The organism is Glutamicibacter sp., from assembly GCF_035257265.1.
Classification (GTDB): domain Bacteria; phylum Actinomycetota; class Actinomycetes; order Actinomycetales; family Micrococcaceae; genus Glutamicibacter.
This window is the reverse complement of record NZ_DATEXC010000042.1, coordinates 1-95,983: the sequence shown is the minus strand read 5'-3', so window position 1 is coordinate 95,983 and position 95,983 is coordinate 1. Positions and strand designations below refer to the sequence as shown.

The 95,983-nt window shown below is 56.2% G+C and carries 92 protein-coding genes and 1 riboswitch; of the genes, 40 read left to right on the top strand and 52 right to left on the bottom strand.

Annotation, left to right across the window (positions count from 1 at the left end; translation table 11 throughout):
- Positions 1–58: 58 nt before the first annotated feature.
- The gene (locus VJ369_RS12515) at positions 59–1,504 is read right to left on the bottom strand and encodes an amino acid permease (protein WP_324092396.1); all 1,446 of its coding nucleotides are present in this window, start codon (positions 1,502–1,504) and stop codon (positions 59–61) included.
- Between the two features lie 185 nt (positions 1,505–1,689).
- On the opposite strand from VJ369_RS12515, the gene VJ369_RS12510 reads away from it, so the two are divergent.
- The 3 genes from VJ369_RS12510 to VJ369_RS12500 all read left to right on the top strand — a co-directional run bounded on the left by VJ369_RS12510 (position 1,690) and on the right by VJ369_RS12500 (position 4,761).
- Entirely contained in the window at positions 1,690–2,652 is a 963-nt protein-coding gene (locus tag VJ369_RS12510) for a 1,4-dihydroxy-2-naphthoyl-CoA synthase (RefSeq protein WP_324092395.1), read from the top strand.
- Positions 2,653–2,672: 20 nt separating this feature from the next.
- Positions 2,673–3,800: an AMP-binding protein gene (locus tag VJ369_RS12505; RefSeq protein ID WP_324092394.1), complete on the top strand. Its 1,128-nt coding sequence runs from the start codon at positions 2,673–2,675 to the stop codon at positions 3,798–3,800.
- A gap of 76 nt (positions 3,801–3,876) precedes the next feature.
- Positions 3,877–4,761 (top strand): 1,4-dihydroxy-2-naphthoate polyprenyltransferase, encoded by an 885-nt coding sequence (locus VJ369_RS12500; RefSeq protein ID WP_324092393.1) that lies wholly within the window; start codon positions 3,877–3,879, stop codon positions 4,759–4,761.
- Positions 4,762–4,803: 42 nt separating this feature from the next.
- Here the strand turns inward: VJ369_RS12500 and VJ369_RS12495 are convergent, their stop codons facing one another.
- Complete coding sequence (locus VJ369_RS12495; RefSeq protein WP_324092392.1) at positions 4,804–5,085, bottom strand: DUF4229 domain-containing protein; 282 nt, start codon at positions 5,083–5,085, stop codon at positions 4,804–4,806.
- Between the two features lie 53 nt (positions 5,086–5,138).
- Here VJ369_RS12495 and VJ369_RS12490 point away from each other — a divergent pair, with 53 nt between their 5' ends.
- A complete protein-coding gene (locus VJ369_RS12490) occupies positions 5,139–5,531 on the top strand; it encodes a PLD nuclease N-terminal domain-containing protein (protein ID WP_324092391.1) in 393 nt (130 codons plus the stop codon).
- A gap of 245 nt (positions 5,532–5,776) precedes the next feature.
- Here the strand turns inward: VJ369_RS12490 and ccsB are convergent, their stop codons facing one another.
- The 5 genes from ccsB to VJ369_RS12465 are packed head-to-tail and all read right to left on the bottom strand — an operon-like array spanning position 5,777 to position 10,526.
- Entirely contained in the window at positions 5,777–6,847 is a 1,071-nt protein-coding gene (gene ccsB / locus VJ369_RS12485) for a c-type cytochrome biogenesis protein CcsB (protein WP_324092390.1), read from the bottom strand.
- Entirely contained in the window at positions 6,840–8,468 is a 1,629-nt protein-coding gene (gene resB / locus VJ369_RS12480; protein WP_324092389.1) for a cytochrome c biogenesis protein ResB, read from the bottom strand. The genes ccsB and resB overlap by 8 nt, the downstream gene beginning before the upstream one ends.
- Positions 8,468–9,238, bottom strand: a complete 771-nt coding sequence (locus VJ369_RS12475; protein ID WP_414652657.1) for a cytochrome c biogenesis CcdA family protein — start codon at positions 9,236–9,238, stop codon at positions 8,468–8,470. The genes resB and VJ369_RS12475 overlap by 1 nt, the downstream gene beginning before the upstream one ends.
- Entirely contained in the window at positions 9,235–9,858 is a 624-nt protein-coding gene (locus VJ369_RS12470) for a TlpA disulfide reductase family protein (protein ID WP_324092388.1), read from the bottom strand. Before VJ369_RS12470 ends, VJ369_RS12475 begins: the two co-directional genes overlap by 4 nt.
- Positions 9,859–9,863: 5 nt before the next feature.
- Complete coding sequence (locus VJ369_RS12465; protein ID WP_324092387.1) at positions 9,864–10,526, bottom strand: histidine phosphatase family protein; 663 nt, start codon at positions 10,524–10,526, stop codon at positions 9,864–9,866.
- A gap of 184 nt (positions 10,527–10,710) precedes the next feature.
- On the opposite strand from VJ369_RS12465, the gene VJ369_RS12460 reads away from it, so the two are divergent.
- Complete coding sequence (locus VJ369_RS12460) at positions 10,711–11,466, top strand: hypothetical protein (RefSeq protein ID WP_324092386.1); 756 nt, start codon at positions 10,711–10,713, stop codon at positions 11,464–11,466.
- Between the two features lie 88 nt (positions 11,467–11,554).
- Here VJ369_RS12460 and VJ369_RS12455 read toward each other — a convergent pair whose 3' ends face one another.
- Positions 11,555–12,190 (bottom strand): redox-sensing transcriptional repressor Rex, encoded by a 636-nt coding sequence (locus tag VJ369_RS12455; protein ID WP_324092385.1) that lies wholly within the window; start codon positions 12,188–12,190, stop codon positions 11,555–11,557.
- A gap of 58 nt (positions 12,191–12,248) precedes the next feature.
- The gene (locus VJ369_RS12450; RefSeq protein ID WP_324092384.1) at positions 12,249–12,494 is read right to left on the bottom strand and encodes a glutaredoxin family protein; all 246 of its coding nucleotides are present in this window, start codon (positions 12,492–12,494) and stop codon (positions 12,249–12,251) included.
- 62 nt (positions 12,495–12,556) lie between these two features.
- Between VJ369_RS12450 and VJ369_RS12445 the strand changes: the two genes are divergently transcribed.
- The gene (locus VJ369_RS12445; RefSeq protein WP_324092383.1) at positions 12,557–13,363 is read left to right on the top strand and encodes an HAD-IB family hydrolase; all 807 of its coding nucleotides are present in this window, start codon (positions 12,557–12,559) and stop codon (positions 13,361–13,363) included.
- 87 nt (positions 13,364–13,450) lie between these two features.
- On the opposite strand, the gene VJ369_RS12440 is transcribed toward VJ369_RS12445, so the two are convergent.
- From VJ369_RS12440 to VJ369_RS12420, 5 genes are all read right to left on the bottom strand, one after another.
- Positions 13,451–13,549, bottom strand: a complete 99-nt coding sequence (locus tag VJ369_RS12440) for a 30S ribosomal protein bS22 (RefSeq protein ID WP_005504750.1) — start codon at positions 13,547–13,549, stop codon at positions 13,451–13,453.
- Positions 13,550–13,687: 138 nt separating this feature from the next.
- Positions 13,688–13,912, bottom strand: a complete 225-nt coding sequence (locus VJ369_RS12435; protein WP_096257016.1) for a helix-turn-helix domain-containing protein — start codon at positions 13,910–13,912, stop codon at positions 13,688–13,690.
- Positions 13,913–14,172: 260 nt separating this feature from the next.
- Positions 14,173–15,516, bottom strand: coding sequence for an NADP-specific glutamate dehydrogenase (gdhA, locus tag VJ369_RS12430; RefSeq protein WP_324092382.1), 1,344 nt, complete (start codon positions 15,514–15,516; stop codon positions 14,173–14,175).
- A 194-nt stretch (positions 15,517–15,710) separates the two neighbouring features.
- Positions 15,711–16,154, bottom strand: a complete 444-nt coding sequence (locus VJ369_RS12425; RefSeq protein WP_096257089.1) for an ArsR/SmtB family transcription factor — start codon at positions 16,152–16,154, stop codon at positions 15,711–15,713.
- A gap of 88 nt (positions 16,155–16,242) precedes the next feature.
- A complete protein-coding gene (locus VJ369_RS12420; protein WP_324092400.1) occupies positions 16,243–17,358 on the bottom strand; it encodes an acetoin utilization protein AcuC in 1,116 nt (371 codons plus the stop codon).
- Between the two features lie 240 nt (positions 17,359–17,598).
- On the opposite strand from VJ369_RS12420, the gene VJ369_RS12415 reads away from it, so the two are divergent.
- Positions 17,599–19,032 (top strand): TrkH family potassium uptake protein, encoded by a 1,434-nt coding sequence (locus tag VJ369_RS12415; RefSeq protein WP_324092381.1) that lies wholly within the window; start codon positions 17,599–17,601, stop codon positions 19,030–19,032.
- 25 nt (positions 19,033–19,057) lie between these two features.
- A complete protein-coding gene (locus tag VJ369_RS12410) occupies positions 19,058–19,696 on the top strand; it encodes a TrkA family potassium uptake protein (protein WP_324092399.1) in 639 nt (212 codons plus the stop codon).
- A gap of 77 nt (positions 19,697–19,773) precedes the next feature.
- Here the strand turns inward: VJ369_RS12410 and proC are convergent, their stop codons facing one another.
- The 6 genes from proC to VJ369_RS12380 all read right to left on the bottom strand — a co-directional run bounded on the left by proC (position 19,774) and on the right by VJ369_RS12380 (position 27,765).
- Positions 19,774–20,616 (bottom strand): pyrroline-5-carboxylate reductase, encoded by an 843-nt coding sequence (proC, locus tag VJ369_RS12405; RefSeq protein WP_324092380.1) that lies wholly within the window; start codon positions 20,614–20,616, stop codon positions 19,774–19,776.
- 4 nt (positions 20,617–20,620) lie between these two features.
- Positions 20,621–21,448 (bottom strand): sugar phosphate isomerase/epimerase, encoded by an 828-nt coding sequence (locus tag VJ369_RS12400; RefSeq protein WP_324092379.1) that lies wholly within the window; start codon positions 21,446–21,448, stop codon positions 20,621–20,623.
- Positions 21,449–21,502: 54 nt separating this feature from the next.
- Positions 21,503–22,522 (bottom strand): Ppx/GppA phosphatase family protein, encoded by a 1,020-nt coding sequence (locus tag VJ369_RS12395; RefSeq protein WP_105675726.1) that lies wholly within the window; start codon positions 22,520–22,522, stop codon positions 21,503–21,505.
- A gap of 29 nt (positions 22,523–22,551) precedes the next feature.
- Complete coding sequence (gene topA / locus VJ369_RS12390; protein ID WP_324092378.1) at positions 22,552–25,362, bottom strand: type I DNA topoisomerase; 2,811 nt, start codon at positions 25,360–25,362, stop codon at positions 22,552–22,554.
- Between the two features lie 139 nt (positions 25,363–25,501).
- Positions 25,502–26,152 carry a helix-turn-helix domain-containing protein gene (locus tag VJ369_RS12385; RefSeq protein ID WP_324092377.1) on the bottom strand — a complete coding sequence of 217 codons (651 nt, stop codon included), beginning with the start codon at positions 26,150–26,152 and terminating at the stop codon, positions 25,502–25,504.
- A gap of 23 nt (positions 26,153–26,175) precedes the next feature.
- On the bottom strand, positions 26,176–27,765 hold the full coding sequence (locus VJ369_RS12380; RefSeq protein WP_324092376.1) for a DUF7059 domain-containing protein: 1,590 nt from the start codon (positions 27,763–27,765) through the stop codon (positions 26,176–26,178).
- A 74-nt stretch (positions 27,766–27,839) separates the two neighbouring features.
- On the opposite strand from VJ369_RS12380, the gene VJ369_RS12375 reads away from it, so the two are divergent.
- Positions 27,840–28,412 carry a GNAT family N-acetyltransferase gene (locus VJ369_RS12375; RefSeq protein WP_324092375.1) on the top strand — a complete coding sequence of 191 codons (573 nt, stop codon included), beginning with the start codon at positions 27,840–27,842 and terminating at the stop codon, positions 28,410–28,412.
- 68 nt (positions 28,413–28,480) lie between these two features.
- Here the strand turns inward: VJ369_RS12375 and VJ369_RS12370 are convergent, their stop codons facing one another.
- Positions 28,481–29,386 carry a rhodanese-related sulfurtransferase gene (locus tag VJ369_RS12370; RefSeq protein WP_324092398.1) on the bottom strand — a complete coding sequence of 302 codons (906 nt, stop codon included), beginning with the start codon at positions 29,384–29,386 and terminating at the stop codon, positions 28,481–28,483.
- Positions 29,387–29,551: 165 nt separating this feature from the next.
- On the opposite strand from VJ369_RS12370, the gene VJ369_RS12365 reads away from it, so the two are divergent.
- Both VJ369_RS12365 and VJ369_RS12360 read left to right on the top strand, forming a co-directional pair.
- Positions 29,552–30,208 (top strand): GNAT family N-acetyltransferase, encoded by a 657-nt coding sequence (locus VJ369_RS12365; RefSeq protein ID WP_324092374.1) that lies wholly within the window; start codon positions 29,552–29,554, stop codon positions 30,206–30,208.
- 90 nt (positions 30,209–30,298) lie between these two features.
- Positions 30,299–32,629 carry a DEAD/DEAH box helicase gene (locus tag VJ369_RS12360; RefSeq protein ID WP_324092373.1) on the top strand — a complete coding sequence of 777 codons (2,331 nt, stop codon included), beginning with the start codon at positions 30,299–30,301 and terminating at the stop codon, positions 32,627–32,629.
- On the opposite strand, the gene VJ369_RS12355 is transcribed toward VJ369_RS12360, so the two are convergent.
- From VJ369_RS12355 to VJ369_RS12325, 7 genes are all read right to left on the bottom strand, one after another.
- Positions 32,620–33,009, bottom strand: coding sequence for an Rv3654c family TadE-like protein (locus VJ369_RS12355; RefSeq protein WP_324092372.1), 390 nt, complete (start codon positions 33,007–33,009; stop codon positions 32,620–32,622). The two genes, VJ369_RS12360 and VJ369_RS12355, sit on opposite strands and share 10 nt — an antisense overlap.
- Positions 33,006–33,341 (bottom strand): TadE family type IV pilus minor pilin, encoded by a 336-nt coding sequence (locus tag VJ369_RS12350; RefSeq protein ID WP_324092371.1) that lies wholly within the window; start codon positions 33,339–33,341, stop codon positions 33,006–33,008. Before VJ369_RS12350 ends, VJ369_RS12355 begins: the two co-directional genes overlap by 4 nt.
- A gap of 3 nt (positions 33,342–33,344) precedes the next feature.
- Positions 33,345–33,527 carry a DUF4244 domain-containing protein gene (locus VJ369_RS12345; RefSeq protein ID WP_096257030.1) on the bottom strand — a complete coding sequence of 61 codons (183 nt, stop codon included), beginning with the start codon at positions 33,525–33,527 and terminating at the stop codon, positions 33,345–33,347.
- A gap of 112 nt (positions 33,528–33,639) precedes the next feature.
- Positions 33,640–34,173 carry a type II secretion system F family protein gene (locus VJ369_RS12340; protein ID WP_324092370.1) on the bottom strand — a complete coding sequence of 178 codons (534 nt, stop codon included), beginning with the start codon at positions 34,171–34,173 and terminating at the stop codon, positions 33,640–33,642.
- Positions 34,170–34,718: a type II secretion system F family protein gene (locus VJ369_RS12335; protein WP_324092369.1), complete on the bottom strand. Its 549-nt coding sequence runs from the start codon at positions 34,716–34,718 to the stop codon at positions 34,170–34,172. Before VJ369_RS12335 ends, VJ369_RS12340 begins: the two co-directional genes overlap by 4 nt.
- A 143-nt stretch (positions 34,719–34,861) precedes the next feature.
- Entirely contained in the window at positions 34,862–36,094 is a 1,233-nt protein-coding gene (locus VJ369_RS12330) for a TadA family conjugal transfer-associated ATPase (protein ID WP_324092368.1), read from the bottom strand.
- Complete coding sequence (locus VJ369_RS12325; protein WP_324092367.1) at positions 36,091–37,206, bottom strand: hypothetical protein; 1,116 nt, start codon at positions 37,204–37,206, stop codon at positions 36,091–36,093. The genes VJ369_RS12330 and VJ369_RS12325 overlap by 4 nt, the downstream gene beginning before the upstream one ends.
- Positions 37,207–37,293: 87 nt before the next feature.
- On the opposite strand from VJ369_RS12325, the gene VJ369_RS12320 reads away from it, so the two are divergent.
- Positions 37,294–38,946 (top strand): bifunctional 3'-5' exonuclease/DNA polymerase, encoded by a 1,653-nt coding sequence (locus VJ369_RS12320; protein WP_324092366.1) that lies wholly within the window; start codon positions 37,294–37,296, stop codon positions 38,944–38,946.
- A 4-nt stretch (positions 38,947–38,950) separates the two neighbouring features.
- On the opposite strand, the gene VJ369_RS12315 is transcribed toward VJ369_RS12320, so the two are convergent.
- On the bottom strand, positions 38,951–39,628 hold the full coding sequence (locus tag VJ369_RS12315) for a CoA pyrophosphatase (RefSeq protein WP_324092365.1): 678 nt from the start codon (positions 39,626–39,628) through the stop codon (positions 38,951–38,953).
- Complete coding sequence (gene nth / locus VJ369_RS12310; RefSeq protein WP_324092364.1) at positions 39,625–40,419, bottom strand: endonuclease III; 795 nt, start codon at positions 40,417–40,419, stop codon at positions 39,625–39,627. Before nth ends, VJ369_RS12315 begins: the two co-directional genes overlap by 4 nt.
- Positions 40,420–40,607: 188 nt before the next feature.
- Between nth and acs the strand changes: the two genes are divergently transcribed.
- Positions 40,608–42,584, top strand: coding sequence for an acetate--CoA ligase (gene acs / locus VJ369_RS12305; protein ID WP_324092363.1), 1,977 nt, complete (start codon positions 40,608–40,610; stop codon positions 42,582–42,584).
- Positions 42,585–42,701: 117 nt separating this feature from the next.
- On the opposite strand, the gene VJ369_RS12300 is transcribed toward acs, so the two are convergent.
- Positions 42,702–43,286 carry a hypothetical protein gene (locus tag VJ369_RS12300; RefSeq protein ID WP_324092362.1) on the bottom strand — a complete coding sequence of 195 codons (585 nt, stop codon included), beginning with the start codon at positions 43,284–43,286 and terminating at the stop codon, positions 42,702–42,704.
- A 173-nt stretch (positions 43,287–43,459) separates the two neighbouring features.
- On the opposite strand from VJ369_RS12300, the gene aroQ reads away from it, so the two are divergent.
- Positions 43,460–43,912 (top strand): type II 3-dehydroquinate dehydratase, encoded by a 453-nt coding sequence (gene aroQ / locus VJ369_RS12295; RefSeq protein WP_324092361.1) that lies wholly within the window; start codon positions 43,460–43,462, stop codon positions 43,910–43,912.
- Here the strand turns inward: aroQ and VJ369_RS12290 are convergent.
- Entirely contained in the window at positions 43,909–45,099 is a 1,191-nt protein-coding gene (locus VJ369_RS12290; protein WP_324092360.1) for a MarP family serine protease, read from the bottom strand. The two genes, aroQ and VJ369_RS12290, sit on opposite strands and share 4 nt — an antisense overlap.
- A 203-nt stretch (positions 45,100–45,302) precedes the next feature.
- Between VJ369_RS12290 and VJ369_RS12285 the strand changes: the two genes are divergently transcribed.
- Positions 45,303–45,980 carry a Crp/Fnr family transcriptional regulator gene (locus tag VJ369_RS12285; RefSeq protein WP_096257040.1) on the top strand — a complete coding sequence of 226 codons (678 nt, stop codon included), beginning with the start codon at positions 45,303–45,305 and terminating at the stop codon, positions 45,978–45,980.
- A gap of 72 nt (positions 45,981–46,052) precedes the next feature.
- On the opposite strand, the gene VJ369_RS12280 is transcribed toward VJ369_RS12285, so the two are convergent.
- The 3 genes from VJ369_RS12280 to VJ369_RS12270 all read right to left on the bottom strand — a co-directional run bounded on the left by VJ369_RS12280 (position 46,053) and on the right by VJ369_RS12270 (position 47,683).
- Positions 46,053–46,967, bottom strand: a complete 915-nt coding sequence (locus VJ369_RS12280) for an NUDIX hydrolase (protein ID WP_414652659.1) — start codon at positions 46,965–46,967, stop codon at positions 46,053–46,055.
- Positions 46,968–47,028: 61 nt separating this feature from the next.
- Positions 47,029–47,505: a RidA family protein gene (locus VJ369_RS12275; protein ID WP_324092358.1), complete on the bottom strand. Its 477-nt coding sequence runs from the start codon at positions 47,503–47,505 to the stop codon at positions 47,029–47,031.
- A gap of 22 nt (positions 47,506–47,527) precedes the next feature.
- A complete protein-coding gene (locus VJ369_RS12270) occupies positions 47,528–47,683 on the bottom strand; it encodes a hypothetical protein (protein WP_096283344.1) in 156 nt (51 codons plus the stop codon).
- 37 nt (positions 47,684–47,720) lie between these two features.
- Between VJ369_RS12270 and VJ369_RS12265 the strand changes: the two genes are divergently transcribed.
- From VJ369_RS12265 to VJ369_RS12245, 5 genes are all read left to right on the top strand, one after another.
- Positions 47,721–50,057, top strand: coding sequence for a transglycosylase domain-containing protein (locus VJ369_RS12265; protein WP_324092357.1), 2,337 nt, complete (start codon positions 47,721–47,723; stop codon positions 50,055–50,057).
- Between the two features lie 115 nt (positions 50,058–50,172).
- The gene (locus VJ369_RS12260) at positions 50,173–51,126 is read left to right on the top strand and encodes a metallophosphoesterase (protein WP_324092356.1); all 954 of its coding nucleotides are present in this window, start codon (positions 50,173–50,175) and stop codon (positions 51,124–51,126) included.
- Positions 51,127–51,297: 171 nt separating this feature from the next.
- The gene (locus tag VJ369_RS12255) at positions 51,298–53,118 is read left to right on the top strand and encodes an ABC transporter ATP-binding protein (protein WP_324092355.1); all 1,821 of its coding nucleotides are present in this window, start codon (positions 51,298–51,300) and stop codon (positions 53,116–53,118) included.
- The gene (locus tag VJ369_RS12250) at positions 53,115–54,923 is read left to right on the top strand and encodes an ABC transporter ATP-binding protein (protein ID WP_324092354.1); all 1,809 of its coding nucleotides are present in this window, start codon (positions 53,115–53,117) and stop codon (positions 54,921–54,923) included. The genes VJ369_RS12255 and VJ369_RS12250 overlap by 4 nt, the downstream gene beginning before the upstream one ends.
- A gap of 14 nt (positions 54,924–54,937) precedes the next feature.
- Entirely contained in the window at positions 54,938–55,666 is a 729-nt protein-coding gene (locus VJ369_RS12245) for a class I SAM-dependent methyltransferase (protein ID WP_324092353.1), read from the top strand.
- A gap of 64 nt (positions 55,667–55,730) precedes the next feature.
- Here VJ369_RS12245 and VJ369_RS12240 read toward each other — a convergent pair whose 3' ends face one another.
- Complete coding sequence (locus VJ369_RS12240) at positions 55,731–56,636, bottom strand: phosphoribosylaminoimidazolesuccinocarboxamide synthase (protein WP_324092352.1); 906 nt, start codon at positions 56,634–56,636, stop codon at positions 55,731–55,733.
- Entirely contained in the window at positions 56,636–57,922 is a 1,287-nt protein-coding gene (gene purD / locus VJ369_RS12235; RefSeq protein WP_324092351.1) for a phosphoribosylamine--glycine ligase, read from the bottom strand. Before purD ends, VJ369_RS12240 begins: the two co-directional genes overlap by 1 nt.
- 188 nt (positions 57,923–58,110) lie before the next feature.
- Here purD and VJ369_RS12230 point away from each other — a divergent pair, with 188 nt between their 5' ends.
- The 8 genes from VJ369_RS12230 (at position 58,111) to purM (ending at position 65,931) form a co-directional block, all read left to right on the top strand.
- Entirely contained in the window at positions 58,111–59,034 is a 924-nt protein-coding gene (locus tag VJ369_RS12230; RefSeq protein ID WP_324092350.1) for an asparaginase, read from the top strand.
- A gap of 567 nt (positions 59,035–59,601) precedes the next feature.
- A complete protein-coding gene (locus tag VJ369_RS12225; RefSeq protein WP_324092349.1) occupies positions 59,602–60,351 on the top strand; it encodes an ATP-binding cassette domain-containing protein in 750 nt (249 codons plus the stop codon).
- Positions 60,351–61,631, top strand: a complete 1,281-nt coding sequence (locus tag VJ369_RS12220) for a hypothetical protein (protein WP_324092348.1) — start codon at positions 60,351–60,353, stop codon at positions 61,629–61,631. The genes VJ369_RS12225 and VJ369_RS12220 overlap by 1 nt, the downstream gene beginning before the upstream one ends.
- Positions 61,628–62,233, top strand: coding sequence for a hypothetical protein (locus tag VJ369_RS12215; RefSeq protein ID WP_324092347.1), 606 nt, complete (start codon positions 61,628–61,630; stop codon positions 62,231–62,233). The genes VJ369_RS12220 and VJ369_RS12215 overlap by 4 nt, the downstream gene beginning before the upstream one ends.
- A 143-nt stretch (positions 62,234–62,376) precedes the next feature.
- Entirely contained in the window at positions 62,377–62,757 is a 381-nt protein-coding gene (locus tag VJ369_RS12210; protein ID WP_324092346.1) for a sterol carrier family protein, read from the top strand.
- Positions 62,758–62,760: 3 nt separating this feature from the next.
- Positions 62,761–63,084, top strand: a complete 324-nt coding sequence (locus VJ369_RS12205) for a hypothetical protein (protein WP_324092345.1) — start codon at positions 62,761–62,763, stop codon at positions 63,082–63,084.
- A 104-nt stretch (positions 63,085–63,188) separates the two neighbouring features.
- A complete protein-coding gene (gene purF, locus VJ369_RS12200; protein ID WP_324092344.1) occupies positions 63,189–64,712 on the top strand; it encodes an amidophosphoribosyltransferase in 1,524 nt (507 codons plus the stop codon).
- 76 nt (positions 64,713–64,788) lie between these two features.
- Complete coding sequence (gene purM / locus VJ369_RS12195) at positions 64,789–65,931, top strand: phosphoribosylformylglycinamidine cyclo-ligase (protein ID WP_324092343.1); 1,143 nt, start codon at positions 64,789–64,791, stop codon at positions 65,929–65,931.
- Between the two features lie 79 nt (positions 65,932–66,010).
- Here purM and VJ369_RS12190 read toward each other — a convergent pair whose 3' ends face one another.
- Together VJ369_RS12190 and VJ369_RS12185 are read right to left on the bottom strand one after the other, a co-directional pair.
- Positions 66,011–66,901, bottom strand: a complete 891-nt coding sequence (locus VJ369_RS12190; RefSeq protein WP_414652658.1) for a Sir2 family NAD-dependent protein deacetylase — start codon at positions 66,899–66,901, stop codon at positions 66,011–66,013.
- Positions 66,902–67,096: 195 nt separating this feature from the next.
- A complete protein-coding gene (locus VJ369_RS12185; protein ID WP_105675797.1) occupies positions 67,097–67,315 on the bottom strand; it encodes a DUF3073 domain-containing protein in 219 nt (72 codons plus the stop codon).
- Between the two features lie 225 nt (positions 67,316–67,540).
- On the opposite strand from VJ369_RS12185, the gene VJ369_RS12180 reads away from it, so the two are divergent.
- Entirely contained in the window at positions 67,541–68,119 is a 579-nt protein-coding gene (locus VJ369_RS12180) for a septum formation family protein (protein WP_324092341.1), read from the top strand.
- A 71-nt stretch (positions 68,120–68,190) separates the two neighbouring features.
- Here the strand turns inward: VJ369_RS12180 and clpB are convergent, their stop codons facing one another.
- Positions 68,191–70,791 carry an ATP-dependent chaperone ClpB gene (gene clpB / locus VJ369_RS12175; RefSeq protein WP_324092340.1) on the bottom strand — a complete coding sequence of 867 codons (2,601 nt, stop codon included), beginning with the start codon at positions 70,789–70,791 and terminating at the stop codon, positions 68,191–68,193.
- A gap of 292 nt (positions 70,792–71,083) precedes the next feature.
- Here clpB and VJ369_RS12170 point away from each other — a divergent pair, with 292 nt between their 5' ends.
- Both VJ369_RS12170 and VJ369_RS12165 read left to right on the top strand, forming a co-directional pair.
- On the top strand, positions 71,084–72,199 hold the full coding sequence (locus VJ369_RS12170; RefSeq protein WP_324092339.1) for a hypothetical protein: 1,116 nt from the start codon (positions 71,084–71,086) through the stop codon (positions 72,197–72,199).
- Between the two features lie 44 nt (positions 72,200–72,243).
- On the top strand, positions 72,244–72,747 hold the full coding sequence (locus VJ369_RS12165) for a DinB family protein (RefSeq protein ID WP_324092338.1): 504 nt from the start codon (positions 72,244–72,246) through the stop codon (positions 72,745–72,747).
- A gap of 62 nt (positions 72,748–72,809) precedes the next feature.
- Here VJ369_RS12165 and VJ369_RS12160 read toward each other — a convergent pair whose 3' ends face one another.
- Positions 72,810–73,220: a YccF domain-containing protein gene (locus tag VJ369_RS12160; protein WP_096257063.1), complete on the bottom strand. Its 411-nt coding sequence runs from the start codon at positions 73,218–73,220 to the stop codon at positions 72,810–72,812.
- Positions 73,221–73,370: 150 nt separating this feature from the next.
- Between VJ369_RS12160 and trmB the strand changes: the two genes are divergently transcribed.
- Positions 73,371–74,231 carry a tRNA (guanosine(46)-N7)-methyltransferase TrmB gene (trmB, locus tag VJ369_RS12155; protein ID WP_324092337.1) on the top strand — a complete coding sequence of 287 codons (861 nt, stop codon included), beginning with the start codon at positions 73,371–73,373 and terminating at the stop codon, positions 74,229–74,231.
- 42 nt (positions 74,232–74,273) lie between these two features.
- On the top strand, positions 74,274–74,876 hold the full coding sequence (locus tag VJ369_RS12150) for a GNAT family protein (protein ID WP_324092336.1): 603 nt from the start codon (positions 74,274–74,276) through the stop codon (positions 74,874–74,876).
- Positions 74,877–74,887: 11 nt separating this feature from the next.
- Here the strand turns inward: VJ369_RS12150 and VJ369_RS12145 are convergent, their stop codons facing one another.
- The 5 genes from VJ369_RS12145 to dnaK all read right to left on the bottom strand — a co-directional run bounded on the left by VJ369_RS12145 (position 74,888) and on the right by dnaK (position 80,768).
- The gene (locus VJ369_RS12145) at positions 74,888–76,501 is read right to left on the bottom strand and encodes an AMP-binding protein (protein ID WP_324092335.1); all 1,614 of its coding nucleotides are present in this window, start codon (positions 76,499–76,501) and stop codon (positions 74,888–74,890) included.
- Between the two features lie 244 nt (positions 76,502–76,745).
- Positions 76,746–77,174, bottom strand: coding sequence for a heat shock protein transcriptional repressor HspR (locus VJ369_RS12140; protein ID WP_324092334.1), 429 nt, complete (start codon positions 77,172–77,174; stop codon positions 76,746–76,748).
- A gap of 102 nt (positions 77,175–77,276) precedes the next feature.
- Entirely contained in the window at positions 77,277–78,242 is a 966-nt protein-coding gene (locus VJ369_RS12135) for a DnaJ C-terminal domain-containing protein (protein ID WP_105675807.1), read from the bottom strand.
- An 87-nt stretch (positions 78,243–78,329) separates the two neighbouring features.
- Complete coding sequence (locus tag VJ369_RS12130) at positions 78,330–78,902, bottom strand: nucleotide exchange factor GrpE (RefSeq protein ID WP_324092333.1); 573 nt, start codon at positions 78,900–78,902, stop codon at positions 78,330–78,332.
- Positions 78,903–78,914: 12 nt separating this feature from the next.
- Complete coding sequence (gene dnaK / locus VJ369_RS12125) at positions 78,915–80,768, bottom strand: molecular chaperone DnaK (RefSeq protein ID WP_324092332.1); 1,854 nt, start codon at positions 80,766–80,768, stop codon at positions 78,915–78,917.
- A gap of 245 nt (positions 80,769–81,013) precedes the next feature.
- Between dnaK and VJ369_RS12120 the strand changes: the two genes are divergently transcribed.
- Positions 81,014–81,244: a PLD nuclease N-terminal domain-containing protein gene (locus tag VJ369_RS12120; RefSeq protein ID WP_324092331.1), complete on the top strand. Its 231-nt coding sequence runs from the start codon at positions 81,014–81,016 to the stop codon at positions 81,242–81,244.
- A gap of 66 nt (positions 81,245–81,310) precedes the next feature.
- On the opposite strand, the gene VJ369_RS12115 is transcribed toward VJ369_RS12120, so the two are convergent.
- The 3 genes from VJ369_RS12115 to VJ369_RS12105 all read right to left on the bottom strand — a co-directional run bounded on the left by VJ369_RS12115 (position 81,311) and on the right by VJ369_RS12105 (position 85,954).
- Complete coding sequence (locus VJ369_RS12115) at positions 81,311–81,787, bottom strand: small multi-drug export protein (protein WP_324092397.1); 477 nt, start codon at positions 81,785–81,787, stop codon at positions 81,311–81,313.
- A gap of 196 nt (positions 81,788–81,983) precedes the next feature.
- On the bottom strand, positions 81,984–83,549 hold the full coding sequence (locus VJ369_RS12110; RefSeq protein WP_324092330.1) for a DEAD/DEAH box helicase: 1,566 nt from the start codon (positions 83,547–83,549) through the stop codon (positions 81,984–81,986).
- A 251-nt stretch (positions 83,550–83,800) separates the two neighbouring features.
- Entirely contained in the window at positions 83,801–85,954 is a 2,154-nt protein-coding gene (locus VJ369_RS12105) for an MMPL family transporter (RefSeq protein ID WP_324092329.1), read from the bottom strand.
- Positions 85,955–86,071: 117 nt separating this feature from the next.
- Between VJ369_RS12105 and VJ369_RS12100 the strand changes: the two genes are divergently transcribed.
- The 4 genes from VJ369_RS12100 (at position 86,072) to VJ369_RS12085 (ending at position 89,932) form a co-directional block, all read left to right on the top strand.
- Positions 86,072–86,572, top strand: coding sequence for a MarR family winged helix-turn-helix transcriptional regulator (locus VJ369_RS12100; protein ID WP_324092328.1), 501 nt, complete (start codon positions 86,072–86,074; stop codon positions 86,570–86,572).
- Between the two features lie 9 nt (positions 86,573–86,581).
- Positions 86,582–87,205 carry a LysE family transporter gene (locus VJ369_RS12095; RefSeq protein WP_324092327.1) on the top strand — a complete coding sequence of 208 codons (624 nt, stop codon included), beginning with the start codon at positions 86,582–86,584 and terminating at the stop codon, positions 87,203–87,205.
- A gap of 218 nt (positions 87,206–87,423) precedes the next feature.
- A complete protein-coding gene (locus VJ369_RS12090) occupies positions 87,424–87,933 on the top strand; it encodes a low molecular weight protein-tyrosine-phosphatase (protein WP_324092326.1) in 510 nt (169 codons plus the stop codon).
- The gene (locus VJ369_RS12085) at positions 87,920–89,932 is read left to right on the top strand and encodes a chorismate-binding protein (RefSeq protein WP_324092325.1); all 2,013 of its coding nucleotides are present in this window, start codon (positions 87,920–87,922) and stop codon (positions 89,930–89,932) included. Before VJ369_RS12090 ends, VJ369_RS12085 begins: the two co-directional genes overlap by 14 nt.
- Positions 89,933–89,940: 8 nt before the next feature.
- Here the strand turns inward: VJ369_RS12085 and cls are convergent, their stop codons facing one another.
- Positions 89,941–91,416: a cardiolipin synthase gene (gene cls / locus VJ369_RS12080; protein WP_324092324.1), complete on the bottom strand. Its 1,476-nt coding sequence runs from the start codon at positions 91,414–91,416 to the stop codon at positions 89,941–89,943.
- Positions 91,417–91,595: 179 nt separating this feature from the next.
- On the opposite strand from cls, the gene VJ369_RS12075 reads away from it, so the two are divergent.
- Positions 91,596–92,471 (top strand): aminodeoxychorismate lyase, encoded by an 876-nt coding sequence (locus VJ369_RS12075; protein ID WP_324092323.1) that lies wholly within the window; start codon positions 91,596–91,598, stop codon positions 92,469–92,471.
- On the opposite strand, the gene VJ369_RS12070 is transcribed toward VJ369_RS12075, so the two are convergent.
- Together VJ369_RS12070 and VJ369_RS12065 are read right to left on the bottom strand one after the other, a co-directional pair.
- Positions 92,468–94,813 carry an ATP-binding cassette domain-containing protein gene (locus VJ369_RS12070; protein ID WP_414652656.1) on the bottom strand — a complete coding sequence of 782 codons (2,346 nt, stop codon included), beginning with the start codon at positions 94,811–94,813 and terminating at the stop codon, positions 92,468–92,470. The two genes, VJ369_RS12075 and VJ369_RS12070, sit on opposite strands and share 4 nt — an antisense overlap.
- On the bottom strand, positions 94,806–95,423 hold the full coding sequence (locus VJ369_RS12065) for an ECF transporter S component (RefSeq protein WP_324092321.1): 618 nt from the start codon (positions 95,421–95,423) through the stop codon (positions 94,806–94,808). The genes VJ369_RS12070 and VJ369_RS12065 overlap by 8 nt, the downstream gene beginning before the upstream one ends.
- A 70-nt stretch (positions 95,424–95,493) precedes the next feature.
- Positions 95,494–95,612: riboswitch (TPP riboswitch) on the bottom strand.
- Positions 95,613–95,686: 74 nt separating this feature from the next.
- On the opposite strand from VJ369_RS12065, the gene VJ369_RS12060 reads away from it, so the two are divergent.
- The gene (locus VJ369_RS12060) at positions 95,687–95,938 is read left to right on the top strand and encodes a DUF4235 domain-containing protein (RefSeq protein ID WP_324092320.1); all 252 of its coding nucleotides are present in this window, start codon (positions 95,687–95,689) and stop codon (positions 95,936–95,938) included.
- The last annotated feature ends 45 nt before the right edge of the window (positions 95,939–95,983 follow it).

The following is a 95,983-nucleotide window of genomic DNA, read 5'->3' as shown; positions in this document are numbered from 1 at the left end:
TTCCCGCCATCACTGGCGGGAACCAAGCCCCTAGTTTTATCTACCGACGATTAACCCCTTAAAACTCAACCGGACCGTTAGCCTTCTTGCCAACAAATTTCCATCCGATAAACAGGAGGATCGCAAACACCGGGATGGCCGCAATGGTGTAAAGCCCGATAGGGAAGACCTCACCGTCCTCACCGGTCAAGGTATCAAAGGCAATCAGGGCGGTAATGATCACCAAGGACACCAAACCAATCCACCCGGTCACCGGCGCACCAGGCATCAGTAGTTTTGTGACCTTTCCTTTTTTCCTGCGCAGCATCAACTGGCAGGCGAAGATTGTTGCCCAGGTGAACAACACCCCAATGGATGCGGTGTTCAGAGCCAGGTCGAAGGCGAAAGTACCACCCAGCCAGACGTTGAGCACCACGCCAAGCAGGTAGACCACGCCCACGGTGAGAATGCCTGTGGACGGGACAAAGCGCTTGTTCATCTTGGATAACCACTGAGGCGCGTGGCCGTTGCCGCTCATGGTGCGCAGGATTCGGCCAATAGAATACAGCCCCGAATTACATGAGGACAGTGCCGCGGTGATCACCACAAGATTCATCACCGAACCAATCCAGCCAAGGCCCATCTTGTCGAATACCGTCACGAACGGGCTGACCCCAGCCTCATATTCATTCCACGGCAAGACCATCGCAAGCAGGCTGACGCTACCGATGTAGAACACGAGAATCCTGAAGACCACCGCGCGAATTGCCGAAGGTACTTCTTTCTCCGGATTTTCCATCTCTCCGGCGGCAATACCTACCAATTCAATGGCGTTATAGGCGAAGATCACCGAATTCAGCACCAAGATGGAAACGAAGAAACCACGTGGGAACATGCCGCCCTCGCCGTTTTCATTACCAATAAAGAGGTTAGAAACCGAAGCGGTGTGCTCCCCCACCTGAGCACTGGTCACCACCATGTAGGTGCCTACTGCAAGGAACAACAAGATTGCGGTGACCTTGATAAAGGCCGCCCAAAATTCAAATTCTGCGAAGGCTTTGGCGCTGAACAGGTTGATTGCCACCAGCATTGCAAGCGCACATAATGCCGAGACTTCCACCGGAAGCTGCGGGAAGAAGTATTGGAAGTACAGCCCGATCGCGACCAGCTCCGCGATTCCGGTCATCACCCAGTTCAGCACATACATCCAACCCGAGATAAATGCACCTTTGGGGCCAAAAAGTTCTCCAGCGTAAGAGACAAAGGAACCTGAGGTTTGCCGGTACATGATCAGCTCACCCAAGGCACGCATCAGCAGGTAGGCGATACCACCAGCCAGGGCGTAGGAGAAAATCAGTGCCGGCCCGGTAGATGCCAGCCGTCCCCCAGATCCCATAAACAGACCCACCCCGATAGCTCCACCAATGGCAATCATTTGCACATGGCGGCGGCCCAGGGTTTTCTTATAACCTTCGGCACTAATCTCAGCGTTTTTTGTGCCCTGCTGGTGGTGGCTTGACGACACTTGACTACACTCCTGAAAGTAGGGCCTTCGCTTGCCAGCTGCTACTCGTTGGCGGAAGGCACGGAGCAAATTTACTCCCATCTACCCGCAAAGCACCAATCATTCAGGTGACACAATACTGCTCAATATCGCCAGCTGCGGATGCCTACGCTAAGTTCCGTGGGCGTTGGACTAGCATTTAGAGGGTGAGTAGCCAAAATAATTCAGTCCTGCCCGAGAAGGTCTCCGACATTTTTGATCCCGTGCGTTGGCGCGTTGTCGAAGGATTCGATTTCACCGACATCACCTATCACCGCCAGGTGGAACGTGACGAGGCCGGAACCATCGTCCGTGACCTGCCAACGGTACGTATTGCCTTTGACCGCCCAGAGGTACGCAATGCTTTCCGTCCGCACACCGTAGATGAGCTATACCGCGCAATGGATCATGCACGCATGACCAGTAACGTGGCCACGGTCTTGCTCACCGGTAATGGTCCGTCCGAGAAGGACGGTGGACACGCGTTCTGCTCCGGTGGAGATCAGCGTATCCGCGGACGTGACGGCTACCGTTACGCGGAAGGCGAGACGGGTGAATCCATCGATCCAGCCCGTGCCGGACGTCTGCACATCTTAGAAGTCCAACGCCTCATGCGCACCATGCCAAAGGTCGTCGTGTGTGTCGTCAACGGGTGGGCAGCCGGTGGCGGCCACTCCTTGCACGTGGTCTCCGATCTGAGCATCGCATCCACCGAGCACGGAAAGTTCAAGCAGACCGATGCCACCGTTGGTTCATTTGATGCCGGCTACGGCTCAGCCTTGCTAGCCCGCCAGGTCGGTCAGAAGACCGCCCGCGAGATTTTCTTCCTGGCACGCGAATACTCGGCAGATGACATGGTGCGCATGGGCGCGGTAAACGAGTCTGTTGCCCACGAGCGTCTGGAAGAAGTGGCGCTGGAATACGCAGCCGACATTGCCAAGCAGTCCCCGCAGGCCATCCGAATGCTGAAGTTTGCGTTCAACCTCGCCGATGACGGACTGGCCGGTCAGCAGGTCTTTGCTGGCGAAGCTACCCGCATGGCCTACATGACCGACGAAGCAGTGGAAGGCCGCGACGCGTTCTTAGCTAAGCGCGACCCAGACTGGTCCAACCACCCGTACTACTTCTAAGCCAAGGAGAAGTTCCTCGTATGCTGGCACCTCACCATGTCCTGATGCAATCGTTGGCCGCTAATGCCAATGACTCCGGGCCCGCCGTAGAAGTTTTCGCGGATCCTTCGTCAGCTGATGGCGTGCAGATCAATCATCTGCGTGACGAAGACCTACCGGGCTTTGCACAGACCATGGTGGTTGTGCGCACCTCCGGGTCAACCGGCCGGGCTAAGCGCACGGTCCTGAGCCTTTCTGCCGTGGCAGCTAGCGCCCAAGCCACCGCCGAATATCTGGGGTTCGAGGGGCAGTGGCTGCTTGCCTTACCGGTGCACTATGTGGCCGGACTCAGCGTGCTCACCCGTTCGCTGTTCGCCGGTACCAATCCGGTGAGTATGGACCTGTCTGGGAGTTTCTCCGCGGAAAAATTCGTGGAAGCTTCCGAACAAATGGTGGAGGGCCGCCGGCTAACCTCATTGGTTCCCACCCAATTGGCGCGATTGCTCGACAACCCAGAGCCACGCACGGTGGCGGCGCTGAAACGATTTGATGCGATTCTGCTTGGCGGGGCACGTGCCAGCAAAGACCTGCTCCAGAATTCACGCCACCTGGGATTGAAAATCTTCCAGACCTACGGCTCTTCGGAAACCTCGGGCGGTCTGGTGTATAACGGCACCGCACTTCCAGGGGTGAAACTTGCCGAGCGCGGGGGCAGGATTATGGTCTCTGGTCCTATGCTTGCCGATGGTTACGCAAATAATCCCGAGGCCACCGCCGAGCACTTCATTCTTCATGAGGGCTCACGCTGGTATCTCACCGATGATTTAGGCACCGTCAGCGGAAATCGTTTAGAAATTGCAGGGCGTATCGACGATGTGATTAATAGCGGTGGCATCAAACTTTCCGCAGGGAAGATTGAGGGGCTGCTGGATGAGTTCTTCACGCAGTGCCTGATCCTGCCGGTGCCCGACGCGCAATGGGGGCAAAGTGTAGGTTTAGCCTATTCAGGCCCTACAAATACGGCTGAAGCCTTCGACGCTGTGCGCCAAACTATTGGTTCAACTGCGGTGCCCAAATACCTACAGCACTACCCGACGGGGCTTCCGCAATTGCCCAACGGGAAATTTGATCGGCGCAAAATACTGGCTGCACTACTAGCCGCGCACTGATTCGATTCGCCTTGCCCGTGGTTTCGCGGGAAACTAGAGGGTACGAGTTTTTTATCCACGCCGAAAGGAACGAGAAGTGGCAACGCTTTCCCAATGGGTCGCTGGCGCGCGCCTGCGCACCCTACCCATCATTATTGCCCCGGTAGTCATCGGTACCGCGGCTGCGGTGGGTCAGACTGGCCAAGTCTCCTGGTTCCGTTTTGTGCTCGCCCTCTTAGTAGGGCTGCTGCTCCAAGTCGGCGTGAACTACTCTAACGACTACTCCGACGGAATCCGCGGGACCGATGATGAACGCGTCGGTCCGGTGCGTTTGACCGGTTCCAAGCTAGCGGCTCCCTCACAGGTACGTAACGCAGCTTTTGGGTGCTTCGGGCTCGCCGCGATCTTCGGCTTGCTGCTAGTGATACTGTCCGCGACCTGGCCACTGCTTTTAGTCGGTGTGGCCGCGATCTTCGCCGCGTGGGGTTACACCGGAGGGAAAAACCCTTACGGTTACCGTGGCTGGGGCGACGTGTACGTCTTTATCTTCTTTGGCCTCGTGGCCACGCTGGGAACCACCTACACGCAGGTTGGTCAGCTCACGTACGCGGCACTGCTCGGTGCCATCGGCACCGGCTTTATTGGCTGCGCCTTGCTCATGGCAAATAACGTCCGGGATATTCCCACCGACAGTGAGGTTGGAAAAATCACTCTGGCTGTGCGTCTAGGCGAGCAGATGGCCCGCCTGAGCTACGTGCTGATGCTCAGTGTCGCCATCGTGTTGCCACTGCTGTTGACCGGAACTAATCCATGGATGTGGCTGATCCTGCTCACCTTCGTTCCGGCCGCAGCGCCGAGCTGGGTGATGCTTCGCGAGCAGTCGCTACCGAAGCTGGTAGTGGTGCTCAAACAGACCGGCATCGTCAACGTGGTCTACGCCGCGCTCTTTACCTTAGCCATCGTGCTGAACACCTGGCTATAGCCACGAAGCCTTCCAAATTTTGAATTTGGAAGGCTTCTTTTTTTATTTGTCGTCTCTTCGGAGTTTTTCGTCGTAAGCATCCTCGATGGCCTCTTCGGCCAGCTGAGAATCGGTCTTCGACGCTGAGGTTTTGGCGAACGCCTTGCGTGCGTCGTCATTGGCTGCCAGACGTAATTTGTTAAAGAACAAATAGGTCACGGCAAAAGCGATTACCAGGGCAATGAGGCCTGCGGTGAAGATCGGCCAGAGCATCAGTTTCCACAGTGCCAAGAAGACAACGAGGAACAAGCCCAACCGAATCACCGAATATTTCAGAAACTGCATACGTTAAAGTCTACCGATGAACCTGTGAGCCAGATTGTCACTAGACTAGAGTCATGGTCCGCTTTATTATCTTTGCTGCACTCATTTCGGTGGCACTCATGATCTATACATTGATCGAGTGTGCTCGCACCGAACGACATCGGGTGCGCTCCTTGCCTAAGACGGCATGGATCATCATTATCATCGTGCTTCCCCTGATCGGGGCGGGTTTGTGGTTTGTTCTAGGACGCCCGCAGGCTGCCTCAGCTGGCCCAGCTAACAAACAAAGCGCCCCAGATGACGACGAGGATTTCTTGCGTCAACTTGAAATCTGGCGTCGTCAGCAACAGCGTGAGTCTGAGCTGAAGGCACGTGAGGAAGAACTCAAACGAAAAGAAGACGACAAGAAGAAACCGAAGAAAGATAATTCTTCGGACGACTCAGATACTCCGTCCAAAGATCTTTAGGACCTTTGGCTTCGTTACCACGTAGGGCCCGGCATTTGCCGGGTCCTACGCCGCTTTAGAGACCGTTCTGCACGCCCATCTATATCCAAGGTCATCAACGGTCCCCGGTCCCGAGGGCAAGGCTCTCACACGCTGGACAATTAGCGCACGCAGATCCCGTACAGGGCGGGAAACAAAAGCTCCCCGAGGGATAGGCCGGTTAGGCTTATCCCTCGGGGAGCTTTTGAACTCTTGCCGAGCGGAGGTTAGACGCCGGCGTAGGAGTGCAAACCGTCAAAGAACATATTCACGATGGTGAAGTTGAAAATCACGCAACCGTAGCCGATGATGGACAACCAGGCAGAGCGCGGGCCCGTCCAGCCGCCGGTGGCACGTGCGTGCAGGTAGCCAGCGTAGACCACCCAAATCACGAATGACCAGACTTCCTTCGGATCCCAGCCCCAGTAGCGTCCCCAGGCTGCTTCGGCCCAGATGGCTCCCGCCATTACAGTGAAGGTCCACATCACGAACGCGATGGTGTTGATGCGGTAGGCAAAGTTTTCCAAGGCACCAGCACCAGGAACCAGACGCATGAATGGAAGCTTGTCTGGTAGACCGCCTGCAATTTTGTTCATACGCGAGTGCTGGATCAGCTGCAGAACGTTCATGGCAAAGCTGATGGAGAACAATGCCGAAGCAAATACCGCGATCGATACGTGGATGACGATCCAGGGGCTCTGCAGGGCCGGCACCAGGTGTCCCAAGGGAGTTGGGAAGCCAATCGTGGCTCCACAGAGCATCAAGGTCACGAGGCCAATAATGAAGCTACCCATGAAGCGCAGATCCTTGAAGAACAGCACCACCAGGTAAACCACCGCGACCACCAATGCACCGGTGGAAAGGAACTCATACATATTGCCCCAAGGCACACGGTGCGCTGCCACACCGCGGGAGATGACGGCGAAACCATGCATGGATACACCTAGCCAGGAGAGTACCAAGGCAATCCGAGCCATATTCCGGTTCGAAGAGTGTTCGGTGTAGTTCATCTTGTCATTGACAACGTTTTCGCTGACGTTGTCGGCTCGTGGGACAGGGGCCCCACGCTTAGTGCTTCGCGGTGCCGACACGGAGGTGGCTGCCGCACCCACAAGCATTTCGGAGTCACGCTTAAGCGCTGCCGCATCAATTTCGCTGATGGTCTTGTTACTCTTGGCCAGATCAAGTGCGAAGAGGATGAAGGCAACCATATAGACGAATGCCGAAAGCAACATAAACAGCTGGCTATAATTACCCAGTGCTTCGTTGATTGGCGCGAGATTTGAGCCGTTAGGCATTTACTTCTCCTTGGTCCTGCTTCTGACTGGCCAATGGCCACTTGCTATCAAAGATATTGTGCAACTCTGTGGACTCACGTTCAAGACGTGGATCCTCACCGCGGGCCAATAGCGCGTATTCGACCCTGCGCTGACCATTGTCATTCTTCAGCTTCACCCAGACGCGACGACGCGGGGTAAACAGCGATACTGCCAATCCGGCCAGAGCCAAAAACGCGAAGATGGCGATCGGAGTTTTACTCGGATCATAATTCACGTCTACCGCGATGTAACGCTTCAGATCATTGAAGGTGATGCTGCCTTTACCCTCGGGGAGCTGATAAGTCTGTCCGGCTTCGAGCACAATGCCTCCGGCGTCGAGCGTCCGTGAGTTCACTTCGGTGAGATTATCCGTGTCCAGCACATAGACGTTCTGCGGTACACCGTCGTCCAGACCCAAGTTTCCGGCGAAGGAGTTCAGGTGCAGTTGCGGGTTGATCGCGTTCGGGTCGCCGGAAATACCAAACCCTGTTTCATCCACCAGCGCGGTGGGCAACAGGAATCCTTGGAATCCCAACTGTTCTGGCTTCGCGTCCGGAGCCTTGATCACCATCATCGAGGTGTACACCGAGTCCTGCGGAACGGAAACTACCGGTCCGGAGAAAGCCACATCCCCGTTGCCGTCCTTGACTGTCACCACCGGTGCATAGCCGTTACCTACGAGGTAAACATCGGCACCGTTGATACGCAGTGGATGGTTCACCTTGATGTCTTCTTCGACAGGCTCCGCATCGGCTGAGCGCCGGGTTTCCACATGGGCGGTGAAGTCCAGCGGCTGACCAAAGTGTGTCTTGGACTCACGGTCAAAAACAATGTCGAATTTGTTGAGCTTCACTGAGTAAGGCGTGAGACTCTTGGAATCAAAACCCGTCCCGGGGGTGAAAGCGTCATAGGAAACGAGGGAGTTCACAAAGGTCTCCCCCTCCACGATGACTCGCTGACCGCTGTAGCCGAAGGCGCCGCCAATAGCTACCGAAATGAGCACGCCGATCAGCGAAATGTGGAAAGTCAGGTTTCCGATCTCACGAGTGTAGCCGCGCTCTGCGGCTACCGAACGACCGGTGGCATCGGAGCGGCGTTCGACTCGGTAACCACGTTTACGCAGTACCTTGTAGGCATCGTCGATGACTTCATCATCGCTGGGAGTATCTCCTTCACCTTCAACCAGTGACAGGGCGGTGTACTGAGGCAGACGGTCAAGCCTGGACGGTGTACGCGGCGGAGGGGTGCGCAAGGCTTGAGCATGCTTTTTTACCCGCGGAATAATACAACCGACCAACGAGATAAAAAGCAAGATGTAAATCGCCGAGAACCACGCGGAGGAATACACATCAAAAAGCTGGAACCGGTCAAGCCAAGGGCCGGTGACCGGGTTATTTTCCAGGTATTCGTTGACGGTCTCCGGGTTCATTGAACGCTGCGGGAAGATTGATCCTGGAACCGCTGCGACAGCGAGCAGCAGCAGCAAGAAAAGCGCCGTCGGCATGGAGGTCAGTTGCGTCCAGATCCAGCGCAGGGACCCAAGCAAGCCCAAGGCTGGTGCATCGCTGCGGCCCTTCGCGGTGCGTTTATTTTTCGCCATTAAATCGGCAACCTCACTTCATTGGCAAACCAGTTTTGTAGTTCTGCGACCCAGCTTCCCCAAAGCCCGGTCACCATGACTACACCAAGCAGAATCAGCATTCCGCCGCCCAAACGCATGACCAGCAGTTGATGGCGGCGGAAGAACGCGAGCGCCCGCATGCCACGCTGCAGTCCAAGGGCAATCCCGATAAAGGGAAGGCCCAATCCCAGGCAATAAAACGCGGTTAATAATGTGCCACGAGCGATATTCGGGTCAGTTCCTGTCGACATGATCAGTACGGCGCTGAGCGTAGGACCAATGCAGGGGGCCCAGCCCAGTCCGAAAGTGAACCCCAGAATTGGTGCTCCCCACAGGCCGGCCGGGGGCTTCCGGTGAATTTTTCGGTCACGCTGCAACCATGAAATGCCGCCCATGAAGACGACACCCATGATGACCACCACTAGGCCCAGTACTTGGGTCACCCAGGCACCTTCAAATCTCAGCCAGGCAGCTGCCTGGCTGAAGAGTACTCCGATGGCAATGAAAACCACCGAAAATCCCAGGACAAAGAGCAATACCCCGAGCAATACCCGTCCACGTCGGTGTTCGCGTAGGTCAGCACCCGTCAGCCCAGTGACGTAGCCAAGATATCCGGGAACCAATGGGAGTACACAAGGAGAGAGGAAAGAAACGAGACCCGCTAATAAAGCCACCGGCGCGGCCAGCAGCAAAGAGCCGTCCAGCACAATGTCGGCAAAGGGATTAGACGTAGTCAACAGGTTGCTCACAGCTCTTCGGTGAGTGCTGTATCGATCAGTGTCTTCAGGATCTTTGGGTCAACCGCGCCGATAACACGTGCTCGGACTCGTCCCTTACGGTCAAGTACCAAAGTGGAAGGTACCGCCTGTAACGGAACATATTTGGTCATTGCCAGCTGAATCTGGCCATCGGTGTCTTGAATCGACTCGTAAGGGATCTCGAAGCTGCGTTCAAAGGCTTGTGACGCTTCGGCTTCGTCACGGACGTTGACTCCGATAAATGGAACCTTGTCACCAAATTCTTCAGAGAGTTCTTTCAGATGTGGCGCCTCGATGCGGCACGGGGCGCACGCGGCGTACCAAAAGTTGATGACCACCGGTTTGCCGCGCATCGCGCTGACGTCAACGGGGGTGCCTTGGTAGGTCTTGGAGTTGATCTCGATAGGCTCAGTACGTTTTTCAACCGAGTATTCTTCCACGGCTCCGTCTCCGGCAATGTAGTTCTTGTTGTCTCCGGAGCGCGCCTGTTTGGCCAGCGGATCCTCGGTGACCGTGCAGGCGGCCAGTGGCACAGCGACCGCAGCAACCAACATCGAACGCAACATGGTGCGCCGATTCAGGAAGCGAGGATTCTGTGAGGACTCATTCATCAACTTTAAGCTCCAGGGATGTTCGCCGCGCCAGCCAGCAGGTCTGGGCTCGGTTCGGTGTAGTTCACGGAGCGAAGTTCATCTCCGTCAAATTCAAAACTGGTAATTGAGGTCAACGTGCATTCGCGCGCTCGCGGGTCGTGGAAAAGGCGTTTGCCTTCGGCGTCGCGGCGGGTCACCCAGATAGGAAGCTGGTGGCTCACGATGATGATTTCTGCGCCATCTCCGTGCTCGGCGAGGGCAGCGTGGCGTTGTTCGTCCATGGCCAGGCGCATTCGAGCAACCTGCTCCGCATAAGGTTCACCCCAGGAAGGCCTCAGCGGGTTACGCAGCAACGGCCAATAGCGCGGGTTTTTCAACTGCGACTTGATCTGCGCTAAACCTTCAAAACTATTTCCGGCTTCGATGACTCGTTCATCGGTGATGATTGGTAAGTCCAGTGCCTGCGCGGTTGGTTGCGCGGTCTGCTGGGCCCGAATGAGCGGCGAGGCGACCAACCGAACTACGTTGGCGCCTTCAGTCTGCCGCTTGGCGAAGTATTCTCCGGCGCGGTCTGCCATCTGGAATCCCAGCTCGGAGAGTCCGAATCCTGGGATGCGGCCATACAACACGCGATCCGGGTTGAGAACTTCCCCGTGGCGCAACAAATGAACGGTTGAAACTGGCATGGTTACAGTCTCTCAAACAATCAACCTAAAAGATGAAAATTGTGGCCACGATCAAGTATTCACAGCATCCGCATGGGATTCCCATATCAAAAAACCATCCTTTTGGAGGGCCTGATCACAATCGCCACCAACTAGGCTAGAAGATAGAGAAAATCGATAGCTCAGCAACATGCAAAGGACGGTTATGAGCACCAACGATCCGAACCAGCCGGGCCAGCCATACAACCCTGTGGCAGGCTCTGGAAATTCGAACCCGAACCCTTACGGCGAGAATCCATACGGCTCGCAGCCCAACCCCTATGGCCAAAATGCGGGGCAGCAGCAGCCCCCGCAGTTCCAGCAGTATCCGCAGCAAGGCGGATACGCTCCGGTGCAGCCACCGACCGAGCGTCCTAAAACGCTGCAGATCGCGTTCTTATTGATCATGCTCGCCGGAGTGTTTAACGCCGCTGCAAGCTGGCTAATCAATAGCACCAATCTTATTGGTAACGTCATCACTTCTCAGTGGACGCTATTCGAAGAGCAGATGCGTACCTCGATGGAGTCCAGCAGCGATCCTGCGGTCAATGCGGAAATTGAAAAGATGCTCGCCAATCCTGACGCCTTCATGGCGCAGATCTCCTCATCGATGACCAGCTTCACCATTGTTGGCATGATCATCACCCTGCTGGCTTACTTCTTAGTTGGTTTTTTTGTTGGTCGCGGCGTCGGCGCAATGCGTATTATCGCCACCATCTTTGCAGCCTTATCGATCATCAGCTTGCTGATGTACCTGCCAATGATCAGCATGTACGCTAACTCCTCAGACACCATGATGATCAATGTAGTATTCACCCTCAGCGTGGTGCTCGGTATCGCGGGCGTAGTTTTTGCCTGGTTGCCTGAGTCTTCGAAGTACATCGTTGCGCGCCGCATGGCTCGCCGCGCCGGCTACCGCTAAGCCGTACGGGCATTATGTTTCTGCCTTGACAACCTAGGCCACGACTTCTGACAAGTCGTGGCCTAGGTTTTTCTTTAGATCTTCGTCTTTAGCTTTGAACCGCATGATAGGCCAGGATCTGTAATTCGGTTGATAGATCCACGCGGCGCACAATCATCCCGGCAGGAATTCGCAAGGGGCGAGGCGCGAAGCTGAGCACCGATTTCACCCCATGCGTTGCCAGTGCATAAATCAATTCTTGGGCGGCCTCCCCCGGAACGGCGAGCACCGCAATATTGATTTGTTCTCGGCGGATCACCTCGCCCAGGGCGCCAATTGGCTCCACCACAAGGTCTCCGACTTCACTGCCGATTAAGCTTGGCGACGTATCAAGAATTGCTCGGACCTGGAATCCGCGACTGGCAAAGCCTGCGTAGCCGCTCAAAGCGCGTCCCAGGTTACCTGCACCGAGGATGGCTACACGCCAGTCTCTGTTCAATCCCAGCGTCCGGTTGATGTGTTCGGCCAGTTCGGTCACCACATATCCCACGCCGCGGGTTCCATAGGATCCCAGAAGTGAAAGATCTTTACGCAGAATTGCGGGATTAACACCGGCTTCTTTGGCCAGCACCCCCGAGCTCGTGCGTTCGGTACCTTGGGCTTCGAATGCGTTCAGCGCGCGAAGATATTGCGTCAATCGAGTCAATGTTGCTTCGGGCAATACCCGCGGCTCAGGCTCAGTCATCAGCCGCAGCTCGAACAGGTTTTGTGAGCGCAGGGCAGGTCTCTGAGGTCCTCATGGCTTAGCTACCCAGCAGACGTTCGAGGCGTTGTCCGTCAACAGTCCAGAAGTCGCGCACTTGACCGTCAATGAGGAGCACCGGCACCTCTTCGTGGTGCCTAGCCAGTAGTTCTGGGTGCTCATCGATGTCGAGTTCTGAGAACTCCATGTTCATTCGTTCGGTGACATCCTTGACCGTGGCCCGGGCCGCCTCGCACAGGTGGCAGCCTTGACGCACCAACAACTGAATCTCATGCAATTTACTCACCCCTCTATAATCTCACGAGCCGCAACCAGCGTCTAAGTCGAGAATGAAATAAACTGAATCAAATGCAGTCATCAGAGCACCTCAGCGAGCAGCCCACCACGACGCCACAAGATGTCGTTGCCGCCTTCTTCGATGTGGATAACACCATGGTGCGCGGTGCCACCCTATATTTGCTGGCCCGAAAAATGCATCAGCGCCGGTTCTTTCAGTTTCGCGAAGTCCTATGGTTTGCGCTCAAGCAGTTACGTTTCGCCGCGCGCGGCGAGCATATTGGCGACATCCACCAGATTCGTGACCGTGCATTGCTCATGGCCAAGGGCATTTCCGTAGCCGAGATGGCGCAAATTGGCCAAGAAATTTATGACGAGTACATTGAACCAAAACTTTGGAAGGGTACCGTCTCGATTGCGCACCAGCATTTAGCGGTAGGGCGCGAGGTGTGGCTGGTGACGGCAACACCTTTGGAAGTAGCGAACGTCATATCCGAAAGGCTGACTTTAACCGGTGCATTAGGGACCGTAGTAGAGCGCAAGGACGGAAAATACACCGGTGCGTTGGCTACCCCCATCCTGCATGCGGCCGAGAAAGCACAAGCTATTCGTTTGCTAGCTAAAGAACGCGGGATCAAACTTTCAAAATCGTGGGCTTACTCTGATTCCTATAATGATGTACCGCTCTTAGAAGCCGTGGGCCACCCGGTGGCGATCAATCCCGACGCCCGGCTTCGTGCCTACGCTAAACGCCGTGGTTGGCAGGTCTATGACTTCCGCACCGGTCAGCGTGCAGCACGGATCAGTTTGCGTCTTGTAGGGGTTCTGGGCGCGTTGTGGGCCGCTAGGCGGTCATTGCTCGCTCGACGCGGCCGGTAGTTGGGGAAAAAGCAATCGCCACCGTCAAGGTCAAACCTTGATACGGTGGCGATAATTGCCAAGAGGCAAAAGCTGCTTGAAGCAGATTTACTTCTTATTACGACGCTGGTGACGAGTTTTGCGAAGCAATTTGCGGTGCTTCTTCTTCGACATACGCTTGCGGCGCTTCTTGATAACAGAGCCCATAGTGGTTCCTCACAAACTAATTAAATATGTCAACCAAAATGTAGGCCTTGAAATTATTCTAAGCTACAAGGTTGACCGGACGTTAAACGTTCCTTAACAGATTACCCGCTTTTCGGTCATGCTCTGACCATCGCGCGGCTATCGACCGAGGGAACCTGTTCCGCGCTGCGGATCAATCGCCGCAGCTTGCAGGTATGCTTCCACTGCGTTTTCAGGAACACGATAGGAGCGACCGAATTGAACAGCAGGCAGGTCGCCTGCATGAATCAAGCGATAAACCGTCATTTTGGAAACACGCATCATTTCGGCCACTTCGGCGACCGTCATGAAACGGGCTCCTGCAAAATTCTGTTTATCCGCCATAGGGGAAATTCTCCTGACGCTGATCTCTGATTCGTCGTGTATTTTGCTCGCGTGAACAAATACGACTTGGGATCAACATCTGCAATCATATTCACGTTCGCTCGGTTCCAGTCTAGTCGCACTTACGTAACTTTTGCATCACGGAACACACCAGAACCACGCTTAGATCTCGATTGTGACATTTAAAGTGCTCTGGACACCTGTCTGCCACCAAAAAAGCGGCAGAGCAGGTGTCCAAAAGTACTTTTTAATCAAAGAGCTTAGATAAGACCCTGGGCCAGCATTGCGTCGGCAACCTTCACAAAACCGGCGATATTGGCGCCAGCCACGTAGTTGCCTGGTACGCCATACTCATCAGCGGTGGTTGCACAGCGTTCGTGAATGCCCACCATGATCTCCGACAGGCGGCGTTCGGTGTGCTCGAAGGTCCACGAGTCACGGCTGGCGTTCTGCTGCATTTCCAGCGCAGAAGTCGCCACGCCACCGGCGTTAGCGGCCTTGCCCGGGCCGAAGAGGATGCCCGCGTCTTGGAAGACCGAGGTAGCCTCTGCCGTGGTTGGCATGTTCGCACCTTCGGCCACGGCGATGGTGCCAGCGGCAATCATCTTCTTCGCTGAAGCAACACCAAGTTCATTTTGTGTGGCACACGGCAGCGCCACAGCACCCTGGACATCCCACACGTTGCCATCGGCTACATAGGAGACCTTCTTGCTTCCACGGCGTTCGGCGTAGTCGCTGATGCGTCCACGCTCGACTTCCTTGATCTGACGCAGCAGCTCAAGGTCGATACCATTTTCGTCAACGATAAATCCGGCGGAGTCCGAGGCTGTGACTACCTTGGCGCCCAGATTCTGAGCCTTCTCGATGGCGTGCAGGGCTACGTTACCCGAGCCCGAAACAACCACACGCTGCCCATCAAAGCTCATGCCTCGTGTCTTGAGCATTTCGTTGGTGAAGATCACTGCACCGTAGCCCGTTGCCTCGGGGCGAACCAGGGAACCGCCCCAGCTCAAGCCCTTACCGGTGAGCACACCAGACTCGTAACGGTTGGTGATGCGCTTGTATTGTCCGAAGAGATAACCGATTTCTCGGCCGCCTACTCCAATGTCACCGGCCGGAACGTCGGTGTACTCGCCAATGTGGCGGTACAACTCAGTCATGAACGACTGGCAGAAGCGCATTACTTCGCCATCGGACTTACCGCGTGGATCAAAGTCGGAGCCGCCCTTGCCGCCGCCGATAGGCATACCGGTCAGGGAGTTCTTGAAAATCTGTTCAAAACCAAGGAATTTGACGATACCCAGGTACACCGAGGGGTGGAAGCGCAGTCCGCCCTTGTATGGGCCCAGAGCAGAGTTGAACTCAACACGGAAACCGCGGTTAATCTGGACACGGCCAGCGTCGTCTACCCAAGGAACGCGGAAAATAATCTGGCGTTCTGGCTCACACAGGCGCTGAAGAATAGCAGCCTCTGCGTATTCAGGATGCTTAATTGACACAGCTTCGAGGCTCTCGAAGACTTCGGTCACGGCCTGATGGAATTCTGCCTCACCGGGGTTACGGCGGAAGACTTCGTCGCGAATATTCGCTAGTTGCTTGTCCAAGTTTCTCTCCTCATCACTTGGGGCAGGCAGCAGGGGCGCCCAAAAGACCACCGGCCCGGCAACACTGCCCCACGCAAGAGAATGCCATGCCTGACATTCTTAGCGAAAATTCTTTGTTATAAAACGCTTACTTGTACGTAACGTAAAAGTCCCGTAGAAGAACTACTTAGACAGTCTTTACCGAGGTCAAAGGGTTATCGACGACGACCAAAACGAGGAAAGCGCTCCAAAATCTCTTGAGCTCTGCCCGTGACTTGTTCCAAGCCCCGCCCTACACTGCGGCCGAGCTGATGCGCGGCAGCCGGAAGTGCATTGGCATCTTGCGGATCCTGCACCAAGTCCAGATCCACGGAAACCATCTCGGGGACCGGTTCTAAGGCTGGCAGGATCTCGGCACACCAAGCGACCAAAGTTTCAACGGCTTCGCACTGCACGCTATAGATACGCCGCTGTCCTTGGGCGTTCATGGTCACCAGATTAGCTTCGCGCAGAACCTTGAGGTGCTTAGAGACCGTCGGTTGCGAAATCTCCAGTTGTGTCACCAGTGCGCCGACGGCCATGGGTTCGGCCTTCAGCGCTTCGATGATCTTACGTCGGGTTGGTTCTGCCAACGCAGAAAACACTTCATCAATAGCCACAGACATAACCCTATCGGCATATGCTCTGACAGCAGCGGATTTCCCACCACGGTCAAGGCTTCAGATTGATCACAGCAGAGCAGAAAACTCAGTCAAACCAGGGGTCTAACCCATAGAGCGGAAAGACTTCCTTACGCGTGGCAATAATTGTACGGTCCACCGGATCCGCCGGGTCATAGCCGACCTCCCAATTTCGCCACCATAATTGTGCGTCGTCCCCCATCAGGTATGGCATTGCTCGCCCGTAAGTTTCAAGGACGTAGCGCCGGAACTGTTCGGGCACATAAGTTCTCAGCGGTACTGGTTTTCCGGCGGCGATGGCGGTCAGATGTGTCCACGTTCTCGGCACCACCGCGGTGACGTTATATCCCCCGCCTCCGGTGGCAAGCCAGCGTCCTTCGCACACGTCATCGGCCAGTTGCGCAATATCTAAGGCAACTTGGCGTTGGGCGTCTACCGAAAGCTTCAGATTAGTCATCTCATCATCGCGGTGTGCATCACAACCATGCTGGGAGACAATAATTTCCGGATCAAATGCGCGGACCAGCTGTGGGACAACCGCATGGAATGCTCGCATCCAGCCGGCATCCCCGGTCATCGCCGGCAAGGCAATATTGACCGCACTGCCTTCCGCGCGTGGACCGCCAATTTCGTTGGCAAACCCGGTGCCAGGAAAAAGTGAGAGTCCGGATTCGTGAATGGAGATCGTCAGAACTCGTTCGTCATCCCAGAAGATTGATTCGGTGCCATCACCATGGTGCGCATCCACGTCGATGTAACACACGCGTTTAGCACCACGTTCAAGCATCCGGTGAATGGCTGCTGCTGCATCATTAAAGATGCAGAACCCACTGGCTTTGTTGCGTTTGGCATGATGCATGCCGCCGGCAAAGTTCACCGCGCGAACCGTTGACTGATCCATGATGGCATCGGCTGCAATCACCGAACCGCCGACAATGCGCGCGGCTGCTTCATACATGCCAGCAAAAACCGGGTCGTCTTCGGTTCCTAAACCAAAGTCGACAGCTTGCAGGCCAGGGTCCTCGCTGACCGCTTTGACCTGATCCAGATAGTCCTGGTCATGCACCGTCAAAAGTATTTGTTCCTCTGCCACCTGCGGAGCACTCAGGCTCACGTTGGAAGAGGCATAAACGTCGAGGGCTTCACTGAGTCGATGGGTCAGCTCTAGCCGCGATGGGTGCATTGGATGATAGTCACTGAACTTATATTTCAGGTATAACTCATCCCAGAGCACGAGCGTGGGTTGTGGCGCATGTTGAGGTTCTAACACCTTTGTAGGCTACCTGATTGTGATTCAACTAACCCGTTTATGGCCTTCTGGGCATTTTGCTCGTGTTTCGAGGCGCTAAGACGAGCGCATTGTGCTTTGACCGCGTAAATTACAAGGAGAACAGTCCCGCCCACGAAATGGCGATTTAACGCAATGAGCACCCAAAGCGAACCGAGTCACCCGGCAAGGGCGGCAGAGTCGCGCGGTAAACGCCGCAAACAGTGGCTGGCATTGCGGGTACGCATCGCCGATTCCACCGTCCGCTCCCCCGCTCGTTTAGCCTTGGGCACCTTCCTGATTGCCATCACACTGTTCACCTCGCTGCTCGCCGCTCCTTTTTCCTCCGCTAGCGGCGAACCCACCCCGTTGCATGATGCCTTGTTTACCGCGGTCTCGGCGGTCTGTGTGACCGGATTGACCACGGTGTCAACTGCGGTGCACTGGTCTTTTGCCGGGCAATTGGTGATGCTCATCGGTACCTTCATGGGCGGCCTGGGGATTTTGACTCTCGCTTCAATTTTTTCTCTGGCGGTCTCCCGGAAGCTCGGCGTGCGTGGCAAACTCATGGCGCAGAATTCCATGAATACCAACGCGGCCTCCGCCTTAGGTGAGGTTGGTTCGCTGCTGCGCATCGTGATCCTCACGGCGGTCAGCCTGCAGGCGCTGATCGCGGCACTGCTCATTCCACGCTTTATTTTGTTGGGTGAAGACTTTCTCTCCGCGATTTGGCACGGAGTGTTTTACGCGGTCTCCGCATTTAACAACGCAGGCTTCACTCCGCACTCCGACGGGTTAGTTCCCTACGAGACAGACCTGTGGATCTTAGGCCCGCTGATGTTCGGCGTCTTCTTAGGATCCTTGGGATTCCCGGTCATCATGGTGTTACTGGCACACCGCTTCAACGTCAAAAAATGGAATCTGCACACCAAACTGACCTTGCTGGTAACGCTCATCTTGCTTGTCGCCGGTACCGTGTTGTGGCTGCTGGTCGAGTGGAACAATCCCCGGACCATCGGTTCGCTGAATTCCGGCGACAAATTCATCCACGGGCTCTTCGCCTCGGTAATGACCCGCTCTGGCGGGTTTAATCTGGTGGATCAAAATGACATTGGGCAAGTAACCGTGTTGGTCACGGACGCGCTCATGTTTGCCGGTGGTGGCTCGGCGTCCACCGCTGGCGGTATCAAGGTCACCACCATCGCGGTAATGTTCTTAGCCATCATGGCCGAGGTCCGCGGTGAACGAGATGCCAAGGCCTTTGGCAGGCGTATTCCCGAGGGCACCATGCGGGTGGCCGTGTCGGTCGTGGCCTTGGGCGCCACTCTGGTCATGGTGGCCACCGGGTTGCTCCTGGCCATTGACGAGCAGGTCGGGTTCTCCCGGGCACTGTTCGAATCGATCTCTGCTTTCGGTACCGTGGGGCTGAGCATGGGCGTTTCCGCCGAGATGCCCCCGGCCGGTAAATACGTGCTCAGCGCGTTGATGTTCGCCGGACGTATTGGAAGTATTACCCTAGCCAGCGCCTTGACCATGCGTCATCGCGATACGCTGTATAGCCTCCCCGAAGAAAGGCCGATCATTGGCTGAGAAAAACATTGAGCACAACGCCCCGGTGCTCGTCATTGGTCTGGGACGCTTTGGCGCCTCGGTTGCGGAGACCTTAGTGAAACAGGGCCGCGAGGTGCTGGCCATCGAGCGTAGCCCCGAACTCGTTCAGCAGTGGGCCAGCACGCTGACCCACGTGGTCGCGGCCGACGCCACCAATATCGATGCCTTGCGCCAGCTTGGCGCTCAAGAATTTGGTTCCGCGGTGGTCGGTGTGGGTACCTCGATTGAGTCCTCCGTGCTGATTACGGTGAACCTGGTCGATTTAGGCATTGAGCACCTGTGGGTCAAGGCGATTACTCCCTCACACGGCAAGATCCTCACTCGCATCGGCGCAAACCATGTGATTTATCCGGAGGCTGACGCCGGTGTTCGTGCCGCCCACTTGGTTGGTGGCCGAATGCTGGACTTCATCGAATTCGATGACGGCTTCGCGATCGTGAAGATGTATCCGCCCAAAGAAACCCAGGGATTCACGCTGGCCGAGTCTCAGGTGCGCTCCAAGTACGGGGTCACCATCGTTGGGGTAAAGACCCCCGGCGAAGATTTCACCTACGCAGTACCAAATACCGTGGTCACCCGCCGCGACGTACTGATCGTCTCCGGGCATGTAGACCTGCTTGAACGCTTCGCTGCCCGCCCCTAAGGCTTGGCAGATACGCCGATGGCGTCAGCGCCCCTTTGCGGGGGCTCTGACGCCATCGGTACTTAACGCTTCAGGTGTTAGCTCAATTCATCGCTCAAAGCCGCGGCACGGGCCGCTGCGGCCTTGGCGCCGGCTTCAATGATTGCCGGGATTCCCTGCTCGTCAAAGGTCAGAATTGCCTGTTCGGTGGTGCCCTTGGGACTGGTCACAGCACGGCGCATCTGTGCCGGGTTAGCTTCGGGATCCGCCAGCATCTTTCCGGCACCGGCCACCGTGGCACGGGCCAAATCGGTGGCGAGCTTTTCATCAAGTCCCATGGCGATACCCGCGTTGGCCATCGCTTCGGCTAGATAAAAACCGTAGGCCGGGCCGGAACCAGAAATAGCCGACAGCGCGTTTTGCTGCGACTCGTCGATCACATGCACATCGCCGGAACCGGAGAATAGCTCAGCAACCAATTCAATTTGCTGTTCGCTGACCGCCGCACCTGCGCTCAGTCCGACCACACCCGCACCGACCATTAATGGCGTGTTTGGCATGGAGCGCACTACCGGCTGACCGGTAGGAAGGTGTTCTTGCATGGTCTGCAAGGTGATAGCGGCAGCCACCGAAACCACGACGGTTGAATCGCCTAATGCCGAAGAAATCTCATCACACAGCGCGGTAATGCCGACCGGTTTCACACCAAGGAACACTATGTCTGCGGCGGCCGCAGCCTTCTTATTGGCTTCCGGGTCGTCATTACCGATCAGCACGGTAATGCCTAGCTCACGTAATTCTGCGGCGCGAGTATCGCTGCGCAAGGTGGCAGTAATGTTTTCCGGGTCATGCCCGGCGCCCAGAATTCCGCGCAGGATCGCGCCGTTCATGGAGCCGGTACCTAAAAATGCAAGCTTGAGATAATTTGTCGCTTCGCTCATATAGTTATTTTGTCACCCGTTCAGAGTCTTGATTAATTGTCAGATGCTCGCGCGCAAATTCCAGTGTGCGCCCGAGCCATTCTTCTTTTTGTCCAGCATGTTTGGCCTTGCGGGTGGATACTTCCACCGCGACCACGCCCTCCCACTGTGAATCTCGCAAGAAGTGTAGTGATTCGGCCACCGGCTGGGTGCCTAATCCAGGCACCAGGTGTTCGTCTTTGCCATTATCCAACCCATCACAAAGGTGAAGATGAGTCAATCTGTCGCCGAGGTCTTCAAGCGCTTGGCGCGAGTCCATATTGGCGATTGCCGCATGGGAGAAGTCCCAGGTGACGTGCTTATAGTCTTCCGGAACCGGGTTCCAGTGTGGCAGGTACATCTTGGAGGATTCGCGTCCCCGGCTACGCCATGGGTACATGTTTTCCACAGCGATCTTCATCCCTGTTGATGCGGTGATGCGGCGCACACCCTCAACGAAGCTCTCCGCGTAGGCCCCCTGCCACCGAAATGGCGGGTGTGCGACAACCACGTTCGCTCCGACTGCCTGTGCCAGGATTACCGAGCGTTCAATCTTCGCCCACGCTGAACCCCAGACTTGCTGGGTGAGCAGCAATGTGGGTGCGTGAATCGCCATAATCGGCAACTGGTACTTATCCATGAGGGCCATCAGCGCGGTGGCGGACTGGCTCGCTTGGTTACCGGTAATCAATACCTCTAGCCCGTCGTAACCCACGTCCTTGGCCATCGCGAAGGCATCATGGACGGTCAGCGGATAAACCGAGGCACTGGATAGTGTCACCGGTACCCGAGGCACCCGTTGTTGGTCTTGCATCTTCGACCCCTCCTCGCCGCGCCGTCGCTTGCCGGCGCATCTCCCAATGAAGTATTAAGCCGAAGGTTCACTCAGACTGACCGTCTTGAGTGAGCCTAACGCAACCTCTCCTACCCCCACGCTACTACTGAGCGGTGTCGAAGAGTCAAACATCACGTGATCAAATCGTCGCAGCATTAAACCTTCACGCAAGGCCCAAGGGCAGATCCGGACACTTTTCAGTTTGAGTGCACTCATTGCTTCGTGAGCCACGATAGCTCCAGCAAGCAGCTGCGGTGCACGAATTTCCGAGACCCCGGGAAGCTCGGCACGTTCCTCCCAGCTCATCGCGGTCAACCGGTTGGCCCAGAGTTTCAGCGAGTCACGGTGCAAGACGCGTTTAACGTAAGGCCCTTCCCCGCTGGGGGCGGCCCCGGTAATCCGCGACAAAGACCTGAAAGTTTTTGACGTGGCCGTAGCCAATGTGGGCTTGCCGTATTGGCGCAGCTCGGTGGTGGGGTCCGTGAGCACATCACGAACATAGGTGCGTAGCTCTTTGACTTCCTTGATGGAAGGTAAGTCGTTGGGCAACCATTCACGGGTCAGCCGGCCTGCTCCCAACGGCACCGAAAAGGCAACCTGCGGGAACTCGTCGGTGCCTACGGCCAGCTCCAGTGAACCGCCGCCCATATCCAGGTTCAGGATCGATTCCGAAGACCAGCCAAACCAGCGGCGCACCGAATAGAAGGTCATTCCGGCTTCTTCCTCACCAGAAAGCTCCATCAGGCTCACCCCGGTTTCGGCGGTGACTCGTTCAAGTACCGCCGCGCCGTTGGATGACTCGCGAATAGCCGAGGTGCAGAAGCCCATAAAGTCTTCGACTCGGTGGCTCTGCGCGAATTCGGCGGCTTCCTTGATGAAGGCGATCAGCTCTTGCTGGCCTTCTTCGGTGATTGCACCGTATTCGTTGAGGTAACGCACCAAGGACAACGGCCTCTTATGCGAGGCATAGGATACCGGCCGGGCACCTGGATAGGCATCCACCAGTAATAGGTGGACCGTATTTGAACCAATGTCCAACACGCCAAGCCTCATGATGCGCTCCTCAACTCAGCAGACAAGGTCTACTTTTCACTCTTGTTAGCGGTGGCTTTTTTGACGGGAGCCTTTATAGCCGGAGCTTTCTTAGCCGGAGCCTTTTTAGCAGCAGGCTTCTTCGCAGCAGCCGTCTTTGCAGTTCGTTTCACCGGACCACGGGCACGCTTATCTGCCAACATTTCGATGGCTTGTTCGCGTGTGAGCTCCTCCAATGAGGTGGCACGAGGCACCGTGATGTTGGTGATGCCGTCGGTGATGTACGGACCGAAACGGCCGTCCTTGACCACAATGTTCTTCTCACTGGTGGGGTCAACACCAAATTCTGCCAAGGGCGGCACTGCGGCCCGAGCTCCACGCTGCTTAGGCTGTGCATAAATTGCCAGTGCTTCGTCCAAGGTGATGCTGAAGATCTGCTCTTCGCTCTCGATAGAACGCGAATCGCTGCCCTTTTTCAAGTACGGACCAAAGCGGCCGTTCTGCACGGTGATCTCTTCGCCCTCGGCATCAGCACCCACCACGCGTGGCAGGCTCATCAGCTTCAGCGCCTCATCCAAGGTGACAGTTTCCACGGTCATGGATTTGAACAGTGACGCGGTGCGCGGCTTGACCTTCACCGGCTTCTTAGGCGGCTTTGGCTTGCCGTTCTTGTAGTATTCCACCGGCTGCGCGGCGATTTCTTCTTCAGTCATTTCCGGAATGATCTCGGTGACGTAGGCACCGTAACGGCCATCCTTGGCCACAATCTTTCGTCCGGTGGCCTCTTCAATTCCCAGCTCACGCTCGGATACCTGAGCGGTGGCGAATAGCTCTTCGGCCTTCGCCGCGGTCAGCTCATCCGGTGCCAGTTCCTCGGGAACGTTGGCGCGCTGCGGATCGGTGCCTTCTTCGGCGCCTTCCGGGATGGTGCGTTCGAGGTACGGGCCGAACTTGCCCACACGCAAAGTGATGTCGTCGGTGATCTTGATCGAGTTGATAGCCCGGGCATCTATATCGCCCAAGTTGTCCACCACATATTTCAGACCTTCGGGACGAGTTTCACCCTTGCCACCGAAGTAGAACATGTTCAGCCAGTCGGTGCGTGCCCGGTTGCCGTTGGCGATTTCGTCCAAGTCATCTTCTAGGCGCGCAGTGAAGTCATAATCCACGTACTTCGCGAAATGCTCTTCGAGCAGTCGAATTACGGAGAACGCGATCCAGCTTGGCACCAGGGCGCCACCACGCTTGGTTACGTAACCGCGATCCATGATGGTGGAGATCGTTGGCGCGTAGGTCGACGGACGGCCGATTTCACGCTTTTCGAGCTCAGCGACGATAGACGCTTCGGTGTACCTGGCCGGTGGGGTGGTTTCGTGACCCAGAGCGATCAGTTCGTCACCGGTCAGTGACTGTCCCACGGTCAGCTGTGGCAGGCGTGCTTCGGCGTTCTCGGCCTTTTCTGCCGCGTCGCTTTCACTGTCCTTGCCCTCTTCGTAAGCCGAAAGGAAACCACGGAAGGTGATCACGGTTCCCGAGGCGGAGAACTCGGCAACGCGGCTATCGCTGGCGGTGCCGGAAAGTTTAATCGTTGCGGTGAAACCCTTGGCGTCAGCCATCTGGGAGGCGACGGTACGCTTCCAGATCAGCTCATACAGGACGTATTCATCCTTGGAAAGCTGTGAGCGCACATCCTTTGGACGGCGGAACATGTCACCGGCCGGACGAACTGCCTCGTGGGCTTCCTGCGCGGAATCAGATTTCCCCTTGTACACGCGCGGGCTGGACGGAATCGAGTCTGCCCCGTAAAGCTCGGTGGCCTGTGCACGTGCGGCACGCACGGCTTCATTGGACAGGAAGACCGAGTCGGTACGCATGTAGGTGATGTAACCATTTTCGTACAGACGCTGAGCGATCTGCATGGTCAGCTTTGAACTCCAGCGCAGCTTGCGGCTGGCTTCCTGCTGCAAGGTGGAGGTGGTGAAGGGAGCAGCCGGACGACGGGTGTATGGCTTGTCTTCCACCGAGGTGACGGCAAAGTCAGAGTTAGCCAGATTGGCAACCAAGGACTCGGCGGCTTCCTGATTTAGCGGCGCCAGCGGATTCTTGGTGGACTTCAGCTGACCGCGGTCATCATAGTCACGTCCCGAAGCCACACGCTTGCCGTCCACGGCAGAAAGTTTCGCCGCAAAGGATTCCGAACCGCTGGTGGCGAAGTTGCCTTTGATGTCCCAGTACCCGGCAGAAATGAACGCCATACGTTCGCGTTCGCGCTCCACGACCAGGCGGGTGGCCACGGACTGCACACGGCCGGCGGACAAACCGCGGGCAATTTTGCGCCAGAGGACCGGGGAGATTTCGTAACCGTAGAGGCGGTCTAGTACACGGCGGGTTTCCTGCGCGTCAACCAGGTCGGTATCCAGCTCGCGCATTGAGCCCAAGGCGCGCTCAATGCCTTCCTTGGTAATTTCGGTGAAGGCCAGACGGCGTACCGGAACTTTGGGCTTAAGCACCTGAAGCAGGTGCCACGCGATGGCTTCGCCCTCGCGGTCCGCATCTGTTGCGAGATAAAGTTCGTCGGCGTCTTTCAGCTTTGCCTTCAACTCGGCAACGCGCTTCTTCTTGTCCGGATACACCATGTAATACGGTTCGAAGTCGTTATCGAGGTCGACCGCGAATTTACCTACCGAGGTCTTTTTTAACTCGGTCGGTAACTCGGAGGGCTGCGGAAGGTCACGGATGTGGCCCACCGAAGCGTCCACGTCGAAGCCCTCGCCCAAATATTTGGCGATCGACTTTACCTTGGCAGGAGACTCCACGATGACGAGTTTCTTACCGGTCTTTTCCTTGGCCTTTGCGGGCACAGCTCTCCTTTTATACAACGCGGTTCCGAGAGCTCCCCTCTAGGTTGCTCTCGGGCGGCAATCGCAGCACCATTGATTGCGACCAGATGACAGTCACAATTCCCGATGATCTTACACCGAAGAACTGACCAACTTTTCTCTAGCTCACCTCACTACCCAGGTGCTGGTACTCGGGTAGTAATGAGATTAAGTAGAACATACGCTTTGAGTCGATGTTGCGTTCTTCGGCCGTGGCCATTGCCTCATACTCGTAAACGAGATCCAATAAGCGCCGGTTGAACTCCTTCTGCTTAGCCTCAGGAAGGAACACTAAACCACTAGTCAGCATGGGTGGACGGTCCGCCGCAGGCATGATTCCTGCCTTGGCTTCAGCCTCCCTGCGTTCAACTTCTGCGTTGAGCCGAGTCCGGAACGCGTTTAATTGCACGTTAAGATAGGCGGTCTTCGCATTTGTCGAGTCAATTTGAGTGTTTAGTTCCAACCGTTCACCGGCAGCGCGCCAACGACGTTCGCGCGCGTCGCCCTCGCTGGCTGCGCGCGCTACATATCCATATTTTTCTAAGGCTCGCAAGTGATAACTCATGGCGCTAGGCGTCAATGAGCACATCGATGCCAGCTCGGTTGCGGTACGCGTGGTTTGTGAGGCGAAGAGCTCGTCAAGTACGATCAGTCGAGCATCATGGGCCAGCGCGCGAATAGCCTGCGGGTCGGTGATCGAGACAACTTGTGGGGCCTGAGGTTCCGCATCGGCGCGCTGCGCACCATCATCTTCGACTGTGTTCCGTGTCATAACGAAAAAGTTTAGCCTTTGTTTCACATTTTACGAAGCATTCCATGCCGAAGAAGGCGAGCTATTGCTTCATACAGTCGTTCAGCGAAGAATTCATCACCTTCACCGATCAATGAATCAAGCGCCACGACAAGCTGCATGACAGACAATTCCCCGTCGCAAGCAGATAGGAAACCTGCCTGCGCCGAGTCCAGAATTTCCGTTCGGCGCACACCTGCGCCCTGTCGCAGAAGAATCACTCCGGGGTGTTCCGCGCCCGGGCGCTGATGGCGTTCCTCGGTGACGTCTTCGGCCACCAAAAGGTGCCATTGCTTCCAAGCTTCTGCCGCTTCACGCAGGGCATCAGCCATCTGGATATCCCGATCCAAGGCGGGAGCCAGCGGCTGCTCCATTTGGTGCGGGATCTGCTCAAAGCGTCGCAGCGTCACCTCACCGTGCACGGCTCGGCGGAAATACACCATGCCAAAACCGATGGCACCCACCTGACGAGATTCAAAGTCGTCAAGATAGGCGTCATATGCCAGAGCGTAAGCGGCGCTATCTTCACTCTGCGAGGCATCGCGTAGCCAGGTTTCCGCGTAAACGCTTGGCGTAGTCTGTTCCCGCTCAATTACCCAAACGTCCAAGTCATCAGCGAACCATCCGGAGACTCGGCGCTCCCAAGGTTGATTCGACTCTGCATCTAGGCGAGGAATCTCCCAGTTGGAGAGCATTTGCATATGCGCTCCAGGATTCAAGTGTGCCGGCGCCTGAGCAATGAGGGTGCTGACCAACGAGTCTCCCGCCATCCCGCCATCGCGATAGGTGAATCGGTCTTGTTCTCGCTCTGATTTTTTACGTGGCGTAATTACGAAGGGTGGGTTACTGGCAATCAAGTCAAAGCGTTGATCCGCAACGGGCTCAAAGAGACTTCCTTGCAACAACGTGACGCGTTCGTCGAGGCGTTGTGGATCCAGCTTGAAGATGCGGTGGTTGAGCATCAGGTTAAAGCGAGTGAACGCTAATGCACGAGCCGAAAGGTCTGTTGCCGTCACATGTTTGGCATGCGAGAGCAGATGAAATAGCTGCACTCCGCAGCCCGTGCCTAGATCCAGAGCCCGGTCCACTTCCTGGCGGATGGTGATCTGCGCGAGCGTCCGCGAGGCGTGCCCTATTCCAAGAACATGGTCGGTGCGCAAAACTCCAGGACGCTGATGGGACCCCAGATCGTGGGCCACCCACATCTGCCCATCGGCATCGGAGGCATGTACCGCCAGCGCCACCTTGGCCCGGTACCCCGAAGCCCAAGATTCAACCAGCCCCAGCTTCAGCAGCCCCTCAACACGCACCGTGGGGAATGCCTCGACCAGCGCGCCAGCGGATTCGGTTTGCCCCAGCTGGAATAGCCGGATAGCGCAGCCCAAGGCGCTGTCCACCGGCTGCTTATCTAGGACGCGAAGCGCAGGGTGGATCTGATCACGCCCGTAGGCTGCCACCGCATCGACACCAAGCAATTCGGTGATGGCATCAAAACCAAAATTTATCTCGGTCAAGTCTGCGTGGAGTTTGTCCACCAGCACAAGGTCATAACTATTCGGGGCATCTTCTATGGCAGAAAAATCAGCGGCATTCACACCACTCAGTCTAACGAGTCCCCCAGCATTACAAGACTGCGCAACCTGACCCTCCCCGCCTTATGATATTCGGTATGCCACTTGTGACCATCACCTATTTGCAACAGCTCGCGCCAACCCACATGCGCCCGAGTACCCGGCAGTTGCCGGAGAACGCCCGAATTGAGAAAGTCTCGCAGATTACGCCTGAATTCTCGCGATTCCTGTATCAGTGTGTAGGCAGCAAGCTGAACTGGGCCGACCGGCTAAGCATTAGCCGCAACGACTGGGACGCCAGCTTGCGTAAACCAGGTTCGGAAACCTATGTGCTCTACCAAGATGGCGCACCCCAAGGCTACGCGGAGCTGGCCACCGAGGTTCTGGCGGGCCACAGCGAAGTTGAGATCTACTACTTTGGACTATTTCCCGAGGCCATTGGTAAAGGCCTGGGCGGAATCCTGCTCAGTGAAGCCAACCGCAGAGCGTGGGATATTCCTCAGCGCGAGAGCACCCTCCCACCGGTGAGCCGGGTGTGGCTACACACCTGTTCATTAGATGGCGAAGCAGCTATCCCTAACTATCAGGCACGCGGCTTTAGTGTCTATGAAACGCTCGAAGAAGAAACGCTCGTGATCGACGCTTCGCTAGAATTGTGGCCGAACCCCTAAGTGCAGTTTAAAAGCAGCGAGCGCAATGCATGATCCATGCATTGCGCTCGCTGCTCTGTACTTACTGTTTATGCTTCGATAGCTGCCTCGGTGCAGTCCGGGCACCGACGCAGTTCCTCATCCTTGGCGCAGTCTTCACAGAACAGGCGCAAGTTACGGCAGGTAGGGTTCGAGCAGTTCTCAAACTTATTCGTAGCTCCATGGCAGCCAACGCATTCACCGATGGTGACTGCATCTTCAGAAAACTCCGTGTGCATGCGTTTGTCGAAGACATACAGGGACCCTTCCCACAGACCCTTGTCGCCGTATTGCTCGCCATAGCGGACGATTCCGCCTTGCATCTGGTAAACCTCTTGGAACCCACGCTTGACCATTAATGCGGAAAGCACTTCACAGCGGATACCACCGGTGCAGTAGGTGACAATCGGCTGATCCTTCAAGTGATCGTATTTGCCTGAGTCCAGCTCGTCCATGAATTCGCGCGTAGTTTCGACATCCGGAACGATGGCATCCTTGAACTTGCCAATTTGCGCTTCAAAAGCGTTTCGTCCATCAAAGAAATGAATCTTCTCGCCGGACTTCTCCTTGGTCTCCACTAGTTCGTGGAGCTGCTCGGGCCGCAGGTGTACACCGCCACCAACTACGCCGTTTTCGTCTACTTCGAGCTCGCCCGGCGCACCGAAGGTAACAATCTCATCGCGAACTTTAACGGAAATACGCGGGAAGTCTTCTGCAGAACCTTCGGACCACTTAATATCCATCTTGTTAAAAGCAGGCAACTCACGTGTAGCTTTCACGTACTTTTTGACAGCAGAAATCTCACCACCAACGGTACCGTTGATGCCGTCTTTGGAGATGATGATCCGTCCGCGCAAGCCCCAGCGTTCAAGCAACGAGCGTTGCCATAGGCGGATAGCTTCGGGGTCTGGAAGCGGCGTAAAAGCGTAATACAAAACAATGCGATGAATGGACACCATATAAGGGTAGTAGCTTTTTAGCTCAAAACGCCGAGCAAAAGATGAAAGTCACATTCTTCATTTCGATCGTTGCTTGGCTATCAGCATTGACTATAGTTTCAAGTAAGCAACGATTAGCTCAACGTCAGCTAATTCCTAGGTAAGACAGGGTAGGGTCAAAACATGGCATCAAACGCAAGCGATGAACTGATTGGTACCTGGGTCGATGGTTGGGCAGGCGTTCGCGGATACGAAATCCGCCATGAAGGGCGCGTCCATGCTGCCCTACGCCATGACACCACCGGGGACTGGGAATACGTTATTTATGAGCCTTCTAAAGAAGAGCTAGCGGCAGTCGCTGAGACGCTTAAGAAGCATCCTAAGCGCCGCCTTACCGCCTTTAACGACTCTGTTTCAGACTTGCTGAACACCGCCAATGAAGTTGGCCTTCAGGTCTCTGCAGATGATGAAGTACTCATGGTCACCGAGCTGGCCGTACACGACGTCGAGGTGCCGCTACCTTCGGACGGCTTTGTGTTCCAGATTGAACGCGACGGAACCCATGCTTATGTATCTCTTCATCCAGAAGATAATCAGGAAGTTGTCGCCGCTTCGGGCCATGTCTCGGCCGTAAACGGTTTCGCAATCTTCGACCGCATCATCACCGGACCTGATTTCCGGCGTCAAGGCCTTGGCACGCTGATTATGCGCGCGCTGGCTTCACTGGCTCAGGAACACGATGTTGATGAAGGACTACTCATCGCTTCCGTTGACGGCCAACAGCTCTACGCTTCTCTGGGCTGGACTTCACTAGGCAAGGTTGTCCTGTTCAAAGCGTAAGCTTCACACGCTTTCACCTATCGCCGTCGAGAGTATTTTCGACGGCGATAGGCTTTTAACAACTCTTCGCTGCTCCGAGAGGCCCTATACGTGAAGTCAGTACATGCGTTGTTGGATCCGTTTAATCGCCAAAACGATCCCGAAGCGGTGATTCACCGCAGAACCGTTGCGGCAAAAGACGAAATCACCGCACCCTGGCCGGTCTGGCTCCACGATTCGGTACGCGAAACCTTCGAAGGTCTTGGCATTGCGCAACCATGGCTTCATCAGGTGCAGGCTGCAGAATCGATTCATGCAGGAAACCACACGATCATTTCTACTGGCACCGCGTCGGGCAAGTCTCTGGCTTATCTGATGCCTGGCATCGATCTGTTATACCGCACCCGAGAAACCGGGGCGAATGACGCGGCAGCTCAGGGAACGATCTTGTATATCTGCCCCACCAAGGCGTTAGCTGCGGACCAATTAGCGTCGGTCCAAGCTCTAGCGGTGCCCGGGGTTCGTGCGTCCAGCTATGACGGCGATACCGAGCAAGGCACCCGCGCCTGGGTCAGGCAACATGCAAATTTTGTGTTCACCAATCCGGACATGTTGCACCGCGGGATCCTGTCCAATCATCAAGCCTGGTCACGTTTCTTCAAGCGCCTGCGCTACGTAGTCATCGATGAAGCACATTCCTATCGGGGCGTTTTCGGTGCGCACGTGGCGAACCTGATGCGCCGGCTACGACGCATCTGCACTCACTACGGTAACGACCCGATATTTATCGGAGCGTCCGCCACTAGCTCGGATCCGGAACAATCTTTTTCCCGGCTTATCGGGGCGCCCACTACCGCAGTCACCCACGATTTCTCGGCTTCAGGTGAGTTGGTCATTGGACTGTGGGAACCGCCGTTGACCGATAGAACTGGGGAAAACGGGGCACCAATTCGACGTACGGCAATAGCCGAAAGCGCGTCGATCCTCACAGATTTGATGGCTGAACACGTGCGAAGCATCGTTTTCATCAAGTCCCGTCGAGGTGCTGAAACCATCGCGACCTTAACACGTAAGCATCTGGAGAAGTTTGCCCCGGAACTCAGCGTGCGCCTTGCCGCCTATCGTTCAGGGTATTTACCGGCCGAGCGACGCGAAGTTGAAAAACAATTACGCTCCGGTCAATTACTTGGGGTGACTTCCACCTCGGCCTTAGAGCTCGGCATCGACATCGCTGGCTTGGATGCTGTGGTGGTCGCCGGTTGGCCTGGTACACGCGCCTCGTTCTTCCAGCAAATTGGCCGTGCCGGGCGCAGCGGACAAGATGCTCTGGCAATTTTTGTGGCCGCGGAAGATCCATTAGATACCTACCTGGTGCATCATCCCGAGGCGATCTTTGAGCTCGGAGTCGAAGCGACGGTATTTGATCCGCAAAATAAGTACGTACTCAGCGGGCACCTCTGCGCCGCAGCGCAAGAACATCCCTTGCGTCCCGAAGAGCTAGAGCTTTTTGGCCCGCAGACCGAAGAATTATTGGAATCGCTGGTGCAGCGTGGATACCTCCGTCGGCGTCCGGCTGGCTGGTTTTGGACTCATCCGCAACATGCTGCCTCGATGTTTTCAATACGCGCAGATGGTGGGGGTCCGGTCGATATTATCGACGCGGATACCGGTGCCCTGCTGGGAACAATGGATTCACCGCAAACCCATTATCAGGCTCACCCAGGCGCCATCTATGTTCATCAAGGTGCCAGCTATCATGTGGAAGAACTCGATGAACAAAATCATGTGGTGGTCGTCAGTCGCGTTAACCCGGACTATTACACCACCGCTCGGGACCTGACCACGGTAGCCGTGCATTCCGGGGAACGCACCAGTAAACATCAAGAACTAAATGTCTACTTTGGTGAAGTCACCGTCACCACACAAGTGGTCTCCTTTCAACGTAAATCGGTCGCCTCCAATGAAGTGCTCTCCGAAGAACCGTTGGAATTAGAAGCCCGCGAGCTTCACACAAAGTCAATATGGTTCACGCTCACCGAGCAACGCCTGCTCCAGGCAGGGCTCACGGTGGATCAGTTCCCCGGTGCCCTGCATGCGGCTGAACATGCAATGATCGGTTTGCTTCCATTGGTAGCTACCTCTGATAGGTGGGATATCGGAGGGGTGTCCACCGCACTGCATATGGACACCGGTCACCCCACGATCTTCGTCTATGACGCGCAGCCTGGAGGCGCTGGATTCGCTGAACGCGGTTTCGAACGATTCCTCGATTGGGTCCGTGCGACTCGTGACGCCATTACCGCTTGTGAATGCGCACATGGTTGCCCCAGCTGTGTCCAGTCGCCAAAATGCGGAAATCGAAATAATCCTTTGGACAAGCATGGGGCGGTACTTTTGCTCAATATTGTCCTGCGGGACATTGAGCCGGCTCATCACCGCTGATCTAACGGTGGTGCTCCGGCGCGGGCGCGCGCCGTGGCATCATACAACTGCACATCCAGGGCAGTGAAGTTCACTGGAACGCTCACGGTGACGCTCACCGAAGTCCCGTCGGCTTCCACCGCGCAGGACTGGAGCCGCGCGTCATTTTCTGCCGCAACACCCCCGGCGATAGCGCAGGGGTCTCCGGCGCGCAGTCCCCTGGCGGTATCTGCGGCTGCTAAAGCAGCCAGATCAGCTGCAGATGCTGCGCGCATCGAGGCGTGGGTGGCCGCGGTCCAAAGCAGTACTGCACAAGTCAGGATGACCGCCACCGCTACCAGAGCGGTAACAGTCACGGTTCCGTTGCCGCTCTCGTCTTTCAGAATATGCAGCCCTCTCATTCCAACACCACACTTGCCTCGCCTCGTACCAGTACGTCTCCAAGCAACGGGATACTTACTGACTTGGTGACATGAACGTTTGAGTACCCGCCGGCGTTGGACACCGAATACGTTGCGTCATGACCGGCCAGTCTCACACCGCTGGAGCGCACTACTGAATTTTCCTCACCGCGTGCCAGCTCTCTAGCCATGGCGCCAGCAGCCTGTTGCACCTGGATTTGCTTCATACCCAGCACCCCGAGACACAATAACAGCGATAAAAATACGGCGACGGCCGGCAGTAGTACCGCAAATTCTGCGGTACTACTGCCTCGCTCATCTTTGAGGTTCATGGCCTAGAGCGACAACGCTTTGCTAATCAGCCCCATGAGCATGCCGCGCACATCCCCACTGGATAAGATGCTGATTAGCAATCCTGCGAATGCCACGGCGGCCAGAGTAACCATGGCAAACTCTGCGGTAGTTGAACCTTCTTCGTCGGCGAGACGCTCGGAAATCAAAGATTCCAGTCGTTTCATGATGTGTCCTTTCATCCGTTCCCAAATGCGAATTATTTGGGGGTAGTGATTTCAGCTTGAGTCAGATTAACCAGTGGCGTGCTAGGTTGCTTCCAAACTGGGGATTACTCCGCTACAACCCCGGCAGCAAGGCAATAATCAACGGCACCACGCCCAAGGCAATGAATGCTGGCAGGGCACACGCGCCCAACGGCAGGACAAGTCTGGTGCCAAATTGGGCTCCAAGACGTGCGACCCTTTGGCTTCGTTCGCGTCGTTTTAGGGACGCCGCGTTGCGCAATAGGCTTGCCGCGGGAGCGCCTGTCACGTGTGCAAAGCGCAATGCCTTTTCCAGCGGGTGCAGCCAGGGCGGGACCGAATGCCAGGCCCTGTCCCACTCCATGTTCATTTCCAAACAACGCGCTACTGTGCACAGCTGCTCACTGTGTGGCACGCTTCGGCCTAGGGTGTCCAGAATTTCCTTAATTGGCATGCCAGAATCCAGTAAGCTCGCGCTCACATCAAGGATCAATTCTGAAGGGTGATTGTGAACTTCCGAAACCTTATTGCGCGCCGTCTTCAGGTTTTTTGCCGGTGATTTGCTCGCCGCCGGGGTAAACAGGAGCAGTACCGCAACGACCACACAGCCGCAGGCAAAAAGTATCATTGCAGGGCTGCTCTCGTTGTCGTACGCAGCAGGTATTGGCACCACAACCGGTTCAGCAGCCATAAGGTCAGACCAGCTAGGACGCTCAGTTGGGCTGCCCACGATGTGGCTAGCGCCCCGAGGACGTCAATCCCCAGAAGCATTCCTGCACCAAATCCCACAAGAGGTAGCCAGGTCAGTAATTTGGTGGTTGCTTTGGGCCCGGCCATCGCAGCATCAAAAGCTTGCGACGCAACCAAGTCGGCTTCCAGATCATCTGCCAAGCGTTCCAGTACCTCGGCAAGGCTGGCACCGCTGCGTTCGGAAACTTGTAAGCACCAATGCAGACGACGCACACTCGATTGCTCGGTGCTGGTGCTGAAGAGGTCGTGGGAGAAGGATTTTTGTGCCCCCAGCCGGTGCATTGCGCGTAATTGATGAAGTGCTTGATGCACTGGGCATTGGCTTTGCTCCGCGCTCAGCAGGGCGTCAACAGCTGGATAAAAAGTCAGACCACTGCGCACCAACGCCGCCAGTTCCCGGATAGTTCGGGCATCTTCGGCCAACAGATTTTTTGGTTCCCCACGCCTTCGAAATAGCCCTCGCCTGTCGAAGCTACGCGGAGTAGTGCCTGATTTGTTCTGCTGGGCTCTTCGCGGAAACCAGAGCCAGAAAGCGAGCGCACATAGCAAAAGGATCACCACGAGAATCACCTTGCACCGTCTGCTAATGCTTCAACAATCGCCTTCACCGTGTTCGCTCCAACTTTCTGTTCAAGCAATGGCATAAGTGAACTAGCAATGCCGTGGGTGCGTTGGGTGTCGATGACCGTGTCCACACGCATATGACCGTCCCGATCGGTGCCCAGAATCCCTAGGGCCACGGGACCACGCCCACCGTGCGCACCACGTGACATATGGATCACTAGGTCAAGGGCGCTAGTTGCTTGGAGTGCCGTGGCTTGCAGATTCCATCCGGCCAATGCACCCAGCGCCGCCAAGCGGGCGGGAACAGCTTCGGGATTATTTGCGTGCAAGGTTCCTGCCGCGCCTTGATGCCCGGTGTTCATCGCCGCCAAGAAATCTCTGATTTCAGCTCCACGACACTCACCGACGATTAATCGGTCCGGTCGCATGCGCAACGCTTGGATCACTAGATCGCGTAGCTCAATGGTTCCGGCGGCTTCCACATTCGCTGCGCGAGTTTGCATGCTGACAACGTGGTGATGATCGACTTGGAGCTCTTGGGAGTCTTCCACCACGATGATGCGTTGCCCCTCAGAGGCTAAGGAAAGCATCGCTTGGAGCAAAGTGGTCTTGCCACTGCCGGTGCCACCGCTGATCAGAAAGTTCAGTTCTCTCCGCATGATTTCTTCGAGCAGCGGACGCCACCAACTTGCAGCATGTTCCAGCACCCCGCTCAGATCCAAGGCTTGAGTTTTCTTCACACGAATCGAAATCAATGGTCCTTGGGTCGCAATCGGAGGCAGAACTGCGTGGACTCGATAGTGTTTTAAACTCATATCCATAAAGGGACTTGCATCATCTAGTCGGCGCCCGGACAGCGTCGCAAGGTGTACGGCGAGCCGGCGCACCTGCTCTGCTGATCCAAAGACATAGTCGGTCAGTTCGAGACCACGTGGTGAGTCAATCCACACCCGGCCCTTCCCATCCACCAGTACATCGGTGACCTCGGGTAATTGTGCAAAAGGTTCAAGAACGGACAGCCCAGTGACCTCGTCTTGTAAGGCTTTCAGCGATTCGGCAGCTCCCGAAGATCCCAGAGCTGCCCCGGAGTCTTGCACGGCACCGGCGAGCGCCACAGCATCTAGCTGCCCTCCGCTGGCCATGGCACGTTGTCGGACGGATTCAAGAATCCGAGCATCAACTTCGCGTCGGTTCGGACGCCCCGTGCCTTGGGCACTATGTTTACCCGGGCTCATGTTTCAGTCGCCTCTTTCTGCGGCAAAATTCGCAGATCCGCGATATTCTGCCGGACCTTTCGAGAACGCAAGATATCAAAGAGCGCCCCACGCTGAAGAACGCGAGTTATCTTGGGCAGGCTGAGAAAGTGGCCTAGATACGCACTACTTGCCGAAGTTGAATTCCGTGGATTTCTCACTCCGCACACAATGTGAGAGGTATTCGGGGGTTTGCTGCTGTCATCGCAGGTGAAGACTTGATGATCAATGAACTGTTCGATGACCGCATGTTGTGGATGTAAGGCCCGTCCAGTGTCGACCACGAGCAGGTCAAAGCCTTGCCTGGCGGCGGCCAATAAGCGCACTACTAATTGTTCATCCACACCGGTGCAGCTGGCGTTTGGCGACCAGGTCAGCACTGCGGTGTCCTGCAAATACGGAAGTGTGTCTACCAATTGATGCGGTGCAAGTGCACCACCGGAACTGCGTAGCTCCTCCCAACCGATTCCTGTGGGTGGGTCCAACGTCAGCCGTGGCCATATCCCGGTGGAATGTGGATCTAGATCAATGAGTAAACTCTTCTGCCCACTCAGTGTGCCAGCATGAGCGATAAGTGCAGCTAACGTACTGGTGCCTACCCCTCCAGCAAGGGACGCCAAGGACAGACAGTGAGCTTGTCCCGAACGCATCCCCCACAGACCTAGATATTCCCCCAACCAATGGTGTGCGCTGGGTAGTATGGCAACCCGAGCCCGCGGAATCCTGCTAGCCACCGACCAGAGTTGTTGATCATCTTCTTCGAAGCCAAGAATAACGTCACACAATCCAGGAAAATCCAACGCATCATCGGCCATATCAGCGCCCCAAAGCACTGGGCCGTGACCGGCAGAAGGCAGATCTTTCAACTCGGCGCACTGGTGAATACGCACCGCAGCACCCAACGCGATCAAGGCACAGCTTTCAATCAGCCGTTTATCGTTACTGACCAAAGTGCACACCAGTTCTTCTGCCGGCCCACGCTCGGGTTTGGCCAGAACGAGTCGTTGGTCCTGAAGCGCTTGCTCGGTAGCAACGAAGCGTGAATCGCTTGGAGTCTGCGGTAGACCAATACTAGGGAAAGATAACCATTTCATAGTTGAACGGTGACATCGTTTCGTACAGTGCCGGGCGCTCCCCTAGCAAACTGGGGATATTGTCCTTGGACAATGCACAATAGAGCAATGAGCATGCTTGCCTTTATCGGCGCAGACCCCGAAGGCTACGCAATCCTCGAACTGCGTCAGGCCCACAACGGAGCACCGGTTATTCCGGCCAGGCCGGTGTCCGCAATGGATTTTCCAATGGCTGTACGCACCATTGAAAATGAGCACTCCCCCCGTTGGATCATGTTGCGCACCACCCCGTGGATGCAGCCACTTCTGGCGCACGGTGTTTTTCTTGCCAAGGCATATGTCCTTTCACTTGCTCAAAGAATTTTGCATCGCAGCCCACTGAGCTCCGGTGCCTTAGAAGATTTTGATCTAGATAGCCCGAGTTCTCCAATACTCCGGCCCAATCAAGATGCACTGTTTGATTCTCCGGTCACCGGGGAAAGCCTCGAAGACCTCGTTTCCATGTATCTGGCCCAGCGCCAGGCGCTACCTACTGAACAGTCCGCGCGTAAACGCCTTGAACTCCTAATACATGCTGAGTCCGTGGGTGCATTGGTGGCCTGCGAAATGGAACATACGGGATTGGCCTGGGATGAAAAGGCCCATCGGGAATTATTGCGCCAGAAGCTGGGCCCGGCGGTGAGCGAGGGGACACGTCCGGTCAAACTGGCGCAGCGAGCCCAGTCTTTAGCCCACGCGCTGAACAGTCCTGGCCTGAACCCCGATTCCCCACAAGAACTACTCCGTGCACTGCACCGTGCGGGATTTGCGGTTCAATCGGTCCGTGCTTGGGAACTGGAACAGCTCAAGCATCCACTGCTTGAACAGGTGTTGGAGTATAAAAAGCTCTCCCGCTTAGCCAGTACCCATGGAGATGCGTGGCTGGATCAATGGGTCACCGAGGGACGTTTCCACCCGCATTACATCCTAGGGACGGTCGCTTCTGGTCGTTGGGCTGCCAGTGGCGGTGGGGCGTTACAACTGCCCCACTCGATCCGTCAGGTTGTTCGGACTTCCCAGGAGCGGACCTTCGTAATTGCCGACGGGCGACAACTTGAACCACGCATTCTTGCTGCGATCTCCCAAGACCGTCAGCTTCAAGAGGCAGGCAAACAAGACGACCTGTATCAGTGGCTTATCAACGCGAAACTTGTCTCCGACCGTAATGAGGCGAAGCTGGGGATGCTCTCAGTCATTTACGGAGGAGGTGGCGGCGGTAGCTCGGGCGCGGTAGGCGCTGCATTGAAAAAGAACTTCCCCCAGGCGATGGCCTATGTTGATCAGGCGGCGAAAGCCGGTGAACGTGGTCAAGGGGTGCAAAGCTGGTTAGGTCGTGGCTGCCCACCGGCGGACGAAGCTTGGTTGCAGGCCCAGCGGGCCACTCACGATGAGGCGGGACAGCGCGCTGCCGACGCGGCTGCTCGTTCACGTGGCAGATTCACACGAAACTTCGTAGTGCAATCAACCGCAGCCGAATGGGCGCTGGTATGGCTGGGCCATGCCCGGCATCTGATTCGCCAGGCCGGATGGGGCGACATTTGTCAGCAAGTGTTTTTTGTTCATGACGAAGCGGTCTTTGAATGCCCGGTGGAACTGGCCCCGCAGCTCGGAGAATTAGTACGCCATGCAGCATTGCTCGCCGGCCGAACTCTCTTTGGCGAGCACAGCCCCAACTTCCCGGTCAGCGTTGGAATCTCGCAGAACTACGCCGAGGGCAAGTAACTGCCTAGCCCATCATAATTTCACGTTGCCTGTTCCACGGCTTGTTCCAGCCCAACTCATCAAATAAGCGGTCAAGCACAATGGCAGTAAACCCCCAGATCAAATGACCCTCGTATTCGAAGGCCGGAGACTTGAAGCGTTGTGCTCCACGCCGCACTACCGCGGTCAGCCGGTTATGCGGGTTGAGCAGATGCGCTACTGGTGCACGGAACACGTCCGCGCTTTCACGCAGATCAGCTGCGTATACCTTCGATTCGGTGTGCCACCAGCCGACCACCGGAGTGACGAGGAAACTCGATACCGGCAGTTCTGTCTCGGTCAATTGACCCAGCACCTCAATCCCGGAGGTCTGAACTCCGGTCTCTTCCCAAGCTTCGCGTAATGCGGCAGCAACCGCTGAACCATCGTCCGGGTCCACCCCGCCGCCTGGGAACGCGACCTGTCCGGCATGCTTGCGTAGTGTTGAAGCGCGTTCAACAAAGAGCAAGTCAAGATCCTGGGCCTTGGATTTTTCCCCTACCGGCTCTGCGGTGGCCGATCCGAAGAGGATCAGTACCGCGGCTTTACGCACGCTGTTGGCATCAAGCTGTGCAAAGATCCAGTCCTTGGAAAGTTTGGTCGTGGAGCCCTTGCTTTGCTCGTGGGCGGCAATCACCTTTGCCAACTCGGTACGTGCACTCATGCGTCTAGTCCATATCCTTCGGCGCGCAGTTCTCGACGGGTAGCTCCATCCAGCATTTTCTGCAGCAGGTCTTCTCTTCCGGGAGCCAACTCATATTTGAGAAGCTTTTGGGCCTTGGCCGGGATTTCTTCACCAATTCCTGCCGAGGGGCAAAGCTGTGCCAAGACGCAGGCACCGCATGCCGGCTTGCGGGCGTGGCAGACTCTGCGGCCGTGAAAGACTACCCGGTGGCTGAGCATCGTCCAGTCGCGCTTTTCAAATAATTCACCGACCTCGTGTTCCACCTTGACCGGGTCGCTTTGCGCGGTCCACCCAAATCGATTGGCAAGCCGGCCGAAGTGCGTGTCCACGGTAATACCGGGAACCCCGAACGCATTGCCCAGCACCACGTTCGCGGTCTTGCGCCCCACCCCGGCGAGTTTCACCAGATCTTCAAGCTTGGCAGGAACTTCTCCCCCGTGTCGCGCGACCAGCGCCGTGGAAAGCTTCAGCAGCGATTCCGTTTTGGCGCGAAAAAAGCCAGTGGGCCGGATGAGCTCTTCGAGCGCTGAGCGGTCCGCTTGGCTCATTGCCAGCGCATCAGGGAAACGGCTAAAAAGTGCCGGGGTAATTGAATTAACCCGTACGTCGGTAGTTTGCGCGGAAAGTACCGTGGCAACCAGGAGCTCAAAGGGATTCTCAAAATCCAATTCTGCGACCGCGTAGGGATATGCCTCGGCTAGGAGTCGGTGCATCTTGCGTGCACGCCTTTTCAGACCTAATTCAGATTCAACTTTTACTTTTGTTGCCACAAGATGATCGTGTCATGAGCCGACGAATTTTTCATTGTTTACCGGCATTTCATCGCGTTCTATGACCGTTCAGCGCAGAATTTGCCCACTGCCACCTCTGCGGTGACACAAACCACAGGTGTCGGCTTATTGGCGTGTAACTTTGATCACAGAGTAAATTCTGTTTAACCGAAAGGAAGCGATCACCGGTGAGTGATTCCAAGACCCTGGACAATCTATCCCATGAAACCCGAGCATTTGCCCCGAGCAAAGAGTTCAGCGACCAGGCCGTCGGTCAGGCCAGCCAGTATGCGGCAGCCAAAGAAGACCGCTTAGGTTACTGGGCACAGCAGGCACGCAGTGTACTCACCTGGGATACAGATTTCGCAGAAACCTTGGACTGGTCGCAAGCTCCGGTAGCCAAATGGTTTGTCGGCGGAAAACTCAACGCCGCCTACAACGCGCTAGATCGCCACGTCGAAAACGGCCTCGGCGACCGCGTCGCTATTTACTTCGAGGGTGAACCTGGCGATACCCGCACCTACACCTACGCGCAGCTCACCGAGGAAGTGAAGAAGGCAGCTAACGCCTTCGAATCCTTGGGCGTTGTTAAAGGTGACCGCGTCGCGGTGTACCTTCCAATGATCCCCGAAGCAGTCATCACCATGCTCGCCTGCGCACGCATCGGCGCAATCCACTCGGTAGTCTTCGGCGGCTTCTCCGCCGACGCGCTACGTAGCCGTATCGACGACGCAGATGCCAAGCTTGTGGTCACCGCCGACGGCACCTGGCGCCGCGGCAAGCCCTCTGCTCTGAAGCCGGCGGTAGACTCGGCCCTGGAAAAGCCCGGCCACACCGTAGAAAACGTGCTGGTAGTCAAGCGCAACGGCGAACCGACAGCCTTCGGTCCGCTGGATAAGTGGTGGCATGACGCAGTAGACGCTGCCAGCACCGAACACGAAGCACCAGCGCACGATTCCGAACACCCACTGTTTGTGCTTTACACCTCCGGCACTACCGGTACCCCGAAGGGCATTGTGCACACCACCGGTGGCTACCTGGTCCAGGGCGCGGTCACTCACCGCGATACCTTTGACCTGCATCCCGAAACCGACGTGTACTGGTGCACCGCCGATATCGGCTGGGTCACCGGCCACTCCTACGTCACCTACGCACCATTGATCAATGGTGCCACCCAGGTGATCTACGAGGGAACTCCGGATACCCCGCATCAGGGACGCTGGTGGGAACTGATTGAAAAGTACAAGGTCTCGATTCTTTACACCGCGCCTACCGCCATCCGAACTTTCATGAAGTGGGGCCGCGACATCCCCGACGGATATGATCTGTCCTCCTTGCGCCTGCTTGGCTCGGTAGGCGAGCCGATCAACCCCGAAGCGTGGATGTGGTACCGCGATGTCATCGGCACCAACAACGGTAAAAACGGTGAACGCAAGGAAAACCCCACCCCCATCGTTGATACCTGGTGGCAGACCGAAACCGGCGCGCACATGATCACCCCGCTGCCCGGTGTCACCGCGACCAAGCCGGGCTCGGCGCAGGTTGCCGTTCCCGGAATTAGCGTCGACGTAGTTGATGAAGCCGGCCAGTCAGTTGCTGACGGCGAAGGCGGCTTCCTCGTCATCCGTGAGCCATGGCCAGCGATGTTGCGTGGCATCTGGGGCGATATGGAACGCTACAAGTCCACTTACTGGTCCCGTTTTGATGACATGTACTTTGCCGGTGACGGCGCGAAGAAGGACGAGGACGGGGATATCTGGCTGCTCGGACGCGTCGATGACGTAATGAACGTATCCGGTCACCGCCTGTCCACCACCGAAATCGAATCCTCGCTAGTGGCCCACCCGTATGTGGCTGAGGCCGCGGTAGTCGGTGCGAAGGACGAGACCACCGGCGAAGCCGTGGTGGCGTTCGTCATCTTGCAGACCGAACCTGCCGAGGGTGAAGATGTAGTGGCAATCCTGCGCAACCACGTAGGCAAGGACATTGGTCCCATCGCCAAGCCACGTCACGTACTGGTGGTTCCGGAGCTGCCGAAGACTCGCTCGGGCAAAATCATGCGTCGTCTGCTCAAGGATGTGGCCGAAGGCCGCGAAGTGGGAGACTCCACCACGCTGTCCGATGCTGATGTAATGACACAGATTGCGCAGTCAATGAAGAAGTAGCAGTCGCTGTTTCCTTGAGAAGCCGCCACCGCCCACGTTCATTTTCCTGCCACTCTTTCAAAGGGTTGCAGGAAAATGGCGGGGAGGGTGGCGGCTTCTTTGCGCTCACATGCGGCACTAGTTAATCGCGACGCTGAGTTCTTGCGGACTGGATTCGATTTTCATGGTGACTTCGCGCAGTTCTGGTAATTCGGCAGCGAGGCGTTCAGCAATGTCTTGGGCATGTTTTTCTAGCCCCGAATACACCGGGTTGCCCAGCAACTTTTCGGTTGCCGCCTCTGGCTCCAATAAGACGGTCAGCTCACCTGCGCCGCTGGCAGAAAAAACCTGCACGAAATAGTCGGGCCAGGCAATCGCATCGGGACAGCTTGCTTCGTGCGACCCGAGCCAAATTTTCATTGCTTGTTTGCTCTCAGGGGACGGATTCTTTTCGGTCTGCGCAAAGTCCCATGCCACGCAATGTTTATCCCATGCCGCTTCTGGGCGCCCCGCCTCCACAGCCATTATTTGAGAGCTTCGAAGTTCCGCAGCCGTCGTCACCTCTTGGGTGGGTAAAGCTTTAGGGACCACCGGGCCTTGCACAATGGGTGTCCCTGCATTTGCCTGCGACGTAAGTTCTTGATTATTTTTCAGAAATCCTGGATCCAGATGACTGACGGTGAGAAGCCCAAAGATCCCAATGAGTACCGCGCCAACCAACACGTTGCCAATGACCCTTTTAGTTCCGCGTTTCATCTGGTCTCCCCGCTCAACGAACTTGAGCTTTCAACATTACGACAGTTGCCGCGGGCAAGCACAGCCCAATTTCCTACTATGAATCCCGTAATACCGGGTGCATCTGCGGTGATAGCCAGGTTGTGTAATAGATTTGAGTAATGACCGACTCTGCGATGCGCACTATCTTGTTACTCAACGGACCGAACCTGAACCTCTTGGGAACTCGCGAGCCCGAAATTTATGGGCACGATACGCTCGCGGATGTTGAGCGGCTGGCCATGCAGGAGGCCGTCGAGCAGCAGCTTGATCTGGAAGCGTTTCAGTCCAATCATGAAGGTGTGCTCATTGATGCAATTCATGAGGCGAGACTGACCAAGGCTGGCATCATCATTAACCCCGGCGCTTTCACCCACACTTCGGTGGCCATAGCCGATGCGCTCAGCGGAGTATCCCTGCCCGTAGTTGAGGTGCATATTTCCAACGTGCATCAGCGTGAGGCATTCCGCCATCACTCATATGTTTCGCCGGTAGCGTCTTCAATCATTATTGGTGCCGGAGTCAACGGCTACCGGCTCGCGGTGCAGCAAATGGCCCATCTGCTTAGCCGCTAGTCGCTGATGCAGTCGCCGGTCTTGATTGACTTTGTCCGTTGGCCCGCGGTTTTTAGGGCGTTTTCCATTTCTTCAAGGCTCAGGGCGAAGCCGACTTCATCATTGCCTCGTGATTTAGCGAAGACCATGCCGACCGCTTCACCAGATTCACTGACCAGTGGGCCACCGGAGTTGCCCTGGGCAACCTTTGCGGTCAGCTGATACACGGATAGTGAGGCAGGATCTTCACCATAAATATTGGCGATAGATACCGTAGCCCGTGAGGCTACTACAGCTCCACGTACCTGCAGGGGTCCACCGGCCGGGAAACCAATGAATGCTGCCTGGTCGCCGCGGCCCAGATCTTGATCTGCGAGCTCTAAGGGTGCGGTGTCCATCCCATCGACTCGAAGCACCGCGATATCGGCCTCCGGATCAAAATAAACGACCTTTCCGCGGTGAAGTTCATCACCACCAACCTCCACCGTGGCAGCGCTCAAACCTGCCACCACGTGGGCGTTGGTCATCACCAGTTGGTCGGCAACAACAAAGCCAGAGCCAGTCAGGTTCACACCGCATTGCACGGCGGTACCGGAGATCTTAGCTACCGAATTCACTGCCGAACGCTGCAAATCATTGGGTGCCCATTCTCCGGGCTCCACTGGCTCTACCGGTGGGGCGAATGGGTCCAGCAATGCGGGGATCGTTTCGGCCATTACTGCCGAACGTGCTGAGGAGATTGCGGTGTTTACAAACTCTGGTGTCAGCCCGCGAATCGAGGCAATCATTTTTGACTTGTCGATCTCGGTGGATAAACGTGGAATACCCATACTTGACGTGGAGAATGCCAGAGCACCGATCACTGTGGCGGTAATAAAAACCGACAGTACACCGCCAGCTAAACCATCCGCGGCACGCAAGAAATCAAAGTTCATCCAACGTCTTATTCGGACCGCAAATACTCTGCCCAAGGCCTGGCCTAAAACGAGCAGTACGGCTGCGGTGGCCACCATCAGGCCTACGCGCCACCAAGGGTTGGAAGCCAGGGTTGAGACCATCGGTATGGCGAAGAATGCTGCGACGCCGCCAGCGACGAGTCCGATCATGTCGCCGACCGTGTAGAGGAAGCCACGACGAATCCCGGCAATAAAAAAAGACAACAAAACTATACAGATGGCAAGGTCTAGCCAGCTGAATATTCCGAGCACCGAGACCCCGCTTCATTCACAAACTTTCTATTAACCCAAGGTACCCTTAGAAGCTGATGGATTTCTGCGAGGATATTCGCGAGTTTTAGTAGGGTGAGCGTGATTCTCAACATTTCTTGGCAAAACCACGTGTGGAAACTGTCACATTGTTACCGAATACGGCACAATGAAGTTAGCGCTTACTACTGTTGACAGGAGATTTTATGGATATCGAGGTACTGCGTCGTGCGCCGCTTTTCGCGTCGCTGGGTGATGAAGTATTCGCCACGCTAACCGAAGAATTGACCGAGGTCGATCTGTCTCGCGGTGCATCAGTGTTCCGCGAAGGCGATCAGGGTGACCGTCTCTACTTCATCGTCTCGGGCAAGATCAAGCTCGGCCGCACTTCCGCCGACGGACGTGAAAACCTGATCGCCGTTCTCGGCCCAGGTGAACTGTTCGGCGAAATGGCGCTCTTCGATCCACACCCGCGCAACGCAACCGCAACCGCCGTGTCGGAAACCCGACTGGCAGGCCTAAGCCACGAAAACATGCGCAAGGCGATCTTGAACTCCCCGGAGGTCTCGATCCAGTTGCTGCAGGCTTTGGCTGCGCGTCTACGTCGCACTAACGAGTCCCTAGCCGATCTGGTGTTCTCCGACGTTCCTGGCCGTGTGGCCAAGGCGCTGTTGGATCTGGCTGACCGCTTCGGTCGTCCAGCAACCGATGGCATCCTGGTAGCTCACGAGCTCACCCAGGAAGAGCTGGCCCAGCTGGTCGGCGCCTCCCGCGAAACCGTGAACAAGGCTTTGGCCGAGTTCGTGCAGCGCGGCTGGCTCCGTCTGGAAGCCCGCGCAGTTGTCATCTTGGACATCCAGCGTCTGCGTCAGCGTTCACGCTAAGCATCGCTGTAAGAATGATGGCCGGAAATCCTTTCAAGGATTCCCGGCCATCATTCTTTGTGCGCAAAGTTTTTAGTGCCCTGGCTCGGCCTGCCAAGGACGAGTTGATTCGTCGCCCAAGGTGCCAAGTACTTCCAGATAATAGGTGCCATCACGCACCAGCAGGTCCGGGTGCTGCACATCCAGGCTCCGCGCCCGGGAAAGGTACGCGACCACTCCGTGCGCGTCCACCATCCGCTCGAGCATGAGTTCCACAGCTGGACTGGTAATTTGTGACAGCCGCAGGTCCTGAGTGTTGGGTTGCCCAATCAGGTCTCCGAGGCCGCTGGTGGCCCGCTGCTCGATGATCTGCTCCGTACTGCACCATTGAGCCCATTGGCCCTTAGCGCGCAGCAGAGAGGGTTCCTGGCGCAATGGAACCGTCGCCGCGAAGTACCAGGTATCAAAACGGCGGAAAGCAAAGTTAGGACTCACCCAGTGAGCCACCGGACGCAACAGATCCGTACGCAGCCCTAATCCGCGTCTGCGCAAGAATTCTGCAAAGTCTAAATCCTGCCCGGCAATAGCCTCACGGGCAGACATCCACTCTTCGGGATCGCTCATTTCGATGACCGTTTGTTCGTCGGTGCCGGCCAGCAAGATTCCGGTTTCTTCAAAGAGCTCTCGGATCGCGCAGACAAGATGTACGCGCACCAGCTGTTGATCCAGCACGTCTAATCGTTTGGACCACCCGGTCAGGCTCGGACCAAACCACTTGTACTCGGCTCGATCTGAAGCCTCGACGCTTCCGCCGGGAAACGCCACACTGCCCAAGGGAGATTCACCCGGACGGTAGCCCAGAAAGGTTTCCACGCCCAGGGCGCCATCTTGCACCAGGCACACCGACGAGGCTCGGCGTGCGGCTCGGGGCGTGCGCGAACCATAGGTAAACCAATTTTCGGCCGCGGGAATTTGATGTGGCGGCAGCTCAACCAGGCGACGTGCCATGCCGGTGCGCGCGCCAGACGGGATCGCCCGGCCCGCGCGCACACCGGAATGGCGTTGTGGACTACTCAAATTCGGCGATGACCTCAACCTCAACCGGGGCGTCCAATGGCAATACGGCTACGCCGACTGCCGAGCGTGCATGCACGCCGGCTTCGCCAAGAACATTTCCGAAGAATTCAGATGCACCGTTGATGACACCAGGCTGGCCGGTAAAGGCTGGATCCGACGACACGAAGCCAACGACCTTCACGATACGCTTAATGCGATCTAGGTCACCTACTTCTGCCTTGATCGCTGCCAGCGCATTCAGTGCGCAGGTCTGTGCCAATGCCTTGGCTTCTTCAGCCGAGACTTCTGCCCCGACTTTGCCTCGAGCTGGGAGTTCACCATTAATCAGCGGCAGCTGACCGGAGGTGTAAACGTAGTTGCCCGTGGTGACCGCCGGCAGGTACGCGGCGACCGGCTTGGCCACAGCTGGCAACGAAAGACCGAGCTCGGCCAGACGAGCCTCGACACGCGAGGAAGTAGCTTCTTGCATGGGGTTTTACTCCTTCTAAAAGTTAAGCTTTTGGACGCTTCATGTAGGCCACTGGATTGGTGCCATTTGGGCCCGGAACGATTGCTACCAGTTCCCAACCGTCATCACCCCACTGATCCAAAATCTGCTTGGTTGCGTGGATAACGAGCGGCAAAGTGGCGTATTCCCATTTAGTCATACTCGATACGTTAGCGCGTCCTTGTAAACTAGTAGGTATGGCAGCCAAGAAGTCCCCCTTTTTTGACACAGCTACCACTCTGGGAAAGATCGTTGCGTTCTTCGGAATCAGTGCCCTTTGTGGTGTGCTGGCCGCGGGCATGATCGTCCCCGTGGCAGCAATCGCTAAAACCGGTTTGACCACCGGAAATAATATTGTAAGCGCGCTTCCGAGCACCTTCGAGAAGCTTCCAATTCCGCAGCCTTCGCGTGTCCTGGACACCGAGGGCAAGGAGATCGCGACGTTCTACGAACAGAACCGCGATCCGGTGAAGCTCAAGGATATTTCGCCGGAAATGCGTAAGGCAATCGTTTCCGTGGAAGATGAGCGTTTTTACGAGCACAACGGTATCGACCCCAAGGGCATCGCCCGTGCGGTTGTCGGAAACCTGACCAGCTCGTCGCGTTCCGGTGCGTCAACGTTGACGCAGCAGTACGTCAACAACCTTTTGGTCAATAACCAGATCTTGACCGGTTCCAAAGAGAGCACCGTTTCAGGTCAGAAAGAATACTCTGACAAGATTCGTGAGCTGAAGTATGCGGTAGCTATCGAAAAGGAAATGTCCAAGGACGAAATCCTTGAAGGCTACCTGAACTTGGTCCTCTTCTCCGGCCGCGAGTATGGCGTGCAGGCTGCCGCTCAGCGCTTCTTCTCCGTAGACGCCAAGGACCTGAACCTGCAGCAGTCGGCAATGCTCGCCGGCATGGTTCAGCTTCCAAACGTGTACAACCCAATCAACAACCCCGAGCGTTCCTTGGACCGCCGCAATAAGGTGCTGGGCAATATGTACCGCACCGGTGCGATCACTAAAAAGGAATATGACAAGGCCGTCAAGTCGAAGCTTGGGACGAAGCCCAGTTCTTCAGCCTCGGGCTGCATGGCAGCCGGGGACGATGGATATTTCTGTGACTACGTCACCAACTTGATCCTCAAAGACAAAAACTTTGGTAAGACCAAAGAGGATCGCCAGAACCTGCTCTTCCGCGGTGGCTTGACCATCAAGACCACACTGAATTCTGCCTTGAACAAACAGGCTGCCAAGGACGCTCGCGAAGCGATTGATCCACATGCCAAGTCCAACAAGGACATCTACTCCTCGCTGGTTTCGGTTGAACCCGGCACCGGCAATATCTTGACTATGGCCCAGAACACCGAGTACGCGCCTGAATCCAAGGAATCCGGCAGCCGTACCTTCTACAACTTTGCTGTAGAACGTTCACTCGGCGGCGCGGGTGGCTTCCAGGGCGGTTCGACCATGAAGCCATACACCACGCTTGCGTGGTTGCATGAGGGCAACAAAATGTACGACAAAATCAATGCGAAACGTCCGTACTTCCCCGTCATGCACAAGTGGAGAGCTTCGTGCATGCCAGGCGGTACAACAGTCACCGGCGGATCAGAACCGTGGGAGCCAAAGAACGCTTCGCGTGGATTCTACCGGACGATGACAGTGGACACCGGTCTCTACTGGTCAATCAACTCAGCGACGATCCAGGAAGCTGCAAAGGTTGATCTCTGCACCATCGCTGACTACACCACCAAGCTCGGCCTGCTGGATCAGGATGCCGATAACGGCAAGCCGGGTCCGATTTCTCCGGCAAACCCTGCCTTCATCATTGGTTCGGCCAACATCACCCCAATGGCGCAGGCAGCCGCGTTTGCTACCTTCGCAAACAAGGGTGAATACTGCGAGCCACGCGCCATTACCTCGGTGGTGGATAAGGACGGGACCAATTACAAGGTTCCTAAGGAAGCATGCTCGCAGGAAATTGATCCGCAACATGTTGCTGACCTCAACGGAACGTTGAAAAAGATTGCGACTCAACGTGTCTCCAAGGGGCAGGTTGCTGGGCCGATTGCCGGCAAGACCGGTACAAATAACTACGCGACCTCGACCTGGTTCGTCGGCTACACCACCGGCATCTCCACCGCTTCGTGGGTAGGACGCTTGGACGGCAAAGCCGCCACTGAAGAAAATGAGCTACACGGCGCTATGGTCAACGACCAGCGCGCTCCGAAGATGGTTGACTCCTCGACCTATGCCGCTCCACTCTGGGTTGATTTCATGTCCAAGGCTGTTCAGCAGTACGACCGCAATTCATTCGGTTCCGTGTCAAAGGCTCCTAAGCCCAAGCCGAAGCCTAAGGAAAAAGACAGCTCAGACAGCTCGGACAGCAGCGACAATAAGTCGGATTCGAAGAAGGAAGACTCCAAAAAGGAAGATTCCAAGAAGTCGGACGACAACAAGTCGGATTCGAATAAGTCTGAAAACAAGGGCAAAGAGAAGTCCAAGCCGACTACTCCAGCCAAGCCCGGAGATGGTTCGAACGGCTAAATAACTACTAAAGGCCGCGTTCAACTTTGGTTGAACGCGGCCTTTCGGTTTAGATTGGCATTATCACCAGACTCAGATGGGTCTGTTCCCCCGAAAGGACAATGACGCACCGGTCATGGTTGAAAAAACTAATTTCTCTTCGGCATTCGGTCGAGCCACCAGTACCACGGCGCTGCTTGCCGGCGGTGCCGCCGCGGTTGGCAGCGCACTTCTTGGGTACGGGCTTTACGAGACACAGAAATTCGGGCTACGCCGCGAAACCGTCAAAGTCTTGCCGCGAGGTGCGGCAGATATGCGCGTTTTGCATCTCTCGGATATCCATATGATCCCTGGGCAGGCTCTCAAACGCCGCTGGTTACATCAGCTGGCAGATGAGCGTCCGGACTACGTGATCAATACCGGTGACAATCTCAGCCATCGGGAAGCCGTCCCTGCGTTGATCGACGCATTGGAGCCACTGATGCAATTTCCTGGCGCTTTTGTTCCCGGATCAAATTGTTATTACGCACCTAAGCTGAAAAATCCTTTCAAGTACCTCACTCGCAGTACCGGCCGGCCTAACCCCTCGGACCGCGACATGCTTCCTTTTGAACAGATGCACCAGGCTTTTGGAGCCGCCGGCTGGGTCAACATGACCAATCGCTCCTACTCCACAGCGCTCAATGGGCTCCGCCTTGATCTCACCGGTATCGACGATCCGCATTTGGACCGAGACGAGTTCGCTGGCTGGCCGCAGGGCTCGTCGACCAGTTACCAGGCACCGCATGTGCGTATCGCTCTCACGCATGCCCCTTACCAACGTGTGCTGGATCGGTTCACCGAAGAAGGTGCCGACATCATCTTCGCCGGCCATACCCACGGCGGACAGGTCTGCATCCCAGGCTACGGCGCGCTGGTCTCAAATTGTGATTTGCCCACCTGGCGAGCACGCGGACTGACGGATTGGGAACATGCTGGACGCAGCGTTCCGCTCAACGTTTCAGCAGGCATTGGACACTCTCGTTTTGCCCCGATCCGAATAGCTTGCCCACCCGAGGCGATACTTCTGACATTGACCGCCAAAGACTAATATTCACCAACTCTTCAGACCCCCTGCTTAGTCCAAGCAGGGGGTCTGAAGTCGTTTCTGAGCCTGAGACAAATAATCTATCGGATAGGGATTGTTTGATTGAATTTTCCCAACTACTGACTGTAGGCTGTAGTCCGGTCGATATTTTTTGGTGATGGTGGGGTAAAGCGCATGGCGCGAGAGAAAAACGCGGAACCGGCAGATGCGGTTTCATTAACTACCACTCTCAAACGGCTAGGACCTTTTGTCCGCCCGATTCTCCCCCGGCTCATTGGCGGTTTCTTCTGCGCCTTAGGTGCAGGCATTGTGGCACTGGCGATCCCGCAGGTACTTGCCTGGCTGGTCAATAACGTGCTGGATGCCGACGGCACCAGTACCCAGATCTGGATCGCCATGGCAATTGTCGGCGGCCTGGGATTCCTCGAAGCACTGTTCATCTTCCTCCGCCGGCAGTTTGTGCTTAACCCGGCGGCCGGACTTGAAGCACACATGAGGATCCGCTTCTACAAGCATCTGCAGCGCCTTCCCGTGGCGTTCCACGAGCGTTGGGGCTCGGGACAGCTGCTCTCCCGCTCCATGTCTGATCTGTCGCTGCTGCGGCGTTGGCTCGCCTTCGGCGCGATGATGCTCGTGGTGGATACCGTTACCGTGATCACCGGCCTGGTCCTGATGTTTTTCCACTCGTGGATTCTTGGCCTGCTCTATTTGCTCGGTGCCATCCCTATCGCTATCAAGGCCTACCAATTCAGAAACAACTATCGGACAGCAAGCCGGCTAAGCCAAGACCAGGCCGGCGACCTCGCCACAGCGGTCGAAGAGTCGGTCCACGGCATCCGCGTCATCAAGGCTTTCGGCCGTGGACGCTACGTCTACGAAGGATTCAGCGAACAGGCAAAGTCACTACAGCAAACTGAAATCTCCAAGGCAAAAACCCTGGCTGGTTTCTTGATGGCGGTAGTCGCAATCCCAGAAACGATTCTAGGAATCGGCCTGCTCATCGGTATTTCAATGGTTGCCGGCGGCTCATTGAGTGTTGGTTCCTTGGTTGCGTACTTTGCGATCGCCGCGGTTATTGCCGGTCCGGTAGAGGGCATGGGAATGCTTCTTGGCATGACGCTGAGCACCAAAACTGCTTTGGACAGGCACTTCGAGGTGATGGATGCCGATAACGATATTGTTTCCCCGCAGGAGCCTCGCACACCCCAGGAGCGAACCGGCGAAGTCCAACTGAAGCACGTACGCTTTGCCTATCCCGATGATTCCGGGCGAGGCCGTCCGGTGCTCGCGGATATTGACTTCACCATCCGTCCTGGAGAAACCATGGCATTGGTAGGAATTACCGGCTCAGGTAAGTCCACGTTGCTGAATCTAGTGCCACGACTACACGACGTCAGCGCAGGACAGGTGCTGGTCCACGGCCAAGACGTGCGTGAATGGGACCTGGAAAAGCTTCGGCAAGAGATCGCGGTGGCCTTCGAAGACACTACGCTCTTTTCAAATTCCATCCGCGAAAATGTGTTGCTCGGCGCTCCCGCGGAACTAAATTCTGCGCAGCGCGAGGAGCTTCTGACCCAGGCGCTGGATGTTGCTCAAGCGCAGTTCGCGTACCAGCTGCCCGAAGGCGTTGAGACGCTGATCGGTGAAGAAGGCCTCTCGCTTTCCGGCGGACAGCGTCAACGCTTGGCCTTGGCGCGCGCCATTGCGGCGCAACCGCGGATCTTGGTTCTCGATGATCCGCTCTCTGCCTTAGACGTACGCACCGAAGAGGCAGTCACCACCAAGCTTCGTGAAGTTCTTCGCGGAACAACAACCTTGGTAGTCGCCCACCGGCCCTCCACCGTGATGCTTGCAGACCGGGTTGCGCTACTTCGCGATGGGCGCATCGACGCAATCGGCAGCCACACACATCTGCTCAGCACCAATGAACATTACCGCTACGTGATTGCCAGCTTGGATGACGAAGCACCGATCAACGAGGAGATCTCACGATGAGCAAACCCCTGGGTGTCTCTGGCGAAGACAACATCAACCTCAGCGGTGTTCAACGCAAACAGGTCCGCCGCCGTTCCTTTAGTTTGCTGGCCAAACTGGCGATGCCGCAAAAGAAACTATTTATCCTCACCGTGGTACTGGTTTTGGTCTCCAATGCGGCCCGCGTCGCCTTGCCGTTGCTCATTGCCTTGGCTATCGACTGGACACTGCCCCAGGTTCGTGAGGGCAACTGGAGTGCCCTGGGAATATCAGGTGGCGCCTATATTATTTGCGCGATTCTGGCTGGTGTCCTACTAGCTTGGTACATCAACTGTGCGGCCCGAATTTCTCAAGCCATGCTCCTGGATCTGCGTCAGCAAGTCTTCCGCCACACGCAGCGATTGAGCTTAGAGTTCCACGAGAACTACACCTCTGGTCGTATTATCTCCCGGCAAACCTCGGACCTGGAAACCCTGCGCGAGCTGTTGGACCAAGGCGTCTCGGAGCTGGCCTCCTCCTGCGTGTTTGTGGTCTTCACGCTGATCACTATCTTTGCTTTGGACTGGCGCAGCGGTTTGGTACTTTGCATTGCCGCCGTCCCGGTAACGATCCTGTTCTTCTGGTATCAAAGCCGCTCCGAGGTTCTCTACCGCGAATCTCGCGTGGTCTCCGCGAAAGTCATCTCCACTTTTGTGGAAACCATGACAGGTATCCGTGCGGTGAAGGCCTTCCGCCGCGAAGCTGCCAATGATGAAAATTATGGCGACGTCGCAGAAAAATACCGGGTCAACTCGGTACGTTCCTTTAATCTTTTTGGAATTCTCCAGCCTGGCCTCGTGCTCATTGGTAACCTCACCGTGGCGGCGCTGCTCGCCTATGGTGGTTTCCGAATCGTGGACGGCACGCTGGCGGTCGGTGTGATGGTCGCTCTATTGCTGGCGGCTAAACGCGTCTTCCAACCCGTAGAGCAGATCGCGATGTTCTACTCGTCCCTGCAATCTGCAACCGCAGCGCTTGAAAAAGTATCCGGACTTTTGGAGGAAGAGCCAAGCGTCAAGGAACCGCTCAAGCCACGGAGCATCGAGCAGGTTAAGGGCGAGATCGTTTTTCGCGACGCGGTCTTTGGCTACGGACAGGGCCCAATCATTATGGATCGCTTTGACCTCAAGCTTGAGGCGGGGCAAACCGTTGCGGTGGTCGGCCAGACCGGTGCCGGCAAATCAACACTGGCCAAACTCATTTCGCGTTTTTATGATTTGCGCTCCGGAAGTCTCGAAATAGATTCTGTGCCAATTCAAGAAATCTCAAATAATGAACTGCGCGAACACGTAGTGATGGTGACTCAGGAAGCATTCCTGTTCTCTGGGTCGGTGGCCGAGAATATTGCTCTGGGCAATCCCACGGCAACGCTGGCAGAAATCCAAGACGCTGCCAAGGCGGTTGGTGCCCACGAATTCATTCTGGAACTTCCCGAAGGCTACGAAACCGACCTTAACAAACGTGGTGGCCGCGTCTCGGCCGGTCAACGACAGCTCATTTCCTTCGCTCGCGCGTTCCTGGCGGATCCTGCAGTTCTTATCCTCGATGAGGCAACCAGCTCGCTGGATATCCCATCCGAGCGCGCCGTACAACGTGGTCTGCAGCAGCTGCTGGGTAACCGCACGGCACTGATTATCGCGCACCGCCTGTCCACAGTGCAGATTGCTGACCGGGTGCTGGTGGTCGACGATGGCAAGATTATCGAAGATGGCACTCCCGAGCAGCTCATCGCTGATCAGGGCCGCTTCGCTTCCCTGCATAAGGCCTGGAAGGATTCGCTGGTTTAGCCGGCCTGTAGACGATGACTGGCGAACTCAGCGACTTTGTTCAGGCCCCGAATCAGGGCTTGCATCCGGAAGTCTATGAAATTGAAAACAACGCAATGGATCGAAGCGGAGCGCTTTTCACACGGCTTCAAGCTCTTGCGCCTTGGGATGGCAAAGTTCTGTTGGATCTTGGTTGCGGGACTGGCTATTGGTTACCGAAGTACCTCAGCGGTGCTGGAACCGTCATCGGCGTAGAGCCAGATGTTAACTTACTTGAAGCGGCACGTGCACGTAGTGCGCGCATCCAAGTGCATCAAGGTTCCGCCGAGCATCTTCCGTTTGCCGATGATAGCCTCGACGTGATTCATGCTCGTTTTGCGTATTTTTTCCCGTCAAGCACGAACGATTGTTCGGCGGGAGTTACCGAAGCACTGCGAGTGCTACGGCCCGGTGGTTCCTTGCTGGTCATCGATAACGATCACCAGCAAGGTGAATTCGCATCACTGCTGCAAAGTAGCCCCTGGGCGGCGGCACAAGGCGAGTCAAACTACACCAGAGGCTGGTGGGAAGACCAAGGTGCCACAAGGCATGAGGTGATGAGCAGCTGGAAGTTTGATTCTGTCGAGGACCTTGCCAGTGTCCTGCACATTGAATTCCCTGCGCAGCTGGCACACGAGTGGATCGCCGAGCATCCTCAGGCCACGGAATTGAGCTACAGCTACGTGATCTACTTCGTACGCAAGGAAGCTACAGACGTACAGTAAATGGGCGTAAAATAGGCCGGGGCGAAGAAAGAGTTTTCTTCACCCCGGCCTATTTTTGGATCGATTAGGCGGAGTACTTCTGCCCGGTCAATCGCTCATATGCTTCGATGTAGCGTGTACGAGTCTTTTCGATAATATCTGCCGGCAACGCCGGAGGCTGCTGCCCGGAATTCTTGTCCCACCCGGATTCTGCCGAGGACAACCAGTCACGGACGAACTGCTTATCAAAACTATCTTGAGCCTTGCCGGGTTCATAAGACTGCGCATCCCAGAAACGTGAGGAGTCCGGGGTGAGCACCTCGTCGCCCAAGGTAATGTCCCCCGTCGCAGGGTCCAAACCAAATTCGACCTTCGTATCGGCCAAGATGATGCCGCGTTCACGAGCGATATTTTCGGCACGCTCATAAAGTGCAACGGTCTTTTCCCGCAGTGCTTCGGAGACGTCCAGACCAACGCGCTCCACGGTCTGCTCAAAGGAAATATTCTCGTCGTGTTCCCCTACTTCGGCCTTAGCCGAAGGGGTGAACAACGCTGGCTGCAACCGTGAACCATCAACTAGTCCCGCTGGCAGCGGCAAGGCGCACACCGTGGAGGAAACCTTGTACTCGGCCAATCCAGAGCCGGTCAGGTAGCCACGGGCGATGCACTCAATGGGATACATCTCAAGCTTTTTGCACACCATCGCACGTCCGGCAACTGCCTCTGGTACGTCGGTGGATATCACGTGATTGGCGAAATCACTGAGCTGATTGAACCACCACAGACTGAGCTGGGTCAGTACCTTGCCCTTATCGGGGATCTCGCTGGTCAGCACAAAATCATAAGCACTGATTCGGTCCGAGGCGACAACTAGCACCCGGTCCGAGTCTGCAAAGCTGACACCTGATGGTAGGTAGAGGTCGCGGACCTTACCGGAGTAGAAATGGTCCCAACCTTCTAAGGAAAGTGTTTCTGTCTGAAATCCTGCCATTACTTGCTTTCCTCATTCGTTAGGATTTCTCCACGTTCGGCCTTCAACGCAATGTCGCTGCGCGACTGCGCTCCAGGCCAACTGATCTTAGCCACACCGGCATAGGCGCTAGCCCGCGCACTGGACAGATCATCACCCAGGGCAACGACGGCCAGAACACGTCCACCGGACACGATGATGTTGCCATCAGCATCGGCGCTGGTGCCAGCATGCATGACATGGACGTTAGGAACCGCATTGGCCTGTTCAAGCCCGTGAATTATTTCGCCCTTCACCGGGGAGTCAGGATAGTTCTCTGCGGCAATGACAACGTCTACTGCGGTCTGCGCAGACCAGCGCAGCTGTTCGGCGTCATCCAATGTTCCGTTCGCTGCAGCTAGCAGGATGCCGCCCAAAGGAGTCTTCAGACGAGCTAACACCGCTTGAGTCTCAGGATCACCGAAGCGAGCGTTAAACTCGATCACGCGGATGCCACGCTTGGTTATGGCAAGGCCGCAGTACAGCACACCGGTGAACGGGGTGCCGCGCTTTTCCATTTCGCGCAAAGTTGGATAGGCGACGCGGTCCATGACCTCGTCGACGAATGTTTCGGGCAGCCATTCAAGCGGTGAGTAGGCGCCCATACCACCGGTATTGGGTCCCTGATCATTGTCGAAGATTCGTTTGAAGTCCTGCGCCGGTGCCAAAGGCACCGCGTGCTTACCGTCGCAAATGACGAAGAGTGAAACTTCCGGGCCATCCAAGAATTCTTCGATGACCACGGTACCGCCGGCAGCAAAGCAGACTTCGGCGTGGGCTAGGGCTTCGGCGCGGTCGTTGGTGACCACAACACCCTTTCCGGCGGCCAGTCCGTCGTCTTTGACCACGTAGGGTGCGCCAAAGTCGTCAAGCGCGGAGGCTGCTTCGGCGGAGTTGGTAGCCACATGCGCCATCGCGGTGGGCACCTGTGCGGCGGCCATCACGTCCTTGGCGAATGCCTTGGATGCCTCCAGCTGGGCAGCGGCCTGAGTTGGGCCGAAGACGGGGATACCTGCCTCGATCAGCGCATCGGCAACACCAGCGGCCAAAGGCGCCTCGGGGCCAACGATCACTAACTCGCTAGCCAGTTCTTTTGCCAGCGCCAGCACCGCTTGCGGGTCTTGCGCATCGATATTGTGGGTGGTGACGTCCTGTGCGATACCGGCGTTACCGGGAGCGCAATGAACCTCATTGACGTAGGGGTCTGCACTCAGTGCACGGACAATTGCATGCTCACGGCCGCCTGGGCCAATAACCAGTACCTTCACCCCGCCGAGTTTACCGGAGATTAGTGCCAGGTTATTGCTCTATGACCGGTCAATGAACACTTCTTACAAGTCATAATCTATCTTCGACCTTCTATGGTTTCCTGATATTTGAGCTGCTCTATGCACCGTTTAGACTGAGCCTTATGGCTTCGGCGATAGACATCACACACTGCACAGAGCTTCTTCGGGTGACCCGTAATTCGGTCGTTGAATCCAGACACTATGGCGCCGCGGTGGTGCTGGACGCTTCGGGAGAAGCACTCGAAACCCTCGGCGATCCGCAGGCGCTGATCTTTCCGCGCTCAGCACTGAAACCTTTTCAAGCTATCGGTTCTCTGCGCGCCGGGGCGGTTCTGAACTCCGCCCAACTTGCCTTGGCTTGCGCCAGCCACCTGGGTACCGCCAGACATCAGCAGTTGGCGCACAGCGTGCTCGCCTCGGTGAACTTGGGCGAAGATCATTTGCAGTGTCCGGCTTCTTGGCCAGGCGATTCCGCCAGCAGAACCGAAATGATCATTGATGGGCGCAGCAAGAACAAATTGGCGTTCAACTGTTCGGGTAAGCATGCGGCGTTTCTTGCCGCCGCGGTATCGCTCGGAGAGCCGGTGGAAACGTATCTGAGTCTTGAGCATCCGGTACAGCAGTACGCGTTGGAAGCAATTGAAGAATTCTGCGGTCCGGTCACTTTTGTGGGCGTGGATGGGTGCGGTGCTCCGGCACCCCAAATGTCCTTGCATTCCTTAGCCAAGGGATTCAAAAATCTCAGTACCAGCAGCGATCAGCATGTCCGTGCCGTCGCCCACGCGATGCGCGAACATCCTTGGGCGGTACGCGGTCCCGGAAGCCCGAACACCATAGTGAATGAATCCACAGGGATTATTGCCAAGTTGGGTGCCGAAGGCGTGCTGGGCATGAGCACCGATCAAGGGGTGAGCGTGGTGGTTAAGATGCTGGATGGCGCATCGCGTGGAACGGATCGGCTGGCTCTTGGGCTGCTTGCCAAACATGGTGCCCTCACACCGCAGAAACTGAAAGAATTGTCTTCTAGACTGGCGCCGGCAAACGCCACCGCGGGCGCACTCGCGGCGCAGATTCACTATGCCGGTCAGTGACTCATGGAAGATCGGCGCAAGCGAATCTGAGTGAATCCCAAACCCAAGCTTTCGATATCGCCACCGACTTTACAGTAAGCCCGTGCTGATACCTGTGCTCGAATCAGCAGTAATCAACTTCGCGTTCTCACGTTCAGGAAAACTAGACAACCACGTATGAGAAACCTCGCGCGTGCTCCCTTAGCGCCACTATCACTTCAACGCCCCACGACACCGCTTTTCGGAAAAATGATAACTCCTGCATTGAGGCGGAAGATGAATATTTCCGCGCAATCGCTAAATAGATGCCTTACCAAGAACTTACATTTTTTGCTTGATAGTAGTTGCGAACACCCTTCCGGTTAGTCATTTTAATGATCCGAGTCTAGGATAATTACGATTCGCCAAGGAGTTCGTCTGCAGAAGTATCTAATCCGTTTGCACCGACAACTCTGACGAAAAACAACAGCATTTTCTCGGTTTGTCTGATGCATCAATCTATTTTTCTTGCCGTGACATTTGGCCTCACGACGGCCTTTGGGCTTTCCCAGTGAAAGCTACCCAGCAAAAGGAACCCCAACTCAACGTATGTCGACTTTATCCATGGAGAACCTTTCCTTCTCCTACCCTCGTGGCGCCGTATTGTTAGAGAACCTCAATGTAGTTTTTGGTCCGGGCCGTACGGCGCTTCTTGGCCCAAACGGGGCTGGAAAATCCACGCTCATTGCCTTGCTCGCAACGGTCCTCCGTCACAAGTCCGGACTCATCGCCTTGAACGATTCTGACGGTTCTGTAACTGCTACTAATTTACGCAAGTATCGGCAACAGATTTCCTGGCTACCGCAAGATTTTGTTCCTGTCGGCGGACTGACGGTAGAGGAGCACGTCGCCTACAGCGCATGGCTGAATGGAGCATCCCGCCGCGAAGCCAAACGCCGCGCTCCGGCTGCGATCAGCCAGGTCGGACTTACAGAAATGGCGCAGAGCAAGGCCACGGCACTTTCTGGCGGTCAACAGCGGCGACTCGGGCTAGCCGGAGCTCTAGCCCATGATGCGAAAGTGATTTTGCTTGACGAGCCCACAGCGGGCCTAGATCCGAATCAACGCGATAGATTCCAGACCATCTTGCAAGGAATCGATCCGGGAAAGATCGTATTGGTCTCGACGCACCAAACTGAAGACATCGATGGTACTTTCGATCGAATATGCGTCTTAGACAAAGGACAGCAAAAATTCCACGGCTCTGTAGTCGAATTCATGGCGATGGGAGAACCTGAAACTGACCCTCGCGATAAGATCCGGTCAGCTTATGGACGACTCGTGGACAGGGAAAACTAATGTACCCATTGGCAAAACGACCCTCCGTCTGGCTACTACCGCTGTTCTTAGTAGTGGCCCTGATTTATTTATTCAGCTACACCGAGATGGAATCGGTGCGGGGTAGTTCGCAAGCCGCGGTAGCTGCTGCATCCACGACGTTACTTTTTTCCTGTTTACTTTCTTCGGTGAGCTCAGCTGTTGAGTCCAGCAGGGAGCACTTAAGCCGCGGTGTACTCGATGCCGCGTCTCGGAATTACTTCGAGCGCGTGTTCTTCCGTCTGTGGCCTAGCGTGACCGCTGGAGTCATTGTCCAGTTCACAAGTGCCATCATTCTTTTGCTGAACTCCAAAGTCATCCCGCAGCTGAGTGATGCGTTGATCTTATTAGGTTATGTGCTCGCCATCACCGCTCATGCTGCGTTCGGCAACTTTCTAGGCCAATGGTTCCACGGTCGTTTTTCGATTCCCCTGGCTTTGGTGGGTAGCTACGTATTTCTTGCATTCACCGGAACCACCAGTTTTTTCCCTCTGCATTACCTGTCGGGGATGACTCTTAATGGTTGCTGCATGGCAGCACAGAATATTAATTTCCATGCGATATGGGCACTGATCGTGTTCTCAGCACTGGCTACGACAGGTTTTATTTTTCTCGCGGGCACTAATCGTCCGCTGGAGAAAAAACGCAACTCTGCGGCGCTGTCTTCAGGACACAGAGCCACCGGAGCATTATTAATTCTGGCGTCGGTCTCTACGGGCTTATGGCTGGGAAAAGATCTAGAAGGTATTCCGGCGGTGGCTATGAGTGACGAGCAATTCGAATGCTCGAATACGCGACCGCAAGTCTGCTTGAACCGGGTGCAGCTCTCTGGCGGGGACCGACGGATGCTGGTTGCCCAGAGCATCTCTTCCCTGACCAAAATCGGTTTCCCAGAACCACAACGAGTCACTGCTTCAATGGATACCGATCCAACGGTGGAAGAAGACGGAGTACTACTGACTGCTTTTGAACCAAGCTATACCGATGAGCAAGTGGTCTATGCGGCGGCCAGTTCGTATGCCTCTGCGCTGGCTAATCACTTATGCGATAGTGATGACTTCGACCAGCAATTCGCTATGATCCAGCTCCTGCAAGAATGGAGCACGGGGTACGCCCAAGAGCAAGTTCTTGGAATCCCATCGGTTGGGTTGGAGCAACCCCTCGCGTCATTGAACAGGGACCAGCAACAAACCTGGGCGTTGGGAGCGTATGGCAGTCTGGCTCGGTGCGAAGTTCCAGCAAAGCCTGGGAAAGATTCATGACTTCCGTGTTCCGTACGCGTCAGGGGCTGACTTGCTTATTCGCGACCATGATTTGTGGTGTGGGAGCCGGATTTTACGGGCAAAAGCTAATTTCCATTCCCTTCCTAGGCTCGCTGACGATGCCCACTCAGATGCCAGCTCCAGTGATACCAGCGCTATTGCTCTGTGTCATCCTTGGAGCTTGCGTGACTGGAGCCGAGCGACGTTGGATGCACGCGTCGGTAAGAAACATCTGGGCCCATTCGGCTGTTTTCGTCATTATTCTGGCTTTGCTGTCAACGTTGCTGTGCTCTGGCGTCGGGGCTCTCACTAATCAGGGAATGGTTATGCCGGGCGCGTTGTATGGACGCGATCTGGCAGGCCTTTTGGCGCTTTGGGTATTAGGCAGATTATTTGGCCTATTTGCCGCAGCTACCGTGGTCCCAGTCGGCTATGTAGTATTCGCATCTGCTTTTGCTCGGAATAAAGAAGCCTCGTTCTACCCTTGGGCATGGATCATGGAATCGCATCCCCAGGCTTGGATGGGGATATGCATAATCGCTACCGGTATTGTCGCCGCTCTGATATTAGCCCTGCGCCGTCAACCTCTTTACATTGGATGAACGGATAACCGTTCGCTACCCTGGTCAGTTGCTTACGTTGCTAGGTTCGCCATGAAATAATCAGGCGATCTTCACTCCTACCAAAATAAGAACAGCGCGAAATATGACATTTCCACGTCATCGAAGGAAGCAGATCTAAGGCTATGGCGATCAAAAGAAGAATTGATGAACCCACTGGTCGCTCGGCATTACGCGAGTGGGCTCAAACCGCTGAATCTCAAGGGAAAACAGGGCGTTCCACCCTGGCTACAGCGGTACGTTTCACGTTAGAGGAACTCGCTTCGCGGGCCGAGGGAAACTCGGTTGAAGTGCGCATCCCACCCTTTGGTGTGACCCAATGCATTGAAGGTCCTCGGCATACCCGCGGGACCCCTCCGAATGTGGTCGAAATGCCTGCTGAATTATGGCTATCGCTAGTCACCGGGCAAACGAACTGGGCCGCCGCCGTGCAATCGGGCCAATTGCATGCCTCGGGACTAAGGGCAGACTTGTCGGCACATCTGCCGCTAATTGAGTACCCTTAAAGCATGGAGCAACACCCCGCCACCCCGTCATCCGCTGATCAGCCAGTTCCCGTGCTGGTTCATGCGGCACCACGTTTCTGGCCATTCGTACTGACCGGCGCCGTCCTCGGTGCTCTGATCGGTGCAATCATCGGCTTCCTTGGTGAACCTTCAATGGATTACACCGTAGGTTCGGCTATCGGATTCTTCGCCATGTTTTGTGCAGGACTTGGCATTGGGTTGGGCGCACTTGCCTATGTAATTATCGACCGCGTGACTTCGCGTAAGACCACCCAAAAACTGGCGGTGCCCCTGGCCGGGGATACCACCAGCGAGCAACAAGGCTAGGCGCCCTCCCCTTCCCAGGAAGGCATGTGGCGGCCGCGCACCTGGTCGTCACTCACCACATAAGCGGTCGAAGACGACCAATAGATACATGAGAGAATATTGACATGGCGCGTGGCGATGGACTACTTAATCATGACTTGCTTCCCAACGAAAAGGGCCCGCAGGACGAATGCGGAGTCTTTGGTGTTTGGGCACCTGGCGAAGATGTTGCAAAACTAACTTATTACGGGCTCTACGCCCTGCAACACCGTGGACAAGAGTCCGCAGGTATTGCCACCAGCGATGGCTCGCGAATCAACGTCTACAAAGACATGGGCTTAGTCTCCCAGGTCTTTGATGAAAACACCTTGAACTCGATGTCCGGCCACTTATCCGTAGGTCACTGCCGTTATTCGACCACCGGTGCAAGCCACTGGGCCAACGCCCAGCCAACCTTGGGCCCAACTCAGACCGGCACCGTCGCTCTGGCTCATAACGGCAACCTCACCAACTCGGCGCAGCTAGCCGAGATGGTTGAAGCTAAGCAGCTGGCCGACGGGGGTAAGGTCCGCGGTGAAATCGCTCAGGGCAACACCACCGACACCGCGCTGGTCACCGCGTTGCTTGCCGGTTCCGAAGGCCAGTCCTTGGAAGAGACCGCGTTGGAGTTGCTGCCGAAGATTGAAGGCGCATTCTGCTTTGTCTTCATGGATGAAAACACCATGTATGCCGCCCGCGACCCGCACGGGGTCCGCCCGCTGGTTCTCGGCCGTTTGGACCGTGGCTGGGTTGTTGCCTCCGAGCAGCCCGGACTTGCTACCGTCGGCGCCTCATTCATCCGTGAAATTGAGCCCGGCGAACTGATCGCTATCGACGAAAGCGGTGTGCGTTCCACCCGCTTCGCCGAAGCCACCCCGAAGGGTTGCGTCTTCGAATACGTGTACCTTGCCCGCCCGGATGCTTCCATTGCTGGCCGCTCAGTATATGAAGCCCGCGTAGAAATGGGCCGTCAGCTGGCCCGCGAGAACAGTGCGGATGCAGATATTGTCATCCCGGTCCCGGAATCCGGTACTCCTGCAGCCATTGGTTACGCCGAGGAATCAGGGATTCCTTTCACTCATGGTTTCGTCAAGAACGCTTATGTGGGCCGCACCTTCATCCAGCCCTCGCAGACCTTGCGCCAGCTGGGTATCAAGTTGAAACTTAATGCCCTGGAAACCGTGCTGCGCGGCAAGCGCGTGGTTGTGGTGGACGATTCGATTGTGCGCGGGAATACCCAGCGCGCGGTAGTGCGGATGTTGCGCGAAGCCGGTGCCGCCGAGGTACATGTGAAGATCTCTTCACCACCGGTGAAGTGGCCTTGCTTCTACGGCATCGATTTCGCCACCCGTGCGGAACTGATTGCCAATGGTGCTGCCGTGGATGAGATCGGTAAGTCCATCGGCGCGGATTCTTTGGCATACATTTCCGAGGAAGGCATGATCGGTGCGACCTTGCAGCCTCGCGAGAAGCTATGCACCGCGTGCTTTACCGGAGACTACCCGATTGCGCTGCCAGGCGAAGAGCGCCGCGGGAAGAACCTGCTGGAGAAGAGCAACCAGGGCGGCTGCGAGCCGGGCCCGGATGCCGAACTCGAATCTTCCCTGTAACTAGCCACCTCACTACTACCTCGTTGCAAGCGGCACCGTTACCTCGGTGTTCACGACAGAAAAGGACCCATCTGCCATGAGCGGCACGCAAGAGCAGCCCACCTCCATCACGTACGCCGGAGCCGGTGTCGACGTCGAGGCCGGTGACCGCGCCGTTGAACTGATGAAGGGCGCCATCAAGGCCACGCACACTTCCGGAGTAGTCGGCGGGGTCGGCGGTTTCGCCGGCCTATTCGATGTTTCCTTCCTGACCGGATACAAGAAGCCTTACCTCGCGACCTCCACTGATGGTGTGGGTACCAAGGTGGCTATCGCCCAGAAGCTGGATATCCACGACACCATCGGCCAGGACCTGGTCGGCATGGTGGTAGATGACATCGTAGTGGTTGGCGCGAAGCCGCTGTTCATGACCGATTACATCGCTACCGGCAAGGTAGTTCCAGAGCGTATCGCCGATATCGTGCGCGGTATCGCCGAGGGTTGCAAGCTTGCGGGCACCGCATTGGTTGGTGGCGAAACCGCCGAGCACCCAGGCTTGCTGGCCGAAGACGAATATGACGTGGCAGGCGCCGCCACCGGTGTTATCGAGGCAGATCAGCTGCTCGGCCCAGAACGTGTGCTGGCCGGCGACGTGGTCATCGGCATGGCTTCCTCCGGCATCCACTCCAACGGCTACTCGCTGGTGCGCCGCGTGATCGCACATGCTAAGTGGGAACTAGAGCGTGAGGTCGCCGAGTTCGGCCGCACCTTGGGCGAGGAACTTCTGGTTCCGACCCGCATTTACACCACGGCCTGCTTGGACTTGATTGATGAATTGAATACCGGAGAAGACTTCGGGGTTCACGGTTTCAGCCACGTCACCGGTGGCGGTCTGGCAGCTAACTTGGCTCGTGTACTCCCCCAGGGCCTCATGGCCCGCGTGGATCGCTCCACCTGGTCGCTTCCAGCGGTCTTCTCCACGATTGCTACCCTCGGCAACGTTCCGTTGCCTGACCTTGAACGCACCCTGAACTTGGGCGTGGGCATGGTGGCAGTAGTGGACCAGAGCGTTGCTGACCGCGCGGTGGCACTGTTGAACAAGGCTGGCATGGGCGCTTGGATCATGGGCTCGGTAGAGAAGCTTGACCCGTCGGCTAGCTCGGCAGGTTTGGACTACGTACAGGGTGCCAAGGGCGTTGACGGTGGCGCAGTACTGCTGACCGGAAGCTACGCCAAGTAACTTGTAGCTCTATCAAATGATGCGTCACACCGTTTCAGGTGTGACGCATCATTTGCTTAATCTAGTTCGGCGTCCAGCGCTAGCTCAGTTGGGATAGTGCTTCATCCAGCGGTACCCGCCAACGCCAGGTGGCTTTGTCCTCGCCGCGCACATGGCCGTTGGTCACTAGCGCTACAGGCAAGCCTCGCCTAACAAAATTTAACAGGATCTTATAGCCGCTCATTACCGCCAGTGATGAGCCAAGCACCAGCAGTGAATCCGAGGACTCCTCAAGTCTGGCAATTTGCGCCTTGCGTTCGGCTGGCACGTTCTCCCCGAAGTACACCACGTCCGGCTTCAAAGCCAGCGAGCCGCAATACAGGCAGCTTCCCATCACAAAGCGCTCAACAAGGTACTGAGGCAGTTCTACGTCACCGTCCGGGTTGATGGCGCTAGGATCGACGTCTACGGCCTCCAGATAGCCTACGTTCAGCTCTTGGAGCCGGTCATCAAAATGCTGGCGGTCCTCGGATTTCCCGCAATCCAGACAACGCACTATCGACAGGTCCCCGTGCACGGGAATCACCATCTTGGAGCCAGCCTGCTGGTGCAGGCCATCAACATTCTGGGTGATGATGCCGCTGATTCGGCCTTCCTCTTCCCAACGCACTAGCCGGTGGTGGATCGCATTGGGTTCGGCCTGAAACATGTGCCGCCAGCCAACAAAGCCGCGGGCCCAGTAGCGTTGGCGTGCCTCGGGCCGATATTTGAACTCCTGATAGGTCATCGGACGGTGACGCTGCAGGGAACCGTTAGGTCCGCGGTAGTCAGGAATGCCCGAATCTGTGGAGACTCCTGCACCGGTCACCACCAAGACGTTGCCCTGGTCCAGCTGAGCCTGTACGCCGGCCCGAGCTTCTGCGTTGGGATGCGGCTGCGCTTGTTGCTCAACGATGCGTTGCATCGAACGAATAGCCGATTGATGGGCCATCTGAATCGATAGCTCTTCGGGTGTACTCACTAGTGTGCGCCCTTTCGCGGGTTCCGAACACGACAAATGCCGCAGCGACCTAAAGCTAATTTAGCTTAGTCGTTGCGGCTTGTCGTAAATATGTACTGTAGAGCTGCACCACTTCAAATGAAGGCTGGCACCCGAGCCAAAGACTCTCGGTTAACTGGCCGATGTTCAGTCGGCGTCGTCGTCTCCCGAGTACTTTTTCGTCTGCTCGTCGTATTCCGAATATTCGTCGTCATACGAAGAATCAACAGGCACCGGTTTTGGGGTCTGATGTTCGGACCTGATACCCAGCTCTCGCTCGAGTGCTGTCAGGTCAGTCGAGGGCGAGTAGTACTTAATATCTCGCGCTTGACGCTGTGCTTTAGCCTTTTGACGGCCGCGCCCCATGGCGTGACCCCCTCTTTTCAGTAGAGTCGGAAGGTGGTCCACCTAAAAGGTGAAGGCCCCCGAATATGTGATCAGTTCTTTCGTAATTAAAGGTTAACACGATTCCACGGCGAGCGCTGAACGCAACACGTGCCAGACCCGTTAGACTGTCGATTAGTCCAACGACTATTTAGTGAGCTTGCTCCCAAAATATCCTCGGCAATCCTTGAAGGAGCACTACAGGTGGTGGAAAAAGATCTACCCGAGCCACAGGCGGCTTTACCGCCCCTACAGCCGGAACCGGAGAAGCCCAAGCGGCAAATCGGCCAGTGGGTTTTACTTGTCATTGCTGTTTTAGCTTTGAGCGCCGCAGTGGTTTTCGTTGTACTTCGCTTTATTACACCAGCTACGCCAGAGGCGAACACGGTAGAGCGAAATGAGAGCCCGGGCCTAGACGGAGTGATTGCCGCCTCGATGCCCCCGGAGCAGTTAGTGCTCGGCGACTGCCTGCGCGGCTTTGATTCTCCACTATCCCCACAGACGGTTGTTACCTGCGATTCCTCGCATAATGCTCAGCTCATCGGAACCTTCGAGCTGACCGGCGACAAATACCCCGGCGCCAATGAGCTGCTTACCGAGTCCGAATCGCTGTGTAAATCAGTATCGCTTGACCCGAGTGCCGGTCTGGATTCCACCTGGACCTACCACTTCTCACGTCCCTCAGAGAGCACCTGGTCCCAGGGTGACCGTCAGGTCTCTTGCTTCCTGGGTCTGACCGAGGGAAATGTTCGAAACTCGCTACTTCCCGATAATGAGGAAAGCTAAGTTACGCCACTGACTTATGCTGATGGCCGGTGGATTTCCACCGGCCATCAGCGCGTCGGCGCAACCTTCAGCTACTCGCTTTCGCGGGTTCCACGCATGACCACGAGCTTGTCTCCCTCAGGATCAAGGCCCACCTGTACGCGATCCCCGTCCTGAATATTTCCGCTCAGGAGCTGACGCGCCAACCGGTCACCAATTTCGCGCTGTACCAAGCGGCGAAGCGGCCTGGCGCCATAAGCCGGGTCGTAGCCGGTCATGGCCAGCCATTCGCTGGCGGCTTCGGAAACGTCCAAACTGAGTCGACGCTCGGAAAGCCGTGCGGCGAGCAGATCAATCTGCAGTTTCACAATGTTGCCCAGCTCATTGATGCTCAACGGATCAAACATGATGATCTCGTCCAGACGGTTCAGGAACTCTGGCTTGAAGGACGCATTGACCACATTCATCACGGCTGCCTTCTTGTCCTTATCTTCCAGGTTCGGATCCACTAGGAACTGGGAACCCATATTGGAGGTCAGGATCAAGATCGTGTTTCTGAAGTCAACGGTTCGGCCCTGCCCATCGGTCAAGCGCCCATCATCAAGCACCTGCAACAGGATGTCGAAAACCTCAGGGTGCGCTTTTTCCACTTCATCCAGCAAGATCACCGAGTACGGACGGCGCCTTACCGCTTCGGTCAGCTGTCCTCCTTCTTCGTGACCGACATAGCCCGGAGGCGCACCGACTAGCCGCGAAACTGAATGCTTCTCCGCGTACTCGGACATGTCGATACGCACCATTGCACGAGGATCATCAAAGAGGAAGTCAGCCAGGGACTTCGCCAGCTCCGTCTTGCCCACCCCGGTAGGTCCAAGGAACAGGAACGAGCCGGTAGGCCGGTCTGGATCCGAAATTCCCGCACGGGTTCGGCGCACCGCATCGGAGACAGCGGTCACCGCCTGTTGCTGGCCCACCAGACGCTGACCGATGATTGTTTCCATCTGAAGCAGCTTTTGGCTTTCGCCTTGCAGCATCCGTCCGGCGGGGATTCCGGTCCATGCCGAGATAACTTCGGCAATGTCATCCGCGGTCACCTCTTCAGCCACCATGGTGTGTTCGTGGCTCTTGCCTGCTTCAGCTTCGGCTGCCGCTTCAAGCTCGCCCTGCAGCGTCGGAATCTCGCCGTAGAGCAGCCGTGAGGCATTTTCCAGATCACCCTCACGTTGGAACTTTTCGGCCTGCGAGCGCAGCTCGTCGAGTTTCACCTTCAGGTCACCTACGCGGTTCAGCCCCGACTTCTCCGCATCCCATTGGGCATTGAGCGCATCGAGGGTTTCCTTCTTATCGGCCATATCCATGCGTAGCGCATCGAGGCGTTCAATAGATCCCGGGTCGGTCTCTCCAGCGAGCGCGAGCTCCTCCATGGTCAGCCTGTCCACCTCACGGCGCAGCTCATCGATTTCCTCGGGAGCCGAGTCAATCTCCATGCGCAGTCGGCTGGCCGCCTCATCGACCAGGTCAATGGCTTTGTCCGGCAGCTGACGTCCGGAGATGTACCTGTTGGACAGCGTAGACGCAGCCACGAGTGCCGAGTCGGCGATGGACACCTTGTGGTGTGCTTCGTAGCGTTCTTTGAGCCCACGCAGGATCGCGATCGTGTCATCCACACTTGGCTCCCCCACGTAGACCTGCGCAAAGCGACGCTCTAGTGCCGGGTCTTTTTCGATATTTTCGCGGTATTCATCCAGCGTGGTGGCGCCGATCAGACGCAGTTCACCACGGGCAAGCATTGGCTTGAGCATATTGCCTGCATCCATAGCGCCTTCGGAAGCGCCCGCGCCCACCACGGTATGAATCTCATCGATGAACGTGACAATCTGTCCGTCCGAGGATTTGATCTCTTCGAGTACTGACTTGAGGCGCTCTTCAAACTCGCCGCGGTACTTCGCACCGGCAATCATCGCTCCGAGGTCCAAAGAGATTAACGTCTTTCCACGCAGCGACTCTGGCACGTCTCCGGCGATCATGCGCTGAGCGAGTCCTTCAACCACGGCGGTCTTGCCCACTCCAGGCTCACCGATGAGCACCGGGTTATTTTTGGTGCGCCGTGAGAGTACCTGGACCACGCGGCGAATTTCCTTATCGCGGCCGATCACCGGATCGAGTTTGCCCGAGCGAGCCAGCGCGGTCATATCCGTGCCGAACTTTTCCAGGGCTTGGAAGGTGTCTTCTGGGTTGGGGTTATCAACCTTGCGGTCCCCACGGATAGCGGGCAGCGTTGCCATCAGCAATTCCCGGGTAGCTCCGGACTCACGCAGCGCTTCGCCGGCCTTGGTCTGGTCGGAGGCTAAGGCGATCAGCAGGTGTTCGGTGGAGACATAGGTGTCCCCCATGTTGTTCGCGATCTCCTGTGCGGTGCTGACCGCTTGGAGCAATTGACGCGAGAATTGGGCTTGAGCCACCGAGGATCCGGAATTGGCAGGTAAGGCATTGATAGCCGTACTCGCTTTCACCGAGAGCGCGTCAACGTCTAGGCCTGCAGTTTTCAGTAGTGCCACGGCAACAGAGTCTCGCTGGTCTAGCAAGGCCTTCAGAAGGTGGGCTGGTTCGATCTGCGGGTTTCCCGCGGTCGAAGCATTCATCCCGGAAGCAGATAGAGCCTCCTGGCTCTTGGTGGTGAGCTTGGTGTCCACGCGAATCCTTTCTCTCTGAGGGTGAACCCATAAACTTGAGTGTACTTAACTCAACTCTACTCTTGGTGTTCTTATTCCGCATCAACTAAATTTTTCTCGATTACTTCACGCGTTATCAAACGTGAACGGCTCCCCTGTCCACAGCATGGCTAGTTAGAATTTGCACTAGTGCGTGAAACGCCGCCGAAGACGAGCTTGGGCCTCAGTAATTCGCCGAAATATTCAGATTCCCGCACTCCTTGACCTATCTATCCGTAGCTCAAATCAGTTCAAATCTTGGGGACCAAAAATAATGCCGAAGTCCTTTGCTCACTCGGTCACACGCCGTAAATTTTTGACGTTGGCTTCAGCCAGCGTTGCATTGGGCGCTACCAGCGCTTGCGTTGCTCGTCCTGTGCTTCCAGCAGAACGCGCGGTAAGTTTCGGCTTTGAAAACAGTGTCACCGATACCCCGCGCTGGGAGCACTATGCTCACCAGCTTCGTCGGGTAAATGCCACCTCTCTGTCGCTCAGCGTGGGGCGCACCGATTGGACCGCATTCAACTGGGCGGCACGTCCGCAGGCCTCCGCCGATGGTGTGGCTGGCAGCGGTCGAGACTACGTTGCTGAAGCTATCGATGCGCTCCGACCGGAACTGACTGGTAATTCAGAGATCACCTTGACTATCGACACGTTGTGTCCGGCAAATATCGCGGCTGACCCTCGCATTGCCGGTGTTAATCCACAAGGTGAGCTATCCAATGACTTTCCCAGCGTGAGTTCTTTAGAAAGCGGTATAGCCGGAGACCTGCTAGTGCAGCTGGCGGGTGACATTTGTGCCAGGTACAAGCCGAACCGAATTTCGTTGACCGAGCTCATGTTTGACGACTACACCTTCGGAACCCCCGATTTACGTTCCTTCATCAAGCACAGTGGCAAGAAAGACTGGCCACGAACCTCCACCGGCGACATACACGCCGCCCATCCCAGTCTTGGAATCTGGCGTTCGGCCGCATTAGCCACCTTGTTGACTCGAATTAGAACCGCCGCCCAGGCTCATGGAGTACTACTGGATATGGATGTCAGGGCCTCCTGGACAAACCCGGACGGTGACCGGGCAGCTTCGGGTCATGCCTACGAAGCCTTGCTCTTAGCCGCGGATCGACTCGTCATATGGAACTACTTCTCCATCAATGCCAGTACCCCAGAATATGCTGGGCTGCTTGCCCGGTCGTTGCAGCAAAGATTACCTGGACGGTTCGTCATGTCAACAGGGTTTTGGGCGCAAAACTCGCCGCTGGCACCAGAACAACTTAGTGCCGCGCTGCAAGCTATCTCGGACGCTGGCCCGGTGGCCGTCTCGGTGACTCCGGTGAGTCTGATGGCTCAAGAACATTGGGATGTGCTCGCTCGGGCTTGGAAAATCTGAAGGTAGACATTGCGCCCTAGCCTTTGTAGCGCGCAAACTAAAGCATGCCCACTCCCGATTCCGCTGCCCACTTCGCGCAGCATCCGGCCCAACTAGCCGACGTATTCATTGAGCAACACCGGAAAATGCTTCTGGAATGTCTCGATGGACTAAGCGAAACCGAAGCAAAAATGCGACTGGTCTCTTCCAAAACCACGTTGCTTGGCTTGGTAAAGCACGCGGTCTTTGTGGAACGGGTCTGGTTTGGCGAGGCTGTCAGCGGTGCTTCCCGAGCGGACCTAGGAATTGTGCAAACACCCGATCAATCCTTTAATCTGCAGGCTGAAGACACTATTGAATCGATCCAGCGCGGTTACCGCGATGCTATTTCGTTGTCCCGTACAGCTCGCGCAGAATTGACCGATGATGCGCTTCTTCCAGGTAATCGCCGCGGCCCCTTGCCCTTAGCCTGGGTCCAACTCCACGTACTTCGGGAGTTGGCACAGCATTGCGGGCACGCTGATATTTTGCGCGAACAAATCCTGCAGCAACGACAGCAAAAACCTTAGGCACAACAGGATAAGCAAAAGCTGGTCCACACGGAACCGGCTCTAACTTAGATGCAGAAAATCTAGCGTCGCATACCTGCGATGTAATAATCCGAAGGAACAATTTCCTTCCCTAGCGGCATCAAAGATACCGGAATCATTTTGAGGTTTGCGATACCTAGCGGGATGCCAATAATGGAAACGAACATCGGGATTGCGGTGACCACGTGTCCGATGGCGATCCAGATTCCAGCGAAAACTAACCAGATAATATTTCCCAGTGTCGAGAAGGCTCCCACCGGGCCCCGGTCAACGACGGTTCGGCCAAAAGGCCACAACGCGTACCCGGCGATCCTAAAGGAAGCGATACCAAAGGGAATGGTGACGATGAGCAGGCAGCAGATAATGCCGGCAAGAACATAACCCAACGCTAACCACAGGCCGCCGAATAGCAGCCAAATGATATTCAAGATGCCACGCACTAAATCTGTCATGCTTCTAGCATGACAGCGCATCGCTAGCCCGCGCTATAGGGGAACACCCGGAACGTCCCCTGATATTTGGGTCAAGAATGAATTGTGGGTGTGCAACGCCCTACGAGTTTCTGGCGGGCCTTCCGCGCTCCTCGGCTAGGATTAATGATCATGAGTGAACGTAGCGAAGTGCAACCCGAAGGCACCGACAACATGGCCAAAGATCCTTCCCTGTTCCGTGCCGACCCGGTCTCCTTTGTTCGCCGAGGTAATCGGCTCCAAGGTCGCCGCGCGGCCGCATGGGAGCGCAATGCGCAAAGCTACGTAATTGAGCCACCGCGCAAGATCGCCGACACCTCTGTGGCAGATGACTTCCGCTTGGACCCTGAACAGGCTTTTGGTCGCGTAGCACCGCTCATCGTGGAGATCGGAACAGGCTTAGGCGAATGCATTGCCAACGCCGCCAAGGATGATCCCGAGCGAAACTACCTCGCCGTAGAGGTTTATCTTCCGGGACTCGCCCAGCTCATGCTCAAGGTCGAGTCCTTTGAACTGGAAAACGTCCGTGCGGTCCAGGCCAATGCCCCAGAAGTCCTGGACGTGATGCTCGCTGAGGGCAGCGCCGACGAATTGTGGATCTTCTTCTCGGATCCCTGGCACAAGCCTCGTCATCACAAGCGCCGACTGATCACTTCATCATTCTTGGACAAGGTCGCCCGGGTACTGAAGCCAGGTGGAACACTTCGACTGGCCACCGATTGGTCCAACTACGCGGAGCAAATGCGTGAGGTCCTTGAAGCACACCCACAATTTGAAAATCAGCATCCAGGCGCGCATTCCGGAACGGAAAGCAACCTCACCAAGGTTCGTGCCAACGGTATGGAAGGCTTTGAGCCAGAACCCGATTTTGTTGATGAGCAAGGCGGCTGGGCACCACGTTTTGAACGCCGTATCCTCACCAGCTTTGAGGGTAAAGCGTTGAAGGCCGGACGTTTGGTCTTTGATCTGGCCTATACCCGAGGCGCCAAGTAACTTGATAAATCTCAGGCTCATGCCTGCAATACACTTGCAGGCATGAGCCTTAGTGCAACCCCCACCCTGAAATTCGCCGGCGTCCGGCTAGAACAGTTGAGCCACAAACATTCAGCAGACCTCGGCGCCATCGTTACCCACGGTTCGCTGGATCAAGTGTGGTTCACTAAAATCCCTTCGGCACAAGGCATGGACGCCGAGATATCGCGCCGGCTCGCTTTGCAGGCCGAGGGCAAGATGGCACCGTTCGCGATCATCGATGAACACACTGGCAACGCGGTGGGCGCAACAACCTATTTGAACATCAGCGAAGCGAACCGCCGGGTCGAAATCGGCTCTACTTTCCTAGGTACCGATTTCCAGGGAACCGGCATCAACGCTGCAGCAAAATATCTTTTACTGCAGCGTGCCTTCGAAGAACTCGGCTGCCTGTCCGTGGCCTTCTGCACCCATTGGCATAACCAGCGCTCACGCGCGGCAATCTCCCGGCTAGGCGCCAAGCAAGACGGCGTGCTGCGCAATCACATGTACGACGCGAGCACCGGGACTCTGCGTGACACCGTAATTTTTTCGATCCTGCCGCAGGAGTGGCCCTCCGTGAGGCAGGGGCTCCTGGCACGATTGGCTCAGCACGGCCGCCTGTAATTCGCCGATGCTTAGTTGAGTAATATTTTCGCGGCGTCTTCGCGTAATTGCACCTTACGAATTTTACCGGTGACGGTAATCGGAAATTCATCGAGGATCATGGCATAGGCAGGAATCTTGTACTGTGCCAGTTGACCTTGGGCAAAGGCCCTGAGGTCTTCAATAGTCAGCGGGTCCTTGCCTGCCTTCATCTTGATACAGGCACAAATTTCCTCACCATATTTTTCATCTGGTATTCCCACCACCGAGACATCTTCAATATCCGGGTGTTTGAAGAAGAACTCTTCAATTTCGCGAGGATAAATGTTCTCTCCGCCGCGAATCACCATATCCTTGATGCGCCCCACAATGACGCAATATCCGTCTTCGCGCATGACCGCCAGATCGCCGGTATGCAACCAGTTCTCCGAATCAATTGCTTCTTCGGTTTTGGCTTCGTCATTCCAATAACCGAGCATCACCGAGTAACCGCGAGTGCAATATTCTCCCGGTTCTCCACGTTCTACAGTTTCCCCGGTCGCTGGGTCCACGATTTTGACTTCCAAATGCGGGTGAACTCGGCCAATGGTTTCGGTACGGGCTTCTAAGTCATCATCAGCCCGCGTCTGGCAGGACACTGGGCTGGTTTCAGTCATTCCGTAGGCGATGGACACCTCGGACATATTCATATCTTCCAGGCAGCCGCGCATGACCTCTACCGGGCAAACCGATCCGGCCATGATTCCGGTACGCAGGGTACTCAGATCATGGGTGCCAAAGCTTGGATGATTTTGCATCGCGATGAACATGGTGGGAACCCCGTAAACACCGGTGCATTTTTCTTCGGCCACTACTCGCAGTGTAGTTTCTGCCTCAAAGCTCGGGGCCGGGATCACCATGGTGGTGCCGTGGCTGGTACATCCCAGATTTCCCATCACCATGCCGAAGCAGTGGTAAAAAGGTACCGGGATGCAGAGCCGGTCTTCGGGGCCTAGCCGAATAGTTTCAGTGACAAAAAATCCGTTGTTCAGAATATTCCGGTGGCTGAGTGTCGCGCCCTTAGGATACCCGGTAGTACCAGAGGTGTACTGAATATTGATGGCCTGATCCGGTTCGGTCAGCGCCAGACGTTGGCCCACCAGGGCTGGATCTATTCCTTGACCTGCTGCGATAAGTTCGGCCCAGTCTGTGCTGTCCAGGTAGACCACGCGTTCCAACGTCGGCGTATCCACAGCACAACGTTCAACCATTTCACGATACATACTCGTTTTGAAACTGGTCATGGTGATCAGCATCCGTAGGCCACTGTGATTGACCGCGTAGGAGTACTCGTGGCTGCGATAGGTGGGGTTGACGTTGACCAAGATGACACCGATTTTTGCTGTGGCGTACTGCGTCAAGGTCCATTCGGCGCAATTCGGCGCCCAGATCCCCACCCTATCCCCCGGTTCTAGTCCAGCCGAGAGAAAACCCCGCGCTAAATCGTTAACCGCCTCATCTAGCTCGTTCCAGGTCCAGCGCCGGCCGGTGAAAGCTTCCACGAGTGCTTCACGCTCGCCATATAACGCGACGGTGCGTTCCAGGTTTGCGCCTATAGTGTCTTCGAGAAGTTCCGAAGCAGTCTCGCCCTGTGCATAGGATTTCATTGTTTGACCCCCAACCCTTGAGTCTCAGAAATGCCGACTTTTGTCTGATCAGGGGTCTTAACTAATGGGTTCACCCGCACGAAGCTCTCCATCCTCAAAAACAGTTGGGTTGCGCAGCTTGATTCCGGATACGGTTATCCGAGACGCAACAACGTGACCCACAATAGGTGAGGTGGATCACGTAGTTTTGAGACTAATGATTTTGTCGACGGATTACTAGCCGAACACGACCAGCGGAGGAAAACTATCTGCCAATGGCGCGGCGAGTAGTAAAGAGTGTTACCGCTGGTTCGCGGCGGGCCGGACGCATTCCGCGGGCCATGGAGACCACGTCTCCGGCGGCGGTTCCGGCAGCGAACACCCGAGTTTGGCCTTGCTGGACGGCGCGCAATTCATCGCGTAATTCGCCGACCTGGTTTTGCAGATACGACACCTGGTTTTGCAGCTCGATAATGCGTTTAATGCCTTCGAGGGAGACCCCCTCTTTGCTCAGCTGCTGCACCTGGCGCAACAGTGAAACGTCGCGTTGGGAATAACGTCGCTGCTTACCCGATTGGCGGCTAGGTGAGACCAGCCCGATGCGGTCATACTGGCGCAGGGTTTGCGGGTGCATATCTGCTAATTGCGCGGCGACTGAAATGACGAACACAGGTCTTAGGAACTCGTGGGCCATAAATCTCAGTCTCCGTTTCTCCCTTGGTAAAGGGGATAAATCTATTGTCTACGTGAGTGTGCTTCTTGCGAAGCACACTCATGTATCGCGCTAATCTCTAGCCTAGAGCTTGGCCTTAGCTGCCAGCGCCTGTCGAGGATCTTCACCCTCAGTAGCCGCCGCGAACTCTTCGATGGCGGCTTTCGCCTTATCGTTCAGGTTCTGCGGGATGACCACATCTAACACGATCAGCATGTCGCCGGTCGCCTTGGAGGTCTTCACCCCACGTCCTTTCAGGCGTAAGGTCCGCCCCGAATTTGAACCGGCTGGTACCTTCATGGCAACTTCTTCGCCGTCCAAGGTTGGCACATGAATTTTCGCGCCCAGCGCAGCCTCGTCAAAGGTGATCGGCACATGCACGCGAATATTATTCTCTTCGCGTTTGAAGTATGGGTGTTCGGTAACCTTCACCTTCACCAGCAGGTCGCCGTTTCCGGCCGGGCCTGACTGACCGCGGCCGCGCACACGAACCGATTGGCCGTCCTTGATTCCGGCAGGAACGCGCACGTCAATGACTTCACCGCTTTGCTCACGCAAACCGATAGTGGTGCCCTTGATTGATCCGGCGAAGGAAATCGTGGTGCTTGCAGTACGGTCCGCACCCTTGCGAGGCGGCGCACTTTGCCCAAAGCCACCACCGAAACCGCCGCCGCCGAACAGGTCCGAGAAATCTGGTTGTCCGCCGCGGCCGCGTGGTGCGCCTCCCCCACCAAATAGGTTGGAGAACATGTCATCAAAGCCTGCTTGGCCGCCCGGTGCGCCGCCGGGGCCACCGGCGCTGAAACGCGCTCCGCCGCCCATGGCGCGAATCGCATCATACTGTTCACGCTCTTCTTTGTCAGAGAGCACCGAGTTAGCCTCGGAGATGTCTTTGAACTTCCGTTCGGCTTCCGCGTCACCCTGATTAGTATCTGGGTGGTATTTACGCGCTAGCTTACGGTACGCCTTCTTGATGTCCGCCTCGCTGGCGTCCTTGGAGACGCCCAGAATGGCGTAGAAGTCTTTGTCGATCCAGTCCTGACTTGCCATCAGGGCCCCCTTTCTTTTGACTACCGATTTGAAACTGCCCACTGTCGAGGTTTCGGCAGTGGGCAGTTTCGTTATCTAGATGTGTGGCTACTCGCCGGTGGCTACTAGTACCTGCGCGGCACGCATGGTGTAGTTTCCCTTACGGTAACCGGCTCGCAGCACCTGTCCCACATGATCCGCTGGGATCTCTGGGACCGGCTGGCGGAGCAACGCCTCGTGAACGTTGGGATCAAATTCGACCCCAGCTTCATCGATTCGTTCCAGGCCGTGCGTTGCCAAGACCGTGTCCAGCTTCTTAGCGATAGCCGCGAACGGGCCATCTGCTAAGTCGCCATGAGCACGGGCCGCATCGATATCATCAAGCACCGGCAGCAACGTGGTGAGTACCGATTGAACGGCACTTTCACGTACCGCTACCCGGTCACGCTCTACACGCTTGCGGTAGTTGACGTACTCGGCCTGCAAACGAAGCAGGTCGTTGCGAAGCTCGGATTCCTTTTCGGTGACTTCAGCCTGTGCCTCTTCGACACCAGCAGCAGCCTCGTTCAGGATCGCCTCGGCCTGACCCAGGGCGTCAGCGTTTGGCTGCGCATCGGCTGCCTCTGGCTGGTTCTCCGGCTCCTGGCCGGAGTTTTCGTTCTGGTCCTGTGCCTCGGACATATTCCTTACTCCCTACTTCTTGTCGGCTTCGTCTTCGTCGATTACCTCGGCGTCGACGATGTCTTCATCAGCGTTTGGAGCCTGCTCGCCTGCAGATGCTTCGGCGCCTTCGGCGGCGGTGTTGGCGTAGATTGCCTCGCCCAGCTTGGTCTGTGAAGCCTGAAGCTTCTCAAACGCTGCCTTGACCTCGTCGTCGTTGTCCTGCTTCTCCAGCGCTTCCTTCAGTGCGTCAACGTCGGCCTGAACCTCGGTCTTGACCTCTTCTGGAAGCTTCTCGTCGTTGTCCTTGATCAGCTTGTCTACCGAGTAAGCTGCCTGCTCGGCGGCGTTGCGGGTCTCGGCTGCCTCGCGACGGGCCTTGTCCTCTTCGGCGTGAGCTTCGGCTTCCTGAACCATGCGCTCGATGTCTTCCTTCGACAGCGAGGAGCCGCCGGTGATGGTCATCGACTGTTCGGTACCGGTTCCCTTATCCTTAGCGGATACGTGCACGATGCCGTTGGCGTCGATGTCGAAGGTAACCTCAACCTGTGGGATGCCGCGCGGAGCCGGAGCGATACCGGTCAGCTCGAAGGTGCCCAGTGGCTTGTTGTCACGGGTGAACTCGCGCTCGCCCTGGAAGACCTGAATCGATACCGAAGGCTGGTTGTCCTCGGCGGTGGTGAAGGTCTCCGAACGCTTGGTTGGGATCGCGGTGTTGCGCTCGATCAGCTTGGTCATCACGCCGCCCTTGGTTTCAATACCTAGGGACAGTGGGGTGACGTCGATGAGCAATACGTCCTTGCGCTCACCCTTCAGCACGCCAGCCTGCAGGGCTGCGCCAACTGCAACAACCTCATCCGGGTTGACGCCCTTGTTGGCTTCCTTGCCGGCGAGGTCCTTGACCAGCTCTGCCACTGCTGGCATACGGGTCGAACCGCCAACGAGGATCACGTGGGCAATCTCCGAAACCTTAACGCCGGCTTCCTTGATGACATCGTTGAATGGCTTGCGGGTGCGCTCCAGCAGATCCTTGGTCAGTTCCTGGAACTTAGCACGCGAGAGGTGCTCGTCCAGATGAACCGGACCGTCTGCGGTGACCGAGAGGTACTGCAGGGAGATGTTGGTGCTGGTAGCCGAGGACAGTTCCTTCTTGGCCTGCTCAGCAGCTTCCTTCAGACGCTGCAGTGCAATCTTGTCCTTGGACAGGTCTGCACCCTTCTGCTTAGCCTGAGCCAGCAGCCAATCTACGATGCGCTGATCCCAGTCGTCGCCGCCCAGGCGGTTATCGCCCGAGGTGGAGCGAACCTGAATGGTGGAGAATCCGTCGTCATCCTTGCCAACTTCGAGCAGGGAAACGTCGAAGGTACCGCCACCGAGGTCGAAGACCAGGATGAGTTCGTCTTCTTTACCCTTTTCCAGACCGTAAGCCAGAGCGGCTGCGGTTGGCTCGTTGACAATGCGCAGTACGTTCAAGCCTGCGATTTCGCCGGCTTCCTTGGTGGACTGGCGCTCAGCATCGTTGAAGTATGCAGGAACGGTGATGACCGCGTCGGTGACCTTTTCACCTAAGTACGACTCGGCGTCGTTCTTCAGCTTCATCAGGGTGCGAGCTGAAATTTCCTGAGCGGTGTACTTCTTCTCGTCCACGTTGATGGACCAGTCGGTACCCATGTGACGCTTGACCGAAGCGATGGTGCGGTCAATGTTGTTCACAGCCTGGCGCTTGGCGATATCGCCAACCAGAACTTCGCCGCTCTTCGAGAAAGCAACGATGGACGGGGTGGTGCGGTTACCTTCCGCGTTTGCGATAACGGTTGGCTCGCCACCTTCGAGCACGGATACGACCGAGTTGGTGGTTCCTAGGTCAATGCCTACTGCACGCGACATATTGGCTCTCCTTTGCCTTGAGTTGTAAGTACTAACGCTTGGGGCGGATACCCCAGTTGAGCGTTCTGGACTCAACTTTACTCACTGTCTTTTTTGACTGTCAAATTAACTTGAGCGAACTTGACTCAACTTTGCGTTCTGTCATCTTCAACCGGGCAGGTGAGAGAATAATTCCCACAGGGCAAAAATATTTTAGAGCGCCTCAACAGCTTAGGAATTGAACTACTCTCCGCAAAGGACATCGCATGGCAGCCAAGCGAACATTCAAAGAACTTTCCACCGGCACTCAAATTGTCGTGGCCATCATCGCAATTACCGAGCTGACTTTGATGATTGCAACTTTGCTAGATCTTCGAAAACGTCCAGCAGAACAGGTCAAGGGCCCGAAAATACTCTGGACCTTGGCTAGCGCCATCAATATTTTTGGCCCGATTGCCTACTTCCTTGTTGGTCGCCGCAAACAGCCAAATACTTAAACGCGGGCACCAGAAAAGGAGCCGCCGGCGCAGAATGCGCCGGTGGCTCGTTCGCTCAGAGCGTGCTTATTTGTTCAGCAACGGCAACCCTAGAGTGGCAAGAATGCCAAAGAGCGTGCCCCACAGGACAATGGAAATGACCTGCCAAACGATGACCTTCTGCTTGTTTGCACCGAAAGATACCAGCGCAGCGGAAGTGATCTGCGACGGAAGCATAGTCTGACCCAAGAGGCTGACCCCAGCAATCCCATACTTATCAAAAGCGTTGTGCAGCTTCTCGTACTTACGCTTTTTGTTTTCATCGGGCCTGTTTTGGCGGACCTGGGTTCGCACCGCATGCGCGCCGTTAACGAACAGCAGCATTGAAATCACATTGCCAGTTACGGCAGCAAGGATAGCAACGAATAGTGGCAGCCCCAGCAGGACTCCAATTGCCGCACCGAAGTATGACTCGACAACGGGAATCGCAGAGACTGCTGCTACAGCTAACCATTGCCACGGTTCAGGAAAATTCCCGGCAAATTCTTGTAAGTTTTCAATCATGTTCAATAGGCTCCAAGAGGTCGTTCAGTGCTCATCATCCTCTGAACTACTCTACGTTTGGCCTAGTCATTGAAGGGTCAGCCGAAAGATCTAAACTTTCGGACCGTACCGGGGCTTCGCGCAGCAAAAAAGCTCCCCTTTCACCTGCAGAAGAACAGACGAAAAGGGGAGCTTCCTAAAAAAAATTAACTACGGTTTAGCGACTGCGAGTTGCTGGGCTCGACGCGCGACGTGGACCGCGCGAGCGACCGCCGCCTGCTGGTGCGCCCGCTGAGTCGCCGCGTCCGCCTTGACGTGGAGCACGGTTGCCACCGCTTGGACGTTCGGCGTTAGCGTTGTGTCCGCCGCGCGATGGGCGCTCGGCGTTAGCCGAATGTCCGCCACGTGCTGGACGTTCCGCGTTGGCCGAGCCACCGCGCGCTGGACGACGGTTCGAGCTCTGCTGACCTTCGTCTTCGGAACGAGCGCCGCGGCCTGGACGGCCACCGCGAGCACCGTTACCGCCGTTGCCACCACGCGAGGAACCGTTACCGGCGCCAGTGCTGGTGCGTTTGCGCGGCGAAGCCTTCGGCTGTGCCGGAGCAACATAAGCAACCGGTGCGGCGACTTCGCCGACAACGTTGGCCACGACGGCAGAGTTCAGGTTGACCTTCTCAAAAGGAACCTTCAAGCCAGCCTGGCGGAGCAAGGTGGATACGTCGCCCTGCTGGTCAGGGGTGCAAATGGTAACTACGGTGCCACTGGAACCTGCACGAGCGGTACGGCCCGAGCGGTGAGTGTACGCCTTGTGTTCTGCCGGTGGATCAACGTGAACAACAAGCTCCACGCCGTCCACGTGAACACCGCGGGCAGCAACGTCGGTGGCGACGAGAACCTTAGCTTCACCCGATGAGAAGGCCGCTAGGTTTCGGTCACGAGCGTTCTGCGACAGGTTGCCGTGCAGGTCTACCGAGGGGACGCCAGCCTTAGACAGCGCAATTGCCATCTTCTTTGCGTGGTGCTTGGTGCGCATGAACATGATGCGACGACCGGTGCCCTGAGCCAAAATACGGATCAGTTCCTTCTTGTCATCGGATGGAATCACGAAGACGTGGTGTTCCATGGTGTTCACTGCGGCTTCTGGAGCATCAACCGAATGAATAGTTGGGTTGCTCAGGTAACGCTTAACAACCTTGTCCACACCGTTGTCCAAGGTGGCCGAGAAGAGCATGTGCTGGATGCCGGTTGGCATGCGGTCCATGATGCGGCGAACTACAGGCAAGAAGCCCATATCTGCCATGTGGTCGGCCTCGTCCAAAATCGAGATTTCGAGTTGGGACAGGTCAACGACCTTCTGCTTGATCAAATCATCGAGGCGGCCCGGGCAAGCGATGACAATGTCAACGCCCTCATTCATGGCCTTTTCCTGGCGGCTCTGAGCGACGCCACCGTAGATCACGGTGGTGCGCAATCCCGAGGCTGCGGCTAACGGATCCACTGCCTTGGCGATCTGAGTCGCCAATTCGCGGGTCGGAGCCATGATCAGTGCGCGGGGGAAACGAGCCTTGCGGCGCTGTGGACGCTGAGCCAGTCGGGCCACCATTGGGATGGAGAAGGCAAGGGTTTTACCCGAGCCGGTCTGTCCACGGCCCAAGACGTCGCCGCCTGCAAGAGTGGAGGGAAGGGTGGCTTCCTGAATTGGGAAAGCCGATTCAATGCCGAGGTCGGCTAGGACGTTGACAATGTTTTCGGGCACGCCAAGGGCGCTAAAAGTTGCAGTCATGCTCAAACTTTCTCTCTGATTCGCACGCCGGTTTTGGCGTTTGGTTTCGCCGAGCCAGGAGGAAGTCCGCAACTTTGCGAAGAAAAGACACCAGCTGGTGAAGTTCTTCGGAAGGGGGAAATCTAAACTGTCGACGAATGCGCACCGAGCTTTTCGGGAGAATCACCGAATCACTAAGAAGTGCGCACCTTTTTATTCTACAGGCCGACGACGGACTCCGGCAGTACCGGAGTCCGTCAGATCCACCAAAATCAGGAGATCTCAGACACTAATTTAGATTCCTCGGTACCTTCGGGTTTTTTGGACAGCTTTGAAGGCCACCAGACCTTGGGCCCAATTTCCTCCACCAGAGCAGGAACCAGAAGGCTTCTGACGATGAACGTATCGAGCAGGACGCCAAAGGCCACGATGAAACCAAGCTGCGCCAAGAACATAATTGGAACGACGCCCAAAGCTGCGAAGGTTGCTGCCAGCACCACACCTGCCGAGGTAATAACCCCGCCGGTCACCTTCAAACCACGCCGCATACCTTCACGGGTTCCATGCTTCAACGATTCTTCGCGCACCCGAGTCATCAAGAAGATGTTGTAGTCCACACCCAGTGCTACCAGGAAGACGAAACCAAACAGCGGAACGGCCGGGTCAGCCCCCGAGAACTTGAATACGTTGTTGAATACCAGCGCGCTGACACCCATTGCGGTCCCGTAGGAAAGCACGGTGCTCAGGATCAGCAGCACCGGAGCCAGTACCGAACGCAGCAACAGCATCAGAATGATCAGAATTGCACCCAGCGTCAACGGGATAATCTTGGCCAAGTCGGCGAGCGCCGTATCGGCGGTATCCAACTGCGTGGCCGTAGTTCCACCGATTAATGCTTCGGCATCGGTTGCGTGTACCGCATCGCGCAGCGCGACGATCGTGTCTTTGGCAGCGTCCGAGTCGGCAGCGTCAGTCAAGGTAATGGAGATCAGGCTACGGCCTTCAACCACCTGTGGGGCTGCGCCGCGTTGGGCCATGGCTGGTCCACCATCTTCGGCTTGCAGATAAGCAGAGTCGACCCCGGTGACATCCAGGACATCTTCCAGCACGGTGGCCGCCTCAGCTTCGTTGACTACCGCGATGGCTGGCGAGCCGGATCCTCCAGGGAAGTGCTCACCCAAGGCGATCTGTCCGTCGCGAGATTCAGAACCACCGATAACTAGTTCACTTTGCGGCACTCCATGTGCTTTGAGCCCAGTCACTCCCAAGGCGCCTACCGCCAGCAGGATGATCGTGAAGATCCAGATGGGACGAGGATGCGCTGCGACGAAGTTCGCGATACGCCCCCAGAGGCCCTCTTTAACTGCCACATGCCCACCTTGGTCTGCGACCTTCGGCGGAAATGGCCAGTAGGCTGCACGTCCAAGTAAACCAAGTACCGCAGGAAGGAAAGTCAGGGCCGCAATAATGGAGAAGATGATGCCACTGGCACCAATCGGGCCCAATGCTTTATTGGAGTTCAGATCCGAGAAGAGCAGGCACAGCAGACCAACGGTCACTGTGCCACCCGAGGCGACGATGGGTTCAAAGGACCTTCGCCAGGCCTTGGACACTGCCTGGAACTTGTCCAGTCCTTCGGACAAGGCTTCCTTGTGGCGTGCAACGAAGAGCAAGGAATAATCTGTGGCGGCGCCGATGACGAGGATAGACAAGATGCCCTGGGATTGCCCATCGAGCCGGATCCAACCAGCATCAGCCATGTAGTAGACGGTTACGATAGCAGCACACAGGGCAACCACCGAGGTAAGCAGCACGGTAAACGGCAGCAGCAGTGAACGGTATACCAACAGCAAAATGACCAGTACGGCAACGAGTGCCACACCTAGCAGCACCCCGTCGATACCACCGAATGCCTCGGTCAGGTCAGCGGCGAATCCCGCCGGCCCGGTGACATAGGCGGTTACTCCCTCTGGTGCCAGCTGTGCGGTAAGAGTACGCAGTTCTTCGACGCCCACATTTGCTTTGACTTCACCGCTGACGGGAACCAGAAGTTCCAGCGCCCGCTTGTCCTCGGAAAGGAACGGTCCGGTGACTTTCCCATCGAGGTATTGAAAATCAGCAAACCCCTTAGCTAATTCTTCACCCTGGGCAGCGTCAAGCTGATTCTCGCTGGTAAATAGCACCACTGCCGGGACCGCGTCAGACGTACGGAACTTGCTCTGCCATTCCAGCGCCTTGGTCGCTTCGGCGGTCGCGGGAAGAAAAGCTGCCTGGTCATTGGTCTGCACTTCGGAAAGCTTGCCGAAGGTGGGACCGCCTACACCAGCAATCGCTATCCAGATCAACACCAATAGCGAGTACACGATTACTCGAATACCCGCACCCTTAAACTTCGAGGGCCGGTGCGGCTTTGTCACGTGAGACACGGGTCAATCCTTTTTCTCGGTGAGACTGTACGGGGCGTCGAAAGCTATCGACGTATTTAGCTTAGCAGGAAAGTATCTCTATGATCGAATGATTCTATTACATATACAATAAGTTATATGAGCAATAACCCCTCCCAGCAGCTCGTGGCACTTCTGCGCGAATTTGCACACGCCAGCGACAGGTACGTTGAGTCCACCGGGGCACTGCACGGAACTCACCGCACCGACATGAACGCACTGTCAATTATCATGAAGTACCAGCTACAAGGCACCCCTCCTTCACCTCGGGATCTAAGCCACGAGCTGCATTTGAGTTCTCCTGCGACCACCGCCATGCTTGACCGCCTGGAAAAGATCGGGTTCATTGAGCGCCAACGTACCGATAAGGACCGCCGCGTGGTGCGCATTGCGCTAACCGACAAGGCACGTGCTGGCGGACGGGAGATGTTCATGCCATTGGGCAAAAATATGCTTGATGCCATCGCTCATTACGATGCTGAACAGATTGCCCTGATTACAGATTTTATGAGCAGGATTATCGAAGGTGTCGACAGTGCTATCGTCGAAGCCGCGTCACAGCACGAGACTAAGTCTCAAAGCGGTCCAGCGAACCCCTAAACTATTCTGGTGACACTTGCACTTTGGATATCCTTGCTCGGCGCCTCCATCATCATCAGCTTCACCCCTGGTGCCGGGGCTATTAACACCATGACCAACGCCATGCGGCTTGGCTTCCGCGGAGCGATCTGGGGAATCATTGGCCAACAGATCGCATTGCTCATCCATGTGATCATCGTTGCCGCCGGAGTGGGATTACTGGTTGCCAGCTCCCCGGCAATCTTTGCAGCCGTACGCTACGCAGGCGCAGCCTATCTGGTGTACTTGGGCGTTCGGATGATTCTTTCCAAACCCGATGTCAGTTCAGAGTCGACGTCCCAAACCCGCGTCTCGGGACGCTGGGCGATGGTGCGCAGGGGAATTCTGGTAAACCTGCTCAACCCTAAGGCCATCGTATTTTTCTTGGCTTTTACCCCACAGTTCATCCAACCGGGCCAGCCACTGGCCCCGCAGTATGCCATCTATATCGGTACGATCATTGCGGTAGACATTCTTGTCATGTGGTTTTTCTTTGCCGCTACCGCACGCAGCTTCCAGCGTTTCACCACCACGGTGCGTGGCGCCAAGATCTTGAATTTGGTCTTCGGCACACTCTTCATTTTTGTCGCCGCACTTTTGCTCCTCATTCACTAATTCGTCCATTGCGCCCGCTGCTTTCAACGTTGCACGCGCGAGCATCTTTTAGACGAATACGACACTTGCCGCAGGGCAGATTGAACGGTGCGCAAAGCTGCCGATATAGCGTTTTCTACACTCGTTCACAGAGCTAATCGAAATCGTTGCCTTTTTGTAGTCATAAATCGGGCGCGTAGCTCTCGAAGGATGGCCCGACTTGTGTCTAGACTGATGACATGTTCCGGATAATGATCGTGTGCACAGGGAATATCTGCCGCTCGCCGATGGCCGAGTACATGCTCAAAGGCGCCCTCGCTGAGGCAGCAGTCCTAGAGGTTGAACTTTTCTCCCGAGCAACTACCGACGGTGAGGTCGGCAACGGGATCGATCCACGTGCCGCAAACACGTTGCGCGCTCACGGAATAGACGCTTCGGAACACGTTGCCACACAAATTGCCCAAAATGAGCTTGGCCATGTTGATCTAGTCCTAGCTATGGATACCGACCACTTTGAATTTCTCGTTCCGCACTTAGCCGATATTGATCAGAGTAAACGTCCACAGCTACGCATGTTCCGTTCCTTTGACCCTGCCGTGGCTAACGAACCTCATGAAGCCCAAGGAGTCTATGACCCTTGGTATGGAGATGCCGGAGATTTTAGAGAAACCTGGAAGATGGTTTCTGCCAGCCTGCCCGCCCTCGTTGATTATGTGCGGAGTAACATCGCCTCTCGTGGAAACCGATAGACCATATATTATTGCCCTCGACGGCCGTTCCGGCGCGGGCAAAACACGATTTGCTGCGGCTTTGGCGACCCTGCTGGGCGCCGAAGAAACCGTTAGCGTGCTGCACTTAGAAGATCTTTACCCCGGATGGGACGGATTGAGTCAGGCCCGAGATCTCTACGCTGAGCTGTTGCCAGACTTGGCAGCCGGCCGCGAAGTTTCCTGGCGTAGCTGGGACTGGGAGACCAACAACTTCGGCGCCCCCACCTCTTTTACCCCTGGCCAAGTGGTCATTATCGAGGGAGTCGGCGCCGCCGGAACCACCGCACGTGAACATCTCGACGTGAGTATCTGGCTTGAAGCCCCCGCGGTGCTGCGCCGTGAACGCGCGCTGGCCCGTGACGGCGAAACTTATCGTCCTTACTGGGCCCGATGGGCTGACCAAGAAACGGCATATCTGCAGGCAGAAGCCCCGCAGACCTACGCCACTGTCATCTTGGATGGTGCCGCCGAACAAACTCCGGCGCAGCAGCTACGCACTGTGCACCACTTTCTTCCCGAAAAATTACAACGATTACTGCCGCGTGAAGAAGCGGTGCAGGCACCCGAGCTGCAGCAAACTTTCATGGCCCCACATGATGTGGCTGCCTTATTTGAGACGCTGGCCCAGGGACTGCCAAAAGCCGCATTGTTAGAGTCGACGAGCCATGAACTCACTGATCCTTTGGATCGTAATAGATACTCTGTGCTCGCCTTGGCATTGGATCCAGCAGCGGCCATCCTCACCAATGAAGCCTCCGGAACCACAGTGTCCGTCGGCGGCAGTACCGTACGACTTGATGGGGAGTTCTTTTCTTCCCTGCATCGGCTCTGGCCTCAGCACTCGGACGTCGGCGGAGACTATCCGATGCCGCAATGGGTGGGCTATTTGGGCTATGAACTCAACCGCGAGGTGGGAGCGAAAGATCGAAGCGTCCAGCTTAGGGACGCCACCATCCGCCCCGATGCTCAGTTCTTTTGTCCGGACACCGTACTGGTGGTGGACCACCGATTGAACCGCCTCATGCTGCATTGCGCACCCCTTCGGGTGCCGCAGCTACGAGAACTTATCAATGCCCAAGGCACCACTGGACCGCGGCGCCCTGCGCCTTTGCCCCCGTTGAGCTTCGAATGCGCCGATTCGGCCAGCGGATACCAGCGAAAAGTCCGCGCGGTGCAACAACAAATTTTTGAGGGCAACACCTACGAAGCCTGCCTCACTACGGTTTTGACGGCACAGACTCCAGAATTTTCACCCTTTGAGGCTTACTGTGCGATGCGCGAGTCAAGCCCAGCGCCCTTCGCCCACTACTTGCGCATGGATGCCTTGGAAGTTGCAAGTATCTCTCCGGAAAGATTCTTAAGTTTAGATTCCTCCGGCCACCTGCGCGCAGAACCAATCAAGGGGACCCGTCCACGCGGCCGGGACGAAGACGAAGATTTCGCTTTGGCTCATGACCTTGCCACGCATCCCAAGGACCGGGCCGAAAACATCATGATCGTTGACCTATTGCGCAACGACCTCTCGCATTATGCGATTCCCGGTTCGGTAGAGGTCAAACGACTCTGCGCGGTGGAAACCTATTCGACGGTATATCAAATGGTGTCCACCATTGATGCCACCCTGCGTGACCGGAACGATGCGGCCTTGGCTTTGCGTGAAGCATTTCCGCCAGGCTCTATGACCGGTGCACCCAAGCTTTCGAGCATGGAAATCTTAGATGACCTCGAAGAGCAACGCCCTCGCGGTCTCTACTCCGGCTGCGTGGGATACCTCGGTTACAACGGCTCGGCAGATTTTTCGGTAGTGATCCGCACCTTGGTCTGTGACCGAATTGCCGGTGGCGGTTGGGATTTAAGTCTTGGCTTGGGCGGTGCAATTACCGCGGATTCTCAACCTCACGAGGAATGGGAGGAAGTGATCACCAAGTCGGTGGGCGTGCTGCGCGCGTTAGGTGCAGACTTCCCGTTGCGTCCTTGACTCTTCCGCTATTGCAAGGTTGCGCTCAACCGGCAGACGTTATCGATCCAGCGCTGTAAGCGCGGACGGCGACGCCACTCACTCAAGGTCAGCTCCGAAGAGATCTCACGGTAATGATCTTGAACTGCATTGACCGCGTTCACCATTTCCGAGCCAAGCATCATCACTGAGATTTCCATGTTCAAACTAAACGAACGCATATCCATATTTGAAGAGCCAACTACCGCAACATCGTCGTCAGCGGTGAAGCACTTGGTATGCAGCACCATCGGCGCCGGGTAGCGATAGATCCGCACCCCAGCCTGCAATAGTTGCTGATAGTAGGATTGCTGCGCATGGTGGACCAGGAACTGGTCTCCCTTTTCACAGACATACAGGTTCACTTCCAACCCGCGTTGCGCCGCGGTGGTGATGGCATAAAGCAGCGAATCATCAGGCACAAAGTATGGGCTGGTGATGTTCAACCGCTCGGTGGCCGAGTACATCAACGTGTTAAACAGCCGGAGATTGTTCTCAGATTCGTAACCTGGACCGCTGGGCAAAACTTGTGCCAGCGTGGTTCCTGGCTGATCTGCCAGGGACAGTGGGTGTGAGGCTTCGGTCAAATCCGACAGGACGTCGGTGGTGTCATCTTCCTGCCACCAGTCGGTGGCAAAGGTGACGTCCAAGCTACGCACCAGCGGACCTTCAACCCGGATCATCATTTCGACCCATTCTCGGCCAATGTTGTGCGAGGACTCGCGCTTGTAACCCGGTTCAATGAGGTTCTGACTGCCGGTGAACGCCACGACGCCATCTACCACCAAGATCTTGCGGTGGTTACGTAGGTCCGGACGCCTCCAGCGTCTGCCGATAGGATCAATGGGCAGCATGGCACGCCACTCGATATCTGAGGCGCGCAAGCGTTTTTTCAGGTCACGGTAGCCCGAGACACGTAAGGTACCCAGGTGGTCAAAGAGCAGTCTGACATTGACCCCGCGCCGAGCTGCAGCTTCCAAGGCGTCAAGAACCGGGCCAACATATTCTTCATCATCACCCATGATGTAGAACTGGATGTGAACATAACGCTGGGCCTTTTCAATAGCCACGCGCATCGCTTCCAAAGATGCCTTGTAATTGGATAGCACCTCAATTTTATTTCCACCATCTAGCGGGAATGCTCCGAGCTGGCGGTTGAGCACCACCACCGATTCTACCCATTCCTCTGAGGAGTGAAACTCCTCAGGAAGCTTCATATGGGAGGTGGCGTTGGTAATGCTTTCGTTTGCGCGGGCCTGCTTTTCTAAACGCCGCCGGGATAGCCGTGGATTAGCGAATAGCAGGTACGCGACCAGTCCTGCCACGGGGATGAAATAAATTGCCAACAGCCACGCCATCGCCGTGGTAGGCCGGCGGTTTCCCGGGACGATGCCAATCATCACGAAGCGCAAGATAATGTCGATAGTGACGGCAACTGGCCAGAGCACTGCCCCCAGATGAAGCATAAATTCGCCACTAGGCAACATTCAGACACGTCCCGTTCTTTATTTCTTCATGGCTTTCCCGTGTTTTGCGCGGTCAAGTGCTCAAACACTCTGCTCAGACTATCGTCCTGTGAGCGACTTGTTCATCCTTGGAGCCTTTCATGGCGCGTAGAACAGCAAAGTTTCGATAATCTTTAACTATGAGCTCACTCGTATTCCTTGATCCGGCATATCCTGCCGGACGTCTAGCAGATATCACTTCACCCCAGCTTCCAGTAACCGCCCAGGGCGTGACACGCGGAGACGGTGTGTTTGAGTCGATGCTTTACACCAATCAGGCAGTGCGCAAAATGGAGGCGCATTTGGCCCGTTTGGCGATCTCCGCCGAAACTTGCGATCTAATTATCCCCGATGAACACCGCTGGCGTTCGGCCATTGATACGGCCGTCGCCGATTTTGATGCCGACGGCGGCGCCGAAGAAGCCGTAGTGAAACTCGTGGTTTCCCGAGGCGCCACGGATGCCGAACAGGCGCTGTGCTGGGTGACTGTTTCTCCAGCACCACAGCTTGGTAAAGACCAGCGCGAATCAGGAATCGACGTCCTGCTGTTGGACCGCGGATACGACTCAAAAATTGCTGAACGCGCACCATGGCTGTTGATGGGTGCCAAAACCCTGTCCTATGCAGTGAATATGGCGGCCTTGCGGTTCGCGCAGAAACACGGCGCTCAAGACGTAATTTTCACTTCTTCAGACGGTGTAGTTCTCGAAGGCCCCACGTCTACGGTATTGCTGGCACAACGCGACGGCGACACCAAACGATTGATCACCCCGATGCTTGAAACCGGGATTTTGCCGGGCACCACGCAGAGCGCAATCTTTGACGCAGCCGAACAATACGGCTGGGAACTGGGCTACGGTCCATTGCGTCCCGAGGACCTCTACAACGCTGACGGCGTCTGGTTGGTTTCCTCGGTACGCCTGCTCACTCCGGTACGCACCATCGATGCCAAACCTCTGCGCTTGGACGCTGAGCTCCATGCGGAACTCAGCGACCTGAGCGATTCAATTCGTTAGGTCCACACAAGGTTGAAGGTGCCCGCCCACAGGGCGGCACCGATGGCCCCTGTGCCAAGCAAAATACCCACGGCCAGCACCGCCGCATCACGCAAAGTGAAGGTAGCACTGCGTACCCAGGTACGAGTTCCGGTACCAAAACCTTTGGCCTCCATAGTCACCGCGAGCCTTCCTGCTCGGCGCAACGCTTGAACAAGCAATGCCAATACCTGACCGAATTTGGCTTTCACCCGTTGTACCGGTGAACGTAGGTCTCCCACTCCGCGCGCCCTACGCGCCAAGGTGAGGGTGGTAAATTCTTCCACGAGTAAACCTAGTAATCGCATGCCCGCAAGCGCCCCCAGAACGAAGCGGTGCGGCACCTTCAGCTGCTGAGCCAAAGCCCCGCCAAGATCACTGGGGTTAGTGGAACTAAGCAGCAGTACCGTGGGTACTGCCAAGGCCATGGCGCGTAACCCGGTGGCGATTCCGGCGTTCACGGACCCTTCGCTAATGCTGAGAATTCCGAGACTTAGCAGTGTGTCCCCGGAGTCCTCACCCACTAAGGCAATCCCCCACGCGGCCAAGGCCCCCGCGATAATCAGTGGCCAGCTTCGACGCAGGAAGCGTCCTACGCTCAAGCCCGCCAGCGGTAGCGCGAGCAGTGTCGCACCAATAATGACACAGGCCGAGACCCAGTCGATGGTGGAGATTAGTGGTAACGTCGCGGCTGCGACGGCTCCCAGCTTGGCCAGCGGGTTGATCTTTGCCAGCCAGCTGCGCCCCAAGGGGGCATCAAGCATTGGCCCCTGCGCCTCGATCCGACGCCCAGCGTTATCAGGCTCACGAGTCAGATGAAGTGTCGCTGCTTCTAAAGCACGGGCAAAATCAGCGTCGTGAGTCACTGCCACGACGCTGGTGCCCGTGCGTAATTCCTCGATGAGAATTGTTGCTAATTCCAGCCACGTATTGGCGTCCTGGCCAAAGGTGGGCTCGTCTAAGATGAGTACATCGGGCGAGGCTGCAAGCACCGTGGCAACAGATAATCTGCGCTTTTCACCTCCAGAGAGTGTGAACGGGTTAGCATCTGCCAGCGCCGAGAGCCCCAAACGTTCAAGTAACTCCGTAACGCGTTGTTCCACTGCCTTTGCAGCATACTGATCCTGTTGGCTGCCCGCCAGCCGTGCCCGAGTCGGTGCGAACGCTAATTCTTCCCGGACGCTTTGGGTGACAAATTGATGTTCTGGCTCTTGGAATACCTTCCCGATTCGGGCCACCAGTACACCAGCTCGCCAGCTAAACGGTTCATTTCCTTGTCCTTGGGACAGCAGTGGGCTTGCTTCAAGTGTTCCGGAAGCAGGTTCAAGCAATCCGCCCAAGGTCAACGCCAAGGTAGATTTACCTGCACCATTTTCGCCGAGCACCACTAGCGCCCGGGAGGCGCGCAGTTCCAGGTTTATTGGTTGGGTCCGTACCGCATGGAGGCCGCGTGATACTTGGATTTCAGCCGCGGTCAGCAACTGTGCGCCAGCGCTGGTTCCCACCGGTTCGGTCACTGGGACATAGCCCGGAACCCAGATCCCCGAGGCAGCTAATTCGCGACGGATTTTTTCATCGTCAAATAGTGCCTGCGGCTCTAGGTCATGAATAATTCCTCCACCCGGGGCAAGTACGAGGACTCGATCCACATGCTTAGCCCATGCCTGCAGACGGTGCTCCACCACAATCAGCGTTGCCCCGGTAGTATTCGCCGCGGCAAGTACTGCGTCTCGCAATGGTTCAATGCCTGCCGGATCAATATTTGCGGTGGGCTCATCGAGTAGCATCAGCCCTGGATTCATTGCCAGGATTCCAGCCAGGGCAAGGCGTTGCTTTTGACCTCCGGAGAGCTCCTGCGTGCGGTGCCCCAGATCAAGCTCGCCAAGGCCTACTTGTTTGAGTACCTGTGGGATTCTGGCGCGGATTATTTCTGGTGCAATGCCAAGGTTTTCGGCGCCAAAAGCGACGTCGTCACCGACTCGGCTCTGCACAATTTGAGTCTCGGGATCTTGCTGCATGAGACCCACTGGGAATTTCCGGGCAAAGGCATCTTGCTGGTGAATCTTGAGGACGCCGGTAGCGATTTGGCGTTCATCTGCTTCCAGCACCCCTGCTAGGGCGTGTAACAACGTAGATTTTCCGGCGCCAGAGGCACCAAGAAGTAGCACTTTCTGACCGGCCGGAATCCGTAGGTTCAACCCGTGTAAGGCTGGAACTTCACGTTCTGCGTGATGCCAACCAAAATCGCTGGCAAGAATTTCAAGTCCCCGGCTGGAAGTACGTTCGGCGGTGTGTGCCGCACTAGTGGTACTCACTTCAGGCACGTCCCCACGGATTTTCCAGATGGGCCGAGCGGCTGCTCAAGGCGCCCAATGCACCGGTCTTTGCCAAGGCGCGAGTGGCCAGCCACGTCAACAGCCCGGCAATGACCAGACCTGAAATTCCGGTGGCAAATACGTGGAACAGTTTCATCGCTTCGGTGTATTCCGCGACATAGCCCATCAAGTAGGCTTCACCGATTCCACCGAAAATACCCGTCATGAGGCCGGCGAGCAAAGCTACGGGTAAATTCCAGCGACGGTACCTGAACGCGGCAAAAATAAGTTCAGCTCCCAGTCCCTGAATGACACCAGAGATGAGTACGCCCAATCCCCATTGGGATCCTAGCAATGCCGAAATGATGGCTGCGAGAAGTTCGCAGTACAGTGCGGCGCCGGGTTTACGGATGATCAGCGCACCGAGTACTGCTGGAAAAAGCCACAGGCCTGAAAGAAGCGCGCTACCTGGTGGGAAGGCGACAAATGCGAGACTGACAATTCCGTAGCCTGCGTTCCACGCCCAAAAGATGACGCCCGAGGCAACAGCGATGACTGAAGCGACGACAATGTCTACCACGCGCCATTGCGCGCGAGTTGTTGCTGGTGCAACGTTCATAAGGTTGGTCCTCCTGTGTCAGGAGGGGAGATGTACGGACTCGTTGGCGTTTGATGGCGCACACGATCCGCATCCGAGATGCTCGACTTCCTTCGCCGGTACTAGCCGGAGCAGGTTCGAGGGTCTGCGATCTATCGCACTCTCAGCGTCTGGCGCCGCGAACGGCATGACGCTCCCCTGTCGGAATGATTACTGCTCAACCACCATACCGCAGGTATGCTGGGTTACAGAACGAATCCCCAATAAACGAATGCGAGGACCACATGAATGCAGTTCAGAAGCTCATTACCCTTGGAATTTCTATGGGTGCAGGAATGCTCGGAAGTAAACTCATCGACAAGGTATGGCAGGGATTCACCGGAAATGCTGCACCTCGTAAAGGCAGTGAAGAAGCGGCCGAGGCCTCGATGCGTCAAGCACTAGCCTTCGCAGTCTTTTCCGCGGCAGTCGCGGCAATTCTTCAGGTGCTCGCCGAACGCGGAACCAACAAAGCGATCTCCAGATTTGGCAAGTAAAACCGTGGACTAATAGTTGCGGGGCGGGCTTTGCGGCCCGCCCCG

Coding starts and splice junctions, on each gene's coding strand:
- VJ369_RS12505 (WP_324092394.1), top strand. CDS start 2,673: ATGCTGGCACCTCACCATGTCCTGATGCAATCGTTGGCCGCTAATGCC.
- VJ369_RS12495 (WP_324092392.1), bottom strand. CDS start 5,085: ATGCAGTTTCTGAAATATTCGGTGATTCGGTTGGGCTTGTTCCTCGTT.
- VJ369_RS12490 (WP_324092391.1), top strand. CDS start 5,139: ATGGTCCGCTTTATTATCTTTGCTGCACTCATTTCGGTGGCACTCATG.
- ccsB (WP_324092390.1), bottom strand. CDS start 6,847: ATGCCTAACGGCTCAAATCTCGCGCCAATCAACGAAGCACTGGGTAAT.
- resB (WP_324092389.1), bottom strand. CDS start 8,468: ATGGCGAAAAATAAACGCACCGCGAAGGGCCGCAGCGATGCACCAGCC.
- VJ369_RS12470 (WP_324092388.1), bottom strand. CDS start 9,858: ATGAATGAGTCCTCACAGAATCCTCGCTTCCTGAATCGGCGCACCATG.
- VJ369_RS12465 (WP_324092387.1), bottom strand. CDS start 10,526: ATGCCAGTTTCAACCGTTCATTTGTTGCGCCACGGGGAAGTTCTCAAC.
- VJ369_RS12460 (WP_324092386.1), top strand. CDS start 10,711: ATGAGCACCAACGATCCGAACCAGCCGGGCCAGCCATACAACCCTGTG.
- VJ369_RS12455 (WP_324092385.1), bottom strand. CDS start 12,190: ATGACTGAGCCTGAGCCGCGGGTATTGCCCGAAGCAACATTGACTCGA.
- VJ369_RS12445 (WP_324092383.1), top strand. CDS start 12,557: ATGCAGTCATCAGAGCACCTCAGCGAGCAGCCCACCACGACGCCACAA.
- VJ369_RS12440 (WP_005504750.1), bottom strand. CDS start 13,549: ATGGGCTCTGTTATCAAGAAGCGCCGCAAGCGTATGTCGAAGAAGAAG.
- VJ369_RS12435 (WP_096257016.1), bottom strand. CDS start 13,912: ATGGCGGATAAACAGAATTTTGCAGGAGCCCGTTTCATGACGGTCGCC.
- VJ369_RS12420 (WP_324092400.1), bottom strand. CDS start 17,358: ATGCACCCATCGCGGCTAGAGCTGACCCATCGACTCAGTGAAGCCCTC.
- VJ369_RS12415 (WP_324092381.1), top strand. CDS start 17,599: ATGAGCACCCAAAGCGAACCGAGTCACCCGGCAAGGGCGGCAGAGTCG.
- proC (WP_324092380.1), bottom strand. CDS start 20,616: ATGAGCGAAGCGACAAATTATCTCAAGCTTGCATTTTTAGGTACCGGC.
- VJ369_RS12400 (WP_324092379.1), bottom strand. CDS start 21,448: ATGCAAGACCAACAACGGGTGCCTCGGGTACCGGTGACACTATCCAGT.
- VJ369_RS12395 (WP_105675726.1), bottom strand. CDS start 22,522: ATGAGGCTTGGCGTGTTGGACATTGGTTCAAATACGGTCCACCTATTA.
- VJ369_RS12385 (WP_324092377.1), bottom strand. CDS start 26,152: ATGACACGGAACACAGTCGAAGATGATGGTGCGCAGCGCGCCGATGCG.
- VJ369_RS12375 (WP_324092375.1), top strand. CDS start 27,840: ATGCCACTTGTGACCATCACCTATTTGCAACAGCTCGCGCCAACCCAC.
- VJ369_RS12365 (WP_324092374.1), top strand. CDS start 29,552: ATGGCATCAAACGCAAGCGATGAACTGATTGGTACCTGGGTCGATGGT.
- VJ369_RS12355 (WP_324092372.1), bottom strand. CDS start 33,009: ATGAGAGGGCTGCATATTCTGAAAGACGAGAGCGGCAACGGAACCGTG.
- VJ369_RS12350 (WP_324092371.1), bottom strand. CDS start 33,341: ATGAACCTCAAAGATGAGCGAGGCAGTAGTACCGCAGAATTTGCGGTA.
- VJ369_RS12345 (WP_096257030.1), bottom strand. CDS start 33,527: ATGAAACGACTGGAATCTTTGATTTCCGAGCGTCTCGCCGACGAAGAA.
- VJ369_RS12340 (WP_324092370.1), bottom strand. CDS start 34,173: ATGATACTTTTTGCCTGCGGCTGTGTGGTCGTTGCGGTACTGCTCCTG.
- VJ369_RS12330 (WP_324092368.1), bottom strand. CDS start 36,094: ATGAGCCCGGGTAAACATAGTGCCCAAGGCACGGGGCGTCCGAACCGA.
- VJ369_RS12325 (WP_324092367.1), bottom strand. CDS start 37,206: ATGAAATGGTTATCTTTCCCTAGTATTGGTCTACCGCAGACTCCAAGC.
- VJ369_RS12320 (WP_324092366.1), top strand. CDS start 37,294: ATGAGCATGCTTGCCTTTATCGGCGCAGACCCCGAAGGCTACGCAATC.
- VJ369_RS12315 (WP_324092365.1), bottom strand. CDS start 39,628: ATGAGTGCACGTACCGAGTTGGCAAAGGTGATTGCCGCCCACGAGCAA.
- aroQ (WP_324092361.1), top strand. CDS start 43,460: ATGACCGACTCTGCGATGCGCACTATCTTGTTACTCAACGGACCGAAC.
- VJ369_RS12285 (WP_096257040.1), top strand. CDS start 45,303: ATGGATATCGAGGTACTGCGTCGTGCGCCGCTTTTCGCGTCGCTGGGT.
- VJ369_RS12280 (WP_414652659.1), bottom strand. CDS start 46,967: ATGGCACGTCGCCTGGTTGAGCTGCCGCCACATCAAATTCCCGCGGCC.
- VJ369_RS12275 (WP_324092358.1), bottom strand. CDS start 47,505: ATGCAAGAAGCTACTTCCTCGCGTGTCGAGGCTCGTCTGGCCGAGCTC.
- VJ369_RS12270 (WP_096283344.1), bottom strand. CDS start 47,683: ATGACTAAATGGGAATACGCCACTTTGCCGCTCGTTATCCACGCAACC.
- VJ369_RS12265 (WP_324092357.1), top strand. CDS start 47,721: ATGGCAGCCAAGAAGTCCCCCTTTTTTGACACAGCTACCACTCTGGGA.
- VJ369_RS12260 (WP_324092356.1), top strand. CDS start 50,173: ATGGTTGAAAAAACTAATTTCTCTTCGGCATTCGGTCGAGCCACCAGT.
- VJ369_RS12255 (WP_324092355.1), top strand. CDS start 51,298: ATGGCGCGAGAGAAAAACGCGGAACCGGCAGATGCGGTTTCATTAACT.
- VJ369_RS12250 (WP_324092354.1), top strand. CDS start 53,115: ATGAGCAAACCCCTGGGTGTCTCTGGCGAAGACAACATCAACCTCAGC.
- VJ369_RS12245 (WP_324092353.1), top strand. CDS start 54,938: ATGACTGGCGAACTCAGCGACTTTGTTCAGGCCCCGAATCAGGGCTTG.
- VJ369_RS12240 (WP_324092352.1), bottom strand. CDS start 56,636: ATGGCAGGATTTCAGACAGAAACACTTTCCTTAGAAGGTTGGGACCAT.
- VJ369_RS12225 (WP_324092349.1), top strand. CDS start 59,602: ATGTCGACTTTATCCATGGAGAACCTTTCCTTCTCCTACCCTCGTGGC.
- VJ369_RS12220 (WP_324092348.1), top strand. CDS start 60,351: ATGTACCCATTGGCAAAACGACCCTCCGTCTGGCTACTACCGCTGTTC.
- VJ369_RS12215 (WP_324092347.1), top strand. CDS start 61,628: ATGACTTCCGTGTTCCGTACGCGTCAGGGGCTGACTTGCTTATTCGCG.
- VJ369_RS12210 (WP_324092346.1), top strand. CDS start 62,377: ATGGCGATCAAAAGAAGAATTGATGAACCCACTGGTCGCTCGGCATTA.
- VJ369_RS12205 (WP_324092345.1), top strand. CDS start 62,761: ATGGAGCAACACCCCGCCACCCCGTCATCCGCTGATCAGCCAGTTCCC.
- purF (WP_324092344.1), top strand. CDS start 63,189: ATGGCGCGTGGCGATGGACTACTTAATCATGACTTGCTTCCCAACGAA.
- purM (WP_324092343.1), top strand. CDS start 64,789: ATGAGCGGCACGCAAGAGCAGCCCACCTCCATCACGTACGCCGGAGCC.
- VJ369_RS12190 (WP_414652658.1), bottom strand. CDS start 66,901: ATGGCCCATCAATCGGCTATTCGTTCGATGCAACGCATCGTTGAGCAA.
- VJ369_RS12185 (WP_105675797.1), bottom strand. CDS start 67,315: ATGGGGCGCGGCCGTCAAAAGGCTAAAGCACAGCGTCAAGCGCGAGAT.
- VJ369_RS12170 (WP_324092339.1), top strand. CDS start 71,084: ATGCCGAAGTCCTTTGCTCACTCGGTCACACGCCGTAAATTTTTGACG.
- VJ369_RS12165 (WP_324092338.1), top strand. CDS start 72,244: ATGCCCACTCCCGATTCCGCTGCCCACTTCGCGCAGCATCCGGCCCAA.
- VJ369_RS12160 (WP_096257063.1), bottom strand. CDS start 73,220: ATGACAGATTTAGTGCGTGGCATCTTGAATATCATTTGGCTGCTATTC.
- trmB (WP_324092337.1), top strand. CDS start 73,371: ATGAGTGAACGTAGCGAAGTGCAACCCGAAGGCACCGACAACATGGCC.
- VJ369_RS12150 (WP_324092336.1), top strand. CDS start 74,274: ATGAGCCTTAGTGCAACCCCCACCCTGAAATTCGCCGGCGTCCGGCTA.
- VJ369_RS12145 (WP_324092335.1), bottom strand. CDS start 76,501: ATGAAATCCTATGCACAGGGCGAGACTGCTTCGGAACTTCTCGAAGAC.
- VJ369_RS12140 (WP_324092334.1), bottom strand. CDS start 77,174: ATGGCCCACGAGTTCCTAAGACCTGTGTTCGTCATTTCAGTCGCCGCG.
- VJ369_RS12135 (WP_105675807.1), bottom strand. CDS start 78,242: ATGGCAAGTCAGGACTGGATCGACAAAGACTTCTACGCCATTCTGGGC.
- VJ369_RS12130 (WP_324092333.1), bottom strand. CDS start 78,902: ATGTCCGAGGCACAGGACCAGAACGAAAACTCCGGCCAGGAGCCGGAG.
- dnaK (WP_324092332.1), bottom strand. CDS start 80,768: ATGTCGCGTGCAGTAGGCATTGACCTAGGAACCACCAACTCGGTCGTA.
- VJ369_RS12120 (WP_324092331.1), top strand. CDS start 81,014: ATGGCAGCCAAGCGAACATTCAAAGAACTTTCCACCGGCACTCAAATT.
- VJ369_RS12115 (WP_324092397.1), bottom strand. CDS start 81,787: ATGATTGAAAACTTACAAGAATTTGCCGGGAATTTTCCTGAACCGTGG.
- VJ369_RS12110 (WP_324092330.1), bottom strand. CDS start 83,549: ATGACTGCAACTTTTAGCGCCCTTGGCGTGCCCGAAAACATTGTCAAC.
- VJ369_RS12100 (WP_324092328.1), top strand. CDS start 86,072: ATGAGCAATAACCCCTCCCAGCAGCTCGTGGCACTTCTGCGCGAATTT.
- VJ369_RS12090 (WP_324092326.1), top strand. CDS start 87,424: ATGTTCCGGATAATGATCGTGTGCACAGGGAATATCTGCCGCTCGCCG.
- cls (WP_324092324.1), bottom strand. CDS start 91,416: ATGCTTCATCTGGGGGCAGTGCTCTGGCCAGTTGCCGTCACTATCGAC.
- VJ369_RS12075 (WP_324092323.1), top strand. CDS start 91,596: ATGAGCTCACTCGTATTCCTTGATCCGGCATATCCTGCCGGACGTCTA.
- VJ369_RS12065 (WP_324092321.1), bottom strand. CDS start 95,423: ATGAACGTTGCACCAGCAACAACTCGCGCGCAATGGCGCGTGGTAGAC.
- VJ369_RS12060 (WP_324092320.1), top strand. CDS start 95,687: ATGAATGCAGTTCAGAAGCTCATTACCCTTGGAATTTCTATGGGTGCA.